Below are 113213 nucleotides of genomic sequence, written 5' to 3' on the forward strand. Positions count from 1 at the left end.
CGCCGTACGGGTGGCCCAACGCCTCCTCGCGATGACCGCCGCGATCTGGCACAACAACAAGACCGGTGCACCCGTCACCCGGTCACTGATCGCCTACGACCACTGACCGGGATTCGGAACAACTCGTCTAGCGTGCCCGGTGGAGGAACCAGCGCATGCTGCCCTCGTAGACCAAGGCGACCAGGAGGAACAGCCAGAGGAAGGACTCGGCCCTACGGTCGGTCGAGAAGAGTGCGGCCAGGATTCCCGCCAGGGCCAGGATCGTCAGACCCCGGTCCCACTCGCCGTCGCGTACGGCTTCGGCGGCGACCGCCAGCAGGACCACGCAGCCCAGCAGTCCTCGGCGCAATTCTGGGCGAATTCGACGACCCGCCGAATGCACCCCACTGGGGCACGACCGCGGTGCCCGCGTTCCCATAGATTGCCCGGACCGCCGGTCGGACCGGTTCGGTTCGATATACAACCGGAAGTCGAATCCCGGTCACACTCCGCAACAACGGTCACGCCTCAGCCTGCCGGGGCCCGCACTCCGGTCGATGGCCGGGTTCGCCGACTGGCGCCCACCGCCAGCGACGTAGGGTGCCCCGGCGGTTGCCGAGAGCGTCGATCGCGCCGCCTGGCCCTCCGACACGCCCTGTGAGCATGGCCGCGCCCGTGGATGAATCAACATTCAGCTAGATTCATGCCCAAACGGTACGGTGATCCGTACCCGATCATCCGGAATAGTTGCATAATGCGTCACAGGTCGCCAGGCATCAGGCTGAAGCGGCATAAAGGAGCGAAAGGCGCGAATGTGAAGCTCACCTTTGTTCGCAAGACGGCGCAGTCACAGGTCAACAACTGCCCGTCGCTGTACCGCACCGACCGTGGCACCTTTGTCGTCCAGGGATGGCGGATCTCCGATCCGGAGGCGCTCTCCCAGCTCGACATCCCGCCACACGAGACGGCGGTGGAGGTGCCGGCCGACGTGCTGGCGGAGATCGCGAAGACCCTGTAACAGCGGCCGGGCCGCAGCCAACGGCGGCCGGGCCCGGTGGTACCAACGGCCGATCGGCTCACCCGGTACGCGGGGAGCGTACCGCCCTCCGGCGTGGTGAGCCGATCGAACCGCAGCGCCCGCCCCTCCACACCTCTGTCAGGAGCCGGTCGCGCGGCAGGTCAGCACCAGACGTCCCGGCTCGGCAACACCCCCCGCTCGAGGTACTCGTTGACCGCCCGCTCGACGCAGGCCAGCGGTTCCCGCCCGTCGACCCGCCGTGGATAGAGCCCGTGGGTCCGCCGGTCGGCGGTGACCAACCGTGAGGCGGTGAGCCGACGATGCAGGTCGAGGGCGAGCGGATAGGGCGAGTTGTCCCGGGCCGCCTGGACCATCAGCAGCGGAACTCCGTGTGCGACCCGCAACGGCGGTTCCGTGGCCCGGCCCGGCCAGAACGCGCACGGCGTGACGTTGTTGACCAGCGGCCCGAAGACCGGCTCGGTGACCCGGCTCCGTTGGACGTTCCGCCAGTACTCCGCCGGGCCGTACGGCCACCGGGGGTCGGCGCAGAAGACCGCGAACGACGAGGCCATCACGCCTTCGATCATCGGGTCCCGCAGGTTCAGCAGGTCGAGCAGGGCGGCCAGTTCCGGCGCCGGGGTGACCGGGTGCCCGGCCGCGGCCCGGGTCAGGCCGTACAGCGTCGTGGCCAGCACCTCGTCGTTCGCCTCGTCACCGAGCCAGTTGCGGATCACGAACGGCAGGATGTTGTCGTCGACCCGGTGGCCGCCGATCTCGATCGGTCGCTGTGCGGCCTGGGCCAACAGGTTCCGCACGCTGCTCCTGATCTCCGCCGGGCTGTCGCCGAGCGGGTAGCCGCTGCCGCGCCCGGCCGCCCACTCCTCCAGCGCGGCCTCTGCCCGGGCCCCGCCCGCCCGGTTGAGGTCGTACTCCGACTCCACCGCCGAGACGCTGTCGAGAACCATCCGATCGACCCGGTCCGGAAACAGCTCGCTGTAGACCGCGCCGAGGTCGGCGCCCCACGAGACGCCGTAGTACGACAGCCGGGGCTCGCCGAGCACCGTCCGGATCAGGTCCATGTCCCGGGCCACGTCGCGGATCCCGGCGTACGGCAGCAGCGCCGCGTTGCGTTCGTGGCACCGCCGGGCGAAGTCCGCCGAGAGCCGTACCGACTCCGCGAAGCCGGCCCGGTCCAGCCCGGCGGAGCGGGCCACGTCGCCGAGCCGAACCGGCCCGCAGGTGATCGGCGTGCTCCGACCGACAAAACGGGGGTCGAACCCGACCAGGTCGTACCGGCCGGCCACGTCCCCGAGCACCGGCCGCAGCCGCAGCGGATAGTCCAGTCCGGCGCCGCCCGGCCCGCCCGGGTTGAACATCAGGACGCCCCGTCGACGCGCGACGTCGCCGGCCCGGATCCGGGACACCGCCAACTCGATGGTCGGCCCCTCGGGCCGGCGGTGGTCCACCGGCACCCGCAGCGTCGCGCACTCCACGCCCGCCTCGGCCAGCGCCTGGTCGGCACACGCGGCGAACCTCGGCGGCGTCCCGTACCGGCCCTGGCCGGCCGACCCGGAGCCGGCCGAGGCGGCGGCCATCGGCGTGGATGCGATGGCCGTGCCGCTGACCAGCAGCACCGACACCGCCAGCAGAGAGATCAGTCGCATCGGGCCTCCGAGCCGGACAACGGATCGACAAGATTCACCGACCACGTTAGGGATCGCATCGCGTCCCGCCGATCCGGCTGGCACCCCGACCGCCGGTGGGGACACCCTCACCGCCGACCACCGAACCGCCGCACCGGCCCGGCCGGTCAGCCGACCTGTTCCGCCGGCATCTCCCGCAGGTCGGCGAGCCGCACCGGGGTACGCGCCGCGAGCAGTCGCTCCAGTCCCACCACGTCAGCCACCTCGCCGACCACGTCCACCCCGCCGACCTCCCGGCGGTAGCGGTACGCCAACCGGTACAGGTACCGGCCACCGACCCGCTCGACACTCACCCGCCACCGTCCGCAGCAGGAGCACGCCCAACCCCGCATCCCGCGAACATAGCTCTGACCTGTGAAAACGTTCCGATCGCCCGGTCGGTACGGTGCTGCTGGGGCCGCCGGGGCGGCTGGGACGGCCGAGCCGCCCCACCCAGCGGCGACGATCTGGTTGACTTGGCCGGGTGAAGCTGCCGATCAACCCACCGGTCGAGCCGATGCTGGCCAGAAGCGTGCCGAAGATGCCGACCGGCGACGGCATGACGTACGAGCCGAAATGGGACGGCTTCCGCTGCATCGTCTTCCGGGACGGCGACGAGGTGGAGCTGGCCAGCCGGGGCGGCAAGACCCTGACCCGCTACTTTCCCGAGGTTGTCGCCCAGGCCCGCGCACAGCTGCCGACCCGGTGCGCGGTCGACGGCGAGCTGGTCGTGATCCGTCGGGACGGGCCGGACGGCCAGCCCCGGCTCGACTTCGAGCTGCTGAGCCAGCGCATCCATCCGGCCGCCTCCCGGGTGAACATGCTGGCCGAGACCACCCCGGCCGACTTCGTCGCCTTCGACCTGCTCGCCCTCGACGACGAGGCACTGCTCGACGAGCCGTACGAGCGGCGCCGGGCCCGGCTGGTCGAGGCACTCGGCGCGGTGGTCCCGCCGGTGCACGTCACCCAGACCACCACCGACCTGGCGACCGCCCGCCGCTGGTTCGAGATCTTCGAGGGAGCCGGGCTGGACGGGCTGGTCGCCAAACCGGCCGACATCGCGTACGAGCCGGGCAAGCGGCTCATGTTCAAGGTCAAGCACACCCGGACCGCCGACGTGGTGGTCGCCGGCTTCCGCTGGCACAAGTCCGGCCCGGTGGTCGGCTCGCTGCTGCTGGGGCTCTACGACGAGGCAGGGGTGCTGCACCACGTCGGCGTCTCGGCGTCGTTCACCGCCACCCGCCGCAAGGAGCTGCTGGACGAGTTGGCGCCGTACCGGGGTGACGAGGTCGCCGCCACGCACCCGTGGGTGCACGGCGACCACACCAGCGGGCAGCGAATCCCGGGCGGGCCGAGCCGGTGGTCCGGCGCCAAGAGCCTGGAGTGGGAGCCGCTGCGGCCGGAGCTGGTCGCCGAGGTCGGCTACGACGCGATGGAGGGTGACCGGTTCCGGCACACCGCCCAGTTCGTCCGCTGGCGGCCCGACCGGCAGCCCCGCTCCTGCGGGTACGACCAGCTCGACCGTCCGATCCGGTTCGACGTCGACCAGGTGCTGCGCGGCGACCCGACCGCCACCACCTGACCCCGGACAGCGGCGACCCCCGGACAATCCCCGAACCGGACACCGCCGGACCCCCCGGGCGATGCCTGAACCCGGCGGCGGCCCGACCACTGCCCGGTTCACCGCCCCGGCTGCCGGGCCCGGTGGTCACGCCCCGCCGTTCGCCCGGACCGCGTAGCCTGGCGATCGGAGAAGATCACGGAGGGATTCTCTTGGCCCGCACGCACCTTCGCCGGTTCTTCCCGGCCGGTACCCGTCGGCTTCCGCTCGCCGGCCTGCTCGCGATCGTCCTGCTGACCGCCGGCTGCACCCTGCCCGGGTTCGACCGGGGCGACAACACCGACCGGCGTGGCCGGGCGGCCGGCACCGCCGGCCCCGGCGCCCCGGACTGGAAGCCCTGTCCGGACGTCCCGCGCAAGCTCGTCGGGCGGGGCGCGGCGAACATGCGGTACGACTGCGCCACGATCGCCGTACCCGGGGACTGGAACGCGGCCGCCGGCACCACGCCGAACGGCGAGGGCAGCGGTCTGGAGATCGCCCTGCTGCGGATCCGTTCCACGAAGCAACGGGACCGGATCGGCTCACTGTTGATCAACCCGGGTGGCCCGGGCGGCTCCGGCATCGACACGGCGGTCTACCTGTCGTTCGGGCCCTCCTTCGGCGGGCTGCCCGACGACGTGACCCGACGGTTCGACATCGTCGGCTTCGACCCCCGGGGAGTGTCCCGCTCCTCCCCGGTCAAGTGCATCTCCGACGCCGACCTGGACAGCACCTTCGGCTACCAGCCGGACCCGGAGAGCCAGGCCAGCTTCGACGGGCTGGTCGCGCTGAACCGCCGGATCGGCCAGACCTGCGGCGACAAATACGGCGACCGGCTGCGGCTCTTCTCCACCGAGCAGGCGGCCCGGGACATGGACGCGATCCGGACCGCGGTCGGCGACGAGAAGCTGAGCTACCTCGGTTTCTCCTACGGCACCCTGCTCGGGGCGACGTACGCGCAGCTCTTCCCCCGCAACGTCCGGGCGTTGGTGCTCGACGGCGCGGTCGACCCCCGGCAGGACCTGATCGCCGGCTCGGAGAGCCAGGCCAAGGGATTCGAGCGGGCGTTCGACAACTTCACGAACTGGTGCGCGCGGACACCGCGTGACTGCCCGATCGCCCCGGACGCCCGGGGCGCGGTGACCGAGGCGCTCGACAAGGCCGAGGTCTCCCCGGTACGTGGCGAGGGCGGTCGGGAGGCGACCGCCGGTTGGGTCTTCTACGCGGTGATCTCCTCGCTCTACACCGAGTCCGGCTGGGAGAAGCTCGCCGCCGCGATCGACTCGTTGCGGGGCGGCGACCCGAAGGGCGTCTTCGAGTTGGCGGACGCGTACGCCGAACGGGACGCGGACGGCCGGTACAGCAATCTCTTCGACGCCAACCTGGCGGTGAACTGCGCCGACGAGGACTCGCGCCCCGGGGTGGACCGGATCCGCGCCCTGCAGTCACAGTGGCGCACGAAGTACCCGCTGTTCGGCGCCCCGCTCGCGGTCGGGATGCTGAGCTGCGCGTTCTGGCCGGCTCAGCGGGACCCGTATCCGACCGGGGCGGCTGTCGGCGCGCCACCGATCGTGGTGGTCGGCACCACCGGGGACCCGGCCACCCCGTACGAGCAGACCGCGAAACTGGCCGACATGCTCGGCGTGGGGCGGGTGCTGACCTGGGAGGGCGAGGGGCACACCGCGTACCCGCAGACCCGGTGCGTCACCGACGCGGTCGACGCCTACCTGATCGACCTCAGGGTGCCGGCCGAGGGGACCCGCTGCCCGGCGCGCTGAGCACGACGACCGGGTCCCCGTGGCCTGACCCGGGACGGGCCCGTACCGGACAGCTCCGGTACGGGCCCGTCGTGGTTGATCCGCCCTGACGGAACCGCCGTGGGTTTGGCTCCGCCGTGGTGGACCGGTCAGTTGGGGGCGTGCACCCCGGTGGCGTTCCAGTCCCGGGTGGCGCCCCGGACGTACATGGTCGACGACTGGTTGCCGGAGAAGTACTGCCGGATCGAGCCGGCGAACGGCGTGCTGGAGGCGTTGCGGCCGTACACGTCGGTGTAGACCGTGGTCGGGCCGCTGTTCTGCACCTGGAAGGTGCCCGGCCGGAACTCCCGGAGGGTGCCCTTGAACGGCGAGCGGGGGTCGTCCCAGGCGAGGTTCTGCCCGGCCTGGCGGGCCTGGTTGCAGTAGTCGCCGCCGGCGAGGTTCGTGTAGCACAGGTCGACGATCCGGCCCAGGTTGTTCGGCTTGCTCGGGTCGTAGTAACGCGACGGGTTGACCACGTAGAACAGCGGCGCGAGGCGGAAGTTCAGCCCGGAGCCCGTCACCGAGAAGTCGGAGAACCAGAAGTCGTCCATGTCGGAGACGGTGAACGGCACCGGGTTCGGGTAGAGCGGGTCGTAGTGCGTGCGACCCTCGCGGATCGCCTGGACGCAGCCCGGCTCGGTGATCAGCCGGCCCAGCGACCGGGTGTCGGACGGGGAGTCCGCCGGCACCGCGGGTTGGACGTTGATGAACGCGCCGCCGAAGCCCGGGCACTCGCTGGGGCTGAACCCGCCGGCCCGGCCGAGCGGGATCATCGCGTTGTAGCGGGCCTCGGTGACCTGGCCGCCGTTGCTCGCGACGCAGCGCTGGTTGAAGAGCAGTTCGTGGACGTTGTTGCTGAACGCGTCCGGCGAGTGGGTGCCCTGGTGGAACTTGAGCAGGGTGTCGCAGGTGGCGATCGTGGTGCCCTGCGGCGGGAAGAAGCTGGTGCCGTTGTCGCCCTGGATCACGTTGACGTTGTTGACGGTGAGGACCTTGTGCCCGACGTGGTCCTCGTGCCGGTGGCTGTGCTCGGCCATGTTGTCCAGCATCACCTCGCTGGTGTAGCCGAACGCCGGCCAGCCGACCGTGCTGTACAGGTCGGACGGTCGGGGGTCGTCACCGTGCTCGTGGCCGAAGTTGCAGCCGCTGGGGTCGCGGGTCGGGTGCCAGGTCGGGTAGACCTTGCCGTCCGGCCCGTACGTCCAGTACCGCGCGTGGATCTCGACCGAGCACTCGCCGGAGCGGGGCAGGTAGCCCTTCTCGTTGGCGGTGGCGATCAGTTCGTACGCCCGGCTCTTGGCCGCGCCGGCCGGCGGGAGCGCGGTCCCCCAGGTCGGGTTCCCCGGTGGCGGGGTCGTCGGGGGTACGGTCGGTTGACCGGTCGGCGGGGTGGTCGGCGGGGTGGTCGGCGGGGTGGTCGGCTCACCGACCGCGCCGGTGCACGCGGTGCCGTTCATGGCGAACTCGGTCGGTGTGGTGTTGCTGCCGGTCCAGGAGCCGTTGAAGCCGAACGTGGTGCTCGCTGCGGTGCCGAGGCTGCCGTTGTAGCTGGCGTTGCGGGCGGTGACCTGACTGCCGCTCTGCGACACGGTGGCGTTCCAGGCCTGGGTGACCCGCTGACCGGACGGGTAGCTCCAGGTCAACGTCCAGGAGCTGACCGGGTCGCCGAGGTTCGTGACGGCCACCGAGGCGGTGAAGCCACCCTGCCACTGTGAACCGACGGAGTAGGTTACCCGGCAGCCGGCCGCGGCGGCTGCGGGTGCGGGTGCGGCGACGGTGATGGCCGCTCCGCTCGCGGCGACCACGGCGGCTACGGTCGCGGTTGGCCACAGCCGGGACCGATAGCGGTGGATGCGCATCTCCTGATCCTCCAAACGAAGGCGGACGGGTCGACGGAAATGCGCTCCCTCAGGACGGTGACCGTGCCAAAAAGGTACGGAGCGGGCGTACCTGCTCTGATTCGAGCCCGGTCCGCAGGGGCGACGGGAGCCGGTGCGAACCGTTTCGGCGGGGAGACAGAAGCGTTTCCATCGAAATGTTTCTATCTATGTTACTGACCGTTTCGACGCTGTCAACGCACACCGGGCAACCCCGACCCCACCACCCGACACCGCCCCGGCCGGCACCGCCCGACCCCGCGTCGACCAGCCCGAACCGCCGGCAACGGGACGTCACGACAGCGATTCGACCCGGGATCCCGACCGGACGTACCCGCGCCGACCCGCTCAGCCGGTCGGCGCGGTGAGGTACGTCCGGGCGGCGGCGACAAACGCGTCCGGGTCGTCGGCGTAGAGACGGACCCGGGCGGTCGGCTCGCCGGCCCCCTTCGGCAGGGCGAGCGGGAGCGGGTCCCGGAGTACGACGTCCACACTGGTCTGACTACCCACCCCGAGGTGGACGATCGGGCCACCGTCGTCGTGTTCGACCTGGACGGCCTTACCGGAGGGCAGCGACCGGTACCGCTTGTGCACGGCCGTGACGGCGTCCCACGGGATCGTCAGGTCCAGACTGACGCCGTTGCGCACCCGGATCCCGTGGCGGTCGAGGACGTGCGGGTGGAGTTTGAGTATGGCGTACAGCCCGAACATCCAGATCAGCCCGTAGATGCCCAGCACCAGGACGAGGTAGCGGGCCGGCGACCACGGCACGAGCCGACTGACGATCAGGTCGAAGATCGGGATCTCCACCGCGGAGAGCACGATGAACATGACGAGGATCGGCCGCACCACCCCGAGGTAGCCGAACGTCACCGCGCCGGGCGGGTACGCGACCGGGCGGCGCAGCAGCCAGCGGAAGAGGCTGCCCCACATCGCCGACTCGTAGGCGACGGCCCGTCGAACCAGGGATGTACGTTCCACCGACGTCGCCTCACTTCCGGCCCGGAACCAGTACGCCGAGCCACCCGAGTTTTACAATGCGACTGAAATGTAACCAGCTTCCCGGCCGGTTGCAAGACGATCGCAATGTGATCATGGGGGGACCATGGTCGGATGCTCCGCCGCACGGTGTGCCAGGCTGTCCCCCATGGCAGAGCTGATCTTCCGTACCGCAGGCCGCCCGGACGTACCGGCAATCGTGTCGATGCTGCTCGACGACGAGGTGAGCGCCGCCCGGGACCCCGGCCATCCGGTCAGCGAGGAGATCGACGCCGCCTACTGGGCCGGTTTCGAGGCGGTCGACGCCGATCCGCGCAACGAGCTGGTCGTCGTGGAACAGGACGGTGAGCCGGTCGGCACCATGCAGCTCACCTTCATCCCCTCGCTGAGCCGGCGGGGCGCCGAGCGCCTGCAGATCGAGGCGGTACGGGTCCGCGCCGACCTGCGCGGGAACGGCATCGGCCGACGGATGATGGTCTGGGCGGTGGACCAGGCCCGGGAACGCGGCTGCGGGCTGGTCCAGTTGACCACCGACAAGCGGCGTACGGAGGCGCACCGGTTCTACTCGTCACTCGGTTTCGAGGCCAGCCACGAAGGAATGAAACTGACCCTGCCGAGGAACGGGGACAGCCGCCCCGTCCACACCGGGGACTCCGCCGCCACCGCCTGAGCATCTCTGTCGGTAGCAGCCGGACCGGACCACCCGGCCTCAACGCCGCGGCACCGGTCGACTCACGACGTGCGGTCGCGGTCCTTGGAGGGCTGCACCCGCTTCGGTTCGCCGGGCATCTTCGGATGGTCGGGTGGGTACGGCAGGTCGCCGCCGGCACCGTCCCGTTCGTCGCGGTCGGCCCACTCCAGCAACGGGGTGATGTCCCACGGACCGTCGTCGATCCCGGCGTGCGGGTCACCGATCTTCGCGAGCCGTTCCGGCACCGTCCGCAGGTCGAAGTCGTCGGGCTCGACGTCCGGCAACTCGTCCCAGGTGACCGGGGTGGAGACGGTGGCCCGGGCATTGGCCCGCAGCGAGTAGGCACAGGCGATGGTCCGGTCCCGGGCCATCTGGTTGTAGTCCAGGAACACCTTCTCGCCGCGTTCCTCCTTCCACCAGGAGGTGGTGACCAGATCGGGACGGCGTCGTTCGATCTCCCGGGCGAAGGCGATCACCGCGCGGCGTACCTCGGTGAACGTCCACCGGGGCGGGATCCGCAGGTAGATGTGCACGCCCCGGCCGCCGGAGGTCTTCGGCCAGCCGACCGCGCCGAGCTCGGCCAGCAGCGCCCGCACCTCACCGGCCGCCTCCACCGCGTCGGTGAAGTCGGTGCCCGGCTGCGGGTCGAGGTCGATACGCAGCTCGTCGGGACGGTCGACGTCGTCGCCCCGCACCGGCCACGGGTGGAAGACCACGGTCCCCATCTGGGCGGCCCAGGCGACGTGTGCGAGGTCGGCCGGGCAGAGTTCGTCGGCGCTCCGACCGCTCGGGAACTGGATCCGGGCGGTCCGGATCCACGGCGGTACGCCCCGGGCCGGCACCCGCTTCTGGTAGAACATCTCCCCCTCGATGCCCTCCGGGAAGCGCTGCAGCGCGGTCGGCCGGTTGCCCAGCGCCCGCATGATGCCGTCACCGACCGCCAGGTAGTAGTCGAACATGTCCTTCTTGGTGAACCCCCGGCGCGGGAAGTAGACCCGGTCGGGGCTGCTCAGTCGTACCGTGTGCCCGGCCACCTCGACCTCGACGGGCTTCGCCTTCCCGGCGCCACCACCAGCCATGGGCCGACCCTAGACCACCGGTGTGACGTCGGCGGCCCGACGCGGTGACGCGGCGCCGCGGGTCGGCAACGCCGGAGCTCACGACCGGGGACCGGTCCCGGCGGAGGTGCAGCCGTACCGGTGCTCCTCCCAAAGTTGCGCGATCATGACGAGCTTCCGCTCGAATCGCGGGTCGCGGTCGAGCGGGCCGCCGTCGTACGGCACGCGCAGCCGCAACACCGCGCCGTCGGAGAGATAGACCGCGACGAGGGTACGCCCCCGGCGCCGCTCCGCCCGGACGTCGACCACGAGTCGCCAGGGGGCGACACGGCCCGGACCGTAGCCCCGGGTCCGCACCCCGGCCCCGTCCAGGGTCGTGCCGGCCCAGGCACGCAGCACCACGCCGCAGAGCAGACCGGCCGGCAGCGGGGCCAGGACCACGACCCAGACCACGTCCGGCAGGTCCCGCCCGACGGGCGCGACGGTGGCCACCACGAGCAGCGCCGCGCTGCCGACGCCGCCCGCGCGCAGCCCGTGCACCAGCGACTGTCGCCAGGTCAGCCGGTACTCGGCCAGCACCGGTCGTTGGTGCCGGCCGCGCCTGATCCCACCCGGCCGGAGGGCCGCCCGCATGTCTGGTCAACGACCCGCCGGGCGGCCGGTGATTGCCGACGGTCGAGATCGGCGGCTGATGATCACCGACGGCCGAGATCAGAATCACCCGGACCGGGTACCAGGGGGAAGATCGCCGCCGTACCGTGGAGGCATGGCTGCCGACGACAGGAATCCTCCCCTCGACCAGGACACCGGGCTGCCCACGAGCGAGGAGGAGTGGCGGGTACGGCTCAGCCCGGAGGAGTTCCGGGTGCTGCGCCAGGCCGGTACGGAGCGTCCGTGGACCGGCGAGTACGTGGACACCAGGACGGCGGGCACGTACCACTGCCGGGCCTGTGGTGCGGAACTCTTCTCCAGCGACACGAAGTTCGACTCGCACTGCGGCTGGCCGAGTTTCGACCAGGCGCTGCCGGGCGCGATCCGTTACCTGGAGGACCGCTCGCACGGCATGGTTCGGGTCGAGGTGCGCTGCGCCCGGTGCGACTCGCACCTGGGGCACCGGTTCGACGGTGAGGGCTACACGCCGACGAACGCCCGCTACTGCATCAACTCGATCTCGATGCGCCTGGACCCGTCAACCACGTAGGATCGCGACAAATATCCGAAACGGGGGATTTGTCATGGCGTCCTGCGAGGTCTGCGGCAACGACTACTGGATGGCGTTCGAGATCCGTACGGTCAGCGGCGACGTGCACACCTTCGACTCGTTCGAGTGCGCCGCCCACAAGCTCGCCCCGGTCTGCGAACACTGCGGCGTCCGGATCCTCGGCCACGGGGTCGAGGTCTCCGGACGCTTCTTCTGCTGCGCCCACTGCGCCCGGGTGGTCGAGGGCGAACGCGGGGCGGAGATCCGGGACGCGGTGGGAGCCCGGCCGGCCTGAGCCGAACCGGCGCCGCCTACCATTCCGGCATGTCCGCCCCACAGACCCGTACGCCCTCCGCCGCCGGCGACCTCGACCTCCGGATCGCCTCCTTCGCCGACCTCTCCACCCGCGCCCTGCACGACCTGGTACGGCTGCGGGTGGACGTCTTCGTCGTCGAGCAGGAGTGCGCCTATCCGGAACTGGACGGTCGGGACGTCGAGCCGGGCACCCGACACCTGTGGTTCGCCCGGGACGGGGTGCCGCTGGCCTACCTGCGTCTGCTCGCCGACCCGGGGCCGGCCGGGGAAACCGGCGCCGTGGCCCGGATCGGCCGGGTGGTGGTCGCCCCGCAGGCCCGTGGCGAGGGTCTCGCCGGACGCCTGATGACCGAGGCGTTGACCCTGGTCGGGGCCCGGCCCTGCGTCCTGGACGCGCAGGCCCACCTGGTCGACTTCTACGCCCGCTTCGGCTTCGCCCCCAGCGGCCCCGAGTACGTCGAGGACGGCATCCCACACGTGCCGATGCGCCGCGAACTGACCTGAGCCCCTCAGGGCAGGGTGTTGACCAGTTCGCCGATGCTGCGCCGGCGGCCGGTGTAGAACGGCACCTCCTCGCGGACGTGCCGGCGGGCCCGGGAGGCCCGCAGGTCACGCATCAGGTCCACGATCCGGTGCAGTTCGTCGGCCTCGAAGGCAAGCATCCACTCGTAGTCGCCGAGCGCGAACGAGGCGACCGTGTTGGCCCGGACGTCCGGGTAGCCGCGCGCCATCCTGCCGTGCTCGGCCAGCATCTCCCGGCGCTCGGCGTCGGGCAGCAGATACCACTCGTACGAGCGGACGAACGGGTAGACGCAGATGTAGTCGCGGGCCGGCTCACCGGCGAGGAACGCCGGGATGTGACTCTTGTTGAACTCGGCCGGCCGGTGCAACGCCATCTGCGACCAGACCGGGGCCAGGTGCCGGCCGAGCGCGGTGCGGCGCAGCCGCCCGTACGCCTCCTGGAGGGCGTCGCTGGACGACGAGTGCCACCAGATCATCAGGTCCGCGTCGGCGCGCAGCCCGGAGACGTCGTAGCTGCCCCGGACCACCACGTCCTTGCCGGCCAACTCGTCGACCAGCGACCCGACCTCGGCCGCGACACCATCCCGGGCCTCCGGCAGCGGGCCGGTGGCCCGGAACACCGACCACATGGTGTACCGGATGCTCGCGTTCAGCTCCCGCAGCCGGGCCGCGTTGCTCTGCTCCGACGACTGTTCCGCACTCATGCTCTCGATGCTCCCCACACCTCGATGATCTCCTCCGCCGCCGTCTCACCCGACCGTACGCAGATCGGGATCCCGACCCCGTCGTAGCCGGCACCGGCCAGCGCCAGGCTCGGGTACGCCTCCCGCAGCGCCGCCCGGGCCGCGGCGACCCGGTCCAGATGGCCGGGGGTGTACTGCGGCAGGGCGCCGCCCCAGCGCTGCACGTGACTGGCGACCGGTACGGGCAGCCGTGCCCCGTCCCCGGCGGCGCCGACCACCAGCGCGCCCAGTTCCCGGTGCACGGTCGAGACGAGTTCGTCGTCGGAACACTGCAGCAGGTGCTCCTCGCCGTACCGGCCGACCGAGGCGCGGACCAGCACCGTGCCGTCGGCCCGCCGCAGGTGCGCCCACTTGGTGGTGAAGAAGGTCGCCGCCTTGACCAGGGTCCCCTCCCCCGGCGGCACCAGGAACCCGGAGAGACCGGTCGGCAGCAGGTCGGCGGCCGTCGCCGGCAGGGCCAGGCTGACCAGCGCCACGCTGGCGTAGTCGAGCCGGCCGACCAGGGCACCGACCGCGACGTCGACCCCGGCCAGCAGTCGGGCCGCCGGACGGGCCGGCAGCGCCAGCACCACCGCGTCGACCTCGACCAGTTCCGGGTCCCGGGTCGGTCCGACGACCAGCCGCCAGCCGCCCGGCACCGGGATCAGCTCCCGGACCGCCGCGTTCAGCCGGATCTCGGCGCCGCTCGCCTCGGCGGCGGCGGCCACCAGGCGGCTCACCCCGCCGGTGACGGTGGCGAAGACCGGCGCGCCCGGCGACCGGGGCGTCGCCGCCTGGGCCGCCCGGACCGCGCCACGCAGCGTCGACTCGTTGCGGGCCGCCCGGGCCAGCGCCGGCATGGTGGCGGCCAGCGACAGTTCGTCGGCCCGACCGGCGTAGACCCCACCGAGCATCGGGTCGACCAGCCGGTCCACCACCTCGGCGCCGAGCCGCCGCCGGACCAGGTCCCCGACCGTCACGTCCTCGTCCGGGCCGAGCAGCGGCCGACCGCCGTCGTGGTCCCGCTCCGCCTCCGGCCGGGCCACCGTGGTCACCGCCGCCAGATCCCCGGGTACGCCCACCAGGGTGCCCGGCGGTATCGGGCGCAGTTCGCCGCCGATCGCCAGTGCCGCCCGCCCGGTGGCCGGGTGCACCAGCGCGTCACCGAGTCCGACCCGGCGGGCCAGGGCGACCGCGGCGGAGTCACCACCGGCCGGATCGCGGACCAGGAACGCCTCGGCACCGAACTCGACCGTCGAGCCGGCGAGTGACCCGGTACGCAGTTTGCCGCCGAGCGTGCCCGACTGCTCGTACACGGTGATCCGGGTGTCGGCGGGGAGCCGGTCGCGCAGCCGTACGGCGGCGGCCAGCCCGGCGATCCCGCCGCCGACCACCGCGATCCGCGCGCCGTCGCGTCCCACGCGCTCACTCACGCCGTCACCTCACTCAGCCTGCGTCAGCCCGCGGACGCCTCGTGGACCAGGGCGACGACCCGGGTCAGTACGTCGGGATCGGTTTCCGGAAGTACCCCGTGACCGAGGTTGAACACGTGCCCCGGGGTGACCGTTCCCTCGGCGAGGACCCGGCGCACCTCGGCCTCGACGACCGGCCACGGCGCGAACAGCACCGCCGGGTCGAGGTTGCCCTGCACCGCCTTGTCCTGCCCGATCCGCACCGTCGCCGCGTCCAGCGGGGTACGCCAGTCGACCCCGACCACGTCCGCCCCGGCCTCGCCCATCGCGGTGAGCAGTTCGGCGGTGCCGACCCCGAAGTGGATCCGTGGTACGCCCGCGTCGGCGAGCCCGTTCAGCACCGCCGCCGAGTGTGGCAGCACGAAGCGGCGGTAGTCGGCCTCGGAGAGCGCGCCGGCCCAGGAGTCGAAGAGCTGCACCGCGGAGACGCCGGCGCCGATCTGCACCCGGAGGAAGGCGAGGGTGATGTCGACGAGCCGGGCCAGCAGTGCGTGCCAGACGTCGGGCGCGCCGTGCATCAACGCCTTGGTGCGTACGTGGTTGCGCGACGGCCCACCCTCGACGAGGTAGCTGGCCAGGGTGAACGGCGCACCGGCGAAGCCGATCAGCGGGGTGTCGCCGAGTTCCGCGACGAGCAGCCGTACCGCTTCGTCCACAAAGGAGACGTCGGTGGGGTCGATCGGGCGGATCCGCGCCACGTCGTCGAGGGTCCGCACCGGCTCGGCCACCACCGGCCCGGTGCCCGACACGATGTCCAGGTCCACCCCGGCCGCCGCCACCGGTACGACGATGTCGCTGAACAGGATCGCCGCGTCGACGCCGTGCCGGCGGACCGGCTGCAGGGTGATCTCGGCGACCAGGTCCGGCCGTCGGCAGGACTCGAGCATGCCGATGCCCTCGCGTACCTTCCGGTACTCCGGCAGCGATCGGCCCGCCTGCCGCATGAACCAGACCGGGGTGTGCGGCACCGGCTGCCGGCGGCAGGCCCGAACGAACGGGGAATCACCCGGCCCGGGTACGGCCGGTTTGTCGTCTCGGGCGGCATTGCCCGTACTCGTGGCGCTCATCGGCGCAATCGTGCCACGCGGGTCGGGAGGGGCGTCGCGCAGCGCCGGGTTTTGTGGCGTGGGCGGCTGATCGGGCGGGGCCCCGGCGTCCGGCCGCCCTCTCTCCGCCCCCACCACCGGCACCGCCACGGGCCCGGCTACGGCGCGGCGCTCCCCCACCGCGCCGACGATCGGCTTAGGCTGCGGATATGGCCCCCCCGATCGTGCAGCCCGAGACCTTCGCCCGTGCGGTGGCGGGGTTGCGCTCGGCGGTGCCGCGCGAGGAGATCGTCCTCGAGGAGGTCGGCGCTCCGCAGCGGCTCGCCCCGTACGCCTTCGCGCTCAGCGCCACCGTGCACCGCGACGGCGACGAGGTGGCGACCGGGCGGCTGATCCTGCTGTACGACCCGGCCGGCCACGAGGCGTGGGAGGGGACCCTGCGGCTGGTCACCTACGTCACCGCCGAACTGGAGATCGACCTGGCCGCCGACCCGCTGCTTCCCGGGGTCGGCTGGACCTGGCTGACCGACGCGCTGGAGGCGCGGGAGGCCGGATACCGGGCGATCGGCGGCACGGTGACCCAGACCATGTCCACCCGGTTCGGCGATCTGGCCGGCCCGCCGGCCGCCGGGGACGTCGAGATCCGCGCCTCCTGGAGCCCGACCGACGACAATCTGCGGCCACACCTGCTCGCCTGGTGCACCCTGCTGGCCTCCACCGCCGGGCTCCCGCCGCCGGGTGTCACGGTGTTGCCGCACTCCCGGCCGGCCGGCGCGGCCTGACCGGATCCACCGCCACGCCCCACCGGCGCCGCCACCCGACCCCGGCCCACCGGCGCCGCCACCCGATCCCGGGCCGGTCCGGCGCCGCCACCCGATCCCGGGCCGGTCCGGTGTCGGCACCGTCACCCGCCGGACGGCCGTCCCAATCGCTTCACCGGCACCACGAGCCGCAGTGGGCCCGAAACGCCGGACCGGCTGCGTCCGGGTGATCCGGGCGAAGACTAGGGTTGTCAGGTGACCGACGAACCACCCCTGCGCCGTCGGGCCGCGCAACGCCGAGCAGGGGACGAGCCGCACAGCCTGCCGGCGCCCGCGCCGGTGCCCGAGACAGTGGGGCCCGACCCAACGCCCGGCGGGCCCGTACCGCTGCTCACACCCCGCGACGGCACCCCTGCCCCCGTCGAGACCTCCGCCGGCCTGGCCGAGGTGGTGGGCCGCTTCGCGACCGGCACCGGCCCGGTCGCGGTGGATGCCGAACGCGCGTCCGGATACCGCTACAGCCAACGCGCCTACCTGGTGCAGCTACGCCGGGCCGGTGCCGGCACGGTGTTGATCGACCCGCTGCCGCTGGGCGACCTGAGCACCCTCGACGAGGCGATCGCCGACACCGAGTGGGTGCTGCACGCCGCCAGCCAGGATCTCGCCTGCCTGGCCGACCTGGGCCTGCGGCCACGGCGGCTCTTCGACACCGAACTGGCCGCCCGGCTGGCCGGGTTCGAGCGGGTCGGCCTGGCCGCCCTGACCGAACAGCTGCTCGGCTTCACCCTGGAGAAACACCATTCCGCCGCCGACTGGTCCAGCCGGCCGCTACCGGAGTCCTGGCTGACCTACGCCGCGCTCGACGTCGAGATGCTCACCGAACTGCGGGACGCCCTGGCGCTGGAGTTGGAGCGGCAGGGCAAGGAGAAGTGGGCGGCCGAGGAGTTCGCCGCCCTGGTCGCCTGGGGCGCCCAGCCGGCGCGGCAGCGCCCTGACCCGTGGCGGCGTACCTCGGGGATCCACCGGGTCCGGGGGGCGCGGGCGCAGGCCCGGGTCCGGGCCATCTGGTACGCCCGGGACGAGATCGCGGCCCGCCGTGACTCGGCTCCCGGTCGGGTGCTGCCCGACGCGGCGATCATCGCGGCGGCCGAGATGGATCCCAAGGACGAGCGGACCCTGCTGATGCTGCCCGGCTTCGGTGGCCGTTCGGTACGCCGGCTCGCCCGGATCTGGCTGGAGGCGCTCGCCGAGGCGCGGCAACTCCCCGACGACGCGTTGCCGGTCGCCCCGACCGTCGACGGTCCGCCGCCGCCGCACCGGTGGGCGGAACGGGATCCGGTGGCGGCGGCCCGGCTGGCCCGCTGTCGGGAGGTGGTGACCCGGATCGCCACGGCGCACACCCTGCCACCGGAGAACCTGATCACCCCGGACTCGGTACGCCGGCTGGCCTGGATCCCGCCGGAGGAGATCACTCCGGAGACGGTCGCCGAGACGCTGCGCGGCTACGGCGCCCGGAGCTGGCAGGTGGGTCTGATCGCCGACGAGCTCGCGGTGGCGCTGGTCGGCCCGCCGGCCTGACCAGGGTGGGACGGCCGTTCCGCCGTCAGCGGATACGCTGACGGCGGTACGGGTCGGTCCCCGTCCGGCACGCCTCGTAGTCTCGGCACATCAATGAGCTGCGGCCACAGCTGTACCGGCTGCGGCCGGGCCGATACCAGGCCTACGCCTGGCGGGACGACGAGTCCGTCACGCTCGTCGACACCGGCGAGGCGGGTTCCGGGCCGGCGATCGCCGCCGGGCTCGCCGAACTCGGCCTGGTGCCTCGGCACGGCTGCGGGAAGCGGCTGACCGCGCCGTGCCGTGACGCCGATCCGACCGGGTGGGACGTACCCGCACCTACGCGGTCGGGTCCGGGCCGAGGACCTCGGTGCGCTTGCGGGCCCAGGCCAGCGAGTGCCGGATGCCGTCGGCGACGGAGAACTCCGGCTTCCAGTCGAGCAGGGCGCGGGCCCGGGTGCTGCGGGTGAACGAGCCGGCTCCGTCGCCCGGACGTGGCGGCGCCTCGCCGGTCCGCAGCGGGCCGGCCGCCTCGGTGAAGGCCGCGACGAGCTCCCGGACCGTGGTCCCCTCACCGGTGCCGAGGTTGATCACCTCGACCGGGCGGTCGCCGTCGGCGGGCAGGATCTCGTCGAACTTCAGCAGCGCCTGGACGTGCGCCCGGGCCAGGTCCCAGACGTGTACGTAGTCCCGGATGCCGGAGCCGTCCCGGGTGGGCCAGTCCGTTCCGGTGATCAGGAACTCCGCACCGTTCTCGTAGGCGCCGATCATCTTGCCGAGGGCGTGGGTCGGTCGGGCGGTCTGCAGCCCGGTCCGCAGCTTCGGGTCGGCGCCGATCGGGTTGAAGTAGCGCAGCGACAGCGCGCGCAGCGGGGTGGCCGTCGCGGCGTCGGCGAGGATCATCTCCATCACCGCCTTGGTACGCGCGTACGGGCTGGTCGGCGCGAGCGGCGAGTCCTCGTCGACGGAGAAGTCGTCGTTGGTCTGGTAGATCGAGGCCGACGAGCTGAAGACGTAGCGGTGCACCCCGTTGCGGAGCAGGTGCTCGATGAAGTCGATCGACTTGGCGACGTTCTCCCGGTAGTAACGCAGTGGCTCGGCCACCGACTCCGGTACGACGATCAGCGCCGCCGCGTGCACCACGGCACCGATCTCGGGGTGCTCGGCGAAGATCCGGTCCAGCAGTGGCCCGTCGGCGATGTCGCCCTGGTAGAAGATCCGTCCCCGGGTGAACTCGACCCGCCCGGTGACCAGGTTGTCCAGGATCACCGGCTCGATGCCGGCGTCCAGACAGGCCGACGCCACCGTGCTGCCGATGAAGCCGGCGCCTCCCGCGACCAGTACCTTCACGCCTGTTCCTCTCCGCCACGTCCTCGCGGTCCGTCCACGTTTCGCGGTCAACCTACCGGACCGTCCCGGCGGGCCGACCGGAGACGGTGTGGCCCGGACCACAGTGGCGGCGCGCCGCACGCTAGTTACCGGCTAGTAGCATCCGGGGTACACGCCCGTGCCGGCGACCGTGCTCCGGTCCGTGGTGCCGCCCGTCGGCGTCGAGGGTCGGCTCATGGTCGAGAAGGAGGCTCCAGTGCCCCGTGAAGTCCGGGACGTCGTCTTCGTCGACGGCGTCCGCACCCCGTTCGGCAAGGCGGGTGGCATGTACGCGCACACCCGCGCCGACGACCTGGTGATCCGCTGCATCCGCGAACTGCTGCGGCGCAACCCGCAGCTGCCGCCGGAGCGCGTTGACGAGGTGGCGATCGCCGCCACCACCCAGATCGGCGACCAGGGCCTCACCATCGGCCGGACCGCCGCCCTGCTCGCCGGGCTGCCGAAGACGGTCCCGGGCTACGCCATCGACCGGATGTGCGCCGGCGCGATGACCGCGGTCACCACCGTCGCCGGCGGCATCGCGATGGGCGCGTACGACGTGGCGATCGCCGGCGGCGTCGAGCACATGGGCCGGCACCCGATGGGTGAGGGCGTCGACCCCAACCCCCGGATCCTGGCCGAGAAGCTGGTCGACCCGTCCGCCCTGGTGATGGGCTCGACCGCGGAGAACCTGCACGACCGGGTCCCGCACATCACCCGGGAGCGGGCCGACGCGTACGCGCTCGCCTCGCAGGTCAAGACCGCCAAGGCGTACGCCAACGGCAAGCTGCAGCCCGACCTGGTGTCGGTCGCCACCCGGGACCCGGAGGCCGGCTGGGGACTGGCCACCGCCGACGAGGCGCCCCGGGACACCTCGATGGAGAAGCTGGCCACCCTGAAGACCCCGTTCCGCCCGCACGGCCGGGTCACCGCCGGCAACGCGGCCGGGCTCAACGACGGCGCCACCGCCAGCCTGCTCGCCGCCGAGGACGTGGCCCGGGAACTCGGGCTACCGGTCGCGATGCGGCTGGTCTCGTACGGCTTCGTCGGGGTGGAGCCGGAGGTGATGGGCGTCGGCCCGATCCCGTCCACCGAGAAGGCGCTGCGGATCGCCGGGCTGAGCATCGACGACATCGGCCTGTTCGAGCTGAACGAGGCGTTCGCGGTGCAGGTGCTCGCCTTCCTCGACCACTTCGGCATCAACGACGACGACCCCCGGGTCAACCCGTGGGGAGGGGCGATCGCCATCGGCCACCCGCTCGCCTCCTCCGGCGTACGGCTGATGACCCAGCTCGCCCGGCAGTTCGCCGAGCACCCCGAGGTGCGGTACGGGCTCACCGCGATGTGTATCGGCATCGGCATGGGCGGCACGGTCATCTGGGAAAACCCCAACTGGGAGGGTGAAGACAAATGAGTGCGCTCACCGCGCCGAACGAGGTCGTCACCAGGGCGCTGCTGCGGCTGGTGGCCGTACCCGGGCTGGACCGGCCGGCCGCGCTGATCACCCTCGACAACGGCTTCGACCACAAGAAGCCGAACACCTTCGGCCCGGCCGGGTTGGCCAGCCTGGACGCCGCGATCACCGAGGCGCTCGCCGCCGGGCCGGCGTTCGTGGCGGTGACCGGCAAGCCGTACATCTTCAGTGTCGGCGCCGACCTGACCGGCCTGCCGCTGATCGCGGACCGCGACCAGGCATTGGAGATCGGCCGGCTCGGACACCGGGTCTTCGCCCGACTGCGGGACAGCAGCGTGCCGACGTTCGCGTTCGTCAACGGCGCGGCGATGGGTGGCGGTCTGGAACTGGCCCTGCACTGCCACTACCGGACCCTCTCCTCCGGGGCGGCGGCACTGGCCCTGCCCGAGGTGTTCCTCGGGCTGGTCCCGGGCTGGGGCGGCACCCAGTTGCTGCCGAACCTGATCGGCATCGCCGGCGCCGCCCAGGTGGTGATCCAGAACCCGCTGACCCAGAACCGGATGCTCAAGCCGAAGCAGGCCGCCGAGCTGGGTATCGCCGACGTACTCCTCGAGCCGGCGGACTTCCTGGAGCGTTCGCTGGAGTGGGCGGCCGGGGTGGTCCGGGGTGAGGTTCAGGTGGCCCGGCCCGAGGTCGACCGGGAGATGTGGGACGGGGTGCTCTACTTCGCCCGCAAGCTGCTCGACGAGAAACTGCACGGGGCGGTCCCGTCCGCGTACCGGGCGTTGGACCTGCTGGCCCTGGCGAAGGACGCCGACTTCAACATTGGCACGGCCGCCGAGGACGAGGCGCTGGCCGATCTGATCTTCAGCCCGGAGCTGCGCAGCGGGCTCTACTCGTTCGACCTGGTGCAGCGGCGGGCCAAGCGGCCGGCCGGCGCCCCGGACAGGGCGTTGGCCCGGCCGGTGACCAAGGTCGGCGTGGTCGGTGCCGGCCTGATGGCCTCGCAGTTGGCGCTGCTCTTCGTCCGCCGGCTTCAGGTGCCGGTGGTGTTGACCGATCTGGACCAGACCCGGGTGGACAAGGGCGTGGCGTACGTGCACGCCGAGATCGACAAGCTGGTCGGCAAGGGCCGGCTGCCCGAGGGGACCGCCGCCAAGCTGCGCGGCCTGGTCAGCGGTTCGGTCGACAAGGGTGTCTTCGCCGACGCCGACTTCGTCATCGAGGCGGTCTTCGAGGACCTGGCGGTGAAGAAGCAGGTCTGGGCGGAGCTGGAGAAGATCGTCTCGCCGGAGACGGTACTCGCCACCAACACCTCGTCGCTGTCGGTCAGCGCGATGGCCGCCGACCTGGCACATCCGGAGCGGGTGGTCGGTTTCCACTTCTTCAACCCGGTCGCGGTGCTGCCGCTGCTGGAGATCGTCCGGGGCGAGCGGACCGACGAGGCCACCCTCGCGACCGCGTTCGCGGTCGGCCGGGAGCTGCGCAAGTCCTGCGTCCTGGTCGCCGACGCGCCGGCGTTCGTGGTGAACCGGCTGCTCACCCGCTTCCTCGGGGAGATCTTCGCGGCCGTGGACGCCGGCACCCCGCCGGAGGTCGCGGACAGCGCGCTGGACCCGCTCGGCCTGCCGATGCGCCCGTTGGCGTTGCTGCAGCTCGTCGGGCCGGCGGTGGCGTACCACGTCGGCGGCACCCTGCACGCGGCCTTCCCCGAGCGGTTCGGGGTCAGCGAGAACCTGCGCCGGATCGCCGAGTCCGGCCAGCCGCTGCTGGTCGACGACCAGCTCAACCCCGAGGTGGCCACGCTGCTGTCGATCGGCGACGCGCCGCTGACCGCCGAGCAGGTTCGGCAACGCGCGCTGGACGCGCTCGCCGAGGAGGTGCGGCTGATGCTCGACGAGGGTGTGGTCGCCGAACCGCAGGACATCGACCTCTGCATGATCCTCGGGGCCGGCTGGCCGTTCCACCTCGGCGGGATCACCCCGTACCTGGACCGGACCGGCACCTCGGAGCGGGTCACCGGGCGCCGCTTCCTGCCGCCGGGGGTCGCCACCCTGCCCGCCTGACGTTCCACCTTCCCCCACCCGGTCGCGGTGGTCGGGGCCCCGCCGGCGTGCGTCGCACACGCCGGACGAGGCGCCCGACCACCGCGACCGCGGTCTTTGTGGGGCACCGCGCTGGAGCACTGCCGTCGATCACTTCCGTGGATCACTGCAAACAATCTGCAAACGTTAACTGTTGCATTCTAGGAAACCGCTTTCCTACGATTGCGTCTCATTGATGTTTCGCTTTGGGGTCAGGCGGTCGCATATCGAGCGACGCCACTGCCGGTGTGCCGGCATCACGGCAGCACCCCTTCAAGGACGAAGGTGAGCGAGATGAGACACGCAGTCGCACTACGACTCCAGGTGGCGCTGGCCACGGCGGCCCTCGGGGCCGCGGTCGGCGTGGTGGCGCTGCCGACCCCGCAGGCGTCGGCCGCGGTCGGCGGCGTCACCGGCTACGCGACCCAGAACGGCGGGACCACCGGCGGCGCGGGCGGACAGACGGTACGGGCCAGCACCGGAACCGCGATCCACCAGGCCCTGTGCGGCCGGGCCAGCAGCAGCACCCCGATCATCATCGAGGTCTCGGGGACCATCAACCACGGCAACACCACCAAGGTGTCGGGCGACAGCTGCAACACCGCCGCCGACAGGATCGAACTCAAGGAGATCAGCAACGTCACGATCATCGGCGTCGGTGGCGGGGCGGTCTTCGACCAACTGGGCATCCACGTCCGCGACTCCAGCAACATCATCATCCAGAACGTGGCCGTCCGGAACGTCAAGAAGTCGGGTTCACCGACGTCCAACGGCGGTGACGCCATCGGCATGGAGAGCACCGTCCGCAACGTCTGGGTCGACCACGTCACCCTGGAGGCGTCGGGCGGGGAGTCGGAGGGATTCGACGGCCTCTTCGACCTGAAGGACAACGTCCAGTACGTCACCCTCTCCTACAGCATCCTGCGCAACTCCGGCCGGGGCGGCCTGGTCGGGTCCAGCGAGAGCGACCGCTCCAACGGCTTCATCACGTACCACCACAACCTGTACGAGAACATCGACTCCCGCACACCCCTGCTGCGCGGCGGCATCGCGCACATCTACAACAACCACTACGTGAGCCTGCACGAGTCCGGGATCAACTCGCGGGCCGGCGCCCGGGCCAGGGTGGACAACAACTACTTCCGGAACTCGAAGGACGTGCTGGGCACCTTCTACACCGACGAGGCCGGCTACTGGCAGGTCAACGGCAACATCTTCGACAACGTGACCTGGTCCTCCCCCGGCGACGACACCAACCCCGCCGGCCCGAACCCGCAGTCCAACACCACGGTCAGCATCCCGTACGCGTACAGCCTGGACGGGGCGAGCTGCGTGCCGAGCGTCGTCAGCCAGACCGCCGGCGCCAACAAGGGCCTGCAGGTCTCGAACGGCAACTGCGTACCGCAGACCCCGACCACGGGTCCGACCAACCCCACGCCCCGGCCCACCACGCCGGGACCGACCAACCCGACCACCCCGCCGCCGGCCGGCGGCACCAACCTCAGCCTCGGGGCCGGCGCCGACGGCTCCAGCAAGGCCAGCGGAACGAGCTACGGCAACGTGAAGGACGGCAACCTGGGCAGCTACTGGTCGCCGGCCGGTGCCACCGGTTACGTCTCGATCAAGTGGGGTTCCGCCACCACGGTCTCCAGGATCATCATCCGGGAGGCGTCCGGCGCCGCCGGTGCGATCGGCTCCTGGCGGGTCCTGAACGCGGACACCGGTGCGGTGCTGGCCTCCGGCAGCGGGGCGGGGGTCATCACCTTCCCGTCGACCTCGCTACGCAAGATCACCTTTGACATCACCGGTTCCAGCGGTACGCCGAGAGTCGCCGAGTTCGAGACGTACGCGGCATGACCACTCCCCTCGGGGCGGGCCGGCCCGCCCCGAGGGACGTGGCCCACCACCCGACGCGGCCGGCACGCGGTCACCGGCTCAGGCGCGCAGCTTGGCGGCCCGCCGTCGGGGCTTCGGCCGCCCGGCGGTGGCCGCCTGAGGAGCAACGGCCCCGCCCGCCTGGTACTGACGGGCCAGATCGGACTCCAGCGCGTCCAGCGCGGCACGCAACTCGCGCAGCCGTACCGTGAGATCGGCCGGTGGAATCGGGGCCGACGCCGCGCCGGCCGGTGGCACCGGGTCGGGCGTCGGCGGCCCGACCGGTACGGCGGGCGCCTCGGACGTGGGCCGCTCCGCCTGGTGGGCCTCCTCCAACGCCTTGATCACGATGCCGACCAGCAGGTTCGTCAGCAGGTACGACGCCACCACGACGTACGACGCGTAGTAGAGGATGCTCCACTCGGAGACCAGCCGGCCGGCCTCCAGGGTGTCGGTGATGCCGTCCAGCGAGAGCAGCAGGAACAGGGTGAGCATGGCCTGGCCGACGGTGCCGTACCGCTCCGGATAGGCCTCGCCGAAGGTTATCCAGCCCACCATCGCGTAGAGGTAGATGGTCAGCGTGGCGACCATCAGGAAGCCGCCCAGCCCGGGCAGGCTGCGCAGCACACCGCCGATGATGACCCGCAGCCCGGGGAAGAGCCGGACCGCCCGGACCACCCGGGCCAGGCGGAGCAGCCGCAGCAGGGTGACGTTCTCCCGGGCGCCGGGGACCAGCGACGCGGCGACGATCACCAGGTCGAAGACGTTCCAGCCGTCACGGAAGAACCGGCCCGGGGTGGTGAGCCGGGCACCGAACCGCAGCAGCAGTTCCACCGCGAACGCGGCGAAGCAGGCGTACTCGACGGCCAGCAGCGCGCCGCCGGCCCGGTCGACCACCCGGTCGTACGTCTCCAGCCCCAGCACCACCGCGTTGACGATGATCAGGCCGAAGGAGGCGGTGTGGAACCAGTCCGCCTCGACGATCCGCGTGCACCAGCCCGCCACCCGTGTCCCGACGCCAGCCGGAAGCTCCCTCACGCCGATCTCTCCCCTGTGGACGACATCTGCCGGCGGTCAGCGTAGTTCGCGGCCTACGTCCCGGTGTCGGGGCGGGCACCGGGCCGGAGGCACCGGGATCCGCACTCGGATCGGATGCCGAAGATCCGCACCCTGGATCAGACGCCGAACCAGGCGCGGCAGCCGTCCAGGCCCTCGACGGTCACGGCCGGCCGGGTGAGCTGGTGCCATCGCCGCAGAGTCAGCCGCAGCCGGTCGGAGACGACCGCCTCACCGTCACGCGCGTCGACCGAGATCCCGTCGTGTTCGTAGCCGAGCTTGCGTGACACGCCCTGCGAGGCATGGTTGTCCTGGAACACCTCGGTCAGGGCGGCGGTGGCGCCGAGATGCGCGAAGGCGAGGGTGAGCAGTCCCGCCCTCGCCTCCGTACCGTAGCCCCGGCCCTGATGCTCCACGCCGAGCCAGGCCGAGGTCGTCACCTGCCGCACCACCGGAAAGTCCCGGGCGCGCAACGTGACCACGCCGATCGGCTCGCCGGCCCGAAAGACGCCCAGCCCGAGCTGCCACGCCGCCACCTCCCACGAGGCGAGCCGGTCCCAGTGGGCCCGCAGGACGGACCGGGCCCGGTCGGCATACGTGCCGTCGGTCCACGGGGTCAGGAACGGCCGCTCGCCGGGCGCGTGCACACCCCGGCCCGCGAGGTCGGCCAGCTCGGCGAGTTCCTCCTCGCGGGGCAGACGTAGCCGCAGGTGCGGTGTGACGATGGTGAGGCCGTACAGGGGCCACAGGTCGGCGAGCATGTCCCGCATCCTGTCGGCGCAAGATCGGTCCGGGCAAGCGGAATACGTTCCCGTACCGACCACCGCGACAAAACGCGGCTCCGACGACCGCGGTCGAATACGCGGTCGGGCGAGGATGACCGCATGGAGATTCGTTTCGACCACGGCGACGAGCACGGGCGGGTGACGGTGGAAGTCGTCCCGAACACCGACCCGGTGACCATCGGCAAGGACGAACGGGATCACGGCATGCCGGTGTGTACCGCGTCTGTCGAGTTCAGTGCCCGTGGTTACCGGTCACTGCTGGGCTGGGTGCAACTGGTCCGCGAGCCCGGTACGACGGACCGGTTCGAGGTCGACCCGTTCGACCTGTTCGCCGACTCCAGCGCACCGTTCGCCTGGTACGGCTTCCGACCGGTGCTGTTCGACGCCCCCTCCCGCTGGCGATCCGGTGTGGTGCGGTGGCGGGCGCACACCTTCCTGACCATCGGCCCGTGGGACATCGACCGGCGGCTCGTCGTGCCGCTCGTCGGGTTCTCCTGGGGCTACCGTCAGGATCCGGAGGAGCCGCCGCGGCTGTCACCGCTACGGTTGCTCGGCCCGACGGACTGGGACAGCCATCGGGCCTACCTGGCCGAGAGGTACCCGACGTGGACATTCGGCGAGGGGAGCCCGCTCGCCGGGCAGCACTGACGGCTCCGATCCGGAGCGGACCGGCGCGGCGGACCCGCGACAACGTCAGCGGAGGTCACCACGACCGCTCCGGACGATCCGGCGCCGGATCCGCTCGACCCGCGCCTCGACAGCCTCTTGGCCGCCATCCCCGGCCCCGCCCGCCGGTTCGGCAGCGGGACAAAACGGTTGATCATGTCGTGGGTCGCTGGCAGGCTGGAGCGGTCCCCGGGGCTACGCCTCCCTGAAACGAGTCGCCCCGGTCGACAGGCCGACCATTGGCCGGACACACTGGACATCGGAGGTGATCGCGGTGCGCCGCTGCTCATGACAGCCCCACCCCGGGGCGTCACGGAGCCGAAAGGTGCCCGTATGAGCAGGACCGACAAGACCCGGCCCTGGTGGGTGAAGATCGCCGACCGCCCGATGGTGACCTGCCGACCCCGGCATGACCACCGGTTCGGGCCGTGCACGCTGCCTGGACGGGTCGACGCCGACAGTACAGCGACGGCCGGCCGGCCCACCAGCGGCTGTCACTGGACGGTGTCCGATCACCACGCCGACCTGCTGCACGACGGCTGCCGGAGTTGCACCGGCTACCACCTGCGGCGGGAGCAGCGCCGCCGCAGTCGCCACCAGATACGCCGTGAGCTGCGTACCCACCACGACGACTGACCGGCACGGTGGGGCCGGCCGGGCACCGGCCCCACCGTCTCCCGAGATCGGCCCACGACAAGGGGTCATTCGACGGACCAACCGGCCGACGGAGCCAGGCTGGACGACGCGGGCTGGTTCTCCGTACGGTGCGTCTACCGCGTCGGGTCCGCCCCCGGTACCCGGCCGTACGAGGAGCGGCTGTGCCTGTGGCGGGCCGAGGACTTCGACCAAGCGATCGAACTGGCGGAGGGTCATGAATCCCGGCCGACACCGCGTCAGCGACAGGTGGGGGCGACCGTGACCGCCCGCCCGTCACCGGCAAGGACCCGCCCGAGGTGCTCGCGCAGGCGTATGCGGACAAGCGGGACGAGCCCGGCGCTCCTGCTGTTTGATCGACTGGCTGACCCGCGCCTAGGGCACCGGGAGACCTTCGGCCGTACGCCCGAGATAGACCTCTTCGCCAGGGTCAGGGAGATCTCAACCGCACGAAGGCAGTCGCCGGCACTGAGCCGGTAAAGTGGCTGGCACAGCCAGGAATCTCGCGAACGGAAGACGGGTGGAACTACGCGACATCGAGATTTTCCTGGTGCTCGCTGAAGAGCTGCATTTCGGCCGAACCGCGCAGCGACTGCATGTCACCACGGCCCGGGTCAGCCAAGCGATCAAGCAACAGGAACGCCACCTCGGCGGACTGCTCTTCGACCGCTCCAGCCGTTCAGTCCGGCTCACCTCGCTCGGTGAACTGCTGCGCGACGACCTTCGGCCCGTTCACGCCGGCCTGCAGCACAGCATGGAACGGGCCCGGCGGTTCGCCCAGGGCATCATCGGTACGCTCCGCGTGGGCATGATCCCGTTCAACACGTACGATCTGCGTCCGTTCTGGGACACGTTCCGCCGCCGGCACCCGCAGTGGTCGTTGCAGATCCGCCGCACTTCGTTCGTCGACCCGTTCGCCGCACTGCGCGCCGGAGAGCATGACATCCTCGTCGCGTGGCTGCCCGTCGACGAAACCGACCTCACGGTGGGGCCGGTCCTGTTCAGCGACCAACGAATCCTCGCCGTGTCAGCCGACCACGAGCTCGCTCAACGATCGTCCGTGTCGGTGGAGATGCTCGCTGATTTCCCGAACGGGATGGGTGAGGGCTTACCGGATTACTGGGAAGATTCGTATCTGCCGTTCCAGAGCCCGCGCGGCCGTACGATCGCGCGGAGCGCGTTCGTGACCAGCAGCGATGACCTCATCCACCATGTCGCCCTCGGCGACATGGTCCAGGTCTTCCCCGTCCACGTGACCGACCACTGGGCCATGCCGGACGTGCGGTGGCTGCCCATCACCGACCTGACCCGCCTGCACTACGCCTTGGTGTGGCGCACCGAGACCGAAAACGAAATCATCCGGGCAATGGCCCGAATCGTCAACGATCTTGGTCCGCTGCTGCGTTAGAGCACCATGCAGAACGGCTTGTCCCCATGTGCGGTAGATCTCCGGTCCACTAACCGTGCGTCGTACTTCGGGAATTCGGTGAGGCGTCCGCGCCATCGCTCGCCGGCCAGCTCGGCGACGTGATCGCCGCGCAGTCCGGTTACAGCCTGGCGACGCGGCGGCGCCCCGCAACGGTCTCTGCGGTCCACACAGCCCAGGTGATCCGACATCATCGGAGCCGTTCGAGCACCTCGTCGGTGGTGACGACCTCGCCGAACCGGGGCAGGACCACCGTCAGTGCGTGCTCATGCTCGCCGGCTGTCATGCCGCTCATCGCATCGGATGCGAAGATGACCTCGAACCCGTGATCGGATGCGGCGCGCGCGGTCGACTCGACGCCCATCGTCGTGGCAAGACCGGTCATGACCACCGTGTCCACACCGCGCTCCCGCAGCCGGTCGGCCAGGTCCGTGCCATGGAACGCGCCGATGGTGTGCTTCACAACGGCGATGTCGCCAGGCTGCGGCTGCATCTCCGGGACGAACCCGCTGCCGGGTGGCTGCTCGGCGACGCCCGGCCGATCCACCCGGACCAGTACCACGGTGCCGCCAGCCCGGCGGAACGCTGTCACCAGACGGCTTGCCCGGGCCACCACGTCGGCGCCCTTGTGGGGACCCATGTCCTGCTCGACGATACGCGGCATCAGGTCCACAACGATCAGCGCGGTACGTCCGGCGGCGAGCGGCTTGGTAAGGGGTGAAGGCACTCTGTGACCCTAACAGCCCGGCAGACCCAGGAGCACCACCACCCACGCCGCGGCCGAACGGTGAAGCAACCTCGCCAGCCAAAATGACCTCCACCCGGCCGGCACGGATGCCTCACCGAATCTTCCGAGTCCACATAGCGTTACGACCCGCGGTTTCGGCGCAGACGGCCGGTGGTGCGGCCGAGGCAGGTTCTCGGCCAGCGCCAGGAGATTCCGATGTCCCGCGACTCCATGTCCGATCGTCAACCCATGGCTTAACGGAGCGTTGCTGAGGTCCTCGTTGATCCGGGGCTTGCCGTGACGGAGGCTCTTGCAGGCCAGCAACATCCACCGATGGGCCGGGAGAACCGGCTGTGGGCACCGTGGTTCGCCAACGTGCGTGGGCGCACCGGGTCAGCCGGATGGCCTCGCTGCACCCGGGACGGTCGTCCTGTGACGAAAGGAATCAGATGGACATGTCAGGCAGCGCCGCGTCGCGGGTGTGGTTCATCACCGGGGCCAGCCGTGGCCTCGGCCGCGCCTTCACCGAGGCGGCTCTCGCCACCGGTGACCGGGTGGTCGGCGCGGCCCGCGATGTCTCGCCGCTGGACGAGCTCGCCGCCCAGCACCCGGGCCGCCTGCTGGCGTTGCGATTGGATGTCACGGACCGTGCCGCGGTTGTCGAGGTGGTCGCCCACGCGGTTCGGCACTTTGGCCGGCTCGACGTCGTCGTGAACAACGCCGGCGCGTTGTTCGCCGGGATGGTCGAGGAGTTCACCGAAGCCGAGGCACGCGCACAACTGAACCTCAACTTCTTCGGCGCGATGTGGGTCAGCCAGGCCGTGCTGCCGTACCTGCGTGCCCAGGGCAGTGGACACATCGTCCAGATCTCCAGCATCGGCGCGCTCGGCGGCTTCCCCAGCACCGGGCTCTACAGCGCGAGCAAGTTCGCGTTGGAAGGCATGAGCGAAGCGCTGGCCGCCGAGGCTGCCGGGTTCGGCGTGAAGGTCACGATCGTCCAGCCGGGAGGCTACTGGACGGACCTGTACACCAGCAGCAGGGCGACCACCCCGGATCCCGCGTACGATTCGCTGCGCGAGGAGTTGGCGAAACAGTGGGCGGAAGGGTCGATCGACAGCGAGCCACGGCTGGCCGCCGAGGCGCTGATGACCCTGGTCGCCAGTGACGACCCGCCGCTGCGGCTGCTGCTGGGCAGCATGGTCTACGACCTCGCGATCGACATCTCCCGGCGGCGGATGGACACCTGGGCCGGCTGGGAACAGGTCAGTCGCGCCGCCGAGAAGGCGGTCCCGGCGCCGGCCACCGAGCAGGCCTGACGATTGACCTTGGAGGGGAGGTCATGTCTCGTCAATCCACGATCATTGTGGCCGACAGCGTGTTGGACGCCGATGACAGTGGGGGGGCTCGGCCGTGCCGTCGTCTACCTGAACGGCGCTCATGCCGACCAGCGGCCCGTGATCGCCGAGCTGGGTACCGGCTTCCGGCACATCACCTACGACCAGCGGGCCCGAGGCGAGTCAGGACGATCGGCGGACTTCTCCTTCGTGGCAATGCTGCACGACCTCGACGCCGTCCCGGAGGCAACCGAGGTGCGGCGACCGCTGCTGGTCGGCTGATCCTACGGTGCGGCGCTCGCGGCTCACCGGGCCCGGCGAAGCCCGGACCGTGTCGCCGGGTCGGTGTACGTCGACGGCGCGATGCCGTACGGCTTGACCGGCGAGGAGGGTCGCGAGCGGATCTGAGAACCGCTCCGCAGGATGCGGTGGTTGATGCCGCGGTCGCGCCCGCTGGGCCTGGCCGCAGGATGACCGTCGACGAGCACGCCGACGTCAAATCGAGCTCAACGAGCTCAGCGCCGCGATGGCTCCGGTCCTCGACCGCATCACGTGCCCGGCCCGGTACGTCCCGGCCACCACCGGCAACCTCGGCGCGGGCGACTCAGCCCTTTCCGGGCGCGCACGTCAGCAAAGGGCTGGTGAGCAGTGCGCCGGCAATTCAGCGACACCCCGAAGGGCCCATCGATATGAAGCATCACGATCCCACCACCGCCGCAAGAGCCATGCCCGGCCGGGTCGCGGGCGGACGCGACGAAGACCGGCAAGCGAGAGGGCCGACACCGGACGCCCACGTGGTCATTGTGGGGGCCGGCCCGACCGGCCTCATGCTGGCCAACGAACTACGTCTGGCCGGTGTGCGCCCACTGGTGTTGGAGCGGCAGCCGAGCCGCCGGGACACCCCCAAGGCCGGTGGTCTCGGCGGGCAGATCCTGCAGTTGCTGCGTTACCGAGGCTTGCTGGAACGATTCGAAGCAGCCTGTACCGGCCCTGTTCCGGCGCCCCGGTTCCCGTTCGGCGGTGTGCATCTGGACCTCACCCAGCTTGCCGATCCCCCGATGCACGCCCTGCCACTGCCGCAGCAGCAGCTTGAGCAGCTGCTCGACGAACGCGCCGCCGAACTCGGGGTCGACCTCCGCCGCGGACACGAGGTAACCGCGGTGAGCCAGGACCACGCCGCGGTATCCGTTGACGTGCGGGGACCGGACGGGCCGTACCGGGTGTCCACCCGCTACCTCGTCGGATGCGACGGCGCGCGCAGCCGGGTCCGTGACTGGGCCGGCATCCCGTTCCCCGGCACCACCTATCCCGAGGTCAACCGGCTGGCCCAGGTCACCCTGCCCGAAACCGTGAACGTGCTCGACAACGGCGATCTCGATGTCCCCGGTTTCGGCACGATCCACGCGGGCTTCACCCGAACCGGTCACGGTCTGCTCGGCGTCGGCTCATCGCCGACCTCCACAGTCGTCTCCCTCTACACCGTCGAAGACGAGACCGTCGAATACGACGACGACACACCGATGACCGTCACCGAGCTGCAGGACAGCGTCCGCCGGGTCCTCGGTGTGGATCTGCCAGTGGCAGATCCGATCCGGCTCTCGCGGTTCACATTCAAGGCCCGGCAGGCCGAACGGTACCGTGACGGGCGGATCATGCTCGCCGGCGATGCCGCACACCTGTTCCCCGCCACCGGCGTGGCCCTCAACGCCGGCATGCTCGACGCGGTCAACCTGGCCTGGAAACTGGCCGCCGACATCCACGGCTGGGCCCCGGCCGGCCTGCTGGACACCTACCACAGCGAACGCCACCTCGCCGGCGCCCGCACCATGCTGCACACCCGAGCCCAGGTGGCACTGCGGCGCGGGCACGACCCAGCCGCCGAAGCGCTCCGGCAAGTCTTCCAGGAGCTACTCACCGACGAGCAGCCGTTGCGCCGGATGGGAGCGCTCGTCGCCGGCACCGACATCCGCTACCCGATGTCCGGCCCCCACCACCACTCGTCAGCCGGCACCTTCACACCCGACCTCACCCTGCACACCAACCGGGGCATCACCAGCGTCGGAGAACTCATGCACCCCGCACGGCCCGTCCTGCTCGACCTCGCCGACCGTCCAGACCTGCGCCAGATCGCCCACGTCTGGCACCAGCGCGTCGACATCCACACCGGCACAACCGACCAGCGGCCGGCCGACGCACTGCTGATCCGCCCGGACGCCCACATCGCCTGGGCCGCAGCCATCGACGAACCCGCCGACACCGCCGCGCCCGCACTGCAAGCAGCGCTCACCGCCTGGTTCGGCCCCTGAGACGACCCCGCCGACGCGTCCGCAGTGGAGAGACAGGGTCAGCTGCACGGCCCTGTCGTCCGTCGCGCTGCTCTTTCCCATCCGCAACCTACGTCACCTACCGAGGACCATCGACGAGAGGACCCGACTGTGCTGACGATCCGCCCAGCCCGGCCCGAAGAGCTGCCCGCCCTGACGGCATACCCGAACGACGACGAACGCAACGCCGCGACCGCGGCGTATCTGGCCGGGTTGCTCGACAGCGGCTGCACCCAGCCGGGCTGGTGTCTGGTGGCCGAGCGGGACGGTGCTCTCGTCGGCAACGTCGTGCTGTGGACGGTCCCCGGCAGCCCGACGCCGATGGATCTCGTGCTGTGGGAGCCCGGTGACGATCAGACCGGCGCGGCCCTGTTGGCTCGTGCCGCCGAGCTGGCCCGCTCGCTGGACGCCCGGACCCAGGGACACGTGCTGGACACGCCGAGCCAGGCCCCCCAGTTCCAGCGCGACCCGCAACGGCGTGAGCAGCTGCTCGCCGGCCACGGGTTCTCGGTCGTCCGCGACGGCTGCCGGTTCCTCTGGCAGACCGGCGCTCCACTGCCCGCCCAGGACGAGCGGCTGCACTGGCGATCGCTGGCCGAGCTGGATGAGGAGCCGTTCGTCGCCCTGCTCGCCGACGCGTTCTCCGACACCAGGGACTCGATCTTTCTCGCCGAGATCGCCTCGCACGGCCTGCGCGGAGCGGCCGAGCGCAATCTCGCCGACATGCTGGAGATGGACCACAAGCCCGAATGGTTCGAGATCGGCTACGACCGGGAGGATCGGCCCGTAGCGGTCAGCCTGCCCGCCCGCACCCCCAGCTCCGCCGTGATCGGCCTGGTCGCGGTCGCGACGGCCGGCCGCGGTCACGGCTACGCCACCGCGGTGGTCGCCCGCGGGACCCGAATCCTGATCGCCGACGGAGCCACCGAGATCCGCGGTGACTGCGACGCGGGCAATATCGCCATGTTCAAGGCGTTCCAGCGGGCGGGATACCGCAACTTCGCCAGCCGCAGGATGTTCAGCCGTCCGTTGTAGACCCGGGAGCGGATTCGCCGTCCGCGTGCCGGTTCCAGAGCGCCGGCACGCGCGGCGGGCAGCGTGATCCGCACCGCCTGGTCAGCGGTCGCCTCGTCGACCTGCTCAGCGGTGCTGAGCAGGCGGAGACAGACCGGCTCGGTGCACCACGCCAGGCGACGGTCAGCACTCGGGCGGGCGAGGCGCGGAGCAGGAGAGGATAACCCTCGACCGCGCTGCCCCCGTACTCGGAGACTGACGGTGATTGCCGAATCAGGCCAACCGCCGGATCAGGTCGACGGCCAGCGTCGCGACCGCCAGGGTCAGGAACACACCCAGGATGCCGAACTCGTGGTACCGCGCCCGCAGGTGCACCACGACCGCGCCGACGAAGAACAGCACCAGTGCCCCGGCCGAGACCGTGCCGACGACCGGGAACGCAAAGCCGACGAGCAGCCCGAGGGCGCCGGCCGCCTTGAGGACGCCCAACGGCACCATCCACGACAGCGGCACCAGTCCGCGTCGCATCGCGGCAACGACCCGCTCGTGCCGGGCGAAGTCCAGGCAGGCCGAGAAAAGGTTGGCGACCGCGGTCATCACGGTCACGGCGACATAGGCAGTGTCCACAACTCCTCCATCCAGGCACGACAGCTTGGTGGGATCGGAGACCGGAGAGCTGCCCCTGATTTCCCACCCCGACATCCCGACCGTTCCGGACCGCCGGATGTGACATCGCGGGAGAAGGGCTGTGGTGGTGAAGATCGTCCTACCGGCCGATCGGCCGGACCCGTAAGCTCCCCCAGAGCCGGCCGTACGGATGACCGGCGGTGGGCCGGGATCGAGAGGACGTACGACAGGCAAGGAGCGACGAGTGCCCCTCCCACAGCTTCGCCGGGTCCGCTGGGCCGTCCGCGCCACCCTGACCCTCGGGGTGGCCGCCTCGGTGGTCGCCAACGTCCTGCACGCACAGGACAACCCGATCAGTCAGGCGATCGCCGCGTGGCCGCCACTGGCCCTGCTGCTCACCGTGGAACTGATCTCCCGGGTGCCGGTGCACCGCCGGTCACTGGCCGTCGCCCGCTGGGTGGCCACCGCCACCATCGCCGGGATCGCCGCCTGGGTGTCGTACTGGCACATGGTCGGCGTCGCCGCCCGGTACGGCGAGACCGGCGCCTCGCCGTACCTGCTGCCGCTCTCGGTCGACGGCCTGATCGTCGTGGCCAGCATTTGCCTGGTCGAATTGGGTGGCCGGATCTCCGCCGCCCAGGCCGAGCAGGCCGCCCGGACCCAGTTGGCCGCCCCGGCCGAACAGCCTCAGCAGGCTGCGGGCGCGACCGGGTCGACGCCGGCCCGGAGGACCACCCGGGCGACGCCCACCACACCCGTCGCCACGTCAACCACGACCGCCGAGCCGACACCACCCGTCGTACCGACGGGGGTGACCGCCGAAGCCGGCACCGCCCGCACGGGCCTGGTCACCGGTCCCACCCGCTCCGACCGGTCGGACGGCACAGCGGAGGCCGCTCCCGCCTCGACGAGGAAACGGGCCCCGGCGAGCGGCCGGTCCACGAAGTCCGCGCCCCGCCCCCGGCGGCCGATCACCGAGACGGCCGCGCTGGCCGCCGAGATCCAGGCGAACCGTCCCGAGGCGAGCGACGCCGACGTGGCACAGGAGCTGGGCATCACCACCGCCCGGCTCCGGGCGATCCGACGGGAGGTCCGCGAACTGGAGCCGGCCGCCTGAGGGTGTACGCAGGACCGGGCCGGCCCCGGCTGGGCGACGGGACGGCGGGCGCGGGCGGGACGGCGGGCGAGAGCCGGTCGGCAACGCCCGTGGTCCGGGGCGCCCGCCGCGTCCAGCAGGAACCCCAACACGTCCCAATACCTGTCCAGGTCGGCCTGTGTCTCATGCTCGCTGAGCACGTCATAGGGCCGCGCCGCAGGGGATCGCAGCTCTTCCACAAGGCCCGGGGACACCCGGGCAAGCGAACCGAGAATGCTCATGGGACCTTTCCTCGGGCCGGGCGGCCCTGAGCGTACCGGGTGGTCAATACCGAATCACTCGTTCATGCCTGGGGCGTCGCGGTGGGCGCACCCGCGGCCGGGGCCGTCGGTACGGTCGGGGTCACCGGCACGGTCGTCGCCGCCGGCCCGGTGGTGACCACCGCCGAGGCGGCGACCACCGGGGTGGCCTCGGCCGCCGGCAACGTCACGGTCACCTCCAGCCCGCCCCCGTCCTGGGCGGTCGCGCTGACCGTGCCGCCGTGCGCGTCGCAGACGGCCCGGACGATCGACAGCCCCAGACCGGATCCCCGGGCGCCGGTCCGCTCCCGACCGCCGCGCCGGAACGCCTCGAAGAGCCCCGGTACGTCCGCCTGCTCCACCTCGAAACCGGTGTTCCCGACCACCAGCCACGCCTGCTCGGCGTTCGAACCGGTCCGTACCCAGATCCGGCCGTTGAGATGGTTGTAGCGGACCGCGTTCTCGACGAGGTTGCCGGCCAGCCGTTCCAGCAGCCCCGGATCGCCGACGACCGGGGCCGGCGCCAACGCGGTGTCGATCGCCAACCGCAACCGGGTCGTCTCGGCCCGTACCGCCGACAGCGCCGCACTGGCACCGGCCGCGAGGTCGGTCGGCGCCTTGCGGGCCAGCCGACGCCCGGACTGAGCCTCGCTGCGGGCCAGTACGAGCAGCGCGTCGACCAGGTTGTTGGCCCGTTCGGAGGCGTCCCGGACCACGGTCGCCATCCGGCGGTACTCCGCCACGTCCGCCTCGTCGTCGGCCATCGTCACGTCGATCTCGGTCCGCATCACCGCCAGCGGGGTACGCAACTCGTGCGAGGCGTTCGCGACGAACCGTTTCTGCGCCTCGAAGGCGTCGCCGATCCGGTCCAGCATCGCGTCGAAGGTGGCCGCCAGCTCGGCCACCTCGTCGTCGGCGCCGGAGTAGCGGATCCGCTGGTCCAGAGTGGCCTCGCCGAGCCGGCGGGCGGTCGAGGTGACCTGGTGCAGCGGGCGCAACGCCCGACCGGCCACCGCGTACGCCCCGGCGACCCCGACGATGCTGATCGCCAGCAACGCCACCAGCCCCTTGGCCAGCAGTTCCCGGGACTGGGCTTCGAGCAGCTGCTCCTGCCACAGCCGGGCGTCCAGCGACCGCCCGTCGGTCAACTCCACGACGGTGCCCGGTTTCAGCTGGTCGGTCGGGCGCAGCGCGTCGCCGACCAGCAGCCAGGCGAGCAGCAGCAGGATCGCCCCGGCACCGATCAGCAGTACGCCGTTGAGCAGGGTCAGCCGCAGCCGCAGCGTCGGGCGGACCCGGGGGCGGCGACGAGTCAGATAGACGGTCACGCGTTCACCTGGCCGGGGAGGTACGGATCGGGCACCCGGTAGCCGGCACCGACCACCGTCTCGATCAGCGGCGGATCACCGAGCTTCTTCCGCAACGTCATCACGGTTACCCGGACCGTGGTGGTGAACGGGTCGGTGTTCGCGTCCCAGACCCGCTCCAGCAGTTCCTCGCTGGAGACCACCGCGCCCCGCGCCTTGAGCAGTTCCTCCAGCACCCCGAACTCCTTACGGGTCAGATCCACCACCGCACCCCGTCGGGTCGCGACCCGACGGGCCGGGTCGACCACCAGGTCGGCGACACTGAGCACCGGCGGCGCCGCCGGGGTGGCCCGGCGGCCGAGCGCCTGCACCCGGGCGACCAGTTCGTCGAAGGCGAACGGTTTCGGCAGGTAGTCGTCGGCGCCGAGCTGCAGGCCCTCCACCCGGTCCGCCACCGTGCCGCTGGCGGTCAGCATCAGCACCCGGGTCAGCGCCCCCGAGGTGACCAGGTCGGCACAGATCTGGTCACCGTGGATACCCGGCAGGTCCCGGTCCAGCACCACCACGTCGTACCGGGTGACGAACGCCATCTCGTGCCCGGCCGACCCGTCGTAGGCGACGTCCACCGCCATCCCCTTGCGGCGTAGCCCCCGCACGATCGCGTCCGCCAGGTTGCGCTCGTCCTCCACCACCAGCACCCGCACCATGACCTCCCCGGACCGCCTGTTCACCGACAACCTATCGGCGCGTGCCAAGCCCGCCCGGCAACCGCCAGAGGCCGACCGATGCGTCGACCCGCCGGCAGTGCAGCCATCGTCGGATCAGCGCACAGTCATCGGAGACCCCGGACAGCACGCCCAGCGGCCGTACCCGCCGGGACGGCACGTCGATCTCCGCGACCCAGGCACGTCGGTCGGCGTCGACGCGGACCGCCACGAACCGCGACGACGCCTCCGTGGTGTCGAGGATCTGCCAGCTGCCCAGGTCGGCCAGGGAGCGGCCGGTGTCGGCGTCGAGCACGCTCAGCGGCGCCGGTCCGGCGGACTCCACCGGACCGATGCCGACCGGTTCGTCGCCGGCCCAGTGCAGACGGGCCCACCGGTCGGACGACCACCGGATCCCGCCGGTCGCGGCGTCCAGGACCCGTACCCCGCCGTCGCGCCCGTGAGTGCACAGATCGGGCCCACAGACGCCCGGACCGTACTCGCGGTTGTCGTCGACCGTCACCGACCAGCGGCGGTCCAGCCCGGGCATCTCGTACGCGGTCACCCGCCCCCGCTCGCGGACCAGGAACAACTCGCCGGCGATCGCCCCGTACCAGCGTGGTTCGTCGGGGTCGCCTAGTGACGGCAGCCGGGTGGCGCTGATCAGGGCACCGGTGCCGGTGTCCCGGCTCTCCACCCGACCGGACGGTTCGACCACCACCATGGTGGGCGGCGCGGCACCGCCGAGCCACGGATAGTGGCGCCGGACGCCGGCCGGGCCCGGCAGTGACCAGCGGACCTCCCCGGAGACCGGGTCCACCGCCCGCAACGGGGTGGCCGGGTCGACCGACGGATCGGCGGTGCCGGACAGCAGCAGCTGACCGGCCGGGTTGACCACCTCCAGGTACGCCTCCCGCGACCACCGGACCGCCCCGCTGGTCAGGTCCAGCGCCGTCACCCGGCCCAGTGCGGCGCGGTCGCGGTACGACCGGGTGCTGAACACGAGGGTGGCACCCACCATCGTCAGCGCGCCGACCTCGCCGGCGGGCAGCACGATCCGCCACCGGGGCGCCAGTTCGTCCCTCCCGCCCCAGCCGCCGGCGTCGTCCGGGATCCGGTAGGCGGCCAGTTCCTGCCGCTGGGTGCCGGCTTCGAGCGGGTCGGCGACGAACAGCCAGTCCCCGACCGCGTGGACGGTGGCGCCCAGTCGGGCCGGCACCGTCAGCTCCGGCAGCGGCCGGGGCACCGGTTCCCCGGCGGCGACGATCGCGAGCGAGCCGACCAGCACCGCCGCCGCCCCGGTCCGGCGTACGTCCCGCCGGCGCCGAACCGACCGGACCGCGGCCCCGCCCGACCGGCCGTCGGCGGCGCGGACCGCCTCGGACGCCGGCCCGGGACCGAGTTCACCCAGTTCGATGATGGGCACTCCGGCTCCCTTCCACGGCTTGCCCCAGCCCGGACCGGACCATGGCGGGTGGTGGCAAATCGGGCACCTCGCCACCTGTACGATGGCGCCTCGTGGCAGCTCCGGTGGTGAAGCACGCAACGGATGCCGAGGCCGGATCGACCGATGCCGGTCGATCCCGCCCCTGGCACAGGTTCCGGTCGCCCGCGCGGGCCGACGTACTGGTCATCGGAGCGTACGTCCTCCTCGGCGTTTTCGTCTGCGCCAACTACTGGGCGGACATCAACCACCGGGTGTCGTCGCACCTGCCCACCGACCACAGCTGGTTCGAGTGGCTGCTCTCGCACGGCGCCTACTCGGTACGGCACCTGGAGAACCCGCTCTTCTCCGCCCGGCAGAACGCGCCGGACGGGGTCAACATGATGGCCAACACCTCGGTGCTCGGCATCAGCATCCCGCTGGCCCCGCTCACCCTGCTGTTCGGCCCGCAGGTGACGTACGCGATCTATCTCGGCGGGGCGCTGGCCGCGACCGCCGCGACGTCCTACTGGGCGCTCTCCCGTCACCTGGTCAGCTCCCGGGCTGCGGCGTTCGTCGGCGGCGCCTTCCTCGGTTTCGCGCCCGGCATCATCCACCACGCCAACGGGCAGCCGAACTTCGTCTCGAACTTCCTGCTCCCGCTGATCGTGGTCCGGGTGCTGCGCCTCGGTGAGCCGGGCCGCTGGCTGCGCAACGGGATCGTGCTGGGCCTGCTGGTGGCGTACCAGATCTTCATCAACGAGGAGATGCTGCTACTCACCGCGCTGGCCTGTGCGGTGATCATGCTGCTGCTCGCGGTCTTCCGCTGGTCGCAGACCCGGGCCCGGCTGTGGACCCTCCTGCGCGCGCTCGGCGTCGGCGGCGGCCTGGCCCTGCTGCTCGCCGGCTACCCGATCTGGTACCAGTTCAACGGGCCGCAGTCCTACCGGGGACTGCAGGGCGGCGTCTTCCACAACTGGGGCGAGGACCTGAAGGCGTTCGTCACCTTCCCCCGGGACAGTCTCGGCGGCATTCCCGAGGTGGAGAAGACCATCGGGTTGACCGAGCAGAACACCTGGCTCGGCTGGCCGCTGGTCGGGTTGGCCGTGCTGGTCGCCGTCCTGCTCTGGCGGACGTCGCTGACCGCCCGGATCGCCAGCCTGGTCGGGGTCGGCTTCGCGGTCGCCTCGGTCGGCCGGCAGGTCCGCTACAACGGGGAACTGACCGAGTTCGAGGGCCCCTGGAAACTGCTGCCGGAAAACCTGCCGCTGGTCGAGATGATGATGCCGACCCGGCTCAGTCTGGTCACCGTCGGCGCGGTCGGTGTCCTCGTCGCGCTCGCCTGGGAAGAGATCGCCAAGATCGAGGTACGTCCGGTCCGGGTGAAGATCCTGGCGTACGCGGCGGTGGCCCTGGCCCTGCTGCCGATCTTCCCCCGTCCGCTGCCGGCCCAGCACGTCGACCCGCCGCCGCACTTCATCACCTCCGGCGCCTGGCGTCCGTACGTGCCGGCGGGGCGCACCCTCGTCCCGGTGCCGATCCCGAGCAACGTGCACGGGCTCTCCACGCTGCGCTGGAGCGCGCTGACCGGGCAGGAGTTCCCGATCCCGGCCGGCTACTTCATCGGCCCGGACGTGGACGGCTTCGGGGTTTTCGGTGCCCCGTCCCGGCCGACCAGCATGCTGATCTACGGCACCATGGACCGGGGCGCCGCACCGGCGATCACCGAAGAGAACCGGCGTCAGGCGATCGAGGACCTGAAGTTCTGGCGGGCCTCGGTGGTGGTGCTCGGTGACCACCCGTCCGCTCCCGCGCTGCACGTCCTGCTCGCCGGGCTGCTCGGCCCCGGGCAGCGGGTCGACGACGTCTGGCTCTGGGACGTCCGACCCCTGGTCGGCTGAGCTGTCGGGGCAGGGCGCCCTCCGCTACCGGAAACGTCGGGACGGGGCCCTGCCCCACCACTCGGCGCCCGACGCGCCGGGTCAGCCGCCGACGAGCGGGCGCACGTCCCAGACCCAGGCGCCGGAGATTTCCCGACCCGGGCCGAGGAGCCTGTCCAGGGTCTCCTTGACCGGCGCGCCCCGGTGCAGACCGCCCTGCACGACGATCGCCGCCCGCCAGTGTCGCAGGTCCTCGACCGCCTGTCGGCGTTCCGCGTCGCCGATCACCGGCACCTCGCCGGTGAAGGCGACCCGGTCCAGCAGCACGGCGGTGGGGCGGTCCGGTGAGCCCCAGCGGCCCTGCGGATCGTCCGGGCCGGCGGGGCCGATGAAGTAGCCGCCCGGGGCGGTGAACGCCAGGCCGGTCCGGGCCGACCAGTACATTCCGGCCGTCGCCTCACCACCGGTGGTCGGCGGCACCGGCACCAGGGTCCGCCCCGGTGGGACGTACGCCCGCCACTGGCCGCTCGCGACGAACTCCGGCACCGGCCAGACCGGCTTGGTCCGCAGCGGCGCCGGCACCAACGGCAGCAGTGCGGCGACCACCGCGCCGGTCCAGAGCAGCCGGACCGGCGTCCGTTCCCGGACCGGCCGGTCGGCCGCGTCCGCCGGCTCGGGCCGACCGACGTCGGCCGCCACGTCCGGCTGGTCGGCGCCGGCCGCCCGCATCGCGTCGGCCGCCCGCACCGCGTCGGTCGCTGCCGGCACCGGCCGTCGGTGGACCTCGGCGAGGGAGACCGCCAACAGGATGCCGATGACCGGTACGCAGATCAGCGGGAACCGTGCCGGGACCGCCAGGTCGAGCAGGGGCAGTTCGGCGACCAGCCGGTACGGACCGGGTACGTCGAGCAGCTGCCCGCCCAGCCGGACGTCCCGGCCGAGCGACAGGATGGCGAAGACCACCCCGCAGAGCGCCAGGGCCCGGACCATCGACCGACGCCACTGCCAGATCACGATCACCACGCAGAGCACGATCAGCGGGAGCCCGAAGAAGGAGTTCTCCTCCGTCGGGTTCGGCGAGAGCAGGCCGGGGACCGAGTCGAAGCCGGTGATCGACTGTCGGGCGGAGGTGGTGAACGACTCCAGGTCCAGGGCGTAGCCGGCGGGGTCGAAGGGCAGCCCCCGGTAGTGCCCGGGTCCGAAGAACTGGAACCAGAGCGGGTACGCCAGCAGCACCGACCCGGTCAGCGCGCCGATCCCGAGCCGGCCGAGGAAGGCCGGCGCCAACCGGCGTACGTCCCGAGGGGCGGCGGCCACGTGGCCGAGGGTGAACAGTCCACAGGCGAGGACCAGGAAGACCAGCACCTCCTCGCCGAGGAAGACCTGGTACGTGACGAGGAGCCCGAGCAGGACGCCGCGCCGGAGCACCCGGTCGGTGCGGGGGTCGAAGACCACCGCGAGGATCGCCGGCACCAGGAACTGCGCGATCATGTGCAGGTGCCCGGTGGCCTGCGAGATCATCCCGGGGGCGAATCCGCAGAACAGCCCTCCGACGAGGGCGCCGACCCGGCCGGTGCGCAGCCGTCGGGACAGGAACAGGTACCAGGCGGTGGCGGTGCCGGCCAGGGAGAGCACCACGGCGAGCAGGTACGTCGTCTGCGAGCCGAACAGCAGCGTCACCGGGGCCAGCGGCAGGCCGAACCCCAGCACCGAGGTGTTCGCCATCAGGTTGACCCCGTCCGGCGCGTTCAAGGCGGTGCTGTAGAACGGGTTCTCCAGCTCGGTGACCGCACGCGCGGCCCGGGCGAGCATCCACTCGAAAAGCATCATGTCGTTGTCGGCGTACGTCATCCGGTCCCGGTGCCGCCACAACCCGGCGGTGACGTAGCCGGCGACGGCCAGGTGGAACAGGACGACCACGGTGTCCAGCAGCGGGCCGCGCCGCCGGCGGAGCCGGTCGACCAGCGGAAGCCGGCAGAGTCGACCAACCAGCGGAAGCCGGCGGAGCCGGTCGGGACGATCGGAGTCGGACGGGTGGCCGGCCGTCGGCACGTCGGTGGCGACCGCGCTCCTCGACGCGGCCCCGTCAGGTCGTCCCGGCCCGCTCACCCGACGGTACGGCTGGTCAGGGGCCGGATGTCCCACACCCACACGTCGTCGACCCGTTGTGCGGGTCCGGCGAGCTGGTCGACGGTACGACGCAGCGCCTCGACGTTGGCCTGCCGGACCGGCAGGACCAGGATGGCGGCCCGCCACTGGCGCAGTTCGTCCAGGCTCCGACGACGCTGCCGGTCGGTCAGGGTCACCGGCCGGCCGGTGGTGGAGACCCGGTCCAGCATCGCGCTCAGGCCGCTGGGGCGACCGCCGAACCGGCCCGGGTCACCGGTGTTGCCGTTGCGCGGGGCCAGGAAGTAACCGCCCGGGATCTTGAAGTCCAGGTTGGTGTAGGCGGCCCAGCGCATGCCGTTGGTGTGTCCCATCGCCGGGATCGGCACCGGCACCAGCGTCTGGTCGGTGCCGACGTACGGCCGCCACTGCCCGGAGGTGATGAAGTCCGGTACGGGCGGCCGGCTGACCTCCCGCAACGGCAGCGGCAGGATCGGCAGCAGGGCGACGACCAGCGCGGTCACCACCACCGTCCGGACCGTACGCTGGTCGGCGGGCCGCATCGCCCAGGCCCGGTCGGTGGCGAGGGCGAGCAGGAGTCCGATCACGACAGAGGTGATCAGCCCGAACCGGGTCGGTACGACGGCGTCGAGCAGTGGCGCCTTGACCAGCACCTCCCACGGCCCCCAGAACGCTCCCCGGTTCCACCAGGAGATCCGCTCGCCGAGGGAGAGGATCGCGAAGATCAGGCCGGTGGCGGCGAGCGCCCGGATGACCACCTCACGGCGGAGCCAGACCACCACCGCGACGGCGAGCAGTGTCAGGCTCCAGCCGAAGAACGCGTTCTCCTCGGAGTAGTTCGGGGCGAGATCCAGGTTCGCCCGCTCGTTGCCGCCGAGGGTGGTGGACCCGGGCGCGAAGAACGCGGCGATGTCGTTGCCGTAGTCCCGGACCGCGTCGCTGAGCCCGTGGTACGCCTGCCTGCCGGCGAACTGCACGTACAGCGGGTACGCCAGCAGCGCCCCGGCGAGTACGGCGCAGACCGCCAGTCCGGCGAGGAGTGGCCGCCACGCCGCCCGCCACCGGCCCGGCTGCTGCACCAGTACGGCGGTCAGGAAGACGCCGCAGGCCAGCGCGGTGAAGAGCAGGATCTCCTCGTTGATGAACGCCTGGTACGTCACCAGCAGTGCGAGGATCACCCCGTCCCGGACCGGGCGGGTGGAGCGGGTCAGCACCATAACCCGCCAGACGATGAACGGCAGCAGGAACTGGGAGATGATGTTGGGGTGCCAGTTGGCGTGCGAGAGCATCGCCGGGGAGAACCCGCAGAACCAGCCGCCGACGATCGCCGCGACGGGCGCCCGGACCAGGTGTCGGGAGATGACGTAATACCAGGCGGAGGCGGTGCCGGCGAGGCCGAGCGTCACCAGCACCACGAACGAGACGGCCGGTCCGAAGAGCAGGGTCACCGGGATCATGGGGATGCCGAGCCCCAGGATCGCCGTGTTGGCCATCAGGTTGACGCCGTCAGGATAGTTCAGCCGGTCGGTGAAGAACGGGTATTCGCCGTGCAGCACCACCCGGACCGAGTGGGCGAGGAAGTACTGCACCTGGGCCGGGTCGCTGCTGTAGAGCGCGGCCACCCGGCCGGCCGGGTCGAGCCAGATCTGGCTGGTCACCCAGAGCGCGGCGAGCAGGAAGGCGCCGTACACCGCGAGGTCACGCCGCCAGGTGGGCCAGCGGGGCGGCCGGTCCGTACCGCTGCCGGTGTTCCGGTCCGGCGTGCCCGGCTCCTCGCCGGCGCGGGCCGGTCGCGGGTCGGCCGGGGCGTCGGCCGTCGGGCCCGCTCCGGGGCCGGCCGTCGCACCGTCGTCGGCGTCGTGGCCCGGTCCGGTCGACGCGGCGGCGCCGGGACCTGCCGCACCCGCGTCGGCTCCGGTCACCGTCCGCCCGCCGGACTCGGTGGCCCCCGGATCCGGTGTGGTTTCGAGACGTGGTGCGGCAAGCGTCACAGTCGGCGGAGTCTACAGGAGTATGTCCGGGGTCCCGGGCGCCTGGGCTGCTGGTTACCGTCAGGCGGGCGGGCCGGGCGTCGGGGTGGTACGGCGCGCCGACCCGATCGGTCCACGTTTCCCGGGTGTCGCCCGGCGGGCGTCCGAGATCTCGTAGGATGTGGCATCTGTAGTCAGCTGAGACGGATCGGGGGCACAGGGGTGGGCTCAGTCCCTCGTCTCGGAGTGACACGGCGCGCAACGACACTGCCCGGAGTGACCCGGCGCGGAGTCTGGCGTCCCGGAGCGACGCGGCCCGCGGTGACGCGGCGCGCGATGGCCGGTGTGGCGGTGGCTGCCGCGCTCCTCGTGGGCGGATGCGGCACGATCCCGACCGAGCCCGCGGTGGCGTTGCGGGTCGGCTACGACACGCTCGACGGCACCCTGCCGGTGTGGCCCGCCCGGGGCAACCTCGCCACGGATCCACAGGCGACCGCCGCGGTCGCGAAGGCGGTGGACGGGTGGCGTTCACCGGTGGACGACCGCGTGCACCTGCCGACCTCGGGCATCCTCTGGCTCGGCGAACTCGACAAGGCGCGGCGGGCGTTCGTCGCCGCGGACGTGCCGGGCGAGTCGGCGTCGTGGCTGCTGCAGCTGACCGGCGACGGCGACCGCTTCACCGTGGAGCGGGCGGTCGAGTACACCGAGCCGGGCTACCTGGTCTACTCCGACGTACTCCCTCTGCAACTGCCGTCCGGCCGGCGCTACCTCGTCTCGGCCCGGGTGGACCGGCTGCTCGACCCGAACCGGAACCCACTGCCCGTCACCGACGGGCTGACCGGCCCGGTGCCGGTACCGTCCTGCACCGCCGTCACGGTCACCGCCCGGCTGCGGCCCAGCGAGTCACTGCCGAACGGCAAGGCCGCCGAACGTCTCCTCGACCTCGGCACCAACACCCCGGGGCCCCGGTACCCGCTGGTCGGCGACGACACCGGATCGGGCGGCCGGGCGCTGGAAGGCCTGGACACCTGTGCACTCGGTGACCGGACCGGGCCGTTCGGCAGCATCGCCCACCGGGTCCACGACCGGCCGAGCCTGGAGTCCGTACCGGCGTCCTGGCCGATCGACCGGGTCGCGACCCGGACCCTCGGCGAGGTCGACCTGGACGGTGCCGGGCAACCGGCCCGGCTCGACGAACTCACCTGGCGCACCGACGAGGGGATGATGACCGCGGCCGTGATCCGCCCCGGCGGCGCTCCGCCGGCGGTGTCGGCCGCCGACCGGGTCGAGCCGCTGCAACTGTACGTCGTACCGCTGGCCCGCCCGGTCGTGGTGTTGACCTGGAAGAACACCGCGGACAGCAGCCTTGTGCCGCCACCGGACACGGTACGTCGGGTCGACCGACCCGGGCTGGCGGTGCTGGACAAGCCGGCCACCCAGGCGACCTTCAGGCTGATCGCCCCGGACAAGACCACCCAACGTTCGGTCAGCCCTGACTGACCGCGCCCGGCCGCGCGTCCCGGCGACGCCGCCGTCTCCGTGTGCCGAAGGGGCCCGGCCAGTGGCCGGGCCCCTTCGATCAGGTCGACAACGGTGGCCGGAGCCACCCTGGTTGGTTCAGCCGCGACCGTTGCGGCCACCCTGGTTGGTTCAGCCGCGACCGTTGCGGCCCTTGGTCACCCGCTGACCGTTCTGGTCGCCGTTCGCGGCCGCCCGCCCGCCGGTCGCCTCGGGGTCCGCCGTCACCCGGACCGGGGCGATGGACTCGCCGTCGAGCTGGGAGACCCAGCCGGTGACGTTCCGGGCCACGTCCTGGGCGGTCAGCCCCAGGTCGGCGAGGATCTGCGCCCGGGTCCCGTGCGGCTGCCAGACCGACGGCACGCCCAGGTCCCGCAGTGGCACCCGCACGTCGGCGTCGCGCATCGCCTTGGCCAGCGCGTCACCAACACCACCGGCGCGTACCCCGTCCTCGACGGTGACCACCAGCCGGTGCGCCCCCGCCAGGGTGACCAGTTCGGCCGGAACCGGCCGGACCCAGCGCGGGTCGACCACGGTGACGCCGTAGCCCTGCTCCGCGACCCGGGCGGCCACCTCGACGCCGAGCTGCCCGAAGGCGCCCACCGCGACCAGCAGTACATCGGTGCGGGCCGACTCGGCCAGCACGTCCACCCCGCCGGAAACCGAGTCGGGGGCGGTGACCCGGCGGATCGCCGGCAGGTCGGCAGCGACCGTACCGGTCGGGAAGCGCAGCAGCGTCGGGCCGTCCTCGACCGCGACCGCCTCGCGCAACTCGGCCCGGAGCGTGGCGGCGTCCCGGGGCGCGGCGATCCGCAGCCCGGGCACCACCCCGAAGACGGACATGTCCCAGATGCCGTAGTGGCTCGGCCCGTCCGGGCCGGTGATGCCGGCCCGGTCCAGCACGAACGTCACCGGCAGCTTGTGCATCGCGACGTCGAGCAGCACCTGGTCGAAGGCCCGGTTGAGGAAGGTGGCGTAGACCGCGACCACCGGGTGCAGGCCACCCATCGCCAGCCCGGCGGCCGAGGTGGCCGCGTGCTGCTCGGCGATGCCCACGTCGTAGACCCGCTCCGGGTACTTGCGGGCCAGCGAGGCGATCCCGGTCGGCTCGGCCATCGCGGCGGTGATGCCGACCACGTCCGGCCGCTCGTCGGCAACCTTGACCAGCTCGTCGGCGAAGACATGGGTCCACTTCACCGACGGGGCGGCCAGCAGCTTGCCGGTCTGCACGTCGAACGCGCTGCTCGGGCCGTGCAGGCAGTCGGCGTCGTCCTCCTCGGCCGGCCGGTAGCCCAGGCCCTTGCGGGTCACCGCGTGCACGATCACCGGCCCGCCGAAGCCCTTGGCCCGGCGCAGCGCCGACTCGACCGCGGCGACGTCGTGCCCGTCGACCGGGCCGAGGTACTTGATGCCGAGGTCCTCGAACATCGCCTGCGGGGCGACCGCGTCCTTGATGCCCTTCTTGACCGCGTGCAGCACCTCGTACATCGGCTTGCCGACCAGCGGGGTCGAGCCGAGCGCCTCCTTGACGGTGTCGAGGACCTTCTCGTAGCCGGGGTTGAGCCGCAGCGTCGACAAGTGGTCGGCGAGTCCGCCGATCGTCGGCGCGTACGACCGGCCGTTGTCGTTGACCACGATCACCAGCGGATTGCGGGCGGCGGCGATGTTGTTCAGCGCCTCCCAGCACATGCCGCCGGTGAGTGCCCCGTCGCCGACCACCGCGACCACGCTGCGCGACTCGCCGCGCAGCGCGTACGCCTTGGCGAGCCCGTCGGCGTAGGAGAGGGCGGTCGAGGCGTGCGAGTTCTCGACCAGGTCGTGCTCACTCTCGGCCTGGCTCGGGTAGCCGGAGAGCCCGCCGCGCTGACGCAGCTGGTCGAAGCCCTCCTGCCGACCGGTGAGGATCTTGTGGACGTACGCCTGGTGACCGGTGTCGAAGAGCAGCCGGTCCCGGGGCGAGTCGAAGACCCGGTGCAGGGCGAGGGTCAGCTCGACGACACCGAGGTTGGGGCCGAGGTGTCCGCCGGTGCGGGAGACCTTGGCGACCAGGAAGTCCCGGATCTCCGCGGCGAGCAGTGCCAGCTCCTCGGCGGTCATCCGCTTGACGTCCTGCGGGCTGCGGACCGCGCTCAGCATCCGTCCGGTGGGAATGGTCTCCTCCTCCACGCTCATGCCGTCACCTCGCCCCGTTCGGCAGGGGTATCGGGCCGCACGGCAGTGGGCTGGCTCAGTCGCTCCCTACGCAGGCTCATAGCCGCTGAGTCTATCGGGACCGGCCCGACCCGCAGCCGGGCAGCCGATACGGGGACGCCGGATCGGGGGATGGCCCCGGCCGGGCCCGTCGATCGGCAGAGTCCCGTTGACCGGACGGCGCACCGTCGCGATCAGTTGACACATCGGTACGGCGAGTGGCCGCCCGTACCTCCACCGAACGAACGAAAAATCGGGCAGAAGCCCCCAAGGGCCGTAGTATGGCCGGTATTCCGACCCTCCCCTAAGGTCTCGCCATGCCGCCTGCCGATCTTCCCCAGGATTCCCCGTCCCCCGCCTCCCCCGGCCGACGCTCTCGGGTCTCCGGCCGGTACGCCGCCGGACAGCTTCTCGCCGCGATCGTCGTCCTGGTCGTCGCCCTGCCCCTGCTGCCGCTAATTCTCCTGATCGTCGCCTGGATCCGGCTGCGGGACCGGGCGGCCGCCCGGGCAACCCGCCGCGATTCGGAGGCGGCCTCGATCCGCTCCGGGGTGCCCGCGCCCGTCGCGCCCTGATCGCCCACGAGGCTCTCAGGATATTTGTGTTGCCGGCGGCGGCCCGCGTCTCGTTAGGTAGACCTGACCGTCAACGGCAGGCGAACACGGGGGCCGAGATGTCCAGCTTCAACGTGCGCAACACGGATCTGCGGGCCGTCAACTCGATGACCAAGTACCCGTCGATCCCGACCTACCACACACTCGACCCGCGCAACGGTGGCCTGCTCGAGGAGACCGTGCGGTTCACTGGCCGGGTCAGCCTGACCGAGAAAGTCGACGGCACGAACGGTCGGATCGTCTCGCTGCCGGACGGCAGCTACCTGATCGGCAGCCGGGAGGAGTTGCTGCACGCCCGGGGCGACCTGATCGCCAACCCGGCCCTCGGCATCGTCGACGCGCTGCGTCCGATAGCCGAGCGGCTGCCGCCGGTCGACGGGGACCGGATCGTGGTCCGCTACCTGGAGGTCTACGGCGGGAAGGTGACCGGCGCCAGCAAGCACTACACCGCGAGCCGCACGGTCGGAGCCCGGCTGTTCGACGTGGCGGTCGTCGACGACTACGCCGAACTGCTGGACTGGCCGGCGCAGCAGCTCTCGTCCTGGCGGGAGAGCGGCGGCCAGCGGTTCCTGGACGAGTCGGCGCTGCTGAGCACCGCCGGGGTCGACGGACTGGAGATCGTGCCCCGGCTCGACGTACTCGAGGCGGCGGACCTGCCGACCGACCTCGACAAGACGTACCAGCTGCTCCGGGAGTACCTGCCGCAGACCCGGGTGGCGCTGGACGGCCCGCCGGGACGGGCGGAGGGCATCGTGCTGCGGTCGGCCACCCGCTCGGCGATCGCCAAGGCCCGGTTCCAGGACTACGAGCGGACGTTGAAGCGACGCGGCGCCCGGTAGCGTTCGCGGCCGTTCGTCCGCCGGGTCCGACACATCGGCACCGCACCAGAGGAGTGCACTGGCGATGGGATGTGACATCTGGTCGTACGCGGAGGTCCGCACCGGGGGCGGGTGGCGGTGGGCACGGAACCTGTTCCCGGACCGGGCGGACGAGAACGACCGCGATGAGGTGTTTCCGGACTTCGACTACCGCCTGTTCGGCTTCCTCGCCGACGTACGCAACTATTCGCGCTCGCCGGTGATCGCCAGCCCGCGGGGACTGCCGGGCGACGTGTCGCTGGAGGTGCGGGTCGAGCATGACGCGTGGGGCCGCGACGTACACCACGCCTCGTGGCTGACCCTGGCCGAGCTGCTCGGCTACGACTACGACCAGGTGTTCTGGGACCGGCGCGTCACCCGGGACGGAGATGGTGCCGCCCTGGCCGCGGAGGGCGAGGGTGCGCATCTGACGCTGCGGGACTTCCTGGGGCGGCGGTACTTCGATCGACTCGCCGCCCTGTCCGGCCTGGGTGACCCGGCGGATGTCCGGATCGTCTTCTGGTTCGACAACTGACAGGGGGGACGTGGTCCCCGCCGTTCACACGCCGGGGACCAGCAGGGCCACCAACTCGACGTGCTGGGTCATCGGGAAGAGGTCGTAGCCCCGCAGCGCGGCGAGCCGCCAACCGGCGGCCCGGAACGTGCGGACGTCCCGGGCGAAGGCCGCCGGGTCGCAGGCGACGTAGGCGACGGCCCGCCGGGCGGCGGCCACGACGTCCCGGACGACGGCGGCGCCGGCCCCGGACCGGGGCGGATCCAGCACCACCAGGTCCACCGGGCCGATGATCCGCCGCCGGGCCAGTGCCGGGCCGACCGACGCCCGGACGATCTCGACCCGGGGCAGGTCGCGCAGGTTCTCCCGGGCGGCGTCGACCGCCGCCGGTGCCGACTCGACCACGGTGACCCGTCCGGTCGGCCCGAGCCGGTCGGCCAGGGCCGCCGCGAAGAGGCCGGCGCCGCCGTAGAGGTCCCAGGCCGACTCGCCCTCTCGCGGGTCCAGCAGGTCGAGCACCGCCGCCGTCAGGGTGTCGGCGGCGGCCGGGTGCACCTGCCAGAAGGCCTCCGGTGGCAACCACCAGGTCCGGCCGACGGCGTGCTCCCGTACCGTCCCGGTCGTCGCCGCGCCGGTGCCCGAGATCCCGGGCGACGGCGTACCGTCCGCCGATCGCGGCACGACGTGCGACGGCCCGGTCCGGACGTCGGGCTCGGCCAGGTCGCCACCGGCGACCAGACCGCCGTCCCGCAGGGCGCGGACCACCACGTCGCCACCGGTGGAGGCGATCACCTCCACCGCGTCGGCGTCCGGCCACCGCCGCCCGTCCGCCGAGAGGACCGGCAGTTCCTGGATCGCCGGGTGGGCGATCAGGCAGCGGTCGATCGGCACCACCTCGTGCGAGCGGTGCTTGAGCAGACCGGCCCGGCCTGCGGCGTCGACGGCGTACCGGACCCGGGACCGCCAGCCCAGCTGCCCGCCGGGCAGCGCCTGCACCTGGACGTCCAGCGCGTCGACCTCCGCCGGGCTCAGTCCGCCGAGTCGCAGCAACTGCTCGCGGACCACGTCCACCTTCCAGGCCCGCTGTGCGTCCGGCGCGACGTGCTGCAGGTCGCAGCCGCCACACCGGCCTGGCCGGGCGTACGGGCAGGGCGGCTCGACCCGCTCCGGCGCTGCCTCCAGTACCTCGACCGCGTCGGCCCGGAGGAAGTCCCGGCGTACCTCGGTGATCTCGGCGACGACCCGCTCGCCGGGCAGCGTGTGCCGGACGAAGACCACTCGGCCGTCGAGCCGGGCCACGCAGTGCCCGCCGTGCGCCACCGGGCCGATGGTGAGCTCGACCCGTTCCGCCTCGCCTGGCCCGGACGGGTCGGCGGGACGTGGCCGTCCACCGGAACCCGCCGGGTCGGCGGGACGTGACGGCCCGCCGGCACCCCCCGTCGGGTCCACGGTGGAACGTGGGCTCGCGCCGGTGCTCATCGGGGTCCGGCCGCGTCGTGGCCGGGAGCCGGCGGCGGATCGGTGATGTCCCGGTCGGGTCGGCGGGACGGCGCGACCAGGTCGCCGAGGGTGGCACCGCGTGGCCCCCGGGCCGGTCCACGGCTCAGGGTGGCGTCGAACCGGTCCAGGTTCTTGCGGGCGCTGGACTCCAGCTGCCAGGGCACGCTGGTCACCATCACCCCCGGTTCGAACAGCAGTCGGCCCTTGATCCGCAACGCGCTCTGGTTGTGCAGCAGGTTCTCCCACCAGTGGCCGACGACGTACTCCGGAATGAAGACCGTGACCACGTCGCGCGGTGACTCCCGACGGGCCGACGCGACGAAGTCGAGGATCGGGCGGGTGATCTCCCGGTACGGCGAGTCGATCACGGTCAGCGGCACCCTGATGCCGTGGCGCTCCCAGTCGGCCTGCACGGCCCGGGTGTCGTTCTCGTCGACGTTGACGGTCAACGCGGTCAGGGTGTCCGGCCGGGTCGCCTTGGCGTAGGCGACAGCCCGCAGGGTCGGCTGGTGCACCTTGCTGACCAGCACAATCGCGTGGTTGCGGGCGGGCAGCACCGGGCGGCCCTCGGGTGGGGTCAGCTCGGCGGCGACCCGGTCGTAGTGCCGCCGGATGGCGAGCATCACCACGTAGATCACCGCCATCGCGGCGATCGCGATCCAGGCACCGAGCAGGAACTTGGTGATCAGGACGATGACCAGGACGGTCCCGGTCAGCCCCGCCCCGAACGTGTTGATGCCCCGCGACCGGATCATGCGCCGCCGGGCCTGCGGATCCCGCTCGGTACGCAGCAGCCGGTTCCAGTGCCGGATCATGCCCGCCTGGGAGAGCGTGAAGGAGACGAAGACGCCGACGATGTAGAGCTGGATCAGCCGGGTCACCTCGGCCTGGAAGGCGACGATCAGCAGGCTCGCCGCCACCGCGAGGAAGATGATGCCGTTGGAGAACGCCAGCCGGTCGCCCCGGGTGTGCAGCTGCCGGGGCAGGTAGCGGTCCTGGGCCAGGATCGAGCCGAGCACCGGGAAACCGTTGAACGCCGTGTTGGCGGCCAGGAACAGGATCAGCGCGGTCGCGCCGGCAACCACGAAGAGCAGGACGTTGTCACCGAAGATGGTCTGGCCGAGCTGGACGGTGACGGTCTTCTGCACGTAGTCCGCCGGCCCCTGCTCGAGCTGGCGGGCCGGGTTCTCCATGAACTGCAGGCCGGTCAGCCGGGAGAGCCAGATGATGCCCAGGATCATCACGATCGCGACCGACCCGAGCAGCAGCAGGGTGGTGGCCGCGTTGCGGCTCTTCGGCGGCTTGAACGCGGGTACGCCGTTGGAGATGGCCTCGACACCGGTCAGCGCGGCGCAGCCGGAGGAGAAGGCGCGCAGCAGCAGGAAGATCATGGCGAACGCGGTCATGTCGGCGTGCTCGGCACTGACGACCAGGTCGGCGCTGGGTGCCTTCAGGTCGTGGCCGAGGACGAAGACCCGGACCAGGCCGGTGAGGATCATGCCGACGATGACGATCATGAAGCCGTACGTCGGAATGGCGAACGCGGTGCCGGACTCCCGCAGGCCGCGCAGGTTCACCGCGGTGAGCAGGATCACCGCGGTGACCGCGATGATCACCCGGTGTTCGGAGACGAACGGCAGCACCGAACCGAGGTTGGCCACCCCGGACGAGACCGAGACCGCGACGGTCAGCACGTAGTCGACGAGCAGCGCGCTGGCCACCCCGACGCCGAACTTCGGACCCAGGTTCACCGTGGCGACCTCGTAGTCGCCGCCACCCGAGGGGTAGGCGTGCACCGTCTGCCGGTAGCTCGCCACCACGGTCAGCATCACCACCACCACGGCCAGGGCGACCCACGGCGAGAACAGGTAGGCGGAGGTACCGGCGATGGAGAGCGTCAGCAGGATCTCGTCGGGGGCGTACGCGACGCTGGAGAGCGCGTCCGAGGCGAAGACCGGCAACGCGATGCGCTTGGACAGCAGCGTGTGCTGCAACTTGTCCGACCGGAAGGGTCGGCCCAGGAGCAGGCGCTTCAACAGCGAGGCGGGACTGGCCACAAGGGCTAAGGGTACGGCTGCCCCGCCGCGTCGACCGACCGGTGGGTCCGATCTTCTGGACTGAGCCGGGTGACACGGGATTCTCCGCACCAAACCGGGATGTCTCTCCCAGCCGGCGTGGCCTCCGCTCCCCCACCGGTCGACGGGGGAGTCGGGCGGCGGCGGAGCCGGGCCACATGGCACGCTCATGGTGAGCCCGTCAGACGGCGGCGGGCAGGTCGCGCGGTCACCCGGGAGGACGTACGTGCACGTCGTGATCATGGGCTGCGGACGGGTCGGCTCGTCGCTGGCCGACAGCCTGGAGTCGCGCGGCCACTCGGTGGCCGTCATCGACCAGGACGCCGACGCGTTCCGCCGACTCGGCTCGGACTTCGGCGGCATCACGGTCACCGGTGCCGGTTTCGACGGTGACGTGCTGCGCCAGGCCGGCATCGAACGCGCCGACGCCTTCGCCGCCGTCTCCAGCGGCGACAACTCGAACATCATCTCCGCCCGGCTGGCCCGGGAGACCTACGGCGTCTCGCGGGTGGTGGCCCGGATCTACGACCCCAAGCGGGCCCAGGTCTACGAGCGGCTCGGCATCCCGACCGTCGCCACGGTCCGCTGGACCGCCGACCGGATCGTCCGGCACCTGGTGCCGGAGGGGCACGTGGAGATCTTCCGCGACCCGACCAGCACGGTGTCGATCATCGACGTGCCGCTGCACGACGACTGGATCGGTCGACCGCTACGCGGGCTGGAGGAGGCGACCGGCGCGCGGGTCGCGTACCTGACCCGGTTCGGCATCGCCGCGCTGCCGACCGGCTCGACCGTGCTGCAGGAGGGTGACCAGCTCGCCATGCTGGTCACCGACGACATCGCCGACCAGGTGACGAGGGTGGCCAGCCTGCCGCCGGAAGGAGGGCGCTGAGAATGCGGGTCGCCATCGCCGGCGCCGGCAACGTGGGCCGCTCGATCGCCCAGGAACTGATCGACAACGGCCACCAGGTGATGTTGATCGAGCGGAAGCCGAAGATGCTCCGCCCGGAACGGGTCCCGGCCGCCGAGTGGATCCTGGCCGACGCCTGCGAGCTGACCAGCCTCGAGGAGGCCGACATCGCCAGTTGCGACGTCGTCGTCGCCGCCACCGGCGACGACAAGGTCAACCTGGTGCTGTCGCTGCTGGCCAAGACCGAGTTCGCGGTGCCCCGGGTGGTCGCCCGGGTCAACCGGGCCGAGAACGAGTGGCTCTTCACCGACCAGTGGGGTGTCGACGTCGCGGTCAGCAAGCCGCGGGTGATGGCGGCGCTGGTCGAGGAGGCGGTCACCGTCGGCGACCTGGTCCGGCTGATGACGTTCCGGCAGGGTGAGGCGAACCTCGTCGAGATCACCCTCCCGCCGACCGCCCCGTACGTCGGCCACCCGATCCACGCCGTACCGCTGCCCCGCGACTCCGCGCTGGTCGCGATCCTGCGCGGCAAGCGGGTGCTGGTGCCCAGCCCGGACGATCCGCTGGAGGCCGGCGACGAGCTGATCTTCGTCTGCACCGCCGAGGTCGAGGACGAGGTGCGCGCGGTGATCCTCGGTGCGGACAGCGTCGAACGGACCCGTCGGACCCGCTGAACACGTCCCCACCGACCGGTGACGGTGCTGTCCCGTCGCCGGTCAGTTGACGACGGTCGCCGTCGGTACCGCCGGTTCCCGCCGGTTCACCCGGCGGACGACCCAGATGGTGATCACCAGCAGCAGGGCGTACGGCGGATAACCCAGTGCCAGGCGCGCGGCGCCGAGCGCCGTGGTCATGTTCGCCACGTAGAGGGCGTGCTGGGCGCCGACCTTGAGGATCCAGACCACACCCCAGAGCACGGTGAGCCAGGTGAAGGTCCGGACCAGTCGGGGATTCTGCCGCCACTCCGACCGCCCACCGGCCGCGATGATCGACCAGATCCAGCCGACCAGGGGCTGCCGCAGCGCCGCGGAGCCGAGCAGCACCACGCCGTAGGCGTAGCCGTAGAGGATGCCGGGGAGGTAGAAGTCCCGCTCGTCACCGGTCCGCCAGGCGATCAGGGCGCCGATTCCGATGCCGAACAGCCCGTTGACCGCGTGTCGGATCGGCCGCCGCTGGGCCAGCCGCAGCCCCGCGATCGCCACCGCGACCGCCACCGCGGCGATCACCGCGGGCCGCAGTTCGCCGATGATGTTGACCACCACGAAGACGAGCACCGGGATGCTGGACTCGACCATCCCGCGCCAGCCGCCGAGCTGCTCGGCCATCTGCTCGGTCAGGCTGGGCAGCGGCTCGTCCGGCCCGGTCGGGCCGGCGGCCGGCGTACGTTCCGTCTTGTCGGTGCGGGGCTGTCCAGCTGTCATCTGGGCGTCTTCCGGTCGCGGCTGGCGGCGCCGGTCGACACCCTCATCGCGGCAGCTCCAGCTCGTAGTACGGGTTGTAGATGACTTTACGGTCATCCCGGACCGCCACGCGACCACGAGCCGTCAAATGCCGCCCCGGTTCGATGCCGGCGATGTGCCGGCGGCCCAGCCAGACCAGCGTCACGATGTCGCTGCCGTCGTAGAGGTCCGCCTCCAGCGTGGGCAGGTTGGTGCGCGGGGTGTAGACCACCGTGCGCAGCCGGCCCGACACGCACACCACCTGACCCCTGCTGCACTGCCGGGCCGGCATGCCGCCCACCTCGGCGCTCTCCCGCTGCAGCTCCTCCGCCTCGATCTCGGCCTCGCTCGCGGTCAGCCGCTGCAGGAAGCCTCGCAACGACGTCCGGCCCTGGTCGGTCGCCATGACCCGGTGTCACCCTCCCCGGCGCGCCCGGTCGGCGCGTCCACTCGACGCGGCTGGTCGACAGCCGCCCCGCAAGCGTACGCCGGATCCGGTCCGGCCGGTCGGCGCGGCCGGGCTGCCTCGGCCGACCCGGACCCCCGGACGGGATCCGGGTCGCGACGTGCCCTCAGCCGGCCCGGCCGGGCTCACCACGCCGTGGCGTCTGCTGGCCCGACACCGCTCCGTTGACCGCGCCGTCCGGCACCGGTCCGGCCGCCTCCGCCCCGTCGACGCCGGTCCCGGGATCCCTCGGCAGCCGCAGCGGCAACGGCTCCCGCACCGGCTTCGCCTCCTTGCCCCGGTCGACGACCAACCCGTCCAGGCAGGCGGCGAGGGGCGCGGCAGCCGCGGGGTCGCTCGCGGCCCGCCCCTGGAAGACCCCCTGGACCATCCAGCGCGGCCCGTCGACCCCGACGAACCGCAGGTCGGCGACACCACCGTCCGGGGTACGGACCCGTGCCCTCAACTCGGTGCCGTGGTCGCCCTCGTCCTCCTCGGCCAGCACACCGTCGGCGGCCAGCGAGGTCCGGATCTCCTCCCGCCACTCGTCCCAGATGCCCTCGGAGCGGGGCGCGGCGAAGACGCCCAGCTGCAGGGCGCTCTCGCCGTGCACCAGGACGACCTGCTGGATGACGCCGTCGGGATTGGCCTGGACCCGCACCTCGACCTCGGGTACGGCCGGGATCTGCAGACTGCCCAGGTCGAGCCGCGGTACGTCGGGAGCCGACTCGGCGCTGTCGTACGGGCCGCCCGACCGCCGGTCGGCCCCGACGCCGGTGGCCAGGTCCTGCGTGTCGGCCGTCGGCCGGTCCGACCGCTCGTCGCGGGCGTGGCGCCCACCGCCGCGTCCTCGGGAGAAGATCATCGTCCTTACCTGCTACCTTCCGTTCACGGCTGCGGGACGGGTCGGCGCTGACGCCGGGTGGGAACACCGCGGACGGTGGGAACCGCCGCGGAGGCGCGTACGCGCGGTCACCGGCCGACCGCCCCCTCAGTTTCCTCGCTCGGGTCGTACGCGGTGACCAGGTCGGCGTGCCCGCCGGTCGAGCCGTGCCCGCCCTCCCCACGAGCGGAGGCGGGCAGCTCGTCGACCAGTCGGAACTCGGCCCGCTCCACCCGCTGCACCACGAGCTGCGCGATCCGGTCACCCCGGGAGATCTTCGCCGGCCGGACCCGGTCGTGGTTGATCAGGTTGACCAGAATCTCGCCACGGTAACCGGCGTCGACCGTACCGGGCGCGTTGAGCACGGTCACACCGAGCCTGGCCGCGAGGCCCGACCGGGGATGGACCAGCCCGACGTACCCCTCCGGCAGGGCGATGGCGACCCCGGTCCGGACCAGTCGCCGGTCCCCCGGCCCGATCTCGACCTCCTCCGCGGAGACCAGGTCGGCTCCGGCGTCACCGGGATGTGCGTACGACGGCATCGGCAGGTCCGGGTCGAGCCGCCGGACCGGTACGGGCACCACGTGTGTCACGTTGTCACTCTCCTGGAGGTCCCACGGAGCCATCTGGCGGTGGTCCCCCCATCCTGCCGGGTCAACGGGTCGCGCCGCGCCGTACCCTCACAGCGTGGCCCCGACGAGTCCTGATCCCACCGTGGCGGATCCCACCGTGGCGGATTCCGCCGTCGTACCCGCCCGCGCCGGGTACGCCGAACGGTTGAGTCTGCCGTGGTGGTGGTGGCTGGCCGGCATCGGGGTGGCCGCGCTGCTCGCCCTGGAGCTCTGGCTCGGCGGGACCGGGGTCCGGGCCTGGCTGCCGTTCGCGGTCCTGCTGCCGCTCGCCGTCGTCGGGCTCGGCTGGCTCGGTCGGATCCGGGTCGCGGTGCACGACGGCGAGTTCCTGGTCGACGACGCCCGACTGCCGCTGCGGTACGTCGCGGACGTGCTCGCCCTGGACGCCGAAGGCCGGCGTGAGGTGCTCGGGGTCGGTGCCGACCCGCTCGCGTTCGTGGTGCAGCGCCCCTGGGTCGCCGGCGCCGTCCAGGTGGTGCTGGACGATCCCGCCGACCCGACCCCGTACTGGGTGGTCAGCTCCCGTCACCCGGTCCGGCTCGCCGAGGCCGTCCTGGCCGCCCGCGACGCGTCGTCCGGGGAGACCGCGACCCGCTGACCGTCCGACGGTCGGCGCCGACCCCGGCCGTTGTGGGGTGTGGCCCGACCGTTCTGGGGTGTGCCCGACCGTCACCGTCCGATCGCCGGCGGGCGCTCACGCAGGTCCTCCCGGATCCGGTTGCCGAGCCCACGGGTGGCCCGGCCGTTCAGGAAGGCCGCCACCGCGGCGCCGGTCAGGAACGGTCCGAGCGTGGTCAGGTTGCGTCCGAAGCGCCGCAGCAGCCGGTCCCGCAGTTCGTTGCGGGCCGCGGTGCCGAGCACCGCACCGACACCCACCCCGGGCAGCAGCGGATTGACTCCCCGTTGCGCCGCCCAGGACCGGAGCAGCGCCGTGGCGCGCTGGCCGCCACCGCCGGGCAGCCTGACGCCGTACGCCTCGTGCAGCTCGCCGATCAGCTTCAGCTCGATGGCGACCACGGCGACGGTCTCGGCGGCCAGCAGGACGGGTGCCGAGAGCAACGTCGGAGTGGCCACCCACTCCACCGCCGCCACGCCTCCGCCGGCGGCGCCGACCCCGGCGGTCGCCCTGGTGGCGTTCCGGACCAGTCGTTCGGCGAGCACGTCGCCGTCCAGGCCGTCGAAGTGCCGCAGCAGCGTTTCCCGGTCCCGGATCGGCACGTGCGGGGCGATCTCGGCGACCACGTCGGTCAACCAGCGCAGCGCCGTCTTCGGCTTGAGTAGCCGCCTTCCGCCCCGCACCCGTACCTGGTCGACGAGCCGGCCGAAGATCCGTCGGCGGCCGGCCCGGTCGAGTTCGTCGTCGGCGAGCGCGCCGACGGTCCTGCCGAGTGTCGCGCCGTCCGCCGGAGGCGAGGTCGTCGCACGAGGCTCAGAGGTCGCACCAGGGTCAGACGTCGTACCGGGGTCGGCGGCGACGGGCGGGGCCGCCGCCGGCTCGTCCGGCCCGGACCACCCGGCCGGTGCCGGGCTCTCCGGTGCCGGGTCGGAACCGCTCATCGTGACCTCCCGCGCCTGCGCGGGGCCCGGTGGCACCGCGCGGATCGAGTCAAGCAGCTACCCGCCCGCGTCGCACCTCGAATCGTGCGCGGCGACCCCCGTCCGTGGAGGTCGCCGCCCCTCCCCCCGAGGAACTCAGGCGCACTCGCGGCAGATCAGCTCGCCGTTGCGCTCCACCGCGAGCTGGCTGCGGTGGTGTACGAGGAAACAGCGCGCGCAGCGGAACTCGTCCGACTGCATCGGCAGCACCTTGACGGTGAGCTCCTCGTCGGCCAGGTCGGCACCGGGCAGTTCGAAGCTCTCGGCGACCTCGGCCTCGTCGACGTCCACGGCAGCCGACTGTGAGTCGACCCGCCGAGCCTTGAGCTCTTCCAGGCTGTCCTCGCCGAGGTCGACCTCGTCGCGACGCGGGGCGTCGTAGTCGGTGGCCATCGGTTTCACTCTCCCATATCGATATAGTCGCTTCCGGTTGTAACGCCGGAAGACGCTGTTTCGGTTCCCGCTGGCCGGCCGTCACTTCCGGTTACCCGCCCCGGCGCAGGTCCGGGTCGCGGGTCGCCGGGCGGAACTTCCCCCGCCGAGCGGGGTACCTTACCCCCCTTCGGGCGAGGCATGTATACCGTCCCTGCGGCATGCTTGTACGTCCGAGCGCCCGGAGTTGTTCCCAATGTGACTCAGGCGACACGAAGATAGGGTCAGTGGTCGGCCGATCGTCGTCGGCGCGCCGACGGATCCGCCGGTTTCCACACCCGGTCGGACAACGCCCGGCGCCCCCGGCATACTCGGTAGCCAACGGCGGCCGACCGGCGTCGGCCCGCCGGTTTCTGTCACAGACGAGCTTCGGGGAGCCAACTAGATGAGTTTCGCGCGCGTCCGGGCCCTCGTCGTCGTCGGCGTGCTCGCAGTGGTCGCCGTGGTCTTCGTCGCGGTCACGCTGGTCCGGGACACCCAGGCCGGCAAGGAGGCGGGCGAGGCCTGCCCGCCCGGTGCCAAGCTGGCCGACACCCGACTCCGGTTGCCGAAGGACATCAAGATCAACGTCTACAACGCGACCGACACCCAGGGGCTGGCGAACTCGGTGAAGACCGATTTCCAGAACCGGCAGTTCCAGGTGCTCAAGTCGGGCAACGAGCCGAAGAACAAGGGCGTCGACGACGTCGCCGTACTGCGGTTCGGCCCGAAGGGCCTCGGTTCCTACCACGTGCTGAAGGCGTACTTCCTGAACGAGGCGACGCCCGATTTCCAGATCGACCGCACCGACGACGTGGTGGACGTGGTGATCGGCAGCGACTTCAAGCAGCTCGCCACGATCACCGAGGTGAGCCAGGCGCTGGCCCAGGGCAGCGGCGGACCGCAGCTGCCGGACGGGACCTGCGCCGACCCGAACCTGACCTGAGCCGACCCACCTGCCGCCGCCCCGGTGCCGCACCGGGGCGGCGGTCCGCACGACCCGGGATCCGACGGTGGTCCCGGACGGACGACGGTGGTCCAGGGCAGCCGAACCGGGTCGCCGACGGTTACGGGCCGTCCGTGACACCGAGCCGGGCCAGCCGGTCGTGCAACGGCGCGAACAGCGCCGGCGGCGCGGCGATGAGTAGCTCTCGTCCCGCGGGCGCCCCGGCCAGTCCGGCGACCCGTAGGCCGGCCTCGGCGGCGATCAGCCCGCCGGCCGCGTGGTCCCAGAGGTTGAGGCCCCGCTCGTAGTACGCGTCGACCAGCCCTTCGGCCGCCATGCACAGGTCGATGGAGGCGGCCCCGAAGCGGCGGATGTCCCGGACGTACGTGATCAGCCCGCCGAGTACGGCGGCCTGGTGCGCCCGCCGGGCCGGGTCGTAGCCGAAGCCGGTGCCGACCAGCGCCTGGCCCAGATCACTCTCGGTCGAGCCGTGCAGCCGGCGGCCGTCCCGGTAGGCGCCCCCGCCCCGGGTGGCGGTCCACTCGTCACCGGTGACCGCGTTGCGCACCACTCCGGCGACCACCTCGCCGCCAACCTCGGCGGCCAGTGAGACCGCGTAGTTGGGTAGGCCGTACAGGTAGTTCACGGTGCCGTCGATCGGGTCCAGGATCCACCGTACGGACTCCGGGTCGACCGGACCGGAGCCGGCGGTGTCGCCGTACTCCTCGCCCAGCACGGTGTCGTCGGGCCGCAGGTCTCGCAGCGCCGCCACCACCTCCCGCTCGACCGCCCGGTCGGCGGCCGTGACCACGTCGGTCGCGGTGCTCTTGGTGGAGATTCCGGACACTCCCTCGGCCCGCATCCGGCGCGCGGTCTGGGCCGCCTGCCGGGCGATCTCGACCGCGATCTTCAGCAGTTCCTCGGGAGCCGGCGTTCCGACCCGCATGACGTCCCCTTCCCGCACGCCTGTGACGTGCTGCCCCGACCGCGAGTATCATCCTTACAAAGTCCACACATGTATCGAGTCGGTAGCCCCCGACCGCCTCTCCGGCGTGCGGCGCAGGATGATCGCCGCAGACGGCGTTACAATTCACGCCTGCCCACGCGCCACGGACCGCCGAGCACCGGCCGGCCCGGGACACGGGGGTTCCTCAACCACATCGGCCCGGCACGACGCTCCGCGCTGCGCCGGCCGAAACCGGCCGTGCTCGCTCCATCGCCTCCGGAAGGTCATTCGTGACAGAACCCCGCCACATCGGCGCCGACGTACGCTCGCTCACCGACACCCTGATCGCCCACGCGCGGAACGCCGGCGGCCAGCTCACGTCGGCCGAGCTGGCGCGCACTGTCGAGTCTGCTGAGGTGACTCCGGCCCAGGCCAAGAAGATCCTGCGTGCGCTCTCGGACGCCGGGGTGACCGTGGTGGTCGACGGTTCGGCGAGCACCCGTCGTCGGGTCGCCGCCGCCCGTTCCGCCACCCCCGCCTCCCGGGCGACCACCGCCAAGGCGACGAAGAAGTCGGCTCCGCCGGCACCGAAGCAGGCGCCCGCGGCCGACGAGGGGACCGGCGCGGCGCGTAAGCCCGCGGCCCGTAAGCCCGCCCTCGCCGCCGACGGCGGGTCGCCGACCACTGGCGCCAAGGTGACCGCGAAGTCCGGCGAGGCGCCCGCCAAGGCCGCCGGGAGGGGCACCAAGGCCGCCAAGGCGGCCGGCGCCCCGGCCAAGGCCACCAAGGCGACCGCCGGCAAGAACCTGGACCCGGACGGCCCGGGAGACGGCGACATCGATCCCGAGGAACTCGCCGCCGAGATCGAGGACGTGGTCGTCGACGAGCCGGCCGAGCTGGCCAAGGCGGCCGAGGCGGACGCCGCCGACGCGGCGACCGACAACGACTTCGAGTGGGACGACGAGGAGTCGGAGGCGCTCAAGCAGGCCCGGCGGGATGCCGAGCTGACCGCCTCCGCGGACTCGGTCCGGGCCTACCTGAAGCAGATCGGCAAGGTTCCGCTGCTCAACGCCGAGCAGGAGGTCGAGCTCGCCAAGCGGATCGAGGCCGGCCTCTACGCCGCCGAGCGGCTGCGCGCCGCCGAGGAGGGCGAGGAGAAGCTGGTCCGGGAGATGCAGCGCGACCTGCTGTGGATCTCCCGAGACGGCGAGCGGGCCAAGAACCACCTGCTGGAGGCGAACCTGCGGCTGGTGGTGTCGCTCGCCAAGCGGTACACCGGGCGGGGCATGGCCTTCCTCGACCTGATCCAGGAGGGCAACCTCGGCCTGATCCGCGCGGTCGAGAAGTTCGACTACACCAAGGGCTACAAGTTCTCCACCTACGCCACCTGGTGGATCCGCCAGGCGATCACCCGGGCCATGGCCGACCAGGCCCGCACCATCCGCATCCCGGTGCACATGGTCGAAGTGATCAACAAGCTCGGCCGGATCCAGCGCGAACTCCTCCAGGACCTGGGCCGCGAGCCCACCCCGGAGGAGCTGGCCAAGGAGATGGACATCACACCGGAGAAGGTGCTGGAGATCCAGCAGTACGCCCGGGAACCGATCTCCCTGGACCAGACCATCGGCGACGAGGGCGACAGCCAGCTCGGCGACTTCATCGAGGACTCCGAGGCGGTCGTCGCGGTCGACGCGGTGTCGTTCTCACTGCTCCAGGATCAGCTCCAGCAGGTGCTGCAGACCCTCTCCGAGCGTGAGGCGGGCGTGGTACGGCTGCGTTTCGGGCTCACCGACGGACAGCCCCGGACCCTGGACGAAATCGGTCAGGTGTACGGGGTGACCCGCGAGCGGATCCGGCAGATCGAGTCGAAGACGATGTCGAAGTTGCGGCATCCCTCGCGCTCGCAGGTCCTCCGGGATTATCTCGACTGATCCAAAAAGTCAACCAGTCGTGTCGCTTTGATCACCGGACGTATATCGACCAGTGCTGGCCGGTCGGTTTCCCACCCGTGATCGTTGACGTGGCACCCTGGTTGCACGGCACACTGTCTCTACCACGTGTGACATCGGTCCCCCGGGGGCACACTGGGAAGGCCACACCCCACAAGGGTGTTGCACGATAGGTGAGCAATGACCGACGAGAGTGTTCATCGGTGACGACCGCAGGAGGAAGGCGATGACCCCGACCCTCACGCCGCCGCCCGAGACGGTGGCTCCCCCAGCCGCCGATGAACGGTGCGACCGCTGTAACGCTGCCGGCAAGCTCCGGATCACCCTCGCGGGTGGGAGCGAACTGGTGTTCTGTGGGCATCACGCGAACAAGTACGCCGAGGATCTGGTCAAGATCACGGTACGCTACGCGGTTGACCCGGAATTCAGCTGGCGTGGTGCCGATTTGATGGCGAACTGATCAATCCAGGGACATACGTGACCGGAGGTGCCCAGACCGGGCACCTCCGGTCGTCTCTTCCCCTGGATCGGCTCCCCGTCCGGCAACCACCATCCAGCGGCGGCGTTCCACACGACGCACCGTTCATCAGCAGCAACGATCACGACAAGCACCGTTCAGCCCGGCGCGTCCCGAAACGAACCGTTCAGCCCGTGCGCCGGAAACGGAGCCAACCACTCCGCCCGTACCGCCACCGCGGCGGAATCTGATCCGGACGACCCGGATCCACCCGAGTCCCCTAGAGGCTCTGCACGGTGGCGATCCGCTCCTCGAGCTGTTCGATGGTCGCCTGGGCGCTCGGCGGCCCCCCGCACCGTCGGCGCAACTCCGCGTGGATCTTCCCGTGCGGTAGTCCCGTACGGTGGTGGTGCGCGGCGACCAGGGCGTTGAGCTGACGGCGCAGCGTGACCCGACGTTCCGCCGCGCTGAGTGGCCGGGCGGCCGGCTGCGGGGCCGGGGCCGGCTCACCGGTCTGCCGGCGACGCCGCTGGGCGGCCAACTGCTCCGCCTGCCGCTTGTTCAGCAGGGTGGCGACCTGGTCTGCGGTGAGCAGGCCGGGCAGACCCAGATACTCCTCCTCCTCCGGAGTGCCCGCCTGGGCGGCGGTACCGAAGGACGCACCGTCGAAGATCACCTGATCGAGTTCGGCGGTCGCGGAGAGCGCCTCGAACCGCTTCTCCAGTTCCCCACTCGCCTGCTCGGTACGCTGCGCCCGTTCCAGCAGGTCGTCGTCGAACCCCTCGCGCTGTTTCGGCGCCCCCAGTACGTGGTCCCGCTCGGCCTCCATCTCGCTGGCCAGCCCGAGCAGGTGCGGCACGCTGGGCAGGAAGACCGAGGCGGTCTCCCCCGGCCGGCGGGCCCGGACGAACCGGCCGATCGCCTGGGCGAAGAAGAGCGGGGTGGAGGCGCTGGTCGCGTAGACCCCGACGGCGAGCCGGGGGATGTCGACCCCCTCGGACACCATCCGCACCGCGACCATCCAACGCTGCTCGGAGGCGGAGAAGGCCGCGATCCGGTCCGAGGCGCCCTGGTCGTCGGAGAGGACCACCACCGCCTTCTCGCCGGTCACCCGCTCGATCAGCCGGGCGTACGACCGGGCGGCCTGCTGGTCGGTGGCGATCACCAGCCCGGCCGCGTCGGTCATCCCGCCGGCGCGCAGCACCTGCAGCCGGGCGTCCGCGGCCCGCAGCACCTGCGGCATCCAGTCACCCGCCGGGTCGAGCGCGGTACGCCACGCCTGGGCGATCAGGTCCTGGGTCATCGGTTCGCCCAGCCGGGCGGCGAGTTCGTCCCCGGCACTGGTCCGCCATCGGGTCTCCCCGGAGTAGGCGAGGAAGATCACCGGCCGGACGACACCGTCGCCGAGCGCGTCGGAGTAGCCGTACACCGAGTCGGCCCGGGACCGCAGCAGTCCCTCGGTGCCCCGCTCGTACGTCACGAACGGGATCGGGTTGTCGTCGGACCGGAACGGCGTACCGGTGAGCATCAGGCGTCGTACGGCGGGCTCGAAGGCCGCCTTGACACCGTCGCCCCAGGAACGGGAGTCTCCGGCGTGGTGGATCTCGTCCAGGATCACCAGGGTCCGACGGGTCATCGTCCGTCGACGGTGCACCTGCGGCGCCATGCCGACCTGGGCGTACGTGACCACCGCCCCGTGGAAGTCCGCCGACGAGTGCAGGTCGGCGTTGCGGAACGCCGCGTCGAGCTGGATGCCGATCCGGGCGGCCGCCTGGGCCCACTGGGTCTTCAGGTGCTCGGTCGGGGCGACCACGGTCACCGCCTCGACGGTGCCGTCGGCGAGCAGTTCTGCGGCGATGCGCAGCGCGAAGGTGGTCTTACCGGCGCCGGGTGTCGCCACCGCCAGGAAGTCCTCGGAGCGGCGTCGCAGATATTCCACCAACGCCTTGCGCTGCCATGCGCGCAGCGCCGGGAACGACTCGATGGTCGGCAGCCGGGCTCCCACGCAGCACACTCCCCTCCGACGACGGAAATCCGACCCCCACACGGAAACGCCTCCGCGGCCGGTACGCGCGCGAAGGCCGTATCAGCATAACCAGCCGGCACCCCGTGACCCAGGCGACACCAACGGCACACCGGTCACCGCGGCGACCGGCCGCTCCGGTCCGCGGCGACCGGAGCGGACCAGCGGCGACGCAGCGCCACCAGCCGGACCACAAAAATCATCACGGCGGCGGTGACCAGCGGCCCGGGACCGGCCAGGCCGGTCCGGTCCAGCAGCACCACGACCACCGCGCCGGCCAGGGCCGCCACCGCGTAGATCTCCCGGCGCAGCACCACCGGGATCTCCCCGGTGAGCAGGTCCCGGCCGAGACCACCGCCGATCCCGGTGATCATGCCGACCAGGCAGGCGCCGACCGCCGGCACGCCGACGGTGAGCGCGGCCAGGGTACCGGTGACGGTGAAGAGGGCCAGTCCGGCCGCGTCGAGCACCAGGACCGCGGCCCGCAGCCGGTTGAACTGCGGGTGGAGCCAGAAGACGGCGACGGAGCTGACCGCCGCGGTCGCCGCGTACCGCCAGTCGGCGAAGGCCAGCGGCGGGGTCTCGCCGATCACCAGGTCGCGCAGGATCCCACCGCCCAGGGCGGCGACAAAGCCGACGAGGGTCACCCCGAAGAGATCGAGCCGCTTGGCCACCGCCGCCGACGCGCCGGAGGCGGCGAAGACGGTGACGCCGAGCAGGTCGGCGAGGAGCAGGGCGGTCGAGGCGGTCACCGGATGGAGGCTACGACGTACCCGTCACGACGGCCACCGGGACGACTCCCGGCGACCGGTCCGGCCGGACGCCCCGGCCACGGACCGCCGCCGTCCGCCCCCGCGCCGGGCCGGGTCGCCCCGACCCGGACCACGGTGTGGGGCGGGAACTACTGCTGCGGATCCGGCTTCGGGTCGAAGAACCGGTTGTTGTCCTCGAAGATCTCCTTGCACTCCGGGCAGACCGGAAAGCGACTCGGATCACGCGACGGAACCCACACCTTGCCGCAGAGCGCCTTGACCGGTGTGCCGAGCACGAGAGCCTCGGTCAGCTTGTCCTTGGCGGTGTAGTGCGCGAAACGCTCGTGGTCGCCGTGCTCGAGCGGACGCTCGACGGGCCGTTCGAGGATGCTGCCACTGCTCTGGGGGGCGACGGGTGTACTCACCCGTCCAGTCTTGCAGGTCACCGCCGCACGGTCCACCGGAAGAGGCGCCCGCCGGGGCCGCGCGTACGGTAGGCGACCGTGAACGACTTCCAGATCCGGTACGGCGCCGAGGTCGCCGAGGCACTGCGGGCGGGCCGCCCGGTTGTCGCCTGTGAGAGCACCATCGTCTCGCACGGGCTGCCCCGCCCGGACAACCTGCGGGTGGCCCGGGAGATCGAACAGGCGGTACGGGACAACGGCGCGGTGCCGGCGACCATCGGCATGGTCGCCGGTGAGCTGGTCGTCGGCCTCGACGACGCCCAGTTGACCCGGCTGGCCAGCACGGACGGGGTGGCGAAGCTCTCCGTCCGGGACCTGGCGGTGGCCGCCGCGGCCGGCGTGGACGGGGCCACCACGGTCGCCGCGACCAGCGCGGTGGCCGCCGCCGCCGGCATCCGGGTCTTCGCCACCGGCGGACTCGGCGGAGTGCACCGGGAGGCGGCCCAGACCTTCGACGAGTCGGCCGACCTGACCACCCTCTCCCGCACTCCGATCGCGGTGGTCTGCGCCGGGGTGAAGTCGATCCTCGACGTCGGCGCGACCCTGGAACGCCTGGAGACCCTGGGCGTCGCGGTGGTCGGCTACCGCACCCGGCGCTTCCCCGGTTTTTTCGTCACCGACGGCGGGTTCGACCTCGACTGGGCGGTGGAGTCACCGGAGCAGATCGCCGCCGTGCTGGCGGCCCGGACAGCGCACGGGGTGCAGCCGGCCGCCCTGGTGGTGGCGAACCCGCTCCCCGCCGACGAGCAACTGGACCCGGCGCTGCACGACCGGACCCTGGCCGCCGGGCTGGCCCGGCTCGCCGCCGACGGAATCACCGGCAAGGCGGTGACGCCGTTCCTGCTGGCACACTTCCACTCCGCCACCGAGGGCGCGAGCCTGGCGGTGAACGTGAGGATCATCCTGCGTAACGCGGCCCTCGCGGCGCGGATCGCGGTCGCGGCCGCCGCCCGGGCATGACCTCCCCGGCCCGGCGGCACCGGACCACCTCGCCGCGGATCGTGGTGGTGGGCGACATCGTCACCGACGTGGTGGCGGTGCTCGCCGACCCGCTGGCGCCGGGCTCGGACACCCCGGCGGGGATCCGGTTCACCGGCGGCGGACAGGCCGCCAACACCGCCGCCTGGCTGGCCTGGCGGGGCCACCCGGTAACCCTGGTCGGTGCGGTGGGCGCCGACCGGGAGGGCGAGGCCCGGCTCGCCGAGCTGACCCGGCTGGGCGTGCACTGCCTGGTGCGGCGCTGCCCGGACACCCCGACCGGCACCGTGATCGTGCTCACCCACGACGGGGAGCGGACCATGGTGACCGAGCGGGGTGCCAACCTCCGGCTGACCCCCGACGACGTGACGGCGGCGTTGGCCGAGGCGGCCGACGCGGGGCATCTGCACCTGTCGGCGTACCCGTTGCTGGACGCCGGGTCGCGCGGGGCCGGGCTGCGCGCGCTGGTCGCGGCGCGCGCACGTGGGCTCACCACCAGCGTCGACGCCGCCTCTGCGGCACCGTTGCGCCAGGTCGGTGCGGCGACCTTCCTGACCTGGGTACGCGGCGCCGACCTGCTGCTCGCCAACGCGGACGAGGCGGCTGTGCTGACCGGCCCCGGCTCGCCGGCCGCCCGGGCCCGCTCCCTGACCGGAGCGGTACGGCACGCGGTGGTGAAGAGCGGCGCCGCCGGTTCGGTCTGGGCCGAACGGCACGGGGTGGTGGTCGAGTCGGCGGCCCGTCGGGTGCCGGTCCGGGACGTGACCGGGGCCGGGGACGCCTTCGCCGCCGGCCTGCTGTCGGCCTGGGTGGCCGGGGCGGGCCCGGCCGAGGCGCTGCGGCACGCCGCCGAACTGGGCGCGGTGGCGGTCTCGGTGGTCGGCGCCCGTCCGGTGCCGACCGCGACCGGCGGGCGCTGAGCACCGGCGGGCTGTGAACCGTCGGTCAGCCGGCCTCGCGGCGGGCTGCGGCGATCAGCCGGTCGAACGTCTCCACCAGTACGGCGCGTCGGGCCGCCTGATGCTCGGCCGACGACACCAGTTCGTCGATGTAGCCGTCCCAGACCTCCAGGTACCGCTGCTTCCATCCGGTCGCGACCTCGGGGGACGGCAGCATGACGCCCACGTACTGCCGTTCGGCGAGCTGGTACAGGAGTTCGGCGTTGCACGGCACCGCCACGCCCCAGTACTCGTCCGGCTCGATCTTGCCCGGGTCTCCCGACATCGCCTCGGTGATCTCCGTCAGCAGACGGTCGGTGATCATCGAGAGGTGGTCCGCCGCGGTGTCGTTGTCGAAGTTCCCGTTACCCCAGTTGCCCACGATCGCTCCCCCACACCGCTCCCGGTCCCGTCCCGGGCCGGAACGGCCAGCCGACGGTATCGATCATCGATCGGTGAGGCTACCCGTCGCCCGGAGTGCCGGCCCGGCCCGGCATCGCGGTCGGCGGACGGCGGTCGGCCCGGTGCGGATATCCCGGCGGCGCTGTCGGCGGCGGGTCAGGGCTCGGCGTCGATGATCCGGTGCGGACGTTCCTCGGCGGCGAGCGCCCGGGGTGGGGTCTCGTCGGTGTGCCGACGACGTAGCCGGGTGGCCAGCCGGTGCTGTTCCTTCGGCGGCCGGTCGTTGGCGAGCAGCACCGCCAGCCAGGGGATCAGGACCATGCCGAGCGCGCAGAGCGGCAGCCAGAGCCAGAGCATCGGTGCCTTGGCGATGACCAGGACGGCACCGACGACGATGCAGACCGCCCGGATGGCCATCATCACGATGTACCGACGCTGACGGCTCCGCAGCTGGTCGTCCTGGCTACGCGAGGCGTCGGTGATCAGGATCGGCTGGTACGCCTGACGCTTCACCGCGGTCCTCCCCGGGGTTGCTGGGCACCCGTCCGTGGAGGCGGTTCCGTCCCCGGATGCCACGACCCATCCTCGCACTCCGTCGGGGTACGGCGACGGGCAGCCGCTGACCCCGGCATCGCGTGTTACGTACGTGGTACGCTCCCCCCGTGGGCAGCAGGTTCAGCTTCACCGACGAGGCGTTGGGAAACCTGAGGGTCCACGACGTCACCCCCGGCGAGGTGTGGGAGGCGTTGCACAGCACGCGCCGGGTCATCCGGCACCTCGGCGACGACGTGATGGTCGTCTACGCGACCGCACGGCGCGGGCGACGGCTGGCGATCCTGCTCGCCGAAGCCGATCAGATCGACAACGACTGGGACATCCTCTCCGCGCGCGACCTCACCGACATCGAGTCCAAGCGCTACGAGGAGACGATCCAGCGGCGGCGAGCATGAGTCCGCCGAGGCCGGACGGGTACGCCACGGCCCACCAGGTCCAGGTCCCCGCACCGGGCACGAGGATGACGAGGAGGCGCTGATCATGAATCGACACGACGCGACGAAGCGGTTCCACTCCGGCGACGAGCAGGTCGCGGATCTGCTCGACGGCGCGCCACCGGTCGAGCTGCCCACCCCGGACACGGACGTCCCGATGGTCAGCCGGTCGGTACGACTGCCGCTGGACACCTACGAACGGGTACGCGCGGCGGCCGACGCCCGGGGCATCGGGGTCACCACCCTGATGCGGCAGTGGATCGAGGCGGGGCTGGCCGACCTCGACGACTCCGCGACCGTCTCGCTCGCCGACGTACGCCGTGCGCTGGCCGCACTCGCCGCCCACCCGCACGCCGCCTGAGCCGTCACACCCGCCGGACGGCCCGGTGTTGCTGATCCGGTGTTGCTGATCCGGTGTCGCCCGCGTCGCCACCGGGCCGCCCCGCCCTCGACCCGGTCACCGCTGACCCACGTCGCCACCGGGCCGCCGAGGCGCGTTGTCAGCTGGCCGAGGCGGCCTTGGCGGCGGCTTTCACCTGCTGCTTGTGCTCGCGTACCCGGACCAACGACGCCTCGTCGGTGACGTCCGCGACCGAGTGGAAGATTCCGTCGGCGCCGTACGTCCCAGCCGCCTCCCGCCAGCCGGGTGGCTGGACCCCGAACCGCTTGCCGAGCAGGGCGAGGAAGATCTGCGCCTTCTGCCGGCCGAACCCGGGCAGTCCGGTGAGCCGGCTGAGCAGCTCGGCGCCGGTCTCCGCCCCGGACCACAGCCGGGTCGGGTCGCCGTCGTACTGGTCGACGAGGGTTCGGCAGACCTCCTGCACCCGGGCCGCCATCGCCTTGGGGAACCGGTGCAGGGCGGGCCGCTCGGCGAAGATCGCGGTCAGCGCCTCCGGGTCGTAACCGGCGAGTTCGGCGGCGTCCGGTTCGTGCCCGAGCCGCCGCGTCAGCTCGTACGGGCCGGCGAAGGCCTTCTCCATCGAAACCTGTTGGTCGAGCACCATGCCGACCAGCAGCGCCAGCGGGTTACGCCGGAGCAGTTCGTTGGCCTCGGCGGCGATGGGCAGCGAGAGCGTCATGGCGACATGCTGTCACCACGGCCCCCGGGCGGCGACAGGACCCGCCCACCGGCGGTGACCTGCGGCACCCCGGGCGTGCGCCGTGACGACCGGTCAGCTGACCGGTCGACCGTCGTCGTGGTCGACGCCGGGACACGTGGTCGACGCCGGGACACGTGGTCGACGCCGGGACACGTGGTCGACGCCGGTCAGCCGCACCCCGGGCACGAGGCCGTCCGTCGGTGGCCCCCCGCAGGTAGCCTGGGAGCAGGGCCTCGCCCGGAAGAACAACGACACCCGACCCAGACCGCAGATCACCTCTCTCCGGAACGGAGCAGAAATGATCATCGCGACCACGCTCACCGCCCTGGCCGCCGTCGTGGCGGTCAGCCTGCTGGCCCTGCGCCGTCAACCCGCCGACCGGCAGCCCCTGTTCCGCCGGGCGGTACTGACGATCACCATCCTGGTCGCCATCGCGCTCCTGCCGTTGACCGTACGCGACTCCGGGTCGGCGGCGTCCTTCCTGCTCGGCGTACCGGTGCTCGCCGCCGCGATACCGGCGCTCGCCCAGCGCCTCGGCGTGCGGACGGGCTTCGTGGACCTCGGCGCGGCGGTCGTCATCGGCGGCTGGGGTCTGCTGCTCGCACTCGGCGGGCTCGGCATCGCCTTCCTGCCGTCCGCACTGCTGTCGCTGGTCGGCGCCACCCAGCATCCGGCGACCCGCCCGTCGTCCACCACCTGACCCGCCGGGCACGCCGGCTCGGTCCGGGAGATCCGCGGCACGACAACGGTCGATGTTGCCGGAGCCGGGCGCGCCGTGTTGGAATGGCTCATATCGCCGCAGTGCGGGGGCAACCACACTGGGAACGGCCACCACCGGGAGCAACCACCAGCGCCTGATCGGCACAGCCCTGCCCGTCGGCACCGCCCTGCCCATCGGCACCGCCGGCCGGTCGACACCGTCCATCCGTCGACAGGGTCCGGTGCGGGGTGACGGCCCCCGGCCTCCCTGGCGGCGAAGCACGCGACGGCACACCTCCGGGCACCAGCACCAGCCGGACGCGGATCCGAATCGGACCCGTCCGGACCGACGTTCTGACCAGACCGGCGAGGTGAGGCACGATCATGTTTTCCCGTAGCAGTTTCGCGGGGTGGTACCGCAACCGCTTCGTGTGGGTGGGGGTCATCCTGCTGGCGGCGTCCGCCACCGCGGTCGTACTGGTCAACACCGCCGGTTCGAAGGCCCGTCCGGCGGACCTGAAGGCCCAGCTCACCGCCCAGATACGCGGCGTACTCGAACAGGCCGACGCGTCCGCGCACCAGCACCAGCACCACACCGGGGCGGCCAACGCCCAGGCGGATGGCGAAAAGGCACCGGTGGTCTGCGGGATCAACGTGTACGGCTTCGAGCCGTCGACCGCCACCGTCCTCACCGACGTCAAGACGGTGTACGCCTTCCACCTGTGCGGGATCGCGGAGCAGAAGCGCCCGTGGGACTGGGCGGTCAAACTGGTCGGTCCAGTGATCATGGACATGTCGACCGACCCACCCGGCATCCAGGTCGTCGAGGCGACCGAGAACGTCCGGTTCGTCGACCGGCTCCGGGAGATGTTCCCCGACCCGTACGAGGCGCAGGCGCTCAAGGAGGCCCTCCCCGAGTCGGAGATGACGGACCTGCGGCGGCGGTACGACGCCGCGGCCGGGCTGTGACACCGCCGCGCCGCGACCCGGCACCCCGGGCCCACCCCGCCGGCGCCGGGTGGACAACCGGGGTACCCGGACCCGGCGGATAAACTCCGCACGGCTCCGGCGGCCGCCGGGGACCAGGACCGATGGTCGGGACCGGTACGACCCCGAGGTGGTCCGGCTCCGGCACAGCGCACCGGGTCGGCACCCTCCGGGGCGGTACGGCCGCGGCCGTACCCGAGTGGAGGCCAACGCGTGACAACGCCGAGCCGACCCGAGCTGGCCGAGCGACTCGACCTGGCGCCCCACCCGGAGGGTGGCTGGTTCCGGGAGACCTGGCGGTCGGCCCAGACCTTCACCCCGGCCGGCTACCCCGGGCCACGCAGCGCGGCCACCGCGATCTACTTCCTGCTGCATCCGGGCGAGCGGTCCCGCTGGCACGTGGTCCGCTCCGACGAGCTGTGGCTGTGGCACTCCGGCGGCCCGCTCCGGCTGCGCCTGGCAGGTGGGGCGGAAACACCCGACCCGCGACCGGACGAGGTCCTGCTCGGCACCGACCTGGCCGCCGGCGAGCAGCCGCAGGTGCTGATCCCGGGCGGCGTGTGGCAGGCCGCCGAACCCGCCGGCGACCAACCCGTGCTGGTCAGCTGCGTCGTCGCACCCGGCTTCGACTTCGCCGACTTCCGACTCGACTGACTGTGGGCGTCGCGGGGTCAGCGCCGGCCGGAGCGCGTCACGCCGGTCAACGCCAGCCCGAACGCGCCACCCGGAAGCCGACGTCGTCGATCCGGAACGTCGGGTGGCTGCGTCGCCGCACCGAGGCCCGGCAACTCCAGTGTTCGTCGAACCAGCCGCCACCGCGCAGCACCCGGTAGCTGCCGTACACCTCGGCGTCGTAGACGTCCCAGCACCAGTCCCAGGTGTTGCCGAGCATGTCGTACAGGCCCCAGTCGTTCGGGGCCCGGCCGGCCACCTCGTGAATCCGTCCGGCCGAGTTGTCGCGGTACCAGGCGATCTTGTCGAGCGGTCCGTACCGCGGCCCGGTGGTCCCGGCCCGGCAGGCGTGTTCCCACTCGGCCTCGGTCGGCAGCCGGTACCCGTCGGCGGACACCTCCCAGTCGGCACCGTCACCATCGGGGTGCGGGCGGCACGCGGGCGTCAGTCCGTCCCGTCGGGACAGCGCCTTGCAGAACCGGACCGCGTCCCCCCAGGAGACGGTCTCGACGGGTAGCCGGTCGCCCCGGACACTGCTCGGGCGTTCCCCGGTGAGGCGGGCGGTACGCGGGCATCAGTTCCGGTGACCGGTGCGGCGGCGATCCGGTACGGCGCGAGTGCGCCCGACCAACTGCGCCGGGTCCGGCGGTCCGACAGCGTCACCCGGCCGGCGGGGATCGGGACCAGGTCGGTCCCCGCGTCGGCGTCCGTCGCCGGATAGCTGCTCGTGTCCATCAGCAGGCGAGCCTACCGACGCCCCGCCCACGCACCGTGACCCGGTTCGCGACCGGCGCCCGAACCGGCAGCATGGGCAGCAACGACGGCCACTACTACTGGAGCGGTCGACTGCCCTCCGGCAAGAGCGGTCACCACATCATCTACTCCGTATGGACCCGCTCCGACAGCCAGGAGACCTTCTACGGCTGCTCCGACGTGACCTTCTGACCAGCCGTCGCTCGGCCCGGCCGAGCGGTCCCGGCGCGCGCGACGGACGCGACGGACCAACCTGGGCCGGCCGGAACCCGACACCGGGTCCCGGCCGGCCCGCCCGGAAACCGGCGCGAGGGACGTCCCCGACCCCGGGTACGCGCCATCACCGACCGATTCCCCGGGGGTTGCGGGCGAGACCACCGGCGGCGCCGGGCAGGATGGACGCCGTGGACGGAGACGACATGCTGCTGTCCCCCACTGGGGTGGACCAGCTCCGAGAGGCGCTCACCAGCGCCGGGTACACGTCGGGCGGGATCGCCGGCCGGCTCGGTGCACCGGCGACCAGCGCCCTGGCCCGCAACGACTTCCGGGCCGCTCTGCGGGCCACCGAGGACCGGGACCGGCTCGGCACGCTGATCCGGCTCTTCGTCTGCGGTCAGACCGAGCCGAAGGCGGCGGTACGCGCCGCACTCGGGCCGCTGCCGCTGGCCGACGCGCTCGCTGCCGGACTTGTCGAACCGTCCGGTGACGGGCTGCGACAGGGCGTCGACCTGGAGCCGTACGGCGACTCCTGGTGGGTGCTGTCCGACGTGCCGGCGAGCGCCCGGCCCGGCCAGCCGCTGGCGCCGGACCACGTCCTGGGAGTCGGCGGGGCGACCACCACCCTGGTGGGTGCGACGATCCGACGTCCCGTCGGCACCGCCCTGGACCTCGGCACCGGCAGCGGCGTCCAGGCCCTGCACCTGACCACCCACGCCAGCTCGGTCACCGCGACGGACGTCTCCGAACGCTCGCTGCGTTTCGCCGCGACCACCGCGGCGCTGAACGGACAGCGGTGGGAACTGCTCCGGGGCGACCTGGTCGCGCCGGTGGCCGGCCGCCGGTTCGACCTGGTGGTGAGCAACCCGCCGTTCGTGGTCGGCCCCGGTACGACGACCCACAGCTACCGGGACTCGGGACGGGTCGGCGACGGTGTGGCGGCGGAACTGGCCGCCGCCGCGCCGAACCTGCTCACCGAGGGTGGCACCATGCAGTACCTGGCCAACTGGCTGCACGTGACCGGTGAGGACTGGGGCGAGCGGGTGGCGGGCTGGTTCGCCGGTACCGGCCTGGACGCCTGGGTCATCCAGCGCGAGGTCGCCGACCCGATGGCGTACGTCAACCTGTGGCTCTCCGACGCGAGCGAGACCGCCGACCCGCACCGGGCGGCCGCCTGGCTGGACTGGTTCGACGCGCAGAAGGTGGAGGCGGTCGGGTTCGGGCTGGTCAGCCTGCGCCGGGCCGGACACGACGACCCGGTGGTCCGGGTCGAGGACCTGCGCCAGCAGGTGGAGCCGCCGTTGGGCGACCAGATCGCCGGCTGGTTCGACCGGCAGGACTGGCTGCGCGCCCAGGACGACACGACGCTGCTGGGCACCCGGTTCCGGGCGGCGGACGGGCTGCAGCTGCGCCAGGAGGCGACGATGGGCGACGACGACTGGGTGGTGGACCGGCAGGTGCTCGCCATGTCGCACGGGTTGCGCTGGACCGAGGAGATCGACCCGCTGGTGCTCGCCCTGGTCGGTGGCGCCAACGGTCAGGTGCCGCTGCGTGATCAGCTCGCGGTGCTGGCGCTCGCGCACGACGTACCGGCCGAGGATCTCGCCGACGTGGCCGCACCGATCATCGGACACCTCGTCGAGCGGGGCTTCCTGGCACCCGTGGCAGACTGACCGCCGTGCGTGCGGTGGTGCAGACGGTCAGCCGGGGCAGGGTGACGGTGGACGGTGCGGTGGTCGGGGAGATCTCCGACGGCCTGCTGGTGCTGCTCGGGGTGACCCATTCCGACAGCGTGGAAACCGCCGCGACGATGGCCCGGAAGGTGCACGAGCTGCGAGTCCTGGACGACGACCGGTCGGCCGCGGAGACCGGGGCACCGATCCTGCTGGTCAGCCAGTTCACCCTGTACGGGGACGCCCGCAAGGGGCGGCGACCGAGCTGGACCGCGGCGGCCCCGGCCGAGGTGGCCGAGCCGTTGGTGACCGCGGTCGTCGAGGCGCTACGTGCCCGGGGCGCCACCGTGGAGACCGGCCGGTTCCGGGCCCAGATGTTGGTCGAGAGCGTGAACGTCGGTCCCCGTACGGTGCTGCTCGATCTCTGACCTCCGGTGCGTCCGTCCGCCGGCCGGGTTCGCCGGCCGGGTTCGCCGGCCGGGTTCGCCGGCCGACGGACGCACCGCGCAGTGGAACAGGCCGCTCAGTGGAACAGGCCGCGCTTGCGCAGGGACTGCCGCAGCCAGCCGTCGAGTTCGGTCGCCCAGTCGGTCCGGTCCACCAGCGCGTAGTCGACGCTGAACCGGCCGAACGCGTCGCGTCCCTCGGTGAACAGGCCGCCCCGCTTGTCGATCTCCAACACGATCTGCAGCTCCTGCGGGGTGGCGACGAAGGTCAGCTCCAACTGGTTGATCGCCCCGGCGTACTGCGGGCCGGGATAGAACTCGATCTCCTGGTAGAACGGCAGCGTCTGGCGTACGCCGTAGATGTGCCCGCGTTCGACGTCGGCCCGGCTGAACCGGAAGCCGAGCCGGAGCAGGGCCGCGATGATCTGTTCCTGGGCCGGGAGCGGATAGACCGCCACCGGGTCGAGGTCCCCCTTGTCCACCGCCCGGGCCACCTCGAGTTCGGTCCGCAGGCCCATCGTCATGCCGTGCAGATGCTGGCCGGCGACCTCGGTGATCGGGGTCTCCCACGGCACCTCGAAGCGGAACGGGATGTCCCGGCGTTCGCCGGCGTCGAGTCGGAACGCACCGACCGCCTGTTTGCGGTGGAACTCCTGGGTGGTGTCGTACTCGGCGTCGCCGCCCTCCACCTCGACCCGGGTGACCAGGCCCAGTGAGACGTAGGAGATGTCGACCGGGTGGTCGCCGCCGGCGACGTGGATCTGGCCCTCGAGATATCCGCCCGGCCGGCAGTTGGGGTTGGCCAGCACCGTCTCCACCGACGGGCCGCCGACCCCCAGCGCCTGCATCAACCGCTTGAAGACCATCGTCTCCTCCGTCCATGGTCCGTCGTCCGCGCTCCGGACGCCCGTCCCAGCTTCGGCGTCCGCCCGACCGCTGGCACGTTAGCGTCAGCTGGCAAGCCTGGGCCGGGCCGGCGTCAGCCGCCGGTCGCGACAAAAGCTGAGACTTCCGGCAAATCGTCGCTCGCCAACTCCCGGATTCATGCCATCCGGACGATCTCCTCACCTCGGCTTCACGCCCTACCCGCCAAGCTAGGTGTCACCAGCGCGGTTGTCCGCTGGGACGCGCCACTTTGTCGAAGCGGGGAGGCGACAGATGATGGTCATGCGCAACAACGGCAGCGAGCTTCACCCGGCCGGCGCGGCCGGATCCGATAAAGAGTCGGCCCACGAGGGTGTCGCCGGCCAGCCCTTGGTCGACCTCGACGCCACCGACGAGCGCGGCGCCTCCGCCGACCTGGTCCGGGCGTACCTCAACGGGATCGGCCGGACCAAACTGCTCACCGCCGTCGAGGAGGTGGAGCTGGCCCGGCGCATCGAGGCTGGACTGTACGCCGAGGAGAAGCTGGTCGCCGAGCAGCCGCTGACCGCCGACCTGCGTGCCGACCTGGCGACGATCGCGGCGCAGGGCCGGGCCGCCAAGAACCACCTGCTGGAGGCGAACCTGCGGCTGGTGGTCAGCATCGCCAAGCGGTACACCGGGCGGGGCATGGCCTTCCTCGACCTGATCCAGGAGGGCAACCTCGGCCTGATCCGCGCGGTCGAGAAGTTCGACTACACCAAGGGCTACAAGTTCTCCACCTACGCCACCTGGTGGATCCGCCAGGCGATCACCCGGGCCATGGCCGACCAGGCCCGCACCATCCGCATCCCGGTGCACATGGTCGAGCAGGTCAACCGGATGGTCCGGACCCGCCGTGACCTGGCCACCACGCTCGGCCGGGAACCCACCGTCGCCGAGGTCGCCGCCGCGCTGGGCGTGCCGGAGTTCCAGGTGATCGAACTGATCTCGTACGACCGCGAGCCGGTGAGCCTGGACCAGGCGGTCGGTGAGGACGGCGAGAGCGCGCTCGGTGACTTCGTCGCCGCGGTCGACCCGCGCGACGAACCCGGCGACGCGGTCTCCCAGGGGCAGCTCCGCAACGAGGTGGAGATCGTGCTGGCCACCCTCTCCCACCGTGAGCAGGCGGTGATCCGGCTCCGGTTCGGTCTCGACGACGGCCGGCAGCGCACCCTCGACGAGGTGGGCCGGGAGTTCGGGCTCTCCCGGGAACGGATCCGTCAGATCGAAAAGGTAACGCTGCTCAAGCTGCGTCACCCGTCCCGGGCGGAACGCCTGGAGGCCTACGCGGGCTGACCCGGCCCACAAACCGTCCGGCGGAGCCCGGTCACCAGTCCTGGTGACCGGGCTCCGCCGCGTCCGGACTGCTCAGCCGATGGCCAGGTCCCGGCGGCGGAACGCGGCCAGCCCCGCGCCGAGCAGTCCGACCGCCACCAGCGACAGCACCACCAGCGGTGTGGCCGCCGGGTCCTCGGCCGGCACCACCGGCAGGTGGGTGAAGGGCGAGACGTTCAGCACCGACTGGGGCAACTCCAGCAGCGCACCGAGTTGCCCGAACAGGACGCAGAGCAGCAGCGCCGCCCAGGAGAGCGCCACCGACCAGCGGGGCAGCAGTCCGAACAGCACCACCGCCAGCCCGGCCAGCACCAGGACGGCCGGCGCCTGGACCAGTCCGGCGACGGTGAGCCGGCCCACCTGGCCCGGCACGTCGTCGGCGACCAGCCCGTAACCGAGTCCGGTGGCCGCGCCGGCGAGCGCCAGCAGCCCGACCGTGCCGAACGCGGCGCAGGCCAGGTGGCTGAGCAGCCAGCGGGGCCGGCTGACCGCGGTGGCGAGCACACCCTCCACCGTTCCGGCCGCCTCCTCGCCACGCAGCCGAAGGACCGCCTGCGTCGCGTAACCGCCGACCGCCAGGGCGAACATTCCCATCATCGCGCCGAGAAAGGCGTCGACCAGTCGGTCCGTACCGCCGAGTTGGGCGATCAACTCGGCGGCCGTCTCGTTCTCGCCGACAAAGCTCTCCAGTTCGTTGCCGACCGACCCCATCGCCAGTCCCATCACCGCGACCCCGACCGCCCAGCCGAGCAGGACGCCACGCTGCAGCCGCCAGGCCAGGCCCACCGGGCTGAGCAGGGCGGCGGACGCGCCCGCCGGTCCACGTCGGACGGCCAGCAGCCCGCTGCCGAGGTCCCGCCGGCTGGTGAGCAGGAAAGCCACCCCGACCGCGGCGACCGTGAAGGCGGCGGTCAGCCCCAGCACCCACCAGCGGTCGGCGTCGTAGGGGCGGACCTGGTTTGCCCAGCCGAACGGGGAGAGCCAGGAGGGCCAGGCACTGGTCACCCGCAACCCGTCCACGGACACCTCACCCCAGGCGTCGCCGGCGGCCCGGAGCAGGAAGGCGAGGCCGACGGTGGCCGCGGCGAGGCCGTTGGCCCCGCGTGCCGTACCGGAGACCTGGGCGGCCACCGCCGCGACGGCGGCGAAGGCGATGCCGATCCCGGCGATCGCGGCGGCGAGCGCCACCGAGCCGGCCACCGGCAGGTCACCCCCGACCAGGACGGCCGCCAGCAGCACGCCGCTGAGCAGGTTCGCCGCCACCGTACCGAGCAGGGCGGCGGTGAGCGGGGCGTACCGGCCGACCACCGCCGAGCCGAGCAGTTCGGCGCGTCCGGTCTCCTCGTTCTGCCGGGTGTGCCGGACCACCGCGAAGGTGCTGAGCAACGCGGCGAGCACGGCCAGACTGGTGTACGCCTCGGCGTTGACCACCGCGCCGAGGCTCGGCCCGGAGGCGGGTCCGTTGAACGCCCGGGCGACCACACTGGCCGCGCTGCTGGTGGCGTAGAGCAGACGGTCCTGCTCGGTGGCGTAGATGCTGACGACACTCTGCAGGACGGCCGCCCCCACCCCGGGCACGGCCACCAACCAGACCAGGAGCTTCACCCGGTCGCGGCGGACGGCGAGCCGGGTCAGTCGCGGAGTGCCGGTGAAGCCGTTCACCGGGCACCCGCCGCCACCGGCCGTGCTCCGGCGGCGGCGGAGTCCTCGCCGTAGTGCCGCATGAAGAGTTCCTCGAGGGTCGGCGGGGTGCTGGTCAGCGTCCGTACGCCGAACTGGGCGAGGTGCCGCAGCACCGGGTCCAGCGTGCCGGACTCGACCTCGAACCGGGTGGTCGTCCCGGTGACCGTCACCGCGGACACGCCGGGCAGGTCGGCGAGCCCGTCGATCGGCCGGTCGCTCTGCACCGTCATCGGCGTACGGGTCAGGTGACGCAGTTCGGTGAGGGTGCCGGACTCGACGGTCCGGCCGGCCCGGATGATGCTGACCCGGTCGCAGAGCGCCTCGACCTCGGACATCACGTGGCTGGAGAGCAGCACGGTACGCCCGGCGTCCCGCAGATCCCGGACGTACTCCCGGAACACCGCCTCCATCAGCGGGTCCAGGCCGGAGGTCGGCTCGTCGAGGACGAGCAGTTCCACATCGGAGGCGAAGGCGGCGACGATGGCCACCTTCTGCCGGTTGCCCTTCGAGTAGGTGCGGCACCTCTTGGTCGGGTCGAGGTCGAACCGGGCCAGCAGTTCGTCGCGACGTTTCCGGTCGAGCCCGCCGCGCAGCGCGCCGAACAGGTCGATCGCCTCGCCGCCGGAGAGGTTCGGCCAGAGGTTGACGTCGCCGGGCACGTACGCCAACCTGCGGTGCAGCGGCACGGCCTCGCGCCACGGGTCACCCCCCAGCACGCTGACCTCGCCCGCGTCCCGACGCAGCAGTCCGAGCAGGATCCGGATCGTGGTGGACTTGCCCGCCCCGTTGGGCCCGAGGAACCCGTGCACCTCGCCGGTCCGGACGGTCAGGTCGAGCCCGTCCAGCGCGCGGGTGGCTCCGAAGGTCTTCACCAGGCCGGCCACCGAGATCGCGGTCATGACGCCCCCTCACTAGTGCCGTTCACGTCGTCGCCTGCGGGACGACGTGGGTCGCCCCACAGTGTACTGACCGATGGTAGGGCAAGTCGTGACGGATTTCTGATCGCCGGTCAGGAGCCGATACGCTGCACGGATGGACGGCGCTCCCAGCCTGGACACCCGTGGCCGGATCCTGCAGGCCGCGCTCGACCTGTTCGCCACCCGGGGCTACCAGCGCACCTCGCTGCGGGAGATCGCCGAGCGGCTCGACCTGACCAAGGCGGGGGTGCTCTACCACTTCCCCGCCAAGGAGCACCTGCTGGTGGCGCTCATCGAGCCGCTCGTCTCCGACCTGGAGTCGGTCCTGGCGCGGGCGGCCCGACTGCCCTGGCCGGCGGCCCGCTGGGCGATGCTCGAGGGCTGGCTGGACACCCTGCTCACCCACCGCCGGCCACTCGGCATGCTCTTCCACGACCTGGCCATGCTCCGTAGCGGCAGTGCGTTCACCCGGATCATGCGGGTCGCCATGGAGGCGTACGACCTGGTCGCCGGGCCGGGCGCGACCCGGAGCGAACGGATCCGCGCGGTGCAGGCCACGGCGATGCTCAGCGACCCGATCGTCTTCTTCGCCGACGTACCGGACGAGGTGCTGCGCGCGGAGATGCTGGACGGGGTGGCCCGGGTGCTCGGCGAGGCCCCGCCCGGTCCGGCGGACCGCCCGCCGGACCCCGACGATCCGCCCGTCCACACCGGAACCGACACCGGTACGCCGGCCGGCGCCCACTCGCCGGCGGCGGGCCTCCCGGGCGGATCCCGGCGGACACCCGATCCGGCACCCACCGTCTCCGACCGGGTACGGCCGGAGCGGGTCCGGGTCGGGCGACGTGTGGCCGGCCGGCCCCGGGCGTTGACCGGCGAGCAGATCCGGACGGCCCGGACGCTGCACGCCGAGGGGACCCAGACCGTCGACCAGATCGCCGCCGGTCTCGGCGTCTCCCGGGCCACCCTCTACCGGCACCTGCGAGCCGGCGAGCAGGCCCGTGAGACAGATTTCGACACTATTTAAAGACAATTTTGAGACTGCTGGTCGACGAAGAGCCGACCACGGAGGAGCCGATCCCAGGACGAAACAGCGGGCACCACTGTGACGGCCGGCATCCGGCGGGTCAGCGCGCCGGGTCCTGCGGATCGAGGTCGTACAGCGGGAACACCGCCTTGCGGGTGGCCATGATGGCCCGGTCCACCGCGTCCGGTTCGCCGGACGGCTGCCACGGCTCGTACGACGGGTCGGCGTCGTCGGTCATCCGCAGCGGCACGTCACGCTGGGGGCGACGTTCGCGGGCCAGCGCCCGCCAGGTGGGCGGAGTCAACGCCGCCGGATCGAGCGGTTCGCCGGTGGCCACACCGAGCAGATGCGTCCACGCCCTCGGCACCGCCTCGACGAGCGCGTAGCCGCCGCCTCCGGTGGCCACCCACCGGCCGTCACAGAGTTCGTCGGCCAGGCCGCGCAGGGCCAGGTAGCTCGCCCGCTGACCGTCCACGGTCATCCGCAGGTCGGCGAGCGGGTCGAGCCGATGAGTGTCCACACCGCACTGGGTGACCAGGATCTGCGGTCGGAACGCCCGCAGCACCGACGGCACGGTGGCGTGGAAGGCCCGCAACCATCCGGCGTCCCCGGTCCCCGGCGGCAGCGGCAGGTTCACCGCACCGCCCTCGGCGCCGGGGCCACCGGTCTCGTCGGCGAAGCCGGTGCCCGGGAAGAGCGCCAACGGGGTCTCGTGCAGGCTGATCGTCAGCACCCGGGGATCCTCGTAGAAGATCTGCTGCACCCCGTCACCGTGGTGCACGTCGACGTCGACGTAGGCCACCCGTTCCGCGCCCAGGTCGAGCAGCCGGGCGATGGCCACCGCCGGGTCGTTGTAGACACAAAACCCGGAGGCCCGGCTCGGCATGGCATGGTGCAGACCGCCGGCGACGTTGACCGCCCGCCGGGCCTCGCCCCGCCAGACCGCCTCGGCAGCCGCCAGGCTGGCGCCGGCGACCAGGGCGCCGGCCTCGTGCATGCCGTCGAAGATGGGGTTGTCCGACGTGCCGAGACCGTAGCCGGAGAAGAGCGGGTCGTGCGGGGCGGCACGGACCGCGTCCAGATAGTCCGGTCGGTGCACCCGGGCCAGGGCGGCGTCGTCGGCCGGGGTCGGCGCCACCACCCGTACGCCGGACCGGTCGAGAACCCCCAGCTCCCGCGCCAGCGCGATGGTCAACTCCACCCGTACCGGGTCGAGTGGGTGATCGCCCAGGTCGTACGTCAGCAGACTCTCGTCCCAGATCACCACGGTGTCATCCGACATGGCGCCCATCGTCGCACGGCCCGGGGCCGGCCCGTGGGATCGGAACCGGCCCGCTCCGAGGCGGACGGCGGTCAACGACGCTCGGCGGCTCCGGTGTCGCCGGTCGCCACCGGACGGCGGGGATCGGTGAGCCAGTCGCTCCAGGAACCGACGTAGAGGGCGGCGTCGGGGTGACCGGCGCGGTGCAGCGCCAGCACCGCCTGCGCGGCGGTCACCCCCGAACCGCAGTACGCGCCGACCGGCGTACCCGGCCGGACCCCGACCTCGGCGAACCGGGCGCGGAGAACGTCGGCGGCCGGCAGGCGGCCGTCCGGACCGACGTACTCGGCGGCCGGCAGGTTGACCGCGCCGGGGATGTGCCCGGCGACGGGGTCGACCGGCTCGGTCTCACCGCGGTAGCGCGGCCCGGTCCGGACGTCGAGCAGAACCCCGTCGGACGCCCGGGCCGCGGCGCCGTCGGCGTCGAGGGTCGGCAGGCCGCCGGGTTGCACCGTGATGTCGCCCGGCTCCGGCGCCGGTTGCTCCGCGGTGACCGGCAACCCGGCCGCGGACCAGGCCGGGAAACCACCGTCCAGAACCCGGACCTGCTGGTGCCCGGCCCACCGCAGGGTCCACCAGGCCCTGGCCGCCGCCATCCCGTCCCCGCCGTCGTAGACCACCACCGGCCGGCCCGACCGGACCCCGGCCGCCCGCAGCGCCTCCTCCAGCACGGCCGGGCCGGGCAACGGGTGCCGTCCGCTCGCTCCCGGCGGTCCGCACAGCTCGGTGTCGAGATCGACGAAGACCGCACCGGGCAGGTGGCCGGCGAGGTAGTCGCCGCGCCCGGGCGGGCCGGCGAGCCGCCACCGCACGTCCAGCACCGTGGGCGGGTCGTCGGACGTCAGCGCCAGCGCGAGGTCGGTCACGTCGATCAGAAGATCGTCTTTTCCGGGCACGGCGTCCAGTCAACACCATCGGGCCTGGAAGCGCCCGGCTCGGCGACACTGATTGTCGGTATCCCGAGGTAACATCTTTTTCGGGAGGACCGCTGACGTGAACGACCTAGTCGACACCACCGAGATGTACCTGCGCACCATCCTCGAGCTGGAGGAAGAGGGTGTGCCGCCGCTGCGTGCCCGGATCGCCGAGCGGCTCCGGCAGAGCGGGCCGACCGTCAGCCAGACCGTGGCCCGGATGGAGCGCGACGGGCTGTTGACCATCGAAGACGCCCGACACCTGCAGCTCACCGCCCTGGGGCGGGCGCACGCGGTCTCCGTGATGCGCAAGCACCGGCTGGCCGAGCTGCTGCTCGTCAACGTCATCGGGATGCCCTACGAGGAGGCCCACGAGGAGGCCTGCCGGTGGGAGCACGTGATGAGCGACTCGGTCGAGAAAAAGGTCTACGAGCTGCTGAACCGGCCCACCCGCTCGCCGTACGGCAACCCGATCCCCGGGCTGGAGTCGCTGGTCGCCCAGTCCGACGTACCGACCTCCGACAGCCCGACGGAGGGTGAGCGGAATCTCGCCTTCCCGGGTCTGAGTGGGCCGGTTGTCGTCCGGCGGATCTGCGAGAGTGTGCAGACCGACGGTGACGTGCTTCGCCAGCTGCACGCCGCGGGTGTCGACCCGGGCGCCACGGTCACGGTCGCCCAGGAACGCGACGGCGTGACGATCGACCGGTCCGGCGACAAGATCCGCCTCCCACGTGAGGTCGCCTCCCGCGTCTTCGTGGCCGCCCACTGACCGGGTCGCCCTGACCGGGCCGTCCTGACCGGGCGCACCTTGACCGGCAGTGCTGTCCTGACCACCGAACCCGCGGCCGTGGCCGAACCGACCGGCCCCCGGGGTCGGTCGGTGGCCCGTCGACCAGGGTCGGTCAGAGGCTGCTGGTGTCGATCTTCTTCGCCAGGGCGACGAGCTTGTCCGCGAACTCCTCCGCAGCCGCCTGGGCCTCCCCCTCCGGGAAGGTGTAGTGGAGGCTGACCAGTCGCTTGTCGCCGGTGAGCCACCCCACCTCCAGCCCGGGCCCCGAGTTCTTGGCCGGCTTCACCGCCACGTGGTAGGCCGCCTTGCCGAGCCCCTTGACCGTCTTGCCACCGCGCGGCACCACCTCGTCGGCGAAGATGGCGGCGTCGGCCGTGGTCGGGCTCACCGAGAGCGCGAGTTCCGGTCCGTCGGCGTCCTCTCCCCGCAGCACGCAGGTGTCCGTCTTCTCGTGCCGGCTCGCCGCCGATACGTCGAACCGGACGCCGGTGACCTCCTCGATCGTCGGATAGTCCACCAACTGACAGGCGCCGCCGGCGGACGCCGCGGGCAGCCGTACCACCTCCGGTGCCGGGAGGCTCGTCTGTCGCGCGGGCTCGTCGGCACACCCGGCGAGCATCAACAGTCCGGCCCCGATCAGGCAGAGTCGCCCGCGCATCTCTCCCCTTTCCACCGCCCCGGTCCGTCCGACCGGAAGCCCGTCGGACACGGTACGACTTCCGGGGCGGCGGGGAAAACCCGACGGCGGGCCCGCCCCGGAAATCGATGGGCGGATAACCCAGGTCTGCCCGTTAATCCGACGATTCCGCTTCCCTGGTATCACCCGTCCGGGTTACCGGCGGGTCGTCGACGTACGGGCAGTGTCGGCAGCCCCGCCCGCAACAGGTACCCCGTCGGGCGAGGAAGCCGGCGGTGAGCACGAACAGCCCGGTCGCCGGATCCGGATAGCCGACCTGACCGGCCGCCAACGCGGCGGAGTGCGCGGCCAGGATCCGCAGCCGGTCCGGGTGGTCCAAGGGCAGCCGGGACGGATGCGGTCGGTCCAGCGGACGCGGCGCCAACGGCAGCCGCCGGCCGGGTGTCTCGTCAGCCTCCATCGCCGCCGACCCTACGACACCCGCGGCGTCCCACCACGACACCCCGGCACCGACGGAGCACACCCGGAGGCCCGGGCTCCGCCGGGTGCCGGGGCCGTCAGGGTGTGCCGGCAGCCGGCACCAGCCGGAACTCCCGGCCCGGCCAACGGGACCGCAACCAACGGTCGTGGCTGGCCAGCACCACCGCGCCGGGACCGGCGCCCAACGCCTCCTCCAGCTCGTCGCAGAGCCGGGGCGAGAGATGGTTGGTCGGCTCGTCGAGCAACAGCAGCTCGGGAGGATCGGCCACCAACAGCGCCAGGGCCAACCGACGACGTTGCCCGACCGACAGGTCACCCACCCGCCGGTCAAGGTCCGCCGGGCCGAGCAGACCGAGCGAGCGCAGCGGTACGACCCCTGCCCGTTCCGCGCCCAGCGCCCGCAGGTAGACCTGCTCGGCGGTACCGTCCGGCCGGTCGAAGACGGTGTCCTGGGCGAGCAGACCGACCCGCAGTCCGGGCCGGCGGTGGCAGCCGCCGACCGCCAACCTTCCGGCCATCACCGCGAGCAGCGTCGACTTTCCGGTCCCGTTCGCGCCGGTGACCAGGAGACGGTCGGCGGCGGACACGTCGAGCCGGTCGACGGTCAACCGACCGGGCACCCGCAGGTCCCGCAGCGACAGCAGTGTTCCGGCGTCCCCACCGCCGGCTCCGGGGACGTCGGAGGAGCCGGGAGCGTCGGAGGAGCCGAGGACACCGGAGACCGCTGCGCCGCCGCCGGCGGTCAGCCCGACTCCCCGGAAACGCAGCGGCTCCGGCGGCGCGGGGACCTGGTCGCGTACCAGTTCGTCGAGGCGGCGGGCGGCGTCGCGTACCCGTCGGGAGATCTGGTTCTGCACCCGGCCGGCGGTGTGGCCGTACCCCATCTTCTCGTTGTCGCGGCGGTCCCGGCCGGGCGCCACCTGGTGCGCGGTCGTGTCGACCGCGCGGCGCAGCCCGGCCAGCTCCGCCTGCTCCTCGGTGAAACGCCGCTGCCACCGGGCCCGCTCCGCGCGCTTCGCGGCCTGGTAGGCGGAGTACGCGCCGCCGTAGCGCACCGGCCCGCCCAGGGCCGGGTCGAGGTCGATCAGATCGGTGCAGACCGCCTCCAGGAACGCCCGGTCGTGACTCGCCAGGACCACCACGCCGGACAGCCCGCGCAACTGCTCCTCGAGGAAGGTCGCCGCCCCGTCGTCGAGATGGTTGGTGGGCTCGTCGAGCAGCAGTGCCGAGGGTCGACGGATCAGCAGCGCGGCCAGTCCGAGCCGGCCGCGTTGCCCGCCGGAGATCGACCCCAACGTCCGGTCGTCCGGGATCCCGCCGAGCCCGAGCCCGGCGAGGACAACCCGGGCCCGGCGGTCGGCGTCCCAGGCGTCACCCTCCTGCGCCTCTTCGAGCCGCTCGCCGTACGCGATGAGCAGGTCGGCGTAGGCCGGCGAGTGCTCCGGGGTGGTGGCCAGCGCACCGGTGAGCCGGTCGAGCGCGGCCACCACCGCCCGGGCCTCGCGTAACGCGTCGTCGAGCACGTCCGCCACCGTCGAGGTGGGGTCGAAGGGCGTCTCCTGCGGCAGGAAACCCACCGCCGGCGGGCGTACGACGGTACCGGAGTCGGGCCGTTCCACCCCGGCCAGCAACCGGAGCAGGGTGGACTTGCCGGTGCCGTTCTCGCCGATCAGCCCGATCCGGTGGCCGGGTGCGGCGGTGAGTGAGACTCCGTCGAGTACCCGACGGCTGCCGAAGGTACGGACGAGATCGTGGGCGAGCAGGGCTGATGTGGACACGGCGGTCACCAACAGATCCGGGATCAGACGCCGTCCGGTCCCGTCGTCTCCCGCAGTCGGCCGTCGGCCAGCCGTAGCCAGCGGTCCACCCCGATCTCGGCGAGGAACCGTTCGTCGTGGCTGACCACCACGAACGCGCCCTGGTACGCCCCGAGCGCGCTCTCCAACTGGCCGACGCTGACCAGGTCGAGGTTGTTCGTCGGCTCGTCGAGCAGCAGCAGCTGCGGTGCCGGTTCGGCGTACAGGACGCAGGCCAGGGTGGCCCGCAGCCGCTCGCCACCGGAGAGCACCCCGACCGGTAGGTGGATCCGGGAGCCTCGGAACAGGAAGCGGGCGAGCAGGTTCATCCGCTCCGCCTCCGGTCTGGTGGGGGCGAACGCGGCCAGGTTCTCCGCCACGGTCCGGTCCAGGTCCAGCAGGTCCAGCCGTTGCGACAGGTAGGCGACCCGGCCCTCGGCCCGCTTGAGCTGGCCGCTGCCGGGGGCCAGGCCACCGTGGAGCAGACGCAGCAGGGTGGACTTGCCGGCGCCGTTCGGACCGGTGAGCGCGATCCGCTCCGGTCCCCGGATCGTCAGGTCGAGGCCGTCGCCGGCGAAGACCGGCCGGTCGGCGTACCGGACCTGCAACTGCTCGCCGACGAAGACGGTACGGCCGGCCGGGACGCTGGTGTCCGGGAGCTCGAGGGCGATCCGCTGCTCGTCACGCAGCGCCCGGCTCGCCTCGTCGAGCCGGCTCCGGGCCTCGCTGACCCGGTTGGCGTGGGTCTCGTTCGCCCTGCCCGCCGCCTCCTGGGCGCCCCGTTTCATCGTCCCGGCGAAGATCTTCGGCAGGCCGGCGTTCTTCAGGTTCCTCTGGGCGTTGCTGGCCCGCCGCTGGGCCCGCTCCCGGGCCTGCTGCATCTCCCGCTTCTCCCGTTTCAGCTCCTGCTCCGCGTTGCGGACGTTCTTCTCGGCGACCTCCTGCGCCGCCTGGACCGCCGCCTCGTACGCGGTGTAGTTGCCGCCGTGGAACCGCAGTTCCCCCCGGTCGAGTTCGGCGATCCGGTCCATCCGGTCGAGCAGGGCACGGTCGTGGCTGACCAGCAGCAGACAACCGCCCCACTCCTCCAGCACGGCGTAGAGCTTGTGCCGGGCGTCGAGGTCGAGGTTGTTGGTCGGCTCGTCGAGGAGCAGGACGTCGGGCCGCTTCAGCAGCTGCGCGGCGAGTCCGAGGGAGATGACCTGACCGCCGCTGAGTGTACCCAGAGGCCGGTCGAACGGGACGTCGACCAGGCCGAGCCGGTCGAGTTCGCCCCGGCTGCGTTCCTCGATGTCCCAGTCGTCCCCGACCACCGTGAAGTGTTCCTCGCTGGCGTCCCCGGCCTCGATCGCGTGCAGTGCCCGGATCACCGGGGCGATGCCGAGCACGTCGGCCACGGTCAGGTCGCCGGCCAGCGGCAGGGTCTGCGGGAGGTAGCCGAGCACCCCGTTGACCGTGATGCCGCCGGCACCGGGACGCAACTCGCCGGCGATCAGCTTGAGCAGGGTGCTCTTTCCGGCGCCGTTCGGCGCGACCAGGCCGGTCCGGCCGCCCGGCAGGGTGAAGGAGAGGCCCTGGAAGACCGGAGTGTCGTCCGGCCAGGAAAAGGACAGGTGGGAACAGACGATGAAAGCGTCGGACATCGGAGACAGACCTCGGGTGCGGTGGGCGGACCCGTGCCGCCCAGCAGTTGGACGTGGGGCTCGTACGACGACGGCATGGCCACGGTGGCGCGAGAACGCACCCACCGCCGGCCGATCACATCCCGGTATCACCCGGAGATGTCGTCGTCACCTGCCACGTCTGGTCTCCCTGGTCGAGATCGCTGGTGGTCCAGGATAACAGCACGGGCGCCGCCGCTGCCGCCGACGGGTGCCAAGCACGTCCGACGGACCTCGGGTACCCCGGTACGGCGGGGCGACACCGGCCGGTCTCAGCCGAACCAGGTCATCGCCTGCCCGTGTCCCCTGGTCCAGGCCAGCGGCCTGCCGTCCAGCGCCAGCACGTTGTGCAAAGCCGGGCCGGGAGGCGTCGGTAGCGTGCCGTGGCGCAGCACGCCCGGGTCCTCGTTCGCGATCCAGCGCCCGGGCAGGTCGCGGACCAGCTCGACAAACGCGGTCCGGCGCGGCTCCGGCACCTGGTAGAGCACGGAGGTGTGGAACACCACCAGGGTCGCGCCGGCCGGGGCCCGCGCGACCAGCGCCGGCAGGTCGTCCACCAGGTCACCCCGGACGAGCAGCGGTGGCTCGGCCGAGACGACCGCGACGGCGGCCCGCAACCGGGCCCGGCGGTGGGTGTGCTCCGGCCAGATGAGCGCGTCGAGCCAGCCGACGTCCGCCGGGTCGGTCACGTCGAGCGGATTCAGGTCGAGCCCGGCCCGCCACACCACCTCGGGTCGGGCGGACGGCGGCGCCGCCCCGGTGAGGGTGCACTCCAGCACCGGCTCACCCCCGCCGAGCAGGTGGTCGCCGTACCGGTAGCCGTACCGGTCGGGATAGAGGCAGAGCCCGGCGGAGGCGCCGACCTCCAGTAGGGCGAGCGGCTGCGGTAGCGCCGCGAGGACCGGCAGCAGTACGGCGCACCGCCCCGCCTCGTTCGTCTGGGTGGCCCGGTCACGGATCTCCGCCTCGACCGCCGGCCAGTTCGTCACGGTGAAGTCGTGGAAGGCGTCCGGGTCGTCGACCGGACCGCCGAGCAGCCGTACGACACCGAACAGCAGGTTCGGCTGGGTCTTGGCCGGCGGCAGGGTGCCGAGCAGGGCCAGCAGGGTCTCGTCCCCGCTGACCGCCGACGACAGCCGCGCGTACTGGGGTGACACGCCGTACGCCTCCCGGGCCGCGAATTCGGCGTAGCGGGCGGCGATCGTCATGGCGCGAGGGTAGTCGATCCCGCCGACCCCGGCCCTGAGGGGCGACGCGGCTGACCGAGCCGCCGACCCGGACCCGGGTACGCGGAAGGGAGTCGGGCGGCCGCCCGACTCCCTTCCGCCGACCTGGCCGTCAGTGCTCGACGTGCCCGGCCGACCGTTGCGTCAACCCGTTCCGGGCTCAGCTGCAGCCGGAGGTGGAACCGCAGCCCTCGCAGACGTAGCAGCTGCCGGCCGGGCGCATCTTCGTGCCGCAGGTGAAGCAGAGCGGGGCGTCCTGCGCCTTGCCGAGCACCGCCTCCAGCAACTCGGTCGACGAACCCACCCGGGCCGCCGGGCGGGCCGCCTCGGCCGGCTGCTCCGCCGGCGTCGCGGTCTCCTCGGTCGGGGTCTGCGCCGGCTTCGCCACCGGAGCCGACGCGGCCATCGCGGCGAGGTCCACCGCGCTCTCCGCCTCCGCCTCGGCCCGCAGCTGCGCGGCCCGCTCCTTGGCGGTGAAGATGCCCAGCTCCGCCCGCCGCTCGTAGGGCAGGAAGTCCAGGGCGAGCCGACGGAAGATGTAGTCCATCACCGAGGTCGCCAACCGGATGTCCGAGTCGTCGGTCATCCCGGCGGGCTCGAACCGCATGTTGGTGAACTTCGCGACGTACGTCTCCAGCGGCACCCCGTACTGCAGGCCGATCGAGATGGCCACCGAGAAGGCGTCCATCACCCCGGCCAGCGTCGAGCCCTGCTTGGACATCTTGAGGAAGACCTCACCGAGGCCGTCGTCCGGGTACGACGAGGCGGTGAGGTAGCCCTCCGCCCCGGCGACCGAGAACGACACCGTCGACGAGGGCCGCTTCTTGGGCAGCCGCTTGCGCACCGGCCGGTACTCGACGACCTTCTCGACGACCTTCTCGACCTCGGCGGCCGGGGTCTCGGTGCCCTTGTTCGACTTGGCCACCGAGAGCGGCTGGCCGACCTTGCAGTTGTCACGGTAGATCGCGAGGGCCTTGAGGCCGAGCTTCCAGCCCTCGAAGTAGATCTTCTCGACGTCCTCGACGGTCGCCGACTCCGGCATGTTGACCGTCTTCGAGATGCCACCGGAGACGAACGGCTGGATGGCGGCCATCATCCGCACGTGCCCCATCGGGGCGATGGAACGCTCACCCATCGCGCAGTCGAAGACCGGGTAGTGCTCCGGCTTGAGGCCCGGGGCGTCCACCACGTGGCCGTGGTCGGCGATGTGCTCGACGATCGCCTCGACCTGCTCCTCCGGGTAGCCGAGGCTGCGCAGGGCGCGGGGCACGGTCTGGTTGACGATCTGCATCGAGCCGCCGCCGACCAGCTTCTTGAACTTGACCAGCGCCAGGTCCGGCTCCACACCGGTGGTGTCGCAGTCCATCATGAAACCGATGGTGCCGGTCGGCGCGAGGACGCTGGCCTGCGAGTTCCGCCAGCCGAACTTGTCACCGATCTTGTTGCCCTGGGTCCACTGCTTCGTGGCCTCCCGCTGGATGGCGGTGGCCACCGTACCGGTCGGCTTGATCTCGTCGTTGGCGGCGGCGTGCTTGCGCATCACCCGCTTGTGCGGCTCGGCGTTGCGGGCGTAGCCGTCGTACGGCCCGACGACGCCGGCCAGCTCGGCGGACCGCCGGTACGCGGTACCGGTCATCAGCGAGGTGATCGCCGCGGCGACCGAGCGGCCCTGGTCCGAGTCGTACGGCAGGCCGGAGGCCATCAGCAGGGCGCCGAGGTTCGCGTAGCCGATGCCCAGCTGCCGGTACAGGCGGGTGGTCTCGCCGATCTTCTCGGTCGGGAAGTCGGCGAAGCAGATCGAGATGTCCATCGCGGTGATGACGAACTCGACCGACCTGACGAACTTCTCCACCTCGAAGCCACCGTCGGCGCGGAGGAACTTCATCAGGTTGAGCGAGGCCAGGTTGCAGGAGGAGTTGTCCAGGTGCAGGTACTCCGAGCAAGGGTTCGACGCGGTGATCCGCCCGGTCTCCGGGCAGGTGTGCCAGTCGTTGATCGTGTCGTCGTACTGCAGGCCGGGGTCGGCGCACTCCCAGGCGGCCTGGGCGATCGTGCGGAACAGCTTCTTGGCGTCGATCGTCTCGATCACCGCGCCGTCCATCCGGCCGCGCAGGTCGAACGAGCCCTCCTTCTCCACCGCGTTCATGAACTCGTCGGAGACCCGGACCGAGTTGTTGGCGTTCTGGTACTGCACGCTGACGATGTCGGAGCCGCCGAGGTCCATGTCGAAGCCGGCGTCCCGCAGGGCCCGGATCTTGTGTTCTTCCCGGGCCTTGGTGACCACGAACTCCTCGACGTCCGGGTGGTCGACGTCGAGGATGACCATCTTGGCCGCGCGGCGGGTCGCGCCGCCGGACTTGATGGTGCCGGCGCTGGCGTCCGCCCCGCGCATGAAGCTGACCGGGCCGGAGGCGGTGCCGCCGCTGGAGAGCAGCTCCTTGGAGGAACGGATCCGGGAGAGGTTGACCCCGGAGCCCGACCCACCCTTGAAGATCAGGCCCTCCTCCTTGTACCAGTCGAGGATCGAGTCCATCGAGTCGTCGACCGAGAGGATGAAACAGGCGGAGACCTGCTGCGGCGAGGCGGTCCCGACGTTGAACCAGACCGGCGAGTTGAAGCTGAACACCTGGTGAAGCAGCATCCAGGTCAGCTCGTGGGCGAAGATCTCCGCGTCGGCCGGGGTGGCGAAGTAGCCGTGCTTCTCCCCCGCCGCCCGGTACGTCGTCACCACCCGGTCGATGAGCTGCTTGAGCGACCACTCCCGCTCCGGGGTGCCGACCGCGCCCCGGAAGTACTTGGTGGTCACGATGTTGGCCGCGTTGACGCTCCAGGAGTCCGGGAACTCCACGCCCCGCTGCTCGAAGTTGATCGAGCCGTCCCGCCAGTTCGTCATGACGACGTCCCGGCGCTCCCAGGTCACCTCGTCGTACGGGTGCACCCCCTCGGTCGTCCACACCCGCTCGACCTTGAGCCCGGTCGTCGGTGCCGTCCGGGTCCGTGACTTACCTGCGGTCACACCATCCCCCGACATATCATCCGCCCCCTCACGCGCGCACGGCTCCCCGCCGTACGTCCGTCCTCGACTTCGAAATGAACACGTACTAGCTGGTCGGCGCCGCGGCCGGAATGGCCGACCCGGCCGGTCCCGCGCCGTCCCCCGACTGGCGACGGGCCTCCGCCGCCGCGCGCAGCGTCTCGATCTCCCGCTCGAAGTCGTCCAACGACTCGAACGACCGGTACACGCTGGCGAAGCGCAGATAGGCCACCTCGTCCAACTCCCGCAGCGGTCCCAGGATGGCGAGCCCGACCTCGTGGCTCGGGATCTCGGCCGCGCCCCTGGCCCGGACCGTCTCCTCGACCCGCTGGGCCAGCAGGGCGATCCGGTCGTCGTCCACCGGACGCCCCTGACACGCCTTCCGTACCCCGCCAATGATCTTCGTACGGCTGAACGGCTCGGTGACCCCGCTGCGCTTGACCACCGCGAGCACGGCCTCCTCGACCGTGGTGAACCGCTTGCCACACTCGGGGCAGGACCGACGCCGACGGATCAGCTGACCGTCGTCGGCCTCACGGGAGTCGACCACCCGGGAATCGGGGTGCCGACAGTACGGACACCGCATGCCGCCCCTCCTCTCACCGCCGCCGACGCCATCCGCCCCCGGGCAGCCGTCAACCCCGGGCCGACCACTCGTGGTGGCTCCCGCAGGACCGGCGTACCTGAAAGCTGTGGGTAGTTGAACCCCAACCTATAGGCGACTTACAGCCTTGTGACTACTACATCTAGGGGTCGACCGTATGCCCAGGAAGAGCCGAGGTCAAGTTGACGGGGCGTGGCGCGGCCCGCATTTTGTCAACCTCCCGGCAACCCTCCGGGTTACCGGTCGGCCGGCAGGAGCAGGCGCTGACCGACGTACACCAGGTAGCCGTCCATCCGGTTGAGCCGACGGATCTCATCGACGACCGTGGCTGGATCCCGGTCCGGTCGGTGCCGCTCGGCCAACGACCAGAGACTGTCACCCGGGCCCACCACGACGGCGGCCGGGGCCGTCGCGTGTGCGACACCCGACCCGGGCCGGGACGCCCGGGACGCCGGGGAGAGCACGGCCGCGGCGGCGGCCACGAGAAGCAGCAGAAGGATGGTAACCACCGCCCGACCCCGGCGGGTCAGCCGCAGTCGACCCCCACGGGACGCCCCCGGAACCTGCGTCACACCCATCGTGACCTCCATGATCGAACACCAGTTCGAAGGCTAGAACGTACGATGGTCTATCAGAACAGGCGTTCGATGTCGAGCATCCGGGGCCGACACGCCGGACCGGATGTCGTACAGATGTTTGAAACTGTGTGATCTCACCTATACGGTCGTGAACATCGACACCGCCCCGGTACCGCACCGGGCGGACGTCGACCCACGACGCACCACGAGCCGCCAAGGCAGCGCACCGCCACCAGGAGGACGACGTGTCGACCGACGACCGGACAAGCCGGCAGAAAGCACAGAAGAGCACCGCCCCGAGCAGCCGGGCCGGCCGACGTGGTGCCGGCACCCGGGCCCGGGACGCCGCGCCGACGCTGCGCGCCGTCACCCCGGTGGTCAGCACCTTCCCCGACCTGGTCAACGCCGACCTCACCGCCCGGCAGCGGCGCATCCTCGAGTTCATCCGGGACTGGGTGGAGCGGTACGGCTACCCGCCGAGCGTGCGCGAGATCGGCGAGGCGGTCGGACTGGTCTCCCCGTCCAGCGTGGCGTACCAGCTCAAGGAGCTGGAGCGGAAGGGTTTCCTGCGCCGCGACCCCAACCGCCCCCGGGCGGTGGACGTACGACCGCCGAGCGACATCGTCGACGACGAGACGGCCCGGGCACAACGCCCGACTCCCGCCTACGTGCCGCTGCTCGGCCGGATCGCCGCCGGTGGGCCGATCCTCGCCGAACAGGCTGTCGAGGACGTCTTCCCACTGCCCCGCGAACTGGTCGGGGAGGGCGAGGTCTTCATGCTCCAGGTCAAGGGCGACTCGATGCTCGAGGCGGCGATCTGCGACGGCGACTGGGTGGTCGTCCGGCAGCAGCCGACCGCGAACTCCGGCGAGATCGTCGCGGCGATGCTCGACGGCGAGGCGACGGTCAAGACGTACCGGCAGCGCGACGGACACGTCTGGCTGATGCCGCAGAACCCCGCCTTCGACCCCATCCCCGGAGACAGTGCCACCATCATGGGCCGAGTGGTTGCCGTACTGCGGCGGATCTGAGCCGGCACCGACCACGGGTGCCGGCCGGACCGCCGGCACCCGACCAGGTTCCGGCCCAGGTGGCGACCGGAATAGGCGCCAGCCTCCACGTCACCGGGAGCCGCCGGATCAGCGGTGGTCGGGCTCCTCCGGGTAGCCGCCAGGGCGCTGCCGGGGCTGGCCGTACTGACCGCCGCCACGCCTCGGACCGGCCCACGGCTCGTCGTCCGGCCCGGGCCCTCGCCGGCCGCCGCCCTGCGGGCCACGCGGAGGCTGTCCGCCGCCACCATAGACGCCGCCACCGCCAGCCGGTGGCTGTCCGCCGCCGCCGTAGACACCGCCCCCACCGCCCCGCCGGCCCGCTGGTGGGGCACCTCCGGGCACCGGCTGGCCGGCCCGGCCACCACCCGGCGGCCGCTGGCCGCCGTAGACGCCACCGCCACCGCCACCGGACCTCGGGCGCCCGACCGGGGCGCCCCGATCCGGCGTGCTTTGCCCACCGTAGGACCCACCGGCGGCGGGTCGGCCACCGTACACACCGCCGCCGGACGCCGCGCCCCGCCCCACCGGCTCGAAGTCGTCCGCGGGACGATCCGAACGGTAGCCCTGGCCGTAGCCGCCGGCACCCTGGCCCCAACCGGCCCCGTCCCGCTCGTCGGGACCCGGCTGCCGGCCCGCCCCGGGATCGCCGCCGGCGCCCGGCCGGCCCTTGCGGCCGGACCGCGGACCGTTGTCGTCGCCGTCGACGCCGCCGGCCCCCAGACCCTCGTCGGGTCGACGGCGGGCCCGCAGGATGCCGAAGACGCCGAGCGCGACCAGGATCGCGCCGATCACACCCAGACCGCCGATGAGGTACGTGATGTCGTCCAGGGTCAGCGAATCCGTCCAGGACGTCTCCGACTTCGCCGAATCACCCGCGGCCCCGTCGGCCGCCGCGGCGACCACCGTGGCCGGGGTGTAGCTCAGGATCGTCACGTCGGTCGGCTCGTCCAGCGCGGCGACGTCCGAGACCGTCAGGAAACTCTTGCCGTCCGCGGTGTAGGCGATCGCCTCGCCGAACGGGTCCTCCAGCGCGGTGGTCCGGGGCGTACCGCTGGTCAGGGTCTTGACCAGGTCGCCGTCCCGGACGTCCCACTCGAAGGCGTCGGCGTAGGTGCGGAGTGCGATCCGCTTGCCGTCCAGGGACCGCGCCGCGCCGGTGACGGTCTGCCGGCCGGCCGGCCCGAAACGGTTGGCGGTGGTGGTCTTCGGCAGCGAGATCTCGCCGGCCTTCTCCAACGGCACACCCGCGGTGTTGTTCTTCTTCAGGGCGCCGGTCGGGCGGTAGATCTCGGCCTTGCCGGTCGTCTTCGTGATGATCAGCGGAACGTCGTCGTCCCCGATCAGCAGCGCCTCCGCGTCGTGCCGCTTCTCGTCCGGGAACGCGAGCCGGTGGATGACCGGCGCCGCCGAACCGTCCACCGGCATGCTCCACAGCGCGACCGTGGGCCGCCGGGTCGCGCCGTTGTCCCCGGTGTCGGCGATCCACAACGTCTTGCCGTCCGGGGAGATCGCCAGATCCTCCGGGTCGAGCGGGCCGCTGCCACCGTAGGCGACCGTGTCGGCGAGCTTGCACTTGTCGGTCAGCAGGAAGACCCGCTCCCGGGCGGGATCCTCGCTGCCGTCGTTGATCACGACGAAGCCGTCGCGGGTGGCGACCAGCCCGGAGAGTTCACTCATCCGCTCGTCGGTGATGGTGCAGACCTTCTTGCCGGCGTCGGCCGACGCCGCCGTGACGCCGACGCCGAGGGTGACCCCGACCAGGCCCAGACTCAACCCGAGGGCACCGGAGCCAACCAGCACCGTGGAGAGGACTCGCCGCATTCGCCCAGTGTCGCATGCGCGCGGCGCAAACCGGTGAGGCGGCGTGATCAACTCAGGGCTGCCGTGTCGGAGCGGGCAGCCTCATCCCACTACCTCCTGGTACGGCGCCAGTTCCGCCGCCAGCGCCTCGTCGACCCGGACGTGCAACTTCGTCCCCTCCGGCAGGTGGGCCGTGCCGAGCACCTCACCCTGCCGGTGCACCCGGGCCACCAGGTCACCCCGGTCGTACGGCAACACCGCGCGGACCTCGACCGCCGGGCGGGGCAGCCGGGCCTCGATCGTGGCCCGCAGCCCGTCGATCCCCCGGCCGGTCCGGGCGGACACGAAGACCGCGTCCGGCCACTCCCGCTTCAACCGGAGCAGGGTCTCCTCGTCCGCCGCGTCGGTCTTGTTGATCACCAGCAGCTCGGGCAGCTTGTCGGCACCGACCTGGGCCAGTACCTCCCGGACCGCCCGCACCTGCTCCTCAGGGTCGGGATGCGCGCCGTCGACCACGTGCACGACAAGATCGGCGTCGGCGACCTCCTCGAGGGTGGACCGGAACGCCTCGACGATCTGGTGCGGCAGGTGTCGGACGAATCCGACCGTGTCCGCCAACGTGTAGACCCGCCCGTCCGAGGTGTACGACCGGCGGGTCGTCGGGTCCAGGGTGGCGAAGAGGGCGTTCTCCACCAGGACACCGGCGTTCGTCAGCCGGTTGAGCAGGCTGGACTTGCCGGCGTTGGTGTAGCCGGCGATCGCCACCGCCGGTACGTTGCCGCGGGTCCGCCGGGCCCGCTTGGTCTGTCGTACGGTCCGCATGGCCTTGATCTCGCGGCGCAGCCGGGAGATCCGGAACCGGATCCGGCGCCGGTCGGTCTCGAGCTTGGTCTCACCCGGACCACGCACACCCACACCGCCGCCGGCGCCGCCGCCGCGGCCGCTACCACCGGTCTGCCGGGAGAGGGTCTCACCCCAACCCCGCAGTCGGGGCAGCAGGTACTCGAGCTGGGCCAGCTCGACCTGTGCCTTGCCCTCCCGGCTCTTGGCGTGCTGGGCGAAGATGTCCAGGATCAGCGCAGTCCGGTCGACAACCTTGACCTTGGTGCGCTGTTCCAGGTTGCGCAGCTGCGACGGCGAGAGTTCCCCGTCACAGATCACCGTGTCGGCGCCGGTGGAGCGGACCACCGCACTCAGGTCGTCCACCTTGCCCCGACCGATGTAGGTGGCCGGGTCGGGCCGGCTGCGCCGCTGGATCAGCCCCTCGAGCACCTGTGAGCCGGCCGTCTCGGCCAGCGCGGCGAGCTCGGTCAGGGAGTTCTCCGCGTCGGTCACGGTGCCGTCGGTCCAGACGCCGACCAGGACCACGCGCTCCAGCCGCAACTGCCGGTACTCGACCTCGGTGACGTCGGCGAGCTCGGTGGAGAGACCGGCGACCCGGCGCAGCGCCTGGCGGTCCTCCAGCTCCAGTTCGCCGGTGGTGACGTCGTCATCGTCGTTGATGACGATGGCGTCGAGGTCCTCGTCCGCCAGCCGAACGAAGCTTTCCTGGTCTCGCAAACCGTCCTCCGGTTCTCTTCGGGCCTCCGTGACCGGCTCTGCGGTGCCTGTCCGGTCCGGCCCTGCGTCTGGTGGGGTCTGTGCTGCCGGTGTCAGGTGTTGTCCCTGCGTCGGTAGTACTCAATCGTGACACGCCCGTGCGCCCGGTGCACCCGCTATATCCCGGCCGGTACGGCCGGGCCTGCGGACCGGGTCCCGCCCGTGGTCTACCCGCACCGCTGCCCGCGACGCCTACCCGACGCCCGGCCCCCCGGTGGCGCGTCACCGGGGGAACCGCGGCTGGTCGAACCGGGCTGACGTCAGCGACGTTTCCGGACCGGCCTAGGGTGATCCGGGTCGCCGAACGGCGACCACCACCGGTACCGGGCGGTTTTCCACCCTCCCCGGTGGGGTGAAGAATGCTGACGGCGGCAACGACGCCGCGGGAAGACGACGGAGGACGACGACGTGGGGATCACGCGACTGCCGAGTGCCGGATTCTCGATCACCATCCGGATCGGGGTAACGGCGGACGCCTCGGCCATCGGCCGGTTGACCACCTGCGTCGGCGAGGCCGGCGCCATCGTCACCGCGCTCGACGTGGTCGACTCCGACCCCACCACGGTGATCGTGGACCTCACCTGCGACACCGCCGACGCCACCCACGCCGACCAGGTCGTACGGTCGTTGACCGCGCTCGACGGGGTGGATGTCCGGAAGGTCTCCGACCGTACCTTCCTGCTCCATCTGGGCGGAAAGATCGAGGTCTCCCCGAAGGTGGCGCTCCGCAACCGGGACGAGCTGTCCCGGGCGTACACGCCGGGTGTCGCCCGGGTCTGCCTCGCGATCGCGGAGAACCCGAAGGACGCCCGCCGGCTCACCATCAAGCGGAACACGGTCGCGGTGGTGACCGACGGCTCGGCCGTACTGGGCTTGGGCAACATCGGCCCGGCCGCCGCACTGCCGGTGATGGAGGGCAAGGCCGCCCTGTTCAAGCGGTTCGGCGGGGTCGACGCCTGGCCGGTGGTGCTGGACACCCAGGACCCGGACGAGATCGTCTCGATCGTCCGGGCGATCGCCCCGCAGTACGGCGGGATCAACCTGGAGGACATCGCCGCCCCCCGCTGCTTCGAGATCGAGACCCGACTGCGGGACCTGCTCGACATTCCGGTCTTCCACGACGACCAGCACGGCACCGCGATCGTCGTCCTCGCCGCGCTGACCAACGCGCTGCGGGTGGTGGGCAAGAAGCTCGCCGACGTACGGGTCGTGGTCTCCGGCGCCGGTGCCGCCGGTACGGCGATCATGAAGCTGCTGCTCCGTCAGGGCGTCGGCGACATCATCGCGTACGACCGCCAGGGTGCCCTGCACCGTGGCCTGACCGGACTCAACCCGGCCTGGCAGTGGCTGGCCGAGAACACCAACCGGGAGGACTTCTCCGGAGACCTCACGTCGGCGCTGCGGGGTGCGGACGTCTTCATCGGGGTGAGCGCCCCCAACCTGCTCACCGGGGAGGACATCGCCGCGATGGCCCCGGACGCGATCGTCTTCGCGCTGGCCAACCCGGACCCCGAGGTCGACCCGCGCGAGGCGCGCAAGCACGCGGCGGTGGTCGCCACCGGCCGGTCCGACCAGCCGAACCAGATCAACAACGTGCTCGCCTTCCCGGGGGTGTTCCGGGGCATGCTGGACGCACACGCCGAGGAGTTCACCGAGGAGATGGCGATCGCCGCCGCCCGGGCGATCGCCGACGTGGTCGGCTCGGACAAGATCAACCCGACGGTCATCGTGCCGAGCGTCTTCGACTCCCGGGTCGCTCCGGCGGTCGCGGCCGCCGTCCGGGCCGCCGCCCACCACCCGGCGCCGCCGCCGGCCGCCGACTCCGGTCCGGCCGACCTGCCCGAGATCGCCGCCGAGGCCGCCGCGCCGGCCAGCCCGCTCTCCAGCTGAGCGCCGCGGAAGGGCCCCTTCCCCGGCGTGGCGTCACAAGGGGCCCTTCCCGACCACGATCGGTCAGACGGGCAGGCCGGCCGGGTCGATCTCGCCGTGTGCGACCAGCACCGCCGGGCCGGCCAGCCAGCAGCTCCGCTCGTCGACCGTGACGGTCAGCCGGCCGCCCGGTACGTCGACCGCCACCACCCCGGCGGTCCGGCCCGCGTCCCGGACCGCCACCGCCGCCACCGCGCAGGCGCCCGAGCCGCAGGACAGGGTCTCCCCCGAACCCCGCTCGTGGACCCGCATCAGCACGTGCAGGTCAGCGCCCGCCACCGGTTCGGCCGGTACGACAAACTCCACGTTGACGCCGGCCGGGAAAACCGCCGGGTCGAATCCCGGGGCCCGGGTCAGGTCCAGGTTCGCCAGTTCGATGCTGTGCGGCAGCTGACAGACCAGGTGCGGGTTGCCGCAGTCCACCGCCGTACCCGTCAGGGTCAGCCCGCCGAGGGTGGCGACATCCCGACCGGTGATCCGGGGCGCGCCCAGGTCGACGGCGATCTCCTCGGCGCCCACCCGCACCTGGACCACGCCGGCCCGGGTGGCCAGCGGCAGCGTACCGTCGACCGGCTCGGCGAGCCCGTGCACGGTCAGGTAGCGGGTGAAGACCCGGGTCCCGTTGCCGCACATCTCGGCGATGGAGCCGTCGGCGTTCCAGTAGTCCATGAACCACTCGGCGGCGTCGGCGTGGCCGACCGCGTCCGGATGTTTGGCCGCCCGGACCACCCGCAGTACGCCGTCGGCGCCGATGCCCCGCCGTCGGTCGCAGAGCGCGGCCACGACCGCCGGGGTCAGCTCCAGCTGACCGTCGGGGTCGGGCAGGATGACGAAGTCGTTGCCGGTGCCGTGGCCCTTGGTGAAGTGCACGCCCCCATCATCCCCGAGCCGCGGCGACCGTCGCCAACGCGGCCTCGACCAGGTCGTCCCGGGCCGCGTCCAGCCAGCTGATCCGGGAGTCGCGCCGGAACCAGGAGCGCTGCCGGCGGACGAACCGTCGGGTGGCCCGGACCGTGTCGTCCCGCGCCGCCGCCTCGTCCAGTTCCCCGTCGAACATCCGCAGCACCTGCTGGTAGCCGAGGGCCCGACTGGCCGTACGGCCGGACCGCAGGCCGCGCTCGACCAGGTCGGCGGTCTCGGCGACCAGACCGGCCTCCCACATCCGGTCCACCCGGACACCGATCCGCTCGTCGAGGGTCGCGGTGTCCAGGTCGACCCCGATCTGGACCGCGTCGTACCAGGGAGTCGGTTGGGGCAGGGCGGCGGTGAACGGCGCCCCGGTGAGTTCGATCACCTCCAACGCCCGGACGATGCGTCGCCCGTTGCCGGGCAGGATGTGCGACGCCGCGACCGGGTCGGCGGCCCGCAACCGGGCATGGAGCGGCTCGGGTCCCACCGCCCGCAGCTCGTCCTCCAGCCTCGCCCGCACCACCGGATCCGTGCCCGGGAACTCGAACTCGTCGAGCACCGCCCGGACGTAGAGGCCGGATCCGCCGACCAGCAGCGGCACCCGGTCACGGGCCAGGATGTCGTCGACCGCGGCCCGGGCCAGCCGCTGGTACTCCGCCACGCTCGCCGGCTCGCTGACCGGCCAGATGTCCAGCAGGTGGTGCGGCACCCCGGCCCGTTCGGCGGGGGTGAGCTTGGCGGTGCCGATGTCCATGCCCCGGTACAACTGCATCGAGTCGGCGTTGACCACCTCGCCGTTCAGGGCGTGCGCCAACGCCACACTCAACGCGGACTTGCCTGCGGCGGTCGGCCCGACCACCGCGACCACCGGACCCGCCGTCATCGGGACGGTCCCGTCGGGACGGCCGGCGTCCAGCTGGCGACGAGGTAGCTCACGCCGTACGGCGCCGCGTAGTAGGAGAGGTCACCACGCCAGGGCAGCCCACTGTGCCGCGTCGCGGCCGCCAGCACCTGCCAGGGCGCCCGCCCGGTGACCCGTAGCCGCGTCGACAGCTCCGGCGGCAACGCCAGCAGCGCCGCACCGTCCGCCGCCGCCAACGCCGCGGCGACCCCGTCGTCGTACGGCTGGGCGGCCGGGTCGTCGTACCCGGGGGACTTCTCCCCCCGACAGGCCGAGCCGTCGCCCATCACCAGCAGCGCCCACGGTTCGTCGGCACCGGCGGAACCGATCGCGGCGAGCCGCTCGGCGAGCCGGACGCAGTCGGCCACCGGGGCGTCCTGCGCCACGCTGACCAGGTGCCAGAGATCCGGGCGTACGTCGTCGGCCTGTCGGGTCACCAGCCAGGCGGCCACCGACAGACTCAACGGCAGGGACGGTCGTCCCGCCGCCCGGTCCGGGTCGCCGATGGTCACCTCCACCGGAACACCCCATGGCGCGAAGGAGCCGCGGGTGGGAAGGTGGTGTTCGAGGGTCGCGGTGTCGGCGCCGACCACCACCACCCGGCGGGCCGCGGAGTCGACGAGTCGGGTGACCGCCTCGTCACAGGCTTCCCGGAGGCCGGCGAGTTCACCGGCGGCCGACCCGGCGAGCGCGGGAACGATGAGCGGTGGATGCGGACAGACAGCGGCGGCGACCAGTGGCACGGCTTCACCGTAGCGGGCGGGCAACCCTCCGCCCGCAGGCCAGGTGGTCCCCATACGGTCAAAGACACCGTATGGTCACGGTCGACGACAGGCGCTCGACGGGGACCGGGTTGGACCTGTGACAATGCCGGGAGAAACTTCGCTGCGCCGTGGCGGCGTACGTCGGGGACCCCCAGCCCCGCCGGCGTCGGGAGAACGAGGATGGGCACATGAGTGACTGGACTGCCTTTGGACGGGTGGATGAGGACGGCAACGTCTACGTCAAGACGGCCGAGGGTGAGCGGGTGGTCGGTTCCTGGCAGGCCGGAGCACCGGAGGAGGGCCTGGCCCACTTCGCCCGCCGCTTCGCCGACCTGGTCACCGAGGTCGACCTGGTCGAGGCCCGGCTCAACTCCGGGGCCGCGGACCCGTCCGGATCGCTGACCACCATCCGACGCCTGCGGACCTCGCTCGCCGAGGCACACGTGGTCGGCGACATCGACGGGCTCGCCACCCGGCTGGAACGGCTCGCCACGGTGGCCGAGGGCAAGGCCGGCGAGGCGCGGGCCGCCCGGGAGACCGCCCGTACCGAGGCGGTGGCCCGGAAGACGGCACTCGTCGAGGAGGCCGAGAAGCTGGCCGCCGAGTCGACCGGGTGGAAGACCGCCGGCGACCGGCTCAAGGAGATCCTGGACGAGTGGAAGACCATCCGGGGTGTCGACAAGAAGACCGACGGTGAGCTGTGGAAGCGGTTCGCCGCCGCCCGGGACGGCTTCACCCGCCGTCGGGGTGCCCACTTCGCCACTCTGGACGCCCAGCGTAAGCAGGCCCAGGGGGTCAAGGAGCAGTTGGTGACCGAGGCCGAGTCGCTGGCCGACTCGACCGACTGGGCGGCCACCGCCAACCGGCTGCGGGAACTGATGACACAGTGGAAGGCCGCGCCCCGGGCCTCGAAGGAGGCCGAGGAACGGCTCTGGGAGCGGTTCCGGGGTGCGCAGGACGCCTTCTTCTCCCGGCGCAGCGAGGTTTTCTCGGCCCGGGACGCCGAGCTGCGCGGCAACCTGGAGCGCAAGCAGGCCCTGCTCGCCGAGGCGGAGGCGCTGGACGTCGAGGCCGACCCCCGGGGCGCGCAGGCGAAGCTGCGCGAGATCCAGGGCCAGTGGCACGAGGCGGGCCGGGTGCCCCGCGAGGCGGCGGCCAACCTGGACCGGCGGATCCGCGTGGTGGAGGAGAAGGTCCGTCAGGCGATGGATTCGGCGTGGCGGCGGACCGAGCCGTCGGCCAACCCGCTGCTCGCGCAGATGCGGGAACAGGTCGCCGAGGCCGAACAGCGGCTCGCCCGGGCACAGAGCGCCGGTGACGCCCGACGGATCCGCGAGGCCGAGCAGGCACTGGCGTCCAAGCGGCGCTTCCTCGAACTCGCCGAACAGGCGAGCTGACCCGGGCCGGTCCCGGATCTTCCGGAGGGCCCCTTTCCCACTGTGGTGGGCAAGGGGCCCTTTCCGGTCCCTGGGGCCTTTCCCGACGGCTGTCCGGTCTCCCAGAAGGCTTTCCAGGTCCCCGGAGGGCTTTCCGGTTCGCTGGGGGACGCCCCCGCGCGTCAGCGGTCGCAGGCGCCGGCGGAGGCGGGCAGTGCGGGTGGCACGCCGACGGTCGGCAGCCCGAGCGACACCGCGGCGCCACGCGGGGTCTGCCCGGCCTCGTAGTTGTCGCCGGCCCGGGTACGTCGGTGCGACAGCGGCTCGCCGTCGGCGTTCAGGTGGTGCGGGGCGGCGTAGTCGACCACGGTCCGGACGATGTCGCCGGGGCGGATCCGACCCGCGTACGAGCCGGCGGCGAAGTGCACCAACCGCCCGTCCCGGGCCCGACCGGAGAGTCGTCCGGTCCGCTCGTCCTTACGTCCCTCACCGACCGCCACCAGCACCTCGACCGGGGTGCCGACGAGTGCGCGGTTCTCCGCCCAGGTGATCTCCTCGACGCAGGCAATCAGCCGGTCGTAGCGCTCCTGCACCACCTGCTTGGGCAGCTGGCCGGGCATCTCGGCGGCCGGGGTGCCGGGCCGCTTGGAGTACTGGAAGGTGAAGGCGGAGGCGAACCGGGCTTCACGTACCACGTCCAGGGTGCGCTCGAAGTCGGCGTCGGTCTCGCCCGGGAAGCCGACGATGATGTCGGTGGTGATCGCCGCGTCCGGCATCGCCGCCCGGACCTTCTCGATGATCCCCAGGTAGCGGTCCGCCCGGTAGGACCGGCGCATCGCCCGCAGCACGTCGTCGGAGCCGGACTGCAACGGCATGTGCAGCGAGTGGCAGACGGTGGGGGTCTCGGCCATCGCCGCGATCACGTCGTCGGTGAAGTCGCGCGGATGCGGGCTGGTGAACCGGACCCGTTCCAGCCCCTCGATCTCGCCGGTGGCCCGGAGCAGCTTGCCGAAGGCGAGCCGGTCGCCGAACTCCACGCCGTACGAGTTCACGTTCTGGCCGAGCAGGGTGACCTCGAGCACACCCTCGGCGGCCAGCGCCCGTACCTCGGCCAGGATGTCGCCGGGACGGCGGTCCTTCTCCCGGCCGCGCAGCGACGGCACGATGCAGAACGTGCAGGTGTTGTTGCAGCCGACCGAGATCGACACCCAGCCGGCGTACGTCGACTCGCGCCGGGTCGGCAGGGTCGACGGGAAGACCTCCAGCGACTCCAGGATCTCCACCTCGGCGGCGGTGTTGTGCCGGGCCCGGTCCAGCAGCACCGGCAGCGAGCCGATGTTGTGGGTGCCGAAGACCACGTCGACCCAGGGCGCCTTGCGGACGATCTCGCCACGGTCCTTCTGGGCGAGGCAGCCGCCGACGGCGATCTGCATCCCGGGGTGCTTCTCCTTCACCGGGCGCAGGTGACCGAGGTTGCCGTAGAGCCGATTGTCCGCATTCTCCCGGACCGCGCAGGTGTTGAAGACCACCACGTCGGGATCGTCGGCCTCGGCGGCCCGGACATAGCCGGCCTGCTCCAGCAGTCCGGAGATCCGCTCGGAGTCGTGCACGTTCATCTGGCAGCCGTACGTCCGCACCTGGTAGGTGCGCGGGCTGCCCGGGGCTGCGGTAGTCATGACAATGACAGAGTATCCGCAGCGGGCGGCGGGGCCGGATCCCGCCGTGGGCGGAACCCGACCGCCGGGGACTAGGAGGAGCCATGTGCCGGAGCATCAAGACCCTGCGGGAGCCGTACGCCGAGGTGGTCACGGCCGCGGACATCGAGGCCGCCGCGCTGCAGTACGTGCGCAAGATCTCCGGGTTCCGGACCCCGGCCGCGCACAACGCGGAGGCCTTCGACGCGGCGGTGGCCGCGGTCGCGGAGGCGACCCGGACCCTGCTCGACAACCTCGTGGTACGCGGCGGCGGTCAGGCCGCGGCGAGGGCGGGCAGTACGGAGTCCGGGCTCCAACGCGACTGATGGCAGGGTGACCAGCCCCGGCAGCGGGGGCTGAGCACCGTGCAGAGCCGCTGGTTGGAGAGGATCTCGCCGTCGTCGGTCTCCCGGACGTCGAGGTGCACCGGACGGATCGTGCCGTCCGGGGTGACCAGCAGGTGGCGTCCGGCGTCCAGGGTGTCGTCCGGCAGCAGGCAGGACCGGCGCAGCCGACGGGCGAACGCCGCGACGGCGACCACCTCGGGCAGCCCGGACGGCGGCGCGTAACAGTCGACGGAGGTCGGGTAGTCGCCGGGCCGGTGCGTCACGTCGACGAGCATCGCACCCTGCGGGATGTCCGCCGGGTCGATGGCGCCGAGCGGCAGCACCGGTACGCGGAGCGCGTCGGCGAGCGCGGGACGGATCTCCGTGGCGGCGACGCGCCTCTCGATCCTCCAGTTCCACAGCTCGATCATTGCCGCCTCCTCGCTCTGCTCGGTCCGGCCCGACCACTTCCTCGTGACCACTCCCTCGTGGCGGCGACCGGTCGGTCGCCTGTGGTCGTCGGGCGGGACGGCCATCACCAACGATGGTGCCGGGCGGACCGGGTCGAGCGCGGCTAAGTTACCGGTCTGTGACCATATCCGCCGAAATAGACAAAGCTTGGCTACCTATTGTAGTCACATAACCCCCCTCCGACAGCGCGGCTCGCCCGAGATGCTCACCCTGCGTGGCGAGAATCAGCCGCGGCGGTCGCCCACCGGACAGTTCGCACGGTCACCCGGACGGGTCACCGTGGACCTGCGGCGAGCCCACGTCGGCGTCCACGGCCGGCCGCCGCCCACCGGACGGTCGGCCCGGAACCGGACCGGCCGCGGGTCAGGAGCGGTGCGTCTCGGTGAGGCGGTCCTGGAGCCTGGCGTGCCGAAACTGGTAGACCGAGCCGACGACGCGCAGCACGCCGCGCTCGTGGGCGTCCTCCAGGAACCGCATACCCAGGACCGGACTGTCCCCACGGAGCCGCAGTTGCAGAAAGGACAGTGTGGTCCGCCAGGTGCTGGAGACGGTCAGGGCGGCGGCGACGGTGGCGACCACCCCGATCGTCACGCCGGTGACCAGTCCAACTCCGACCGCGACCGGGAGCGGATCGTGCCGGGCCATCGCCATCCCGTCGGTGACGCCGGCCGCGACGCCCACCGAGAGACCGAAGACGCCGCCGACGACAAAACTGCGCCGCCGGTCCTGCCGCCACGCCGAGACCGGATCGAGGGGGGCGGCGACGTTCAGCGAGGCGGCGGAGAAGCTGTCGATGAGTCCGAACGCGAGGATGAACGTCGCGCCGATGACAAGTCCGGTGACGAGTCCGGCCGGCGCTCCGTATCCGATCCCCACCGGAACGCCGGTGGCGAGCCCGATCGGGACCCCGGTGGCGAGGCCCGCGGGCAGACCGCGGGTGAGGCCCGCCCGGAGGGTGCCGGCGACGCCGGACTGTGGAGGCAGGGCCGAGTCGGCGCGGGTGAGCCCGGCCTGGGAGGCGAAACCCGCGCCGGCCCCCGCCACGGCGCCGGCGACGAGCGCCACCCCGAGGCCGACGACGCCCACGGCCGGCCCCACGGTCAGCGCGGTGGCGAGGCCGACGGCGAGGCCCGAGACGAGACCGAGCCCGGGGTTGAACCGGGCACCGGCCTTGCCAGCGAGTCCGCCGGCCGGCGAGTCCCGGTGCTCGACGGCCAGGCCGATCGCCAAGCCGAGCAGGAGACCGACCACGGCGGCCGGCCCGATGTCGATGGTGTCCCGTTCCCCGAACTCCTCGGTGAACGCGGCGACGACCGCCGCAGCCGCTCCGCCGACGAGCCCGCCGGCGAGCATGGTGGCGATCGCCCGCACCGGGGCCGGTGCCCAACGGTGCAGACGCCACCAGGCGAGCTCCCGGACACCGTCCCGGCTCATCGCGGTGGCCAGGGCACCGAGCCAGCGGCGGGCCTGCCCCGGGTCGTACCGGCCGGGTGGTTTGCCCGGGCGTCGGCGGTACGCCGCCGACAGGGCCCGGTCCAGGAGGTGGTCCTCGACCTCGTCCCGGGTGGCGAACCGGTCCGGGACAAGCAGTTCCTCGAGGTCGGCCGGGTCCGGAAAGGTGTCCCGGACCAGGGTCACGGCCAGCGGCGAGGTCAGCGCCCGCGCCAGTGGAGTGTCCGGCGCCTGGTGCAGGCGGTCGACCAGCCGGCGCCAGGCCGGCGGGGGTTCGGCGAGCTGCCACCGGGCGAGATAGTCGGCGGCGACGGTGGTGGGAACCGGGCGGAGTTCGAGGGCGGCCGCACCGTGCAGGTGTGCGCCACGCACCGCCTCGGCGTACTGCTCGCTCCGGGTGAACAGGACGAGCCGGAGATCGGCCTGATCGTCGAGGGCCTCCAGCGCGAGGGGGCGCAGCTCGGCGTCCAGCTCGTCGAACCCGTCGAGGAAAAGCGCGACGCGACGCTCCCGGACCAGTCGGGTGGCGACGTCCGGCCCGTACGCCGACGCCCGTAGGAACCGGAAGTCGGTGGCGATCCGGTCGGCCAGCCAGCGGTGC

General features: G+C 72.1%; 103 protein-coding genes and 4 pseudogenes (1 of these 107 running past the window's edge). 49 read left to right on the plus strand and 58 right to left on the minus strand.

What is annotated here, in order from left to right:
- A pseudogene (locus ABGB05_RS05165) lies at nt 1–106 on the plus strand (IS982 family transposase); the annotation flags it as partial.
- A 21-nt stretch (nt 107–127) separates the two neighbouring features.
- Here the strand turns inward: ABGB05_RS05165 and ABGB05_RS05170 are convergent.
- Complete coding sequence (locus tag ABGB05_RS05170) at nt 128–325, minus strand: hypothetical protein (protein WP_347651984.1); 198 nt, start codon at nt 323–325, stop codon at nt 128–130.
- Between the two features lie 468 nt (nt 326–793).
- Between ABGB05_RS05170 and ABGB05_RS05175 the strand changes: the two genes are divergently transcribed.
- Nucleotides 794–997 carry a hypothetical protein gene (locus ABGB05_RS05175; protein ID WP_331217862.1) on the plus strand — a complete coding sequence of 68 codons (204 nt, stop codon included), beginning with the start codon at nt 794–796 and terminating at the stop codon, nt 995–997.
- Nucleotides 998–1158: 161 nt separating this feature from the next.
- Here ABGB05_RS05175 and ABGB05_RS05180 read toward each other — a convergent pair whose 3' ends face one another.
- Complete coding sequence (locus tag ABGB05_RS05180; RefSeq protein WP_347651985.1) at nt 1159–2661, minus strand: alpha/beta fold hydrolase; 1503 nt, start codon at nt 2659–2661, stop codon at nt 1159–1161.
- Nucleotides 2662–2807: 146 nt separating this feature from the next.
- The gene (locus ABGB05_RS05185; protein WP_347651986.1) at nt 2808–2993 is read right to left on the minus strand and encodes a hypothetical protein; all 186 of its coding nucleotides are present in this window, start codon (nt 2991–2993) and stop codon (nt 2808–2810) included.
- Nucleotides 2994–3163: 170 nt separating this feature from the next.
- On the opposite strand from ABGB05_RS05185, the gene ABGB05_RS05190 reads away from it, so the two are divergent.
- Nucleotides 3164–4261 (plus strand): ATP-dependent DNA ligase, encoded by a 1098-nt coding sequence (locus ABGB05_RS05190; protein ID WP_347651987.1) that lies wholly within the window; start codon nt 3164–3166, stop codon nt 4259–4261.
- A gap of 254 nt (nt 4262–4515) precedes the next feature.
- Complete coding sequence (locus ABGB05_RS05195) at nt 4516–6057, plus strand: alpha/beta hydrolase (RefSeq protein ID WP_347652232.1); 1542 nt, start codon at nt 4516–4518, stop codon at nt 6055–6057.
- Nucleotides 6058–6185: 128 nt separating this feature from the next.
- Here the strand turns inward: ABGB05_RS05195 and ABGB05_RS05200 are convergent, their stop codons facing one another.
- Together ABGB05_RS05200 and ABGB05_RS05205 are read right to left on the minus strand one after the other, a co-directional pair.
- A complete protein-coding gene (locus ABGB05_RS05200; RefSeq protein ID WP_347651988.1) occupies nt 6186–7937 on the minus strand; it encodes a cellulose-binding domain-containing protein in 1752 nt (583 codons plus the stop codon).
- A 366-nt stretch (nt 7938–8303) separates the two neighbouring features.
- Nucleotides 8304–8936, minus strand: coding sequence for a hypothetical protein (locus ABGB05_RS05205; protein WP_347651989.1), 633 nt, complete (start codon nt 8934–8936; stop codon nt 8304–8306).
- Between the two features lie 166 nt (nt 8937–9102).
- Here ABGB05_RS05205 and ABGB05_RS05210 point away from each other — a divergent pair, with 166 nt between their 5' ends.
- On the plus strand, nt 9103–9624 hold the full coding sequence (locus ABGB05_RS05210; protein ID WP_347651990.1) for a GNAT family N-acetyltransferase: 522 nt from the start codon (nt 9103–9105) through the stop codon (nt 9622–9624).
- A gap of 62 nt (nt 9625–9686) precedes the next feature.
- Here ABGB05_RS05210 and ligD read toward each other — a convergent pair whose 3' ends face one another.
- Both ligD and ABGB05_RS05220 read right to left on the minus strand, forming a co-directional pair.
- Nucleotides 9687–10724 carry a non-homologous end-joining DNA ligase gene (ligD, locus tag ABGB05_RS05215; protein ID WP_347651991.1) on the minus strand — a complete coding sequence of 346 codons (1038 nt, stop codon included), beginning with the start codon at nt 10722–10724 and terminating at the stop codon, nt 9687–9689.
- A 78-nt stretch (nt 10725–10802) separates the two neighbouring features.
- Nucleotides 10803–11282: a hypothetical protein gene (locus ABGB05_RS05220; protein WP_347651992.1), complete on the minus strand. Its 480-nt coding sequence runs from the start codon at nt 11280–11282 to the stop codon at nt 10803–10805.
- A 187-nt stretch (nt 11283–11469) separates the two neighbouring features.
- Between ABGB05_RS05220 and msrB the strand changes: the two genes are divergently transcribed.
- Genes msrB through ABGB05_RS05235 form a run of 3 tightly spaced genes read left to right on the plus strand, consistent with a single transcriptional unit; the run spans nt 11470 to nt 12723 of the window.
- Nucleotides 11470–11904 carry a peptide-methionine (R)-S-oxide reductase MsrB gene (gene msrB, locus ABGB05_RS05225; RefSeq protein ID WP_347651993.1) on the plus strand — a complete coding sequence of 145 codons (435 nt, stop codon included), beginning with the start codon at nt 11470–11472 and terminating at the stop codon, nt 11902–11904.
- A 34-nt stretch (nt 11905–11938) separates the two neighbouring features.
- Nucleotides 11939–12199 (plus strand): Prokaryotic metallothionein, encoded by a 261-nt coding sequence (locus ABGB05_RS05230; RefSeq protein ID WP_347651994.1) that lies wholly within the window; start codon nt 11939–11941, stop codon nt 12197–12199.
- 29 nt (nt 12200–12228) lie between these two features.
- Nucleotides 12229–12723: a GNAT family N-acetyltransferase gene (locus ABGB05_RS05235; protein WP_347651995.1), complete on the plus strand. Its 495-nt coding sequence runs from the start codon at nt 12229–12231 to the stop codon at nt 12721–12723.
- A 5-nt stretch (nt 12724–12728) separates the two neighbouring features.
- Here the strand turns inward: ABGB05_RS05235 and hemQ are convergent, their stop codons facing one another.
- The 3 genes from hemQ to hemE are packed head-to-tail and all read right to left on the minus strand — an operon-like array spanning nt 12729 to nt 16002.
- Nucleotides 12729–13445, minus strand: coding sequence for a hydrogen peroxide-dependent heme synthase (gene hemQ, locus ABGB05_RS05240; RefSeq protein WP_347651996.1), 717 nt, complete (start codon nt 13443–13445; stop codon nt 12729–12731).
- Nucleotides 13442–14896, minus strand: coding sequence for a protoporphyrinogen oxidase (hemG, locus tag ABGB05_RS05245; protein WP_347651997.1), 1455 nt, complete (start codon nt 14894–14896; stop codon nt 13442–13444). Before hemG ends, hemQ begins: the two co-directional genes overlap by 4 nt.
- 23 nt (nt 14897–14919) lie before the next feature.
- Nucleotides 14920–16002, minus strand: a complete 1083-nt coding sequence (gene hemE / locus ABGB05_RS05250) for a uroporphyrinogen decarboxylase (RefSeq protein WP_347651998.1) — start codon at nt 16000–16002, stop codon at nt 14920–14922.
- A 188-nt stretch (nt 16003–16190) separates the two neighbouring features.
- On the opposite strand from hemE, the gene ABGB05_RS05255 reads away from it, so the two are divergent.
- Together ABGB05_RS05255 and ABGB05_RS05260 are read left to right on the plus strand one after the other, a co-directional pair.
- Nucleotides 16191–16763, plus strand: coding sequence for a DUF3000 domain-containing protein (locus tag ABGB05_RS05255; protein WP_347651999.1), 573 nt, complete (start codon nt 16191–16193; stop codon nt 16761–16763).
- A 234-nt stretch (nt 16764–16997) separates the two neighbouring features.
- Nucleotides 16998–18320 carry a ribonuclease D gene (locus ABGB05_RS05260; protein WP_347652000.1) on the plus strand — a complete coding sequence of 441 codons (1323 nt, stop codon included), beginning with the start codon at nt 16998–17000 and terminating at the stop codon, nt 18318–18320.
- Between the two features lie 318 nt (nt 18321–18638).
- Here ABGB05_RS05260 and galE read toward each other — a convergent pair whose 3' ends face one another.
- Nucleotides 18639–19649: a UDP-glucose 4-epimerase GalE gene (gene galE, locus ABGB05_RS05265; RefSeq protein WP_347652002.1), complete on the minus strand. Its 1011-nt coding sequence runs from the start codon at nt 19647–19649 to the stop codon at nt 18639–18641.
- A gap of 235 nt (nt 19650–19884) precedes the next feature.
- Here galE and ABGB05_RS05270 point away from each other — a divergent pair, with 235 nt between their 5' ends.
- From ABGB05_RS05270 to ABGB05_RS05280, 3 genes are all read left to right on the plus strand, one after another.
- Nucleotides 19885–21081: an acetyl-CoA C-acyltransferase gene (locus ABGB05_RS05270; protein WP_347652003.1), complete on the plus strand. Its 1197-nt coding sequence runs from the start codon at nt 19885–19887 to the stop codon at nt 21079–21081.
- A complete protein-coding gene (locus ABGB05_RS05275; protein ID WP_347652004.1) occupies nt 21078–23147 on the plus strand; it encodes a 3-hydroxyacyl-CoA dehydrogenase NAD-binding domain-containing protein in 2070 nt (689 codons plus the stop codon). Before ABGB05_RS05270 ends, ABGB05_RS05275 begins: the two co-directional genes overlap by 4 nt.
- Nucleotides 23148–23459: 312 nt before the next feature.
- Nucleotides 23460–25022, plus strand: coding sequence for a pectate lyase (locus ABGB05_RS05280; protein ID WP_347652005.1), 1563 nt, complete (start codon nt 23460–23462; stop codon nt 25020–25022).
- 78 nt (nt 25023–25100) lie between these two features.
- Here the strand turns inward: ABGB05_RS05280 and ABGB05_RS05285 are convergent, their stop codons facing one another.
- Both ABGB05_RS05285 and ABGB05_RS05290 read right to left on the minus strand, forming a co-directional pair.
- Nucleotides 25101–26078 carry an ion transporter gene (locus tag ABGB05_RS05285; protein ID WP_347652006.1) on the minus strand — a complete coding sequence of 326 codons (978 nt, stop codon included), beginning with the start codon at nt 26076–26078 and terminating at the stop codon, nt 25101–25103.
- Nucleotides 26079–26215: 137 nt separating this feature from the next.
- Nucleotides 26216–26857: a GNAT family protein gene (locus tag ABGB05_RS05290; protein ID WP_347652007.1), complete on the minus strand. Its 642-nt coding sequence runs from the start codon at nt 26855–26857 to the stop codon at nt 26216–26218.
- Between the two features lie 123 nt (nt 26858–26980).
- Between ABGB05_RS05290 and ABGB05_RS05295 the strand changes: the two genes are divergently transcribed.
- From ABGB05_RS05295 to ABGB05_RS05305, 3 genes are all read left to right on the plus strand, one after another.
- A complete protein-coding gene (locus tag ABGB05_RS05295; RefSeq protein WP_347652008.1) occupies nt 26981–27529 on the plus strand; it encodes a hypothetical protein in 549 nt (182 codons plus the stop codon).
- A 351-nt stretch (nt 27530–27880) separates the two neighbouring features.
- Entirely contained in the window at nt 27881–28183 is a 303-nt protein-coding gene (locus ABGB05_RS05300; RefSeq protein WP_347652009.1) for a hypothetical protein, read from the plus strand.
- Between the two features lie 538 nt (nt 28184–28721).
- Nucleotides 28722–29609 (plus strand): LysR family transcriptional regulator, encoded by an 888-nt coding sequence (locus ABGB05_RS05305; RefSeq protein WP_347652010.1) that lies wholly within the window; start codon nt 28722–28724, stop codon nt 29607–29609.
- Nucleotides 29610–29817: 208 nt separating this feature from the next.
- Here ABGB05_RS05305 and ABGB05_RS05310 read toward each other — a convergent pair whose 3' ends face one another.
- The gene (locus ABGB05_RS05310; protein ID WP_347652011.1) at nt 29818–30354 is read right to left on the minus strand and encodes an isochorismatase family protein; all 537 of its coding nucleotides are present in this window, start codon (nt 30352–30354) and stop codon (nt 29818–29820) included.
- A gap of 449 nt (nt 30355–30803) precedes the next feature.
- Here ABGB05_RS05310 and ABGB05_RS05315 point away from each other — a divergent pair, with 449 nt between their 5' ends.
- The 4 genes from ABGB05_RS05315 (at nt 30804) to ABGB05_RS05330 (ending at nt 35047) form a co-directional block, all read left to right on the plus strand.
- On the plus strand, nt 30804–31670 hold the full coding sequence (locus ABGB05_RS05315) for an SDR family oxidoreductase (RefSeq protein WP_347652013.1): 867 nt from the start codon (nt 30804–30806) through the stop codon (nt 31668–31670).
- A gap of 72 nt (nt 31671–31742) precedes the next feature.
- Entirely contained in the window at nt 31743–31970 is a 228-nt protein-coding gene (locus tag ABGB05_RS05320; RefSeq protein WP_347652014.1) for a hypothetical protein, read from the plus strand.
- A gap of 512 nt (nt 31971–32482) precedes the next feature.
- A complete protein-coding gene (locus ABGB05_RS05325; protein ID WP_347652015.1) occupies nt 32483–33994 on the plus strand; it encodes an FAD-dependent monooxygenase in 1512 nt (503 codons plus the stop codon).
- Nucleotides 33995–34123: 129 nt separating this feature from the next.
- Nucleotides 34124–35047 carry a GNAT family N-acetyltransferase gene (locus tag ABGB05_RS05330; RefSeq protein WP_347652016.1) on the plus strand — a complete coding sequence of 308 codons (924 nt, stop codon included), beginning with the start codon at nt 34124–34126 and terminating at the stop codon, nt 35045–35047.
- Nucleotides 35048–35299: 252 nt separating this feature from the next.
- On the opposite strand, the gene ABGB05_RS05335 is transcribed toward ABGB05_RS05330, so the two are convergent.
- Complete coding sequence (locus ABGB05_RS05335) at nt 35300–35653, minus strand: DoxX family protein (RefSeq protein WP_347652017.1); 354 nt, start codon at nt 35651–35653, stop codon at nt 35300–35302.
- A gap of 244 nt (nt 35654–35897) precedes the next feature.
- Here ABGB05_RS05335 and ABGB05_RS05340 point away from each other — a divergent pair, with 244 nt between their 5' ends.
- Nucleotides 35898–36770 (plus strand): DUF2637 domain-containing protein, encoded by an 873-nt coding sequence (locus tag ABGB05_RS05340; RefSeq protein WP_347652018.1) that lies wholly within the window; start codon nt 35898–35900, stop codon nt 36768–36770.
- Nucleotides 36771–37218: 448 nt separating this feature from the next.
- Here the strand turns inward: ABGB05_RS05340 and ABGB05_RS05345 are convergent.
- The 3 genes and pseudogenes from ABGB05_RS05345 to ABGB05_RS05355 form a co-directional block, all read right to left on the minus strand.
- Nucleotides 37219–38364 (minus strand): annotated as a pseudogene (locus ABGB05_RS05345) (HAMP domain-containing sensor histidine kinase); the annotation flags it as partial.
- An 8-nt stretch (nt 38365–38372) separates the two neighbouring features.
- Nucleotides 38373–39059 carry a response regulator transcription factor gene (locus ABGB05_RS05350; protein ID WP_347652233.1) on the minus strand — a complete coding sequence of 229 codons (687 nt, stop codon included), beginning with the start codon at nt 39057–39059 and terminating at the stop codon, nt 38373–38375.
- A gap of 34 nt (nt 39060–39093) precedes the next feature.
- Nucleotides 39094–40485 carry a hypothetical protein gene (locus ABGB05_RS05355; RefSeq protein ID WP_347652019.1) on the minus strand — a complete coding sequence of 464 codons (1392 nt, stop codon included), beginning with the start codon at nt 40483–40485 and terminating at the stop codon, nt 39094–39096.
- A gap of 41 nt (nt 40486–40526) precedes the next feature.
- Here ABGB05_RS05355 and ABGB05_RS05360 point away from each other — a divergent pair, with 41 nt between their 5' ends.
- The gene (locus ABGB05_RS05360) at nt 40527–42383 is read left to right on the plus strand and encodes a hypothetical protein (RefSeq protein WP_347652020.1); all 1857 of its coding nucleotides are present in this window, start codon (nt 40527–40529) and stop codon (nt 42381–42383) included.
- Between the two features lie 81 nt (nt 42384–42464).
- Here the strand turns inward: ABGB05_RS05360 and ABGB05_RS05365 are convergent, their stop codons facing one another.
- Together ABGB05_RS05365 and ABGB05_RS05370 are read right to left on the minus strand one after the other, a co-directional pair.
- Nucleotides 42465–44471, minus strand: a complete 2007-nt coding sequence (locus ABGB05_RS05365; RefSeq protein ID WP_347652021.1) for a hypothetical protein — start codon at nt 44469–44471, stop codon at nt 42465–42467.
- The gene (locus ABGB05_RS05370) at nt 44468–46411 is read right to left on the minus strand and encodes a hypothetical protein (RefSeq protein WP_347652234.1); all 1944 of its coding nucleotides are present in this window, start codon (nt 46409–46411) and stop codon (nt 44468–44470) included. The genes ABGB05_RS05365 and ABGB05_RS05370 overlap by 4 nt, the downstream gene beginning before the upstream one ends.
- 399 nt (nt 46412–46810) lie before the next feature.
- Here ABGB05_RS05370 and ABGB05_RS05375 point away from each other — a divergent pair, with 399 nt between their 5' ends.
- Nucleotides 46811–47959 (plus strand): hypothetical protein, encoded by a 1149-nt coding sequence (locus ABGB05_RS05375; protein WP_347652022.1) that lies wholly within the window; start codon nt 46811–46813, stop codon nt 47957–47959.
- A gap of 150 nt (nt 47960–48109) precedes the next feature.
- Here ABGB05_RS05375 and dxs read toward each other — a convergent pair whose 3' ends face one another.
- The gene (gene dxs / locus ABGB05_RS05380) at nt 48110–50149 is read right to left on the minus strand and encodes a 1-deoxy-D-xylulose-5-phosphate synthase (protein WP_347652023.1); all 2040 of its coding nucleotides are present in this window, start codon (nt 50147–50149) and stop codon (nt 48110–48112) included.
- 335 nt (nt 50150–50484) lie between these two features.
- On the opposite strand from dxs, the gene ABGB05_RS05385 reads away from it, so the two are divergent.
- The 3 genes from ABGB05_RS05385 to ABGB05_RS05395 all read left to right on the plus strand — a co-directional run bounded on the left by ABGB05_RS05385 (nt 50485) and on the right by ABGB05_RS05395 (nt 52173).
- Complete coding sequence (locus tag ABGB05_RS05385) at nt 50485–50742, plus strand: hypothetical protein (RefSeq protein ID WP_347652024.1); 258 nt, start codon at nt 50485–50487, stop codon at nt 50740–50742.
- A 98-nt stretch (nt 50743–50840) separates the two neighbouring features.
- A complete protein-coding gene (locus ABGB05_RS05390; RefSeq protein ID WP_347652025.1) occupies nt 50841–51620 on the plus strand; it encodes an RNA ligase family protein in 780 nt (259 codons plus the stop codon).
- 64 nt (nt 51621–51684) lie between these two features.
- Nucleotides 51685–52173 carry a hypothetical protein gene (locus tag ABGB05_RS05395; RefSeq protein ID WP_347652026.1) on the plus strand — a complete coding sequence of 163 codons (489 nt, stop codon included), beginning with the start codon at nt 51685–51687 and terminating at the stop codon, nt 52171–52173.
- A 24-nt stretch (nt 52174–52197) separates the two neighbouring features.
- On the opposite strand, the gene ABGB05_RS05400 is transcribed toward ABGB05_RS05395, so the two are convergent.
- On the minus strand, nt 52198–53601 hold the full coding sequence (locus ABGB05_RS05400) for a TRAM domain-containing protein (RefSeq protein ID WP_347652027.1): 1404 nt from the start codon (nt 53599–53601) through the stop codon (nt 52198–52200).
- Nucleotides 53602–53627: 26 nt separating this feature from the next.
- Nucleotides 53628–55709, minus strand: a complete 2082-nt coding sequence (locus tag ABGB05_RS05405) for an APC family permease (protein ID WP_347652028.1) — start codon at nt 55707–55709, stop codon at nt 53628–53630.
- Between the two features lie 244 nt (nt 55710–55953).
- Here ABGB05_RS05405 and ABGB05_RS05410 point away from each other — a divergent pair, with 244 nt between their 5' ends.
- Nucleotides 55954–56619 carry a TrkA family potassium uptake protein gene (locus ABGB05_RS05410; RefSeq protein ID WP_347652235.1) on the plus strand — a complete coding sequence of 222 codons (666 nt, stop codon included), beginning with the start codon at nt 55954–55956 and terminating at the stop codon, nt 56617–56619.
- Entirely contained in the window at nt 56616–57311 is a 696-nt protein-coding gene (locus ABGB05_RS05415; RefSeq protein WP_347652236.1) for a TrkA family potassium uptake protein, read from the plus strand. Before ABGB05_RS05410 ends, ABGB05_RS05415 begins: the two co-directional genes overlap by 4 nt.
- 42 nt (nt 57312–57353) lie before the next feature.
- Here the strand turns inward: ABGB05_RS05415 and ABGB05_RS05420 are convergent, their stop codons facing one another.
- From ABGB05_RS05420 to dut, 4 genes are all read right to left on the minus strand, one after another.
- The gene (locus ABGB05_RS05420) at nt 57354–58058 is read right to left on the minus strand and encodes a DUF3159 domain-containing protein (RefSeq protein WP_347652029.1); all 705 of its coding nucleotides are present in this window, start codon (nt 58056–58058) and stop codon (nt 57354–57356) included.
- A gap of 43 nt (nt 58059–58101) precedes the next feature.
- On the minus strand, nt 58102–58482 hold the full coding sequence (locus ABGB05_RS05425) for an OB-fold nucleic acid binding domain-containing protein (protein ID WP_347652030.1): 381 nt from the start codon (nt 58480–58482) through the stop codon (nt 58102–58104).
- 166 nt (nt 58483–58648) lie between these two features.
- Nucleotides 58649–59386 carry a DUF3710 domain-containing protein gene (locus tag ABGB05_RS05430; protein ID WP_347652031.1) on the minus strand — a complete coding sequence of 246 codons (738 nt, stop codon included), beginning with the start codon at nt 59384–59386 and terminating at the stop codon, nt 58649–58651.
- Between the two features lie 107 nt (nt 59387–59493).
- On the minus strand, nt 59494–60030 hold the full coding sequence (dut, locus tag ABGB05_RS05435; protein ID WP_347652032.1) for a dUTP diphosphatase: 537 nt from the start codon (nt 60028–60030) through the stop codon (nt 59494–59496).
- Nucleotides 60031–60133: 103 nt separating this feature from the next.
- Here dut and ABGB05_RS05440 point away from each other — a divergent pair, with 103 nt between their 5' ends.
- A complete protein-coding gene (locus tag ABGB05_RS05440) occupies nt 60134–60634 on the plus strand; it encodes a DUF3093 domain-containing protein (RefSeq protein ID WP_347652237.1) in 501 nt (166 codons plus the stop codon).
- A gap of 71 nt (nt 60635–60705) precedes the next feature.
- Here the strand turns inward: ABGB05_RS05440 and ABGB05_RS05445 are convergent, their stop codons facing one another.
- The gene (locus tag ABGB05_RS05445; RefSeq protein ID WP_347652033.1) at nt 60706–61593 is read right to left on the minus strand and encodes a hypothetical protein; all 888 of its coding nucleotides are present in this window, start codon (nt 61591–61593) and stop codon (nt 60706–60708) included.
- Between the two features lie 135 nt (nt 61594–61728).
- Nucleotides 61729–62025, minus strand: coding sequence for a DUF4193 domain-containing protein (locus ABGB05_RS05450; RefSeq protein WP_203861001.1), 297 nt, complete (start codon nt 62023–62025; stop codon nt 61729–61731).
- A gap of 424 nt (nt 62026–62449) precedes the next feature.
- On the opposite strand from ABGB05_RS05450, the gene ABGB05_RS05455 reads away from it, so the two are divergent.
- Nucleotides 62450–62989 carry a LytR C-terminal domain-containing protein gene (locus ABGB05_RS05455; RefSeq protein WP_347652035.1) on the plus strand — a complete coding sequence of 180 codons (540 nt, stop codon included), beginning with the start codon at nt 62450–62452 and terminating at the stop codon, nt 62987–62989.
- A 121-nt stretch (nt 62990–63110) separates the two neighbouring features.
- On the opposite strand, the gene ABGB05_RS05460 is transcribed toward ABGB05_RS05455, so the two are convergent.
- A complete protein-coding gene (locus ABGB05_RS05460; protein ID WP_347652036.1) occupies nt 63111–63935 on the minus strand; it encodes an inositol monophosphatase family protein in 825 nt (274 codons plus the stop codon).
- A gap of 290 nt (nt 63936–64225) precedes the next feature.
- Here ABGB05_RS05460 and ABGB05_RS05465 point away from each other — a divergent pair, with 290 nt between their 5' ends.
- On the plus strand, nt 64226–65866 hold the full coding sequence (locus ABGB05_RS05465) for an RNA polymerase sigma factor (RefSeq protein ID WP_347652038.1): 1641 nt from the start codon (nt 64226–64228) through the stop codon (nt 65864–65866).
- A gap of 244 nt (nt 65867–66110) precedes the next feature.
- Entirely contained in the window at nt 66111–66344 is a 234-nt protein-coding gene (locus ABGB05_RS05470; protein WP_101371992.1) for a hypothetical protein, read from the plus strand.
- Nucleotides 66345–66621: 277 nt separating this feature from the next.
- Here the strand turns inward: ABGB05_RS05470 and ABGB05_RS05475 are convergent, their stop codons facing one another.
- From ABGB05_RS05475 to ABGB05_RS05485, 3 genes are all read right to left on the minus strand, one after another.
- Complete coding sequence (locus tag ABGB05_RS05475) at nt 66622–68346, minus strand: DEAD/DEAH box helicase (RefSeq protein ID WP_347652039.1); 1725 nt, start codon at nt 68344–68346, stop codon at nt 66622–66624.
- A gap of 134 nt (nt 68347–68480) precedes the next feature.
- Complete coding sequence (locus ABGB05_RS05480; protein ID WP_347652040.1) at nt 68481–69116, minus strand: TRIC cation channel family protein; 636 nt, start codon at nt 69114–69116, stop codon at nt 68481–68483.
- 149 nt (nt 69117–69265) lie between these two features.
- A complete protein-coding gene (locus tag ABGB05_RS05485; RefSeq protein WP_347652041.1) occupies nt 69266–69541 on the minus strand; it encodes a DUF3039 domain-containing protein in 276 nt (91 codons plus the stop codon).
- A 78-nt stretch (nt 69542–69619) separates the two neighbouring features.
- Between ABGB05_RS05485 and ABGB05_RS05490 the strand changes: the two genes are divergently transcribed.
- Together ABGB05_RS05490 and ABGB05_RS05495 are read left to right on the plus strand one after the other, a co-directional pair.
- Nucleotides 69620–70540: a pseudouridine-5'-phosphate glycosidase gene (locus ABGB05_RS05490; RefSeq protein WP_347652042.1), complete on the plus strand. Its 921-nt coding sequence runs from the start codon at nt 69620–69622 to the stop codon at nt 70538–70540.
- Nucleotides 70537–71478 carry a sugar kinase gene (locus ABGB05_RS05495; protein WP_347652043.1) on the plus strand — a complete coding sequence of 314 codons (942 nt, stop codon included), beginning with the start codon at nt 70537–70539 and terminating at the stop codon, nt 71476–71478. The genes ABGB05_RS05490 and ABGB05_RS05495 overlap by 4 nt, the downstream gene beginning before the upstream one ends.
- Nucleotides 71479–71503: 25 nt before the next feature.
- On the opposite strand, the gene ABGB05_RS05500 is transcribed toward ABGB05_RS05495, so the two are convergent.
- Both ABGB05_RS05500 and ABGB05_RS05505 read right to left on the minus strand, forming a co-directional pair.
- On the minus strand, nt 71504–71878 hold the full coding sequence (locus tag ABGB05_RS05500; protein ID WP_347652044.1) for a DUF4259 domain-containing protein: 375 nt from the start codon (nt 71876–71878) through the stop codon (nt 71504–71506).
- 176 nt (nt 71879–72054) lie between these two features.
- Nucleotides 72055–72411: a DUF3099 domain-containing protein gene (locus tag ABGB05_RS05505; protein ID WP_347652045.1), complete on the minus strand. Its 357-nt coding sequence runs from the start codon at nt 72409–72411 to the stop codon at nt 72055–72057.
- Between the two features lie 149 nt (nt 72412–72560).
- Here ABGB05_RS05505 and ABGB05_RS05510 point away from each other — a divergent pair, with 149 nt between their 5' ends.
- Nucleotides 72561–72848, plus strand: a complete 288-nt coding sequence (locus ABGB05_RS05510) for a hypothetical protein (RefSeq protein WP_347652046.1) — start codon at nt 72561–72563, stop codon at nt 72846–72848.
- Nucleotides 72849–72933: 85 nt separating this feature from the next.
- The gene (locus ABGB05_RS05515) at nt 72934–73248 is read left to right on the plus strand and encodes a hypothetical protein (RefSeq protein WP_347652047.1); all 315 of its coding nucleotides are present in this window, start codon (nt 72934–72936) and stop codon (nt 73246–73248) included.
- Between the two features lie 139 nt (nt 73249–73387).
- On the opposite strand, the gene ABGB05_RS05520 is transcribed toward ABGB05_RS05515, so the two are convergent.
- Nucleotides 73388–73966 carry an HhH-GPD-type base excision DNA repair protein gene (locus ABGB05_RS05520; protein ID WP_347652049.1) on the minus strand — a complete coding sequence of 193 codons (579 nt, stop codon included), beginning with the start codon at nt 73964–73966 and terminating at the stop codon, nt 73388–73390.
- Nucleotides 73967–74285: 319 nt separating this feature from the next.
- Here ABGB05_RS05520 and ABGB05_RS05525 point away from each other — a divergent pair, with 319 nt between their 5' ends.
- From ABGB05_RS05525 to ABGB05_RS05535, 3 genes are all read left to right on the plus strand, one after another.
- Nucleotides 74286–74687: a hypothetical protein gene (locus ABGB05_RS05525; protein ID WP_347652050.1), complete on the plus strand. Its 402-nt coding sequence runs from the start codon at nt 74286–74288 to the stop codon at nt 74685–74687.
- Between the two features lie 383 nt (nt 74688–75070).
- Nucleotides 75071–75655, plus strand: coding sequence for a hypothetical protein (locus ABGB05_RS05530; RefSeq protein WP_347652051.1), 585 nt, complete (start codon nt 75071–75073; stop codon nt 75653–75655).
- Between the two features lie 231 nt (nt 75656–75886).
- Entirely contained in the window at nt 75887–76327 is a 441-nt protein-coding gene (locus tag ABGB05_RS05535) for a cupin domain-containing protein (protein WP_347652052.1), read from the plus strand.
- 46 nt (nt 76328–76373) lie between these two features.
- Here the strand turns inward: ABGB05_RS05535 and ABGB05_RS05540 are convergent.
- Nucleotides 76374–77080 (minus strand): annotated as a pseudogene (locus tag ABGB05_RS05540) (SUMF1/EgtB/PvdO family nonheme iron enzyme).
- 36 nt (nt 77081–77116) lie between these two features.
- Between ABGB05_RS05540 and ABGB05_RS05545 the strand changes: the two are divergent.
- From ABGB05_RS05545 to dtd, 3 genes and pseudogenes are all read left to right on the plus strand, one after another.
- A pseudogene (locus tag ABGB05_RS05545) lies at nt 77117–77287 on the plus strand (lytic polysaccharide monooxygenase); the annotation flags it as partial.
- 215 nt (nt 77288–77502) lie between these two features.
- Complete coding sequence (locus ABGB05_RS05550) at nt 77503–78987, plus strand: methyltransferase (protein WP_347652053.1); 1485 nt, start codon at nt 77503–77505, stop codon at nt 78985–78987.
- Between the two features lie 5 nt (nt 78988–78992).
- Nucleotides 78993–79415 carry a D-aminoacyl-tRNA deacylase gene (gene dtd, locus ABGB05_RS05555; protein WP_347652055.1) on the plus strand — a complete coding sequence of 141 codons (423 nt, stop codon included), beginning with the start codon at nt 78993–78995 and terminating at the stop codon, nt 79413–79415.
- Between the two features lie 95 nt (nt 79416–79510).
- Here the strand turns inward: dtd and ABGB05_RS05560 are convergent, their stop codons facing one another.
- Complete coding sequence (locus ABGB05_RS05560) at nt 79511–80299, minus strand: sporulation protein (protein WP_347652056.1); 789 nt, start codon at nt 80297–80299, stop codon at nt 79511–79513.
- Nucleotides 80300–80591: 292 nt separating this feature from the next.
- On the opposite strand from ABGB05_RS05560, the gene sigB reads away from it, so the two are divergent.
- Nucleotides 80592–81632: an RNA polymerase sigma factor SigB gene (gene sigB / locus ABGB05_RS05565; RefSeq protein ID WP_347652057.1), complete on the plus strand. Its 1041-nt coding sequence runs from the start codon at nt 80592–80594 to the stop codon at nt 81630–81632.
- Between the two features lie 72 nt (nt 81633–81704).
- Here the strand turns inward: sigB and ABGB05_RS05570 are convergent, their stop codons facing one another.
- Nucleotides 81705–83333 carry an anibiotic ABC transporter gene (locus ABGB05_RS05570; RefSeq protein ID WP_347652058.1) on the minus strand — a complete coding sequence of 543 codons (1629 nt, stop codon included), beginning with the start codon at nt 83331–83333 and terminating at the stop codon, nt 81705–81707.
- Complete coding sequence (locus ABGB05_RS05575) at nt 83330–84253, minus strand: ABC transporter ATP-binding protein (protein WP_347652059.1); 924 nt, start codon at nt 84251–84253, stop codon at nt 83330–83332. Before ABGB05_RS05575 ends, ABGB05_RS05570 begins: the two co-directional genes overlap by 4 nt.
- A 133-nt stretch (nt 84254–84386) precedes the next feature.
- Between ABGB05_RS05575 and ABGB05_RS05580 the strand changes: the two genes are divergently transcribed.
- Nucleotides 84387–85298, plus strand: coding sequence for a TetR family transcriptional regulator (locus ABGB05_RS05580; protein ID WP_347652061.1), 912 nt, complete (start codon nt 84387–84389; stop codon nt 85296–85298).
- 100 nt (nt 85299–85398) lie between these two features.
- On the opposite strand, the gene ABGB05_RS05585 is transcribed toward ABGB05_RS05580, so the two are convergent.
- Both ABGB05_RS05585 and ABGB05_RS05590 read right to left on the minus strand, forming a co-directional pair.
- A complete protein-coding gene (locus ABGB05_RS05585; RefSeq protein WP_347652062.1) occupies nt 85399–86580 on the minus strand; it encodes an acetoin utilization protein AcuC in 1182 nt (393 codons plus the stop codon).
- Nucleotides 86581–86651: 71 nt separating this feature from the next.
- Nucleotides 86652–87515 carry a sulfurtransferase gene (locus tag ABGB05_RS05590; RefSeq protein WP_347652064.1) on the minus strand — a complete coding sequence of 288 codons (864 nt, stop codon included), beginning with the start codon at nt 87513–87515 and terminating at the stop codon, nt 86652–86654.
- Between the two features lie 97 nt (nt 87516–87612).
- Here ABGB05_RS05590 and ABGB05_RS05595 point away from each other — a divergent pair, with 97 nt between their 5' ends.
- Complete coding sequence (locus ABGB05_RS05595; RefSeq protein WP_347652065.1) at nt 87613–88302, plus strand: metal-dependent transcriptional regulator; 690 nt, start codon at nt 87613–87615, stop codon at nt 88300–88302.
- Nucleotides 88303–88435: 133 nt separating this feature from the next.
- Here the strand turns inward: ABGB05_RS05595 and ABGB05_RS05600 are convergent, their stop codons facing one another.
- From ABGB05_RS05600 to ABGB05_RS05635, 8 genes are all read right to left on the minus strand, one after another.
- Nucleotides 88436–88996: a hypothetical protein gene (locus ABGB05_RS05600; RefSeq protein WP_347652067.1), complete on the minus strand. Its 561-nt coding sequence runs from the start codon at nt 88994–88996 to the stop codon at nt 88436–88438.
- Nucleotides 88997–89114: 118 nt separating this feature from the next.
- Entirely contained in the window at nt 89115–89420 is a 306-nt protein-coding gene (locus ABGB05_RS05605; RefSeq protein ID WP_347652068.1) for a DUF5522 domain-containing protein, read from the minus strand.
- Between the two features lie 97 nt (nt 89421–89517).
- Entirely contained in the window at nt 89518–91218 is a 1701-nt protein-coding gene (locus ABGB05_RS05610) for an ABC-F family ATP-binding cassette domain-containing protein (RefSeq protein ID WP_347652069.1), read from the minus strand.
- A gap of 23 nt (nt 91219–91241) precedes the next feature.
- Nucleotides 91242–92879 carry a ribosomal protection-like ABC-F family protein gene (gene abc-f / locus ABGB05_RS05615; protein WP_347652070.1) on the minus strand — a complete coding sequence of 546 codons (1638 nt, stop codon included), beginning with the start codon at nt 92877–92879 and terminating at the stop codon, nt 91242–91244.
- A 290-nt stretch (nt 92880–93169) separates the two neighbouring features.
- On the minus strand, nt 93170–94105 hold the full coding sequence (locus tag ABGB05_RS05620) for a DUF2332 domain-containing protein (RefSeq protein ID WP_347652071.1): 936 nt from the start codon (nt 94103–94105) through the stop codon (nt 93170–93172).
- A gap of 178 nt (nt 94106–94283) precedes the next feature.
- Nucleotides 94284–97154 (minus strand): vitamin B12-dependent ribonucleotide reductase, encoded by a 2871-nt coding sequence (locus ABGB05_RS05625; protein WP_347652073.1) that lies wholly within the window; start codon nt 97152–97154, stop codon nt 94284–94286.
- A gap of 70 nt (nt 97155–97224) precedes the next feature.
- Nucleotides 97225–97743: a transcriptional regulator NrdR gene (nrdR, locus tag ABGB05_RS05630; RefSeq protein WP_347652074.1), complete on the minus strand. Its 519-nt coding sequence runs from the start codon at nt 97741–97743 to the stop codon at nt 97225–97227.
- 254 nt (nt 97744–97997) lie between these two features.
- Nucleotides 97998–98270 carry a LysM peptidoglycan-binding domain-containing protein gene (locus ABGB05_RS05635; RefSeq protein ID WP_347652075.1) on the minus strand — a complete coding sequence of 91 codons (273 nt, stop codon included), beginning with the start codon at nt 98268–98270 and terminating at the stop codon, nt 97998–98000.
- 314 nt (nt 98271–98584) lie between these two features.
- On the opposite strand from ABGB05_RS05635, the gene lexA reads away from it, so the two are divergent.
- On the plus strand, nt 98585–99370 hold the full coding sequence (gene lexA, locus ABGB05_RS05640) for a transcriptional repressor LexA (protein ID WP_347652076.1): 786 nt from the start codon (nt 98585–98587) through the stop codon (nt 99368–99370).
- Between the two features lie 108 nt (nt 99371–99478).
- On the opposite strand, the gene ABGB05_RS05645 is transcribed toward lexA, so the two are convergent.
- Together ABGB05_RS05645 and hflX are read right to left on the minus strand one after the other, a co-directional pair.
- Nucleotides 99479–101212, minus strand: coding sequence for a hypothetical protein (locus tag ABGB05_RS05645; RefSeq protein ID WP_347652077.1), 1734 nt, complete (start codon nt 101210–101212; stop codon nt 99479–99481).
- 81 nt (nt 101213–101293) lie between these two features.
- Complete coding sequence (hflX, locus tag ABGB05_RS05650) at nt 101294–102724, minus strand: GTPase HflX (protein WP_347652238.1); 1431 nt, start codon at nt 102722–102724, stop codon at nt 101294–101296.
- A gap of 474 nt (nt 102725–103198) precedes the next feature.
- On the opposite strand from hflX, the gene ABGB05_RS05655 reads away from it, so the two are divergent.
- A complete protein-coding gene (locus ABGB05_RS05655; protein ID WP_347652078.1) occupies nt 103199–104680 on the plus strand; it encodes an NAD-dependent malic enzyme in 1482 nt (493 codons plus the stop codon).
- 63 nt (nt 104681–104743) lie between these two features.
- Here ABGB05_RS05655 and dapF read toward each other — a convergent pair whose 3' ends face one another.
- From dapF to ABGB05_RS05670, 3 genes are read right to left on the minus strand one after another with little or no spacing between them, the layout of a single operon-like run.
- Nucleotides 104744–105589: a diaminopimelate epimerase gene (gene dapF / locus ABGB05_RS05660; protein WP_347652079.1), complete on the minus strand. Its 846-nt coding sequence runs from the start codon at nt 105587–105589 to the stop codon at nt 104744–104746.
- 7 nt (nt 105590–105596) lie between these two features.
- A complete protein-coding gene (gene miaA / locus ABGB05_RS05665) occupies nt 105597–106511 on the minus strand; it encodes a tRNA (adenosine(37)-N6)-dimethylallyltransferase MiaA (RefSeq protein WP_347652081.1) in 915 nt (304 codons plus the stop codon).
- Nucleotides 106508–107326, minus strand: coding sequence for a hypothetical protein (locus tag ABGB05_RS05670; RefSeq protein WP_347652082.1), 819 nt, complete (start codon nt 107324–107326; stop codon nt 106508–106510). Before ABGB05_RS05670 ends, miaA begins: the two co-directional genes overlap by 4 nt.
- A gap of 155 nt (nt 107327–107481) precedes the next feature.
- Between ABGB05_RS05670 and ABGB05_RS05675 the strand changes: the two genes are divergently transcribed.
- Nucleotides 107482–108690, plus strand: a complete 1209-nt coding sequence (locus tag ABGB05_RS05675; RefSeq protein WP_347652083.1) for a DUF349 domain-containing protein — start codon at nt 107482–107484, stop codon at nt 108688–108690.
- Between the two features lie 161 nt (nt 108691–108851).
- Here the strand turns inward: ABGB05_RS05675 and miaB are convergent, their stop codons facing one another.
- On the minus strand, nt 108852–110345 hold the full coding sequence (gene miaB, locus ABGB05_RS05680; protein ID WP_347652085.1) for a tRNA (N6-isopentenyl adenosine(37)-C2)-methylthiotransferase MiaB: 1494 nt from the start codon (nt 110343–110345) through the stop codon (nt 108852–108854).
- A gap of 83 nt (nt 110346–110428) precedes the next feature.
- On the opposite strand from miaB, the gene ABGB05_RS05685 reads away from it, so the two are divergent.
- A complete protein-coding gene (locus tag ABGB05_RS05685; protein WP_347652086.1) occupies nt 110429–110689 on the plus strand; it encodes a DUF2277 family protein in 261 nt (86 codons plus the stop codon).
- On the opposite strand, the gene ABGB05_RS05690 is transcribed toward ABGB05_RS05685, so the two are convergent.
- Nucleotides 110638–111120 carry a hypothetical protein gene (locus tag ABGB05_RS05690; protein WP_347652239.1) on the minus strand — a complete coding sequence of 161 codons (483 nt, stop codon included), beginning with the start codon at nt 111118–111120 and terminating at the stop codon, nt 110638–110640. The genes ABGB05_RS05685 and ABGB05_RS05690 overlap by 52 nt on opposite strands.
- 403 nt (nt 111121–111523) lie before the next feature.
- Nucleotides 111524–113213: the 3' portion of a hypothetical protein gene (locus tag ABGB05_RS05695; protein WP_347652087.1), read on the minus strand. 671 nt of this gene lie beyond the right edge of the window; 1690 of the gene's 2361 nt are visible here — the last part of the coding sequence; the start codon falls outside the window, past its right edge; it ends in the stop codon at nt 111524–111526.

The sequence above is a fragment of the Plantactinospora sp. B5E13 genome, assembly GCF_039871775.1.
GTDB lineage: Bacteria > Actinomycetota > Actinomycetes > Mycobacteriales > Micromonosporaceae > Plantactinospora.

What these genes read in the sequence shown, in the direction of transcription:
- ABGB05_RS05180 (WP_347651985.1), bottom strand. Translation starts at nt 2,661, where the DNA reads ATGCGACTGATCTCTCTGCTGGCGGTGTCGGTGCTGCTGGTCAGCGGC.
- ABGB05_RS05200 (WP_347651988.1), bottom strand. Translation starts at nt 7,937, where the DNA reads ATGCGCATCCACCGCTATCGGTCCCGGCTGTGGCCAACCGCGACCGTA.
- ABGB05_RS05210 (WP_347651990.1), top strand. Translation starts at nt 9,103, where the DNA reads ATGGCAGAGCTGATCTTCCGTACCGCAGGCCGCCCGGACGTACCGGCA.
- ligD (WP_347651991.1), bottom strand. Translation starts at nt 10,724, where the DNA reads ATGGCTGGTGGTGGCGCCGGGAAGGCGAAGCCCGTCGAGGTCGAGGTG.
- msrB (WP_347651993.1), top strand. Translation starts at nt 11,470, where the DNA reads ATGGCTGCCGACGACAGGAATCCTCCCCTCGACCAGGACACCGGGCTG.
- ABGB05_RS05230 (WP_347651994.1), top strand. Translation starts at nt 11,939, where the DNA reads ATGGCGTCCTGCGAGGTCTGCGGCAACGACTACTGGATGGCGTTCGAG.
- ABGB05_RS05235 (WP_347651995.1), top strand. Translation starts at nt 12,229, where the DNA reads ATGTCCGCCCCACAGACCCGTACGCCCTCCGCCGCCGGCGACCTCGAC.
- hemQ (WP_347651996.1), bottom strand. Translation starts at nt 13,445, where the DNA reads ATGAGTGCGGAACAGTCGTCGGAGCAGAGCAACGCGGCCCGGCTGCGG.
- hemE (WP_347651998.1), bottom strand. Translation starts at nt 16,002, where the DNA reads ATGAGCGCCACGAGTACGGGCAATGCCGCCCGAGACGACAAACCGGCC.
- ABGB05_RS05255 (WP_347651999.1), top strand. Translation starts at nt 16,191, where the DNA reads ATGGCCCCCCCGATCGTGCAGCCCGAGACCTTCGCCCGTGCGGTGGCG.
- ABGB05_RS05275 (WP_347652004.1), top strand. Translation starts at nt 21,078, where the DNA reads ATGAGTGCGCTCACCGCGCCGAACGAGGTCGTCACCAGGGCGCTGCTG.
- ABGB05_RS05280 (WP_347652005.1), top strand. Translation starts at nt 23,460, where the DNA reads ATGAGACACGCAGTCGCACTACGACTCCAGGTGGCGCTGGCCACGGCG.
- ABGB05_RS05290 (WP_347652007.1), bottom strand. Translation starts at nt 26,857, where the DNA reads ATGCTCGCCGACCTGTGGCCCCTGTACGGCCTCACCATCGTCACACCG.
- ABGB05_RS05295 (WP_347652008.1), top strand. Translation starts at nt 26,981, where the DNA reads ATGGAGATTCGTTTCGACCACGGCGACGAGCACGGGCGGGTGACGGTG.
- ABGB05_RS05300 (WP_347652009.1), top strand. Translation starts at nt 27,881, where the DNA reads ATGAGCAGGACCGACAAGACCCGGCCCTGGTGGGTGAAGATCGCCGAC.
- ABGB05_RS05315 (WP_347652013.1), top strand. Translation starts at nt 30,804, where the DNA reads ATGGACATGTCAGGCAGCGCCGCGTCGCGGGTGTGGTTCATCACCGGG.
- ABGB05_RS05320 (WP_347652014.1), top strand. Translation starts at nt 31,743, where the DNA reads ATGACAGTGGGGGGGCTCGGCCGTGCCGTCGTCTACCTGAACGGCGCT.
- ABGB05_RS05360 (WP_347652020.1), top strand. Translation starts at nt 40,527, where the DNA reads ATGGCGGGTGGTGGCAAATCGGGCACCTCGCCACCTGTACGATGGCGC.
- dxs (WP_347652023.1), bottom strand. Translation starts at nt 50,149, where the DNA reads ATGAGCGTGGAGGAGGAGACCATTCCCACCGGACGGATGCTGAGCGCG.
- ABGB05_RS05385 (WP_347652024.1), top strand. Translation starts at nt 50,485, where the DNA reads ATGCCGCCTGCCGATCTTCCCCAGGATTCCCCGTCCCCCGCCTCCCCC.
- ABGB05_RS05390 (WP_347652025.1), top strand. Translation starts at nt 50,841, where the DNA reads ATGTCCAGCTTCAACGTGCGCAACACGGATCTGCGGGCCGTCAACTCG.
- ABGB05_RS05395 (WP_347652026.1), top strand. Translation starts at nt 51,685, where the DNA reads ATGGGATGTGACATCTGGTCGTACGCGGAGGTCCGCACCGGGGGCGGG.
- ABGB05_RS05420 (WP_347652029.1), bottom strand. Translation starts at nt 58,058, where the DNA reads ATGACAGCTGGACAGCCCCGCACCGACAAGACGGAACGTACGCCGGCC.
- ABGB05_RS05425 (WP_347652030.1), bottom strand. Translation starts at nt 58,482, where the DNA reads ATGGCGACCGACCAGGGCCGGACGTCGTTGCGAGGCTTCCTGCAGCGG.
- ABGB05_RS05430 (WP_347652031.1), bottom strand. Translation starts at nt 59,386, where the DNA reads ATGATCTTCTCCCGAGGACGCGGCGGTGGGCGCCACGCCCGCGACGAG.
- dut (WP_347652032.1), bottom strand. Translation starts at nt 60,030, where the DNA reads ATGGCTCCGTGGGACCTCCAGGAGAGTGACAACGTGACACACGTGGTG.
- ABGB05_RS05445 (WP_347652033.1), bottom strand. Translation starts at nt 61,593, where the DNA reads ATGAGCGGTTCCGACCCGGCACCGGAGAGCCCGGCACCGGCCGGGTGG.
- ABGB05_RS05450 (WP_203861001.1), bottom strand. Translation starts at nt 62,025, where the DNA reads ATGGCCACCGACTACGACGCCCCGCGTCGCGACGAGGTCGACCTCGGC.
- ABGB05_RS05455 (WP_347652035.1), top strand. Translation starts at nt 62,450, where the DNA reads ATGAGTTTCGCGCGCGTCCGGGCCCTCGTCGTCGTCGGCGTGCTCGCA.
- ABGB05_RS05460 (WP_347652036.1), bottom strand. Translation starts at nt 63,935, where the DNA reads ATGCGGGTCGGAACGCCGGCTCCCGAGGAACTGCTGAAGATCGCGGTC.
- ABGB05_RS05470 (WP_101371992.1), top strand. Translation starts at nt 66,111, where the DNA reads ATGACCCCGACCCTCACGCCGCCGCCCGAGACGGTGGCTCCCCCAGCC.
- ABGB05_RS05495 (WP_347652043.1), top strand. Translation starts at nt 70,537, where the DNA reads ATGACCTCCCCGGCCCGGCGGCACCGGACCACCTCGCCGCGGATCGTG.
- ABGB05_RS05515 (WP_347652047.1), top strand. Translation starts at nt 72,934, where the DNA reads ATGAATCGACACGACGCGACGAAGCGGTTCCACTCCGGCGACGAGCAG.
- ABGB05_RS05520 (WP_347652049.1), bottom strand. Translation starts at nt 73,966, where the DNA reads ATGACGCTCTCGCTGCCCATCGCCGCCGAGGCCAACGAACTGCTCCGG.
- ABGB05_RS05525 (WP_347652050.1), top strand. Translation starts at nt 74,286, where the DNA reads ATGATCATCGCGACCACGCTCACCGCCCTGGCCGCCGTCGTGGCGGTC.
- ABGB05_RS05530 (WP_347652051.1), top strand. Translation starts at nt 75,071, where the DNA reads ATGTTTTCCCGTAGCAGTTTCGCGGGGTGGTACCGCAACCGCTTCGTG.
- ABGB05_RS05560 (WP_347652056.1), bottom strand. Translation starts at nt 80,299, where the DNA reads ATGGTCTTCAAGCGGTTGATGCAGGCGCTGGGGGTCGGCGGCCCGTCG.
- sigB (WP_347652057.1), top strand. Translation starts at nt 80,592, where the DNA reads ATGATGGTCATGCGCAACAACGGCAGCGAGCTTCACCCGGCCGGCGCG.
- ABGB05_RS05575 (WP_347652059.1), bottom strand. Translation starts at nt 84,253, where the DNA reads ATGACCGCGATCTCGGTGGCCGGCCTGGTGAAGACCTTCGGAGCCACC.
- ABGB05_RS05580 (WP_347652061.1), top strand. Translation starts at nt 84,387, where the DNA reads ATGGACGGCGCTCCCAGCCTGGACACCCGTGGCCGGATCCTGCAGGCC.
- ABGB05_RS05585 (WP_347652062.1), bottom strand. Translation starts at nt 86,580, where the DNA reads ATGTCGGATGACACCGTGGTGATCTGGGACGAGAGTCTGCTGACGTAC.
- ABGB05_RS05605 (WP_347652068.1), bottom strand. Translation starts at nt 89,420, where the DNA reads ATGGAGGCTGACGAGACACCCGGCCGGCGGCTGCCGTTGGCGCCGCGT.
- abc-f (WP_347652070.1), bottom strand. Translation starts at nt 92,879, where the DNA reads ATGTCCGACGCTTTCATCGTCTGTTCCCACCTGTCCTTTTCCTGGCCG.
- ABGB05_RS05620 (WP_347652071.1), bottom strand. Translation starts at nt 94,105, where the DNA reads ATGACGATCGCCGCCCGCTACGCCGAATTCGCGGCCCGGGAGGCGTAC.
- ABGB05_RS05625 (WP_347652073.1), bottom strand. Translation starts at nt 97,154, where the DNA reads ATGTCGGGGGATGGTGTGACCGCAGGTAAGTCACGGACCCGGACGGCA.
- nrdR (WP_347652074.1), bottom strand. Translation starts at nt 97,743, where the DNA reads ATGCGGTGTCCGTACTGTCGGCACCCCGATTCCCGGGTGGTCGACTCC.
- ABGB05_RS05645 (WP_347652077.1), bottom strand. Translation starts at nt 101,212, where the DNA reads ATGCGGCGAGTCCTCTCCACGGTGCTGGTTGGCTCCGGTGCCCTCGGG.
- miaA (WP_347652081.1), bottom strand. Translation starts at nt 106,511, where the DNA reads ATGACGGCGGGTCCGGTGGTCGCGGTGGTCGGGCCGACCGCCGCAGGC.
- ABGB05_RS05670 (WP_347652082.1), bottom strand. Translation starts at nt 107,326, where the DNA reads ATGGGGACCACCTGGCCTGCGGGCGGAGGGTTGCCCGCCCGCTACGGT.
- ABGB05_RS05675 (WP_347652083.1), top strand. Translation starts at nt 107,482, where the DNA reads ATGAGTGACTGGACTGCCTTTGGACGGGTGGATGAGGACGGCAACGTC.
- miaB (WP_347652085.1), bottom strand. Translation starts at nt 110,345, where the DNA reads ATGACTACCGCAGCCCCGGGCAGCCCGCGCACCTACCAGGTGCGGACG.
- ABGB05_RS05685 (WP_347652086.1), top strand. Translation starts at nt 110,429, where the DNA reads ATGTGCCGGAGCATCAAGACCCTGCGGGAGCCGTACGCCGAGGTGGTC.
- ABGB05_RS05690 (WP_347652239.1), bottom strand. Translation starts at nt 111,120, where the DNA reads ATGATCGAGCTGTGGAACTGGAGGATCGAGAGGCGCGTCGCCGCCACG.